Here is a 115,343-nt window from a genome sequence, read left to right on the forward strand (position 1 = left end):
TTCATCATGGGCTTTGACCTTGCGGGTGGAGCGAACGACTTTACCGTAAAGCGGGTGTGTCGAACGCTGCTCCAGCTCAACGGCGATTGTCTTGTCCATGGCCTCGGACACGACGTAGCCGCGACGAACCTTGCGGAAGTTGCGCTCTTGGTTCTCAGCCATGCTTACTTCTCCTTGACCTCAGTGGCGCCAGGCTCTTGGCTGATGCCGAGTTCACGCTCACGCAGGATAGTATACATCCTGGCAATGTCGTGCTTGACCGCCTTGAGGCGAGCGCTGTTTTCGAGTTGACCAGTTGCTGCCTGGAAGCGCAAGTTAAATAGCTCTTCCTTAGACTTCTTCAAGAAGCCTTCGATCTCAGCATTTGTCTTCTCGTTCAAATTCTTGATGGTGTAGTCTGCAGTTCCGACTGGCATCAGATGTCACCGCCTTCACGCGCAATAACACGGCATTTCATTGGGAGCTTATCGATAGCGCGGCGCAAAGCCTCGCGAGCGATGTCCTCAGAAACACCACCGATCTCGAACATTACGCGTCCTGGGTGGATGTTGGCAATCCAGAATTCTGGAGCACCCTTACCGGAACCCATTCGCGCACCAAGCGGGTGCTTGGTTAATGGACGATCTGGGAAGATCGTAATCCACACACGACCGCCACGCTTAATGTAGCGAGTCATTGCGATACGAGCTGCCTCGATCTGTCGGTTAGTGATGTAAGCCGGAGCCAGCGCCTGAATACCAAAATCGCCGAAAGCGATCTCGGTGCCACCCTTAGACATGCCGCTACGGGTAGGACGGTGCTGCTTACGATATTTAGTCCTCTTTGGGATAAGCATCTGCTCACTCCTTCGTTTCCGTTGCGGCAGGAGCTTCAGCAGCTGCAGCTTCAGCTGGCTTTTCAGCCTGTGCTTCAGCAGCCTTCTGCTGGTTAGCAGGACGTGCGCCACGACGTGGACGACGATCGCCACCACGACGACCTTCACGCTTACCCTGCTGAGCCTGCTGCTCTTCGAACTCACGCTCGGTCATATCACCCTTGTAGATCCAGACCTTTACGCCGATACGGCCGTATGTGGTCTTAGCTTCAAAGAAGCCGTAATCAATCAAGGCACGAAGAGTCTGCAGTGGAACGCGACCCTCGCGATAGAACTCAGAGCGGCTCATTTCGGCGCCACCAAGGCGACCGGAGAGCTTGATACGGATACCCTTGGCACCTGCACGCATTGCATCTTGCTGTGCCTTACGCATAGCACGACGGAATGTAACACGGTTTGTCAACTGCTCCGCAATTCCCTGAGCAACCAACTGAGCGTCAAGTGCAGCATTCTTCACTTCGAAGATGTTGAGCTGTACTTGCTTGCCTGTGAGCTTCTCGAGCTTTGCGCGAACGCGCTCAGCTTCAGCGCCACGACGACCGATGATAATACCCGGACGAGCAGTGTGAATATCTACACGAACGCGATCACGAGTGCGCTCGATAACGATACGAGATACGCCAGCACGCTCGAGGTCATGGCTCATTTCCTTGCGAATCTTGTCATCCTCAAGGACGAAGTCACGATAACGCTCGCCAGCTTTGTTGGAGTCAGAGAACCACTTAGAGCGATGATTCTCGGTGATGCCCAGGCGATAGCCGAAAGGATTGATCTTCTGACCCATCTTTAGCGGGCTCCTTCCTTAAGCGAGACGATAACAGTGATATGGCTTGTGCGCTTGTTAATGCGCGCAGCGCGACCCTGTGCACGAGCACGGAAACGCTTAAGCGTTACACCCTCGTCCACATAGGTTTCCTTGATGACCAAGTCCTGCTCACGGAATGGTTCACCGGCTTTTTCAGCCTTAACGCGAGCGTTAGCGATCGCGCTTTCAAGAACCTTGCGCACCGGCAATGATGCGTCCTGAGGAGCAAACTTCAAAATGGTAATAGCTTCGCTTGCACGCTTGCCTCGGATGAGGTCGACCATGCGGCGAGCCTTGCGCGGCGTCACGCGAACGTGACGAGCGATTGCTTTAGCTTCCATGTGTCCTAACTCTCCTTTAGCGGCGTGCCTTTTTGTCGTCCTTCACGTGACCCTTAAAGGTCTTGGTCGGGGCGAACTCACCGAGCTTATGACCAACCATGGCTTCGGTAACGAATACCGGCACATGCTTGCGGCCATCATGTACGGCAAAGGTGTGTCCAATGAAATCAGGAGTGATCATCGAACGACGCGACCAAGTCTTAATGACATTGTGCGTACCCTTGTCGTTTTGCTCGTCGACTTTCTTCTGCAAGTGGGCGTCGACGAAAGGGCCCTTCTTGATGCTACGAGTCATCTATTCGACACTCCCTTACTTGCGGTTCTTACCATTCGGGCGACGACGAACAATCATCTTGTTCGAAGCCTTCTTTGGACGACGTGTACGAACCTCGCCCTTGCCCCATGGAGAAACTGGTGGCTTACCACCACGGGTGCGACCACCATGTGGATGGTCCACAGGGTTCATGGATTCGCCTCGGGTGATTGGTCTACGACCAAGCCAACGTGCGCGACCTGCCTTACCAAGCTCGATATTGGCGTGATCGGAGTTACCTACTTCGCCAACAGTAGCGCGGCAACGAGCGTCCACGTTACGAATTTCGCCAGACGGCATACGCAACTGCGCATAAGCACCATCCTTAGCGACGAGCTGAACAGCGGCACCAGCGGAACGAGCAATCTTCGCACCACCAAGTGGACGAAGTTCAATTGCGTGAACCACGGTACCGGTTGGGATATTCTTCAGAGGCAGGTTGTTGCCTGGCTTAATATCAGCCTGAGCGCCGGTCTCAATAACATCACCCTGGGCAACGCCTTCAGGAGCGATAATGTAACGCTTCTCACCGTCTGCGTAATGCAACAAAGCGATGCGAGCGGAACGATTAGGGTCATACTCAATATGAGCGACCTTTGCTGGCACGCCATCCTTGTCCCAACGCTTGAAGTCGATGAGACGATACTGACGCTTGTGACCGCCGCCGCGATGGCGAGAAGTCATGCGGCCGTAAGAGTTACGACCACCAGTCTTGCTGAGTTTGCGTACCAGCGACTTTTCAGGCGTAGAACGCGTGATCTCGGCAAAATCCGAAACCGAAGCGTTACGACGGCCTGCAGTCGTCGGCTTATAAACGCGGATAGCCATAATATAGTATTCCTTTACTTTTCTCGGCTAGCCTTCAGTTACCAAAGATGTCAATCGTTTGACCTTCAGCCACGGTGACAATAGCACGCTTCTGGTTCACACGACGGCCGAAACCGGTGCGAGAGCGCTTCAACTTGCCAGCGCGGTTCAAAGTGTTAACGTTTGTCACCTTGACCTTGAAGATTTCTTCGATAGCCTGCTTGATCTGAACCTTGTTAGCATCTGGAGCCACTACGAAAGTGTACTGACCACGATCAGAAGCTGCGTAACTTTTTTCAGAAACAACTGGCTTAAGAATTACGTCATGTGCTGGGTTATGGACTGCGACCATTTAAATCAGGCCTCCTTAACGACAGGCTCGGTCTTAGCAGCAACGAAGGCTTCGAAGCCTTCCTTGGAGAAGACGACGTACTGAGCTGTAACAACATCGTAAGTGTTGAGCTGATCAGCGAAGATCACGTGAACAGTTGGAATGTTGCGTACAGACATCCACTCATTGATGTTCTCACGAGAAAGAACAACAGTAGTGAATTGGTTATTGGTCACAGGAGTAAGTGCTGCAACAGCTGTCTTGGTGGATGGAACATCCTTAATACCAAAGTCAACTACAGCAATACGTCCAGCATTTGCACGATCCGAAAGAACGTAGCGAAGAGCAGCTGCCTTCATCTTCTTCGGGGTGCGCTGATCGTACTTACGAGGAACTGGACCGTGAACAACGCCACCATGTACCCACTGAGGAGCACGAATGGAACCCTGGCGAGCACGACCGGTGCCCTTCTGCTTCCATGGCTTCTTACCGCCGCCGGAAACATTAGCACGATTCTTCACAGCATGGGTGCCCTGACGAGCAGCAGCAAGCTGAGCGATTACGACCTGATGAACCAGTGGACCGTGAGCTAAAACGTCTTCGTTGGAGATGCCGAAAATTTCAGCAGGAGCTTCAACGGTTCCGCTTGCATTGCCCTTAGTATCAGTGACGTTCAGAGTTACGTTTGCCATAATTATCAGGCTCCCTTCACTGCCGAACGGACGAGAACGATTGCGCCCTTAGGACCTGGAACAGCGCCCTTAATAGCGAGAATGCCGTTCTCGACATCCGAAGAAACGATTGTGAGGTTAAGCGCGGTGGAAGTCACATGACCCATGCGACCAGCCATACGCTTGCCCTTCAAAATGCGGCTTGGAGTTGCGCAAGCGCCCACAGAACCTGGGCGACGTTCGTTCTTGTGCGAGCCGTGAGTACGGCGATAGGACTTGAAGCCCCAACGCTTGATAGTGCCAGCAAAGCCCTTACCCTTGGTAGTGCCAGTGACATCTACTTCAGAACCCTCAGCGAACAATTCAGCAGTCAATTCCTGACCTGGCTGATAATCTGCTGCGTTCTCGGTGCGCACCTCAGCGAGGTGACGACGAGGAGTTACACCAGCCTTTGCAAAATGACCAGCCAATGGCTTAGTCACCTTGGTAGGATCAATCTGGCCATAACCGAGCTGTACTGCGCAATAACCGTCAGACTCTACAGTCTTTACAGCGGTAACTACGTTAGTAGCAACTTCAACCAGAGTTACGGGGACGAAGAAGCCGTTTTCATCCCAAACCTGCGACATACCCAGCTTGCGGCCGAGCAATGCAGTGCGATTCTTATTCTGCGACATTACTTTCTCCCCCTTCCTACAGCTTGATCTCGATGTTTACATCCGCAGGCAGGTCAATGTGCATCAAAGAATCCACAGCCTTTGGCGTTGGATCTACGATGTCAATGAGGCGCTTATGAGTGCGCATCTCGAAATGCTCGCGAGAATCCTTGTATTTATGAGGAGAACGGATAACAACAAACACGTTCTTCTCGGTCGGCAGAGGAACCGGACCCACTACTGTGGCGCCCGCGTTCGTCACCGTCTCGACGATTTTCTTCGCCGATTGGTCGATGACCTCATGGTCATAGGACTTAAGCCTGATGCGGATTTTCTGTCCCGCCATTGCCGTCCGCCCTTTCTAGCGATTCGTTTACTGTTTACCAACCTGAATTCAAGGGCACCGGCGAGAATAAACCCCTAGGGTAATTCCACATCAGTGCGCGGCATCAAAAACCTATTCATACAAAAAGATTTCGATTCAAAGTTTTTGCTTCCGCGCTCGCTTTTTTTAATTACAATATGCGAGCCTTAAAACAGGCAACTAAGTAATTAAACCATCAACCTTCGATTATTAAAAACCGGGCGTGTCGGCTATTTTCCAACAAAAAATGGCAGAAACTACAATTAGTTGAGCTTCTGCCATTATTAACTAAATACGCAAATAATTACGCCGCTTCACGCTCCAAACGCATGCGATGGCCTTCTTTTTGAGAAATACCATAATATGCAGCAATAGCAATATCCTTCATATCCTCAATTTGCGGAATACGAGGATTTGCAGGCGCACACTGATCTTCGTAAGCACGCATGCCAATATTGTCAAGTATCGACCAGTAGTACTCTTCGTCTACGCCACAAGCCTTAAACGAAGCGTCCATTCCAAGCTTTTCATTTCGATACTCTTCAACAGCACGAGCAAGATTTTCAACGCCTTCTTCAGGGGTTTTACCAGGATCTACACCGAGATTCTTAGCGATCTCCTGATATCTCTCAAGAGCAATATAGCGGTTGTACTTTGGCCAGCTAGTTGGCTCTTGCGGAATTTGACCGTTATAGCGAATAACGTAAGGCAGCAAAATTGCGTTTGTATGACCGTGTACAACGTGGCACAAAGCACCAATAGTATGAGCCATAGCGTGGCACATTCCTAAGAATGCAGAACCAAACGCCATTCCAGCCATAGTAGCTGCATTATGCATTTTTTCTTGCGCTTCAACCTTGCGCTGAGAATCTTCGCAATTCACGGAATCGTTGAGATTTTCCCAAATAAGTTTCGAAGCATGCAAAGCCATAGCATCCGTAAAATCATTTGCGTAAACAGAAACATAAGCTTCCATAGCATGAGTTAAGGCATCAAAACCAGAATCACATGCCAATCGACGCGGCTGCGTACGAGCCAAAACAGGATCGACTATTGCGACCGTTGGAGTCAAAGCGTAGTCCGTAATAGGATACTTGTATCCAGTCTTGTGATCTGTAATAACAGCGTAAGGCGTAACTTCAGAACCAGTTCCGGAAGAAGTTGGTATGCAAACAAGCTTAGCTTTGCTGCCAAGAGGCGGAATCTTAAATGCGCGCTTACGAATATCGAAGAACTTTTCTCGCAAATCAGCGAAAGAAATCTCCGGATGCTCATACATAAGCCACATAATCTTAGAAGCATCCATTGGCGAACCACCACCAACAGCAATAATTGTGTCTGGCTGGAATTCGTCACGCATCATTGCAGCCCCTCGCTCAACTGTTTCAACGCTTGGCTCAGGCTCAACGTAATCAATAATACGGAAGCTAACGCGATTATCTCGAGCACGAAGCTGATCAACAATCTTATCGACTACGCCAAGTTGCTCCATAACCTTATCGCACACAATAACTGCGCGCTCAACGCCGTACATATCCCTCAAATAACGAATAGCATTCGGCTCAAAATAAGTTTTAGCCGGAATCTTGAACCATTGCATATTATTATTCCTTCGTGCAATACGCTTAATATTAAGAAGATTTATAGCTTGTACGTTGCCGGAAACGGAATTTCCACCATAAGATCCGCATCCAAGAGTAAGCGAAGGAGCAATCGCGTTGTAAATATCTCCAACGCCACCAAGAGATCCAGGAGAATTCCAAACAATTCTGCAAGCATGCATACGAACACCATATTCGCGCACAAGATCTTGATTATTTGTGTGAATTACAGCAGTGTGACCAGCTCCATGTACAAGCATCTGCTCGCACATCTTGAAGCCTTGTTCCTTATTTTCTGCACGAAGCATTGCGTGTACAGGAGCGAGCTTTTCCATAGTAAGCGGCTCCATTTCGCCAACTTCTTTGCACTCTGCAACCAAAATCACAGCATCATCTGGAATTTCAAATCCAGCTTCGTGCGCAATATATTGCGGAGACTTACCAGGAACAACGGAATTAAGTTTTGGTGTATTTCCAGAATATGCAGTGCATCCAAACATATATTGTTCAAGCTTAGCTTTTTCGTCAGCATTAACAAAATATGCTTTCCTGCGCTTCAATTCGCGAAGTAATGGCTCATACACATCCTTATGCGCAATAATTGCTTGCTCTGTTGCACAAATCATTCCGTAATCAAAATGCTTTGAAAGAATCAAATCGTTTGCAGCGCGCACAATATCAACGTCACTATCGACATATGCAGGAGCATTTCCTGCACCCACACCAAGAGCAGGTTTTCCTGAAGAATATGCTGCCTTAACCATTCCAGGACCGCCTGTTGCAAGAATAGTTGCGATCTTTGGATGTTTCATCAATGCACCGGTAGCTTCAATTGAAGGATGTTCAATCCACTGAATGCAATCTTTTGGCGCGCCTGCAGCCACAGCAGCATCGCGAACAATTCGAGCTGCTTCAGAAGAGCACTTTTGCGCAAAAGGATGGAATCCAAAAATAATTGGACAACGAGTCTTAAGTGCAATAAGCGACTTAAAAATAGCTGTAGAAGTTGGGTTAGTAACTGGAGTTACGCCTGCAACAATACCAACCGGTTCAGCTATTTCGTCAATTCCGAGAACATCGTCCTCGCGAATAATACCAACTGTTTTTTGACCTGCTAGATAATGCGTAATATGTTCGCATGCAAAGATATTTTTTGTAGCTTTGTCTTCTACTAGGCCACGACCTGTTTCATCGACAGCCATCTTTGCAAGAACCAAATGTTTATTCAACGCTGCCACTGAAGCTTTAGCAACAATATGATCGATTTGCTGCTGATTAAGCTTCTCAAACTCATTCAAAGCGACAGTTGCTTTTTCAACAAGTTGATCAACTTCATTTTGAGCAGCTAACGCAACGTCATCAGCACTAGCAGTTTTGCCAGTCTCGGCTTGGTGTTGTGCCTCAACCATGAGTATCCTCCTCGATAGTTCCACCAGCGGTACCAATAGACTTATGAGCAGACTAATTTAGTATTCACCGCTAAATATGTGATACAAGTCACAATTTAGCCTCTTTGCTGTACTTTCGCATCTTTGGAGCGAGTTGCGCTATTTATGAGCGAGCTTTATCCTCTATTGTTCGTTATTTGTTCTTATTTGTAATAATTTATGTTCGATTAATAGATAAATTTTTCTAGAATGTCAATTTTAACGGCTAGTTGCACACTATTTATAACATTTACTCAACAAATTTAATTTAATTTAATTTAATAAATAATAAAAAATACAAAAAATGGCTCCCAGCAAAACCAGGAGCCATTTGCAAATATAAATTCGCGAAACTTAACGCTTCGAGAACTGAGGTGCACGACGTGCCTTGTGCAAACCAGCCTTCTTGCGTTCCACAACGCGAGCGTCGCGGGTCAAGAAGCCAGCCTTCTTCAAAGCAACACGGTTTGCATCGCGATCGATAGCATTCAATGCACGAGCAACACCCAAACGAATAGCACCAGCTTGACCAGTGGTACCACCACCGTCAACGAGGACTACAACATCAAACTTGCCTTCAAGCTTGAGCAACACGATTGGTGAATTCACTTCGCGCTGCAACAAACGAGATGGGAAGTACTCCTCCAAAGTGCGACCATTGATAGTCCACTTGCCGGAGCCAGGAACCAAGCGCACGCGAGCAACAGCTTCCTTACGACGACCAGTGCCATAGCCTGGCTCGATGGCGGAAGTACCAGTGCCTGCACCAGCATTGGTTTCAGTGGTGTAGCTAGTCAGTTCTTCTTCGTTCTCAAGAACCGCGGAGTTGTTATTTTCTGCCATATCTATTCTCCTTGATCTCACTTAGCCTGCTGAGAGACCTGAGCGATCTCGAAGACCTGTGGCTTCTGCGAAGTGTGCGGATGCTCAGCGCCGGTGAACACACGAAGACGGTCAAGCTGCACCTTAGCAAGACGATTCTTTGGAAGCATGCCCTTAACGGCAGTCATGATAATACGCTTTGGATTCCTCTCCAAAAGCTCTGCATAGCTATCACGACGAAGGCCGCCTGGACGACCAGAGTGGGAATACAGTTCCTTGCTCAACTTATTGCCAGTCAAAGCAATCTTTTCAGCGTTAATAATAATAACGTGATTGCCAGAATCAGCATGAGGAGCAAACGTTGGCTTATTCTTACCACGCAGCAAGATTGCTACCTGAGAGGCCAAACGACCAAGTACCACGTCAGTGGCATCGATGATGTACCAGTCATGAGTTAAATCTGCTGGTTTCGGTGTGAAAGTCTTCACAATCGTACCTTTTCTCTATTGTGTTTCGAGCGTATATTTTCTTGGTTTATAGAAAATATTTTACTCATAATCCGTGGGCTCCCTGAAAGTCCTCGATGGCGAGTGGGAAAAGCGCTTTGAAGGACCCCTTAGGGAAACACAACAATCTGCAAGTATATCGCCAAGTGGCGACTACTTGCAAATGTATATTTTATATAAGGCTGCGACGAATTACAAAACGAATCGCAAAACGAATCGCAAAACGTCACGCGTTCATAATTGCTGAAAGCGACCGCACTCTAGGCAAATCAAACATATTGTCCAAAGACACAGGATTGCCTTCACCATCAGCTAACGGAATACGCCAATTTGGATACTCGTCATTCGTTCCAGGCTGATTTTGCGTACGATACTCTCCAACTGCATCAACCAAAGAAGCAGCAAGCAAACGCGAAGGAGCATCCTTCAAAGCGCGATACAATGCCTCAATAATCTCCTGAGTATGAGCATCCTCATCTTCAAGCAACTGAGCATCCAAATAACCACCTTTGACCAACATTCGCATCATAGCGCGATGCTCTGCCTCAGCGCCAGCGCGGAATTCTTCAACAGAACCAGTAAGCAAGTGCAAACGCTCACGAATATTAACCTGTTCATAGCGCAAATAGCCGGCAGCAGGAGGCAAATCATGCGTATTTACAGATGCAAGCGTCATTTCGCGCCACTTGTCTGGAGTGCGGAATTCGCCGTCACGCTCTTCGAACCATTCAACCGTGCAACCAAGCACAGCCTTCTTGCGCAACACTTCCAAAGCATTTGCAGGCAAAACACCCAAATCTTCGCCAACAACTACACCGTGAGCGCGAGCGGCTTCAATTGCCAAAATGCCAAGCATAATATCAGCATCGTAGTAAACATAAGCACCGCCACTTGGAGCTGAACCTTCTGGAATCCACCATAAGCGGAAAAGTCCAAGAATATGGTCGATGCGAACAGCGCCTGCTGAAGCAAACATTCCATGAACCATATCTCGGTATGTTTTAAAACCAGTACGCTCAAGCTCAAATGGATGCAAAGGTGGCTGAGACCAATCTTGACCTTGCTGATTGAAGTAATCAGGCGGAGCACCAACAGTAGCTCCGTTAGCAAATCGCTCTGGATTCCACCAAACTTCAGATCCTGCAGGATGCACGCCAACAGCCATATCAGACATAATGCCGATTTTCATACCAGCGTTACGAGCAGCAACTTGAGCATCATGCAATTGCGTAAAAGCAACCCACTCAAGCCAACGATAAAACTCAAGAGTATCTGGGAAACGATTAGCTAATTCGCGAACTTGATCAGAATCCTTAGTAAGAGTCCTCTCCCAGCAATCGTCACCCTTTGGAGCACCCCACTTGTCATAGCACAAGCACCAAGTAGCATAAGATTCAAGCCTGTCACCCATCTCCTGCTTAAACTCATTAAAAACGCGAGCGCGAGTTTCAGACATACCAGCCTTGAAAATCAGCCACAATGCACGCATTTTTACACGCCACATGGAATCACGGTCTATTATTTGCGCGTCATTGTTAAGCGGCTCAACCTGTCCATGAAGCTTTTCAATTTCTTTGCGAGTTTTATCGTTTAACGTTTCGTACTCAGGAATACTTTCTGGGCGAATATACGTTACATTTACCATTCCTCGAGCAACCGGCAGGTATGGAGATGGAGTAAGCGGAGTTATAGGCTCACCTGCATGCATTGGGTTTATTAGCACAAAGTCAGCACCAGTTTTTTGCTTAGCTTCAGTAAGAAGAGTCGCCAAATCAGCAAAATCACCAACGCCCCAAGACTTTGAAGAACGGATTGAGTAAAGTTGCGCCATCCATCCCCAAAGCTGTTCTCCATTTGGTTCCAAGGAATTAAGCGTATCAATGCTTTCTGGAGCACTAATAAGTGTTGCCTCTTCTTGACGCTCACCAACCGTCACACGCAATGTGTGATAACCCATTGGCACATCTTCAGGAATTTTTATAAGAGATGTTGCAACAAATTTCCCATTTACAGGGTATGCAACATCATTTTCGTTAGGAACAATAGTTAAATCGCCTTTATATTGTTCACCATTTTCCAATGTCAATGTTGCAACTGGGTATTCTAATATTCCCGTATTAACTGTAACTTCATCACATTTGCCAACAGTGTGCAAAATAGTTGGCGCAATAATGCGTCCATGTCGATACGCTAAAACGTCGTTTGTAGATTTTTCTATTGCCTCATTGGTCGAAGCGTCCACGCCTAATGCGCCTAAAACCGAAACTAATACGTTATCTTGAATCTCGTGTTTTTGATTATCTGAACCAATAAAACTCACGCCAACGCCCATTAATTCAGCAAGACGGTGTAATGGCTTCATTGCTACTTCTTCATCTGTTGTATTATCCATACGCTCCATTATTCGCGTTAGCAACGACTGCGCGCCGCTGATGATACATCTTCAGATTTATCGTTACATAATTCTTGCAGCACATTTTGTGGAACACCAGGATTTAACGCAACAGCTCTTCGTACCATGGAAGCTAATACAGTTGGAGCGTTTTCTTCTGCACTAACACCAAGGGAGGCCAAATATTTCAATGTTTCAGCACTTATGCCATCCGATTGCGCACCCTCTAAACGCATTTTCCAAGAAGCTTTTGGATTGCATAATGCAGCATTTCGAACTGCATTACATGAATCTTTAGTAAGTCTTCCAACTAACCAATTTTTAGCATTTTTATTTTCAGCAACAGCCAAACGCACTTTATCAGCAGAATCTTCAGAAAGTTTCACTAATATGTTTGGAAAAGGCATTTCTGTAGCTAAATAAATACGGTCTTCTTCTGGAGTATTGATATTACCTGCAACTGCTTCAAGCAAGGAAGTGGCTCTAGAAAATGCCGCTTGATCTGATCGATCCGGTAATTCTCTCCTAGCAAATTCATGAAGCTCAGCTGAATCTTCGCTATGTCGTAAATGCTCATATACAGCAGTTAAAGGTTCATAAGATGAATCGTCAGTAGTGTTTGTTTTTTCATTAGTCTTTTCCATGAAATCACCTTTAACGCTTAGTATCTATCAGCTTATTACTTAGAGTACCATCTGCTTCCGGCACAACGCTTCCAGAAAAAGCATTCTGAACCATATCAAGAAATTCTTGTGATTTTAAAGTTGGAATAGCAATATTAAGAGAAATTTCAGCACCATAAATTTCGTTGTCAATTATGCCTTCCATTTGACTTACAATATGCTGCAACATTCGCAATTGTTGATATTGCAACTTGCAAGTAAAACGAGTGCACGTAATAATATCAACTATTTGCGCAGATTCTACTGCCATACTTGCTGCACGCGCATAAGCTCTGGTTAGACCACCAGCTCCAAGCAAAATACCGCCAAAATATCGCGTTACTGTTACTACACAATCTGTTAAATTTGACGATCTAAGTACATCTAATATTGGTTTTCCTGCTGTCCCAGTTGGCTCACCATCGTCACTCATGCGCTCACGCAATTGAGCTTTCGATGAGCCACAAATTGCAGCATAAGCAACATGACGAGCTTTAGGATTCTTAAAACGCACTGATTGCATAAATTCCACAGCATCGTCAAGATTGTCAATATGACAAATACATCCAATAAACTCTGATTTTTTCTCTACGAAAGAAGCCTCGAAAGGCTGCGATTGCAATTGACGAACAGTGTGCAGAATATTATGCGAATTAATCACTAGATACTACCAATACTACGCTTTTTCGTAACGCAATAACCTGTCAATGATACCAGAAATATCTTCCATTGCTGCATCGGCACCTCCTTCGGTACCAATTTTTACAGATTCATGTATTTCTTTATTGACATGTTCCCTTGCCACTATCACTGCTAAAGAATGTAAAGCAGCAGTTGCAGCGGAAAGCTGCATAAGAACATCTTGACACTTCGCATCGTTTTCAATCATAGTATTGACTGCTGCAAGCTGACCTTGTACTCGATGCATGCGTACTATCAGTTTTTCTTTATCAATATCATAACTTTTCATCGTTACTCCGATTTATCAATTACATAACCACACAAAGGTTATAACATCATATACAAATTAATACAATAAATCGTTGTATCTATATTATGCATCATCGTATTATTTATTGCAAAATGACGCGTTAATCTACTTCAAAAAGATCTCAATAGACTAACGCGTCAAATATTCTATATCAAAACATATTATCGCACTAATCTACGCCTCATTGGAGGAATTTCGCTATGCCGTGCCCCAGTAGACATTCTCCCATGTTTAGGAACTATAGCTGAAAAACGACCTAACGATAAACCTGAAGCAAAGGTTAACATAATAACAGCAAGAAGTATCACAGTTACCGAAGAAGCGCCAGTAACAGCAAGCGATGTTGGAATTGTATTACTTTGATTAACATAATTCTTACTAGCATTTTCGTTGCTATTCGTACCGACATGTTGATTGGAAGTATGATCGTTCCCATCATTTTTTGAATCAGTTAAATCATCACTGTTAACCGTTTCATCACTACCAGTTTTACTATGATTTTCTTCTACTTTTTCTTTGCTTTCTTTACCATTCTCCTTATTTTCATTACTATTTTTTCCATCAGTTTCATTACTCAAAGTTTCTTCATTTTTCTCATCATTTGCATCATGCTCATCATTTCCATCATTCTTATCATTCTTAGAACGATCCTCGCCGCCGGAAACTTGCACAGTCTCTCCTTCTACACCCAATACATGAGTTGCTAAAGGATTACCCTGAGCATCGTAAACTTCAGCTTTCCAATAAATAGTTCCTTCATGATCTAATGTAATATCTGCAGAACTTACAGAAATAGAAGACTTCTTACTTTCTTCAGCCTGCTTATCTGTAATATTTACGCGAGATTGAGGCATTTTTTTCTCAATTTCAACAGATATTGCAGTTTCCTTAGTTTCTTTAGTTTCTTTAGCTTCCTTAGTTTCCTTAGTTTCAGAATTACTGTTTTTTGTACCGCTATTTTTAGTTTCACTATTCTTAGCATCACCCTTCTTAGCATCGCTACATTTAGCTCCGTCACAATCGCTCTTATTTTCCTTACCATCTTCATACTCGTATGCACTAAACACTACGTAACTGCCTTTTGGCAACGTGCCAGTAATACGAGCATTATCGTGGAACTTTTCACCAGCCTTAACTTTTTCATCGCTTACTCTAGTTGTAACAGATACAGGAGTAGTTAAAATATTTGGTTCAACTAAGGCACGACTCCACAATCCGTTATACGCAGATTTATGAGCTAAAGCGCGCGAAGAACCAGGAAAATCATAAACAAACACATACCATCCTGACTCACTATTTTTGTTAGCGCGAATATGCACATTATCTTTCAAAACTTTCGGATCCGAAGAAGATTTATTGACTCCAGCAATAGGGCGCATTGTAATGCTTCCATTACCAACCTTATAAACTCCATTTACTGCTGGAACCTCCCAATTACCAATTAAATGATGATGCGCATCTTCTTTTGGCTCTTGCTCGGCTGCTTCACCTTTAGATCCCGGCATATATTTTTCATTATCTTTTTTAGTGCTTTTTTCACTGCCTTCTCCAGCCCACCAAACGCGAATGTGTGCCTTCTTGTCGGCATTAAAACCATATGTTTCATTACCTTTAAACGATCCATATGTTTCCGGAAGACCTCTTACAGTGATTTCACTAACAATTTCTGTGCCAATACCAACAATTTTCTGCTTTGTAACAACATCAGAACTTATAGTTGCTTGGTATACAGAAGTAGAATCTGCAGAACCAAATACTTTCACAACTTCATCATCTAATTTATCTGCATCTTCTTTTTTCTGCGCATCACGAGAAATAATCCAAACCCATGTGCCAAAAAGACCAGCTTCATTATCAGCGACTTTGTAATCTTCAGCTTCCTTCAAATCTGATGCACTAATATCGCCATTTGCGCGTTTAGCCTTAGCATTCACACTTTCGTTAGCTTTAGAAAAGTCAGCTTTTGCTGCAGCAACCTGTCGCAAATCTGGCAAAGCTCTAATACGTTTCAGGTATTGAACTGCAGATTCGCCATTGTTACGTTGCCTAATTTGCAAAATATCTTTAGCAGATCCAACGAAATAATATCCTTGGGCACGCAAAGTAACTCCATTTAACCAACTATCTTTTGCCAACACTCCACTGGTTACCGTGCTATCAACCTTCTCGCCCACATGCAGCTCATGTTTTGCAACTTTTGAAGTAAGAGTCGGCTGGAAACTGTCTTTTACTCCGAAAGCAAGTTTTTCACTATATTCAGCATCGTTTATGGAACGTATCTCGTCTTGATATTCAGGTGAATAATATCTTTCAGCTTTAGGAGCTAAAAATCCAATTTTAACGATGGCAGTACCATTCCTCTTAGAACTCCAAGGAATATTCACTACTTCATCTTTTGACTTTAATTCAACAGATTGTTTACCATCATTAAACTCAACTAAAGCATCTTCAGATTCAAGCCTAATAGGAACATCTTTAAGAGCATAGCCCTTGATATTTTTCACCCTTACATGCACAACTCCAGCATGCTTTCCTGAAGTATACTCTTGATTAACTTCTAAGTTCATAGGAGTATTATTTTCGGCTTCTTCCCACAATTTCTTAGATGTTTTTTTCAAATCCTCAGTAGAGATTTTTTCAAAACCATTATCTACAGCTCTTTTCCACTCATCTTTTTTAAGATCAAAATGATCGTGCATTGCGAAAGCTATAGATGTTTGAGTAAGCAAATCGTCATTATTACTAGAAGTTTTTATCATTTCTGCAGCAATGCGATAATCTTTGTCGAGTTCTTGCTTCCAATCACCTGATGAGCGACCAAAATCTACACTTGATTCAATACAATAAGATATATGTTTCTTGCCCCAATAACTTGGTGTAGGACCAAGCTTTGTGCGAAGAGTATGATCTTTAAGCCATTCTATTTTGTCTGAAACCTTATAAAATACACCAGGTTCATCATAATAACCTAAAGCTGACTGCGTGCAGAATATAGCAGGAATTACAAAAATAGAAGCAAAAAATGCTGACAGACTACGAATAGTTTTACGTTTCATACTAGCGCGCATATTGTTATCGCTACGAGCACTATTATGCTTCCCTCCATACTTTTTCATAAAAATCTCCTTTAGCCCAACCCTTTAAATATTATTTTGAACACTTTTAATAAGCATTCATGAGTCAACTATGAGCTTAAAGAAAGTATGAGTAAATATTTTTTTACTATTGTGGTTAAAAGCTTGAGTAAAATTACGGAGCTATTCACAAATCCACAATTTCTTCTTTTGATATATTATTTTTTATTTCTAAAGTGTAAAATAAGCGCATTTTAATTGCATACTGCACGTTTTCTATACGCAATCGATAAAAAAACAAAAACTCCGGACCGCGAAAAGCAATCCGGAGTAACCCGCGGAGTCAGAGAGATTCGAACTCTCGAGCCGCTTACACGACTAACACCTTAGCAGGGTGCCCCTATCGGCCACTCAGGCATGACTCCACTTGTTTACTGTACATAACAGCAACAGATTGACACTATAGCACCTCTTAAGGACTGTAAACAAGCTTGGCGACACACTTTAAGATAACATTAATATAACAATATCCAGTGCTACACAGGATTATGATCTCCAGAAAACGTTACGACTACAGCAAACATAACAAGAATTATTCCTGCAATATCAGTCAATGTTGGAATTTCACCAAATCCCATTCCAATAATAACCGCGATCGCAGGATACAACGCTTGCATAACAGAGTATTTTGCAGAAGTAACACGTTTCAATAAAACCTGATCAAGCAAAGTTGGGAAGAAAGAAGCGCATATTGCAATAACCAACATTAACGCAAGTAAAGCAAAAGAACCACCAGGGCGAGCAGCCCAAGTAGCTTCTGGTTTAGGCGAAATAACATGCTGCACTGCAGGAATAGCAAGAACAATAGACTGCAGCAGCCAACCGATAAGAGCTGCAACACTTACACGATCAATAGCATGTGAACTTTTTGCCAACATGCGACCTGAAACAATATATAGACCCCACATTGAACCGCCAACAAGAATGGCGAATAACCCAATTAGAAAATGTGGGCTTACTGAACTATGTATAGAAGCACTAGCTAACAGCATAATGCCACAAACAGCAATCACAATTCCCACACGCTCTCGCCATTCATGACCTGTAATAACAGCTACAAGCAAGGGGCCTATGAATTCTATGGTTACCGCAACGCCAACAGCCATGCAACTAATAGCAACATAGAACATAGTGTTCATAGCAACTAACGACACGCCAACAGCTGCAACAATCCCCCATTCTCGTAGCGTTTTTGGCAAAAGACTACGTTTGCTGCGAGAAAATGGTCTTCTCCAAGCCAAAAGCAACAATGTCATAAATCCTACGCGATACCACACTGCATACAGAGGATCCAATTGGCTAAAAGCTACTTTTGCAACAGAGGTTGCTGTATACACCATTGAAGCCTCAATGACGATAATAAGCAGCACAGGCATGCGATGTAAAAGATTGACGACAAATTGCTTCATAGCAACAACCCTACATGAATATTGATCCGACATACGCTTTTCTACAAAAACATTAGTTTAATCCACAAATTTTTTCCATAAAATCGAACGTTTGTTCTATTATAAACTTATGAGTACAGCACCGAGAGTACAAGCAGCGAAACGTGATTGGGGGCACGACACCTCAGGTTGTAACATACTTCACGTCGACATGGATGCATTTTATGCTTCTTTAGAAGTTGCAAGACATCCGGAGCTTAAAGGAAAGCCGCTTATTATTGGCACAGGCAATCGTGCTGTTGTTTCTGCAGCAAGCTACGAAGCGCGCGCTTACGGCGTTAATTCCGCTATGCCCGTTGTTAAAGCTAGAAATCTTTGTCCACAAGGAGTTTTCTTGCCAGTTGACATTCCTTATTATTCAAACGTTTCCAAAAGTATTTTTGAAAATATTTTTTTGCATATTACTAATCAAGTTGAAAAAGTTTCTGTTGACGAATGCTATATGAATGTTAAATCGGCTTTATTACAGTGGAAATCGCCTGTAAATATTGGAACTTGGGTACGAAAAGAAGTATTTGAAAAGTATCATATTACATGTTCAGTTGGTATTGCTAACAATAAACTTATTGCAAAAATGGCTTCCACTAATGCAAAACCTAATGGAATGCTTCTTATTCCGCAAAAATGCAATGAAGATTTTGTATCAATAATGCCATTGCGCGCAATACCAGGAATTGGCTCATCTTTAATACATAAGCTTGAGGATTGGGGCTTATCTACTGTTACGTCGCTTAAAAATGTTGACGAAGCAACGCTTACTCGCATAACAGGTTCGCAAATCTTAGCAAGAATGATATATCAATCAGTTAGGGGCATAGACGAGCGCACTGTGACTGCACATACCCCTGAAAAATCCATTGGAAGTGAGCGAACTCTTGATACAGATACCACGGACGAGAATGCTGTTAAACAATTACTACAGCAATGCTGCAGCGAAGTAACTCAACAGTTGCGAAACAGAAAACTTATGGCACGCACTATAACGTTAAAACTACGCTTTGGCGACTTGCATTATGTTACTAGATCTTCTACTTTGCAAAACGCAACTGATTCAACACACGAGTTTTACGAGCATGTCGTTGTTTTGCTTTCTAAAGCTAATCCAATTGTGCATAATTACATTCTTGGAGGCAATAATACAAAGCTTTTAAGCCCAGTTCGTTTAGCTGGTGTTACAGCGAATAATCTTGTGCCAACAAATAAGGTTTCACTTCAGCCTTCTCTAAACGATATTCTGGAGGAAAATACTCGCGAATCTAAAAATCCTACACAAAACAGCATGTCCGCAATGAATAAAAATACTAGATTGCGTCACGCAGAACACGCTTTAGATGCCGTTCGCAAAAAATACGGCAACAACGCAGCTCATATTGGATTATGAACTCGCGCCACATTAAACAATACTTTTTCAAATGATTAATTACTTGCTTTATCTGAACGCGGAGGCAAGGCTGCAACGCGAGCTTCATCCCATCCGGAAGCTCCAGCATCTGTAGCTCCTCCCAAATCTCCGAGCTTGTCGAAATAATCAACCGCAGCATCGCGATACCACTCCCAGCCTTCTGGCAAATCATCTTCATAAAAAATAGCTTCTACTGGGCAAGCCGGTTCGCAAGCTCCACAATCCACACACTCGTTCGGGTTAATATAAAGCGTTCGATCACCTTCATAAATGCAGTCTACAGGGCATTCATCTACACACGCTTTATCTTTTACATCAACGCAAGGCTCTGCGATTACATATGGCATAATGCCCTCCTTTCTGCTTTTATGCAACTTTTCTATTATAGAACATTTTTGAAAAGTCTATAACACAAGAAGTCGGCATGCGAATATAATCGTATGCCGACTTCTTGCTAAATAAATAATTTATTAATTTTGATTATTTTGCGAGGCCGCAGCAGACGCCTCAGCTTGAACTTCTGCACGAGCCTGCTCCTCTGTTTCTCCTTCAGCTACCTTCGCTGCAGCAGCGGCATCTTGAGCAAACAAAGTTTCAACCGGAACACCGAGCTGCTTAGCTTTACGCAACTGCCTGCCAAGCAAAGAATTGCGGTAAGAGTAACCGAAGTACACCGCAAAACCAATTGCTAGCCACACTGCAAAACGAATCCACGTAAGCACAGACAAGTTAAGCATGAGCCAGAATGTAGAAAGTGCTGCAAACAGCGGAAGCCATGGATTACCAGGAACGCTAAATGAACGGTGCAAATCTGGTCTGCGCATACGCATAATCGGCACGCCAGCAGAAACAAGCAGGAATGCAGAAAGCGTACCAATGTTCACCATATCGGAAAGAATGCCAATATCGAGAGTGGAAGCAACGACTGCCACAACAATACCAGCAACAATCTGAAGTCTTGCAGGAATACCACGCTTGCTCACTTTAGAGAAGCTGCGTGGAAGCAGACCATCGCGACTAACAGCGAAGATAATGCGCGTAAGACCAAGCAAAAGCACCATCACAACGGTTGTCAAACCAATAACAATACCGAGGGAAATAATCTTTGCAGCCCAAGTAGCGCCCACAAGTTCGAAGCTTGTAGAAAGCGAAGGAGCGGCTTGCTTTGCCAAATCCTTATAGGAAACCATACCAGTTGTTACAACTGCAACGAGGATGTAAAGAACAGTAACAATAAACAATCCAAGACCAATGCCTCGTGGAATATTCTTATGAGGATCCTTAGTTTCTTCTGCTGTGGTTGCCACAACGTCAAAACCAATAAACGCGAAGAACACGAGGGCCGCGCCGGAAAGAATACCTGGAACGCCATAAACAGCTGGCTGCATGCCTGTTACCCACTGCCACAAAGGCTGTGCCATAACCCCAGAGACTTCTATTCCCTTTACACTTGCAGCGTCGGTTGCAGGTGGCACAAATGGCGTAAAGTTGGAAGCTTTAATGTAGAAGAAGCCCACAACAACCACGAACAGAACGATACCAATCTTCAAGATTGTTAAAGCGCCGTCGAAGCGTGCAGAAAGCTTAGTTCCAAGGACAAGCATAGTTGTAAAGAATGCAACGATTATAATTGGAGCAACATCAATAGTGAAACCACCTACGTTAAAACTGGTGGTCATATTCAAACCGAAAAGCTTCATTAAATCGTTAAGATAAACGCCCCAATACTTTGCAATTACTGAGCCAGCCATCAGCATTTCTAGGATCATATCCCAGCCAATAATCCAAGCAATAAGCTCACCAACTGTAGTATATGTAAACGTATAAGCAGATCCAGCAACTGGGATCATTGAAGCAAATTCTGCGTAGCACATTGCAGCAGAACCGCATACAATGCCTGCAATAATAAAGCTAATAATTACAGCAGGACCAGCATGGAATGCTGCAGCCTGAGCACCGACAGAGAAAATACCGGCACCAACAGCGACAGCAACACCCATAACTGCCAAATCCCAAGCATTTAATGTACGTTTAAGATGGCGTTCACCATCCATAGTCTCAGCGATAGTCTGTTCAACAGACTTCTTTCTCCATATTTGCATAATAAACGCACTTTCGTTGAGGTATAGGTATAAAGGTATGCCGCAATCAGAAGCGAATTAATAAATTTGCGAAACAGTTGCGACTTCACCTATATAAAATTTCTACTTAATTTTCTTTATTTATTCCTGTAAATGTAATTAAATAAAAAATTTATATAGATAATGTAGGTAAATATTACACAAAACATTGCTTACACGGTAGTTTTACCGTGTGTTCCTTTATTATTTGTGAAAATTTAAACAATAAACTTATATATTACTGCATAAAACATATTATATTCGTAAAATTTTCAGTTTATAGAAATATTTATTACAACAGGTTCAGGAATAAGCGTTACACCAAACTTACTTTGCACACCACGGATAATAGTTTTTGCCAAATTTGCAATGTCGTCACAAGAAGCATTATTACGATTGGTAAGCGCCAAAGTATGCAATGAAGAAAGACCTGCAGGCGAAGGTTTCCCATTTTCTATAAGCCTAAAACCCTTATGGAATCCAGCATGGTCAATAAGCCAAGCTGCAGAAGTTTTTATACCATGCGATCCATCTTGCATAATTGCATCAAATTTAGGAGCATCTTCTGGCAAAGTATCAGCTTCACTAGTACTAAGTATTGGATTCATAAAGAAACTACCGCAACTATGACGATCACTGTAAATATTATCGCCCTCTAAAAATTCGCCAGTAACATAGTCTTCACTTTGCAATCGCAAAGCAAATTCAACACCTTCAGCACACTTTGTACCACGCATCCACAGCTTATCGTAACGAGAAGCATCCTCAAGCATGCCTTTAGAAGCACGAACGCGCAAAACTTCACGACGTATTGCTGCTGTTTGCATACGCTCGCCTAATTCTACGTGCAAAGCATTAGCTAATTGCGAATGAGAAACAACGCCAGTTGAATTATGCTTCAAACAAAAAGTAACAGACAGTACAACGTAACGAGGAGTAGGAAAATACGAGTCCGCAGGGACTCCTACTGAAGAGTACATGCTTTTTTTAAGCAATGAAGTGCGATACCCAAAATTTAAAGCATCCTTTTGCAACTCCATAGTTGATTTTGTTTCGCGATCCCAAACTTCTACGGAAGTAACACTTTGAGATACTTCTTGACCATAAGCGCCAATATTTTGTACAACAGAAGCCCCAACAGTGCCAGGTATGCCAGAAAGACCTTCTACACCCTCTAAGCCAAGAGAAATCGTATGTGAAACAAAATCATCCCAATTACAACCAGCTTCAGCATTGATATGCACTAAATGAGCACCACTTTGCAAATCAATGCCATCTTCTGAAGGTGCTGCTTCATCAAGCACATGAATATCGCGTCTAGCATCTCGCACAACAACGCCGTTGAAATCCTCATCACTAACAAGCATATTAGAGCCGCCACCGATAACACATAAAGGCAGACCAGCCTCATCAGCATCTTCTACCGCTTCAATAACAGCAACGCGACTTTTGGGCTCTATAAAACGCACAATTTTGCCACCTACGCCAACAGTTGTTATATCTGCAAATGATGGATTATTTACTAAAGATGCTTGCATACTCATGGTTTAAATATTAACAGCAATAAATAACAAAAACCCCGCATTAAGCGGGGTAATAAGCATAAAATCTGCGCAACTAGCAACAAGCTTAAACAAGCCAAAACCGTGAGCGCAGTAAGCTGAAAATTCAGCGAGTCTCGCGATGAAGCGTATGCTTGCCGCAGCGTGGGCAGAACTTGTTCAACTCAAGACGATCAGGCGTATTGCGACGATTCTTCGTCGTGATGTAATTACGCTCTTTGCACTCCGTGCATGCCATCGTAATGCCCGGACGGATGTCGGCGCTCTTGCTTGCCATTTCGTTCACCTCTACAATTCATTATTGGCCAGCCAGTCTCCTACTGGCCGTTGTAGCGAGGAAGAGACTCGAACTCTTGACCTTACGATTATGAGTCGTACGCTCTAGCCAGCTGAGCTACCCCGCCAGAGAGCCTCGAGTGAGAATCGGACTCACGACCTCTTCCTTACCAAGGAAGTGCTCTACCACTGAGCTATCGAGGCGTGGCGGGTAGTGGATTCGAACCACTGAAGCACGAAGCGGCTGATTTACAGTCAGCTCCCTTTGACCACTTGGGAAACCCGCCAGCAGTCTCCGTAAGAAGTGAACTTCAAACGGCAACTTTGTTATTTTGCCACGAAATCGCGACTAATGCAAGATTAAGACACGCCGAAAGCAAAACTTTTATGCAAAAAGCTAGTTATTTAGCGAAAAACCCTCTTTTTTTAAATTTTCGCAAACTGTCAAAACTCTGTCATTAGCCTCGCGCTCGCCGATACTAATGCGAATACCTTCACCAGCAAAAGCGCGAACAGACAATCCTGCAGCAATAAAATGTTCTGTTACTTTCTCAGTATCTGCCCCAAATGGCATCCAGAAGAAGTTTGCGTACGCATCCTCAATATTCCAGCCTTGCTCGCGTAAAGCTTCAACAATGCGCTCGCGCTCAGCAACAAGAGATGCAACACGAGTACTCATCTCCTTGCTTGCGTCATTTTCCAAAGAAGCCAAAGCTGCGACCTGCGCTATTTGAGACACTCCAAATGGCACAGCAACTTTACGCATACCCTCTACGACTTCAGCCGGAGCAATACCATAACCAATGCGCAAACCTGCCAATCCATAAGCCTTGGAGAACGTTTGAGCAACAACTACATTTGGATACTCATGGTACAGCTTTATGCCATTTGCAGTGCCTTTTGCTGTGTTAAACTGCACATAAGCTTCGTCAATAAGTACAAGAACGTCGCTTGGCACAGCATCTAACACCTTGCGAGCTTCCTTCTCGCTAAGTGAAGCAGAAGTTGGATTATTAGGATTATTCAAAATAATCAAACGCGTGCGATCGTTAATAGCTGCAATCATAGCGTCAACATCGTGAGAACCATCGGCACGATTAGGAATCTGAACGCTTGTAGCACCAGCTCCCGTTACAATAATCGGGTAAGCTTCAAAGCTTCTCCAAGGATATATGACCTCATCTCCCGGACCTGCAACCAAGTCAACAAGCTGCGTAATAACTTCCGTAGAGCCGCAACCAAGCACTACTTCGTCTGCAGTCACACCAAAACGCTTAGCAAGTTCTTCAACAACTTCTGTGCCACGCATATTAGGATAACGGTTTATTACATTAAGCGCGCGATTTGAGATTGCTTCTTTTACGCTTTGCAAAGGCTCATAAGGATTTTCGTTACTAGAAATCTTATACGCACGAATGCCGTCCAATTTAGGAGCTGGCTTACCCTGCTTGTAGCTAGGAATTGTATCTACAATATTGCGGTGTTTGTATGTCATACTTCTCCATCATACTCTACACATACCTTAACTGTGCAATAGCGAAAATCCGACTAAAATTGCGCAAGCATGTAAAGAAACTGCCGCTTTATCGCCTTAATCCGACCAAAACTTTACAGCCATGTAAACTTTCTGCCGTTTCCAAGCCAAAATCCAACCAAAACCTTACAACCGCGTAAAGTTTCTGCCGGCTATCCAAATATTTCACGGCACATTCTTACGTACCGCAATAAAAAACGCTGGGAATAACGTTTCCGTCATTTCCAGCGTAAGTTTTATTGTTTCAACCAGCTAAATACTAGCCAAGAATCGCAAGCACATCACGAGAAGACACGATTAAGTAGTCCTCACCTTCGTAATGCACTTCAGTTCCACCGTACTTGGAATAAAGAACCTTGTCTCCAACCTTAACATCCATAGGAATGCGCTCGCCCTTATCGTCACGACGACCAGGACCTACGGCAAGAACTTCACCCTGCTGTGGCTTTTCCTTGGCATTATCTGGAATATACAAGCCAGAAGCAGTCTGAGTTTCCGCTTGAGCTTGCTTAACAATAATCTTATCCTCCAACGGTGTGAGCTTAATCGACACTGTTGCCACCCCTTTCATAAGAGATATTAATTTCGTACGCAAGAAACAATCCGACGAGGCTGACGATCACGTCCGCAACCGCACTTACGCTCTGTGCCTCATAATAGCGCGAATTTAGCACTCTAACAACTCGAGTGCTAATCTTTTAAGAAAATTTTTAGAAAACTCTTAAATCAGGCATTGCGACGAGCAAGAACATCATGCAAATTTGCTACACCAAGTGAGTCTTCAGAACTTTCTGGAGCATCCACTTCGCTTACTTTTTCTTTTTCGTGGAACTGAGAAGAGTTTGCAGCAACAAAATTAGTAGCGGCAGCAGCACTATCAGCGTTAGCAACTGGTACAGCTTTAACTACTTGCTTAGTTGATTTAATTTCCAAACTTTCTGGAGTACGAGATGCCAAATTAGCATTACTTGAATCAGACTTAGTTTGTGAATCAAGCGAGAACGAAATTAAATCTTGATTAGACTGATAGTTTTGCCCCGAAGCCACAGAAGCGTTAGAAGAATCGTATGCGTCTTTATTTTCCGCTTCAACGATATTAGATTCTTTAGATTCAGATTCTTCTTTATACGAACGCTCACGCAACGCTGCATTGCGCTCTTGCTCCGCACGATGTAACGCAACACGAATTTCGCTCTGCTCCATAACCGAAGTTTCAGTATTGTCACGAGATGCGCCATTTCGAACAGGCACTACAGTCTGAGATACAGAATACTCAGCACTGTCGTTTTGGGAAATCGCATCACTACTGTTGATTTCTCCATTAAAATCAGAATCAGATGCAGAAGAATAATCTTTCAACTGACGTATAACAGCACTATTGCGGCGTTCACATAATTCATCCTCAGCTTTGCGTTTCGAAGCAGCGCGCATTGTTGCAATACGCGCCTCCCAAGCACGAGCATGCTTAGAAGCACGAGCTCCAAAATAAAGCACTACTGCCAACATAGCTCCAGGAATAAGAGCAAAAACTGGAGAAAATATACCAGAGCATCCTGCTAAGAATACGACAAAAGTCAAGACAGCAAGCGCAACTACCAACACACAACGACGGCGTATCGCAGCACGCCTAGCAGCGCGAATGCGCGCAATATATTCAGGAGTTAATGTTCGTTTTTGTTGTGTCGGTTGCATACAAGCCCCTTTTGCCAACATACTAGTACCGTCGCAAATACGCGTAGTACTCCACTCACCTACAAGATGAAGTGTTGGTGAAAACCTATCCTCGCGATGTTCAAGCATAGACTTCATGCCGTTAACCGTGCGTTTAGGCAACCACCCGAACCATAAGGCTACGAGGATGACTAATACGAGTACCGCACTCACCGATTCATAACCCATAACTATTAATATAAGGAAGTCATAGGATGTGTAGCAACATAAACATTTCGGCGTGTCGCCAAAATGTGGGATTATTGCACGCGCCATCACACAATATGCTGTGCCGCAATCATTCACTAAGCAAATTTAACACCTATAATAACTGTCATAGTATGTACTAGGATATGTGGAGGAACAGTAAGTTTCTACTTACGTGCTCGTGTAACTTCGGAGGGACTTTTGCCTACTTATCATTATCGTTGCAAGCAATGCGGATACGATTTTTCAGAACATCAATCATTTTCAGATGACCCTATTACCATTTGCCCTCAGTGCGGGAAAGATGCAGTGCACAAAGTGTACTCCGCTCCTCCAATCAACTTTAAAGGCAAAGGCTTTTATCGAACCGATAAATGATTTTGTAAAATTATAAATATTAATTATTGTTTAAATATTGCGCGCTAATAGGTTTTATCCACAGTGCGCAATTTTTCTTGCTCTTGCATTTTTTATATTTCAAAATGCAAGTATGAGCATAAATTTTTCTTTATTTAAATCTCAAAATAACGCAAAAAATAGTGCGTTATTGCAGCGAAGGCAACGCGCTTTCGTGCGGAAAATCATTATTGTGCTATGTGCTGGAATGATGGCTTTACTCGTTGTGTCAACTATTATTGATTCACAAGAGACTCAAGTCATAGCAGTAGCTAAACACAATATTCAGCAAGGTTCACGCGTTAGCGTAAACGATATTGCATACGTTCGAGTGCCTAAGCATAAAGTATTTAATCAAGCGCTATCCAATAATATAAGCGCGAATGCTTCTATTGTTGCAACATGTGAAATACGTAAAGGCATGCCAATTTTGCAAACACTATTAAGTAAAATTCCGCGCATTCCAAAAGGATTCACTTCTATTACCATTCATTTAGCTAGTGCAGATCACACACTGCTTCCTGGCGAAAAAATCGATTTAGCTTTTAGCAAGCCTGTGCAAGATGAAGAAATTTCTAACTCTCAAAATGCAGAAATCCACAACAGCGAAAAATCCAAAAGCAACACTGTGACAAATAACGATAAAAACAAAAACCACGATATTGAAGAAAACAATATTGCAGAAATTGACGAACGCTATGTTAGCGTAGTTCATAATGTTATGGTAATGCAAATAACTCAAAGCACTCAAGCTTCACAAAATCAGCAGAATACTACCACTCTTGCTATGCCTGCTGCAGATGCGTTGCGATTATTACAAGCTCAGTCTGCAAACCCCTCTTTGGCAATTATTGCCATGAAATTGTCACAATGAGATTGCCGTCATGGAATACGTACACGATTAGTAGAAATCAGCGGTAATTACTAGCAATTAGCGATAATAGCCAGTCAGCAACAAGAATAAATCATTCTGCTACTTCTCGCGTATTTCAAGCTCAACTCATACGCTCGGAAAATACAGCCCAGTGAGGCGGCAATTCGCTTAAAATGCGATTATCGTCGTCTTGATTGCGCTGTTGCAAAGTAAGCTCGTCAGAAGGCTCGAGTTTAACGCCATCTGCATCAAAAAGCTCTGAGCCTTCACGAACAACCCTAACCGACCTGCGGGGAGATCTTCTATTGGGATCGTATTTACTCATTCGTTGTCACCATACAATTCCCCGAGACGAGAAACAACACGATCAACCTCTTTTTCAGGATTGACAAAAGCTCCAACGCTCCACACTGTCATAACTGACCAGCCCAAAGATTCCAAATCCTGAATAATCATGCGATGACGTTCACGAGTTGATTGCACGCTCATAAATTGCGCATCATCCGTAAGAACAGCAACAGCAAATGGCTTATCCGCAAGTCCAACTACTAGAGGAATTCTAACGCCATTATCGAAGCCATAGTTGACTGCAACTTTTAATCCACGCGAGCGAATACGCTCAGCTAAATCAGTAAATAGCACATTCCTTTGCGCAGCTTCTGCAGCAATTTGCGCTTCAACATCGTTAGCATCTTCTGGACGAAGCGGCTTATCACTTAACTTCTCAGCCCATTGCAAAAGACTCTTCAAAAGCTTTGGACCATCTTGGTGCAAACGCTCATCTTCCATATCTTTAGATGTAAACGCACTAACAATATCTAGATGACGACGAGCTAGAGCCAAAGCGTCAAGAAGCATACTGCTTCCACCTTCTTCTTCAAGCAATCCAAACTGCTGAAGAAGTCTGCCATGAGATGTTTTTGCATAGCAAAGCGACATAATTACATCTGTTGCTATTGCTCCAGAAGCTTCATTAACGCCCAAAAGTCTCACATGTCGCAAGAATCTAGCCATGTTTTCGTCTTTAATAGACAAAGACTTCAACTCCGCTCCCAAACGACTACGGAACACGTTTGTCAACGTAACTACGACAAGCACATAGCTTGAAGGAACAACCGTAAACGTATTTGCGCGCTGACGAATAAGCTCAACTACTTCATCAATTTCACGCTGGCTGCTTTCAATAAGCCCAGAAGACATTACTGGAACTCCAGTTGCTTCAATTTGATGCAAACGAACTTTGCCTTGCAAACGCTCAACAGGAACGTCGTGACGCAACTTTCCGTAACCATGTTCTTCCAAGAATCGCGCTAAACGAAGCGAGCGCCTTGTTGCTCTAGAAACTACTGTTACAGATGGGAGTAATGAAATAAGCGAACGCAAGCTTTCAGAACTTATTGTTTGCTTATGTGCTAAAACTACTACTTGATGAGCACGAGACAAAATAGATAGCAACTCAATATTTGATATATGAGATGCCGAATCAATTATTACAGTATCTGCAATAGGTCTCAATGGAGTCATCATAGTAAGAGTAGATGGCATAGCTACAAGTATTGGTTTCGCAGCCAAAACAAGTTCCGCATAATTGCGCAATAATTTATTAAAAGTAATTCCAGAACGGTTTCCGGCAAGCATAGTATGTAACTGATTAGCTTCTTGCGTATGCGAGAACAATAAATCACACAAATGCCTCATAGCTTCTTGCTGAACCATTGGACCGATTGAACGCACATGTTCTGTATCAACTTGCACGAATCGATCAGAAGCATCTTGCATTGCTGAGCCATCTTGGTGAGAAATAATTGCAGAAGAATTAACGATATCTTCAAAAACAGTAGTCCACCAAGCTAATTGCAACTCACCGTCAATTGCATTACCTGTAACGTTGCGACGACGCAAATCGCTGACTAAATCAGATAAGCCCGCTTTGCTGAACTCGCGTTCCAAATTGCAACGACCAGGGAGAGTATCTAGAGATGCTCTGTCGTCATGTAAATCTTGCAAACGAGCTTCGAGCTGCGCAAATTCAATATTTTCAAGATCTGCGCCCTTAAGAGTTGTTGCTAACACTGCATCAAGAGCAACTAAATGCCTTGCTAATAATTCTTGAGTATTTACAATATCATCCAATTTTGGCGGCAAAACAGGCCATCCGCCGTGAGGCACGAAAGTACGCCACTGAGCTGCTTGCTGCGCAACAATCTTTAATGCCTCATGCAAATCATCGACTTTAGCTCCAACTCTTAGCAAGCTGCGCGCTTCTCGAACATGATGTCTACGTTCCCAGAAGCCCATAATTGTGCCTTCGGCTTTACGCTGAGCTTTCGGCTTACTCGCTTCAATCATTGCATCTAAATCGCGCTCAAAAATTTCAGGCTGGAATACGTCAAGTACACGTCGCAAATTTTTGAGAACTGTAACTTGACGACTCCACTCACGAGCTGTTGTTGGCACAGGGAAACCACAGCTTTGCACAGTGCTTTTAACTTGTTCTCGAGTTGCTGGAAGAAGCTTAAGAAGCACGTCTACAACACGCTGATATACAGATATAGCTTCATTTTCGTCAAATATCGACGCGCCAAACCAAGGAGTATCTTCAGGATTTATCCTAAACTCTCCAAGTTCATCGGCTTGGTGGAATTTCTTCGACCACTCCTCAATATGACCGGTCATAGCGTGCGCTGCGGCAACATCTAAACGCACATGCGTAGACGGATGGGTTGGGAACATTGCAATTGCTGCAAGATTCTGGATTGTTTGATATGCAGATACTCCCCAAGTTTCGTTGATACCATGAAGATCACCTAAATAACGAGTAAGGCGAGAACGCACTCCAACCAACTCATCTGCAACCTGCTCAAATCGTGAAGTCGCAATACTATGTCTAGCGCCAACTGCTGCAATCAACTGCGCATCGACATGCTTAGCAATATGACCATCCGCAACGTCTAATGCTAATGAGGAAATTTCATGCGTATTCAACGTGTAACGGAAACGCCTCTGCTGTTCAACAACATTAGGCACATACAACACAGAACGTCCTGCAATCACAGAACGAGAAGCAATCGCAGCAGCAATCGCAGCTGAATCCGATCCCGAATCAATATCCACGAACAGAGAGTTTCCAGAAGCAACAAGCTCCGCTGCATAACGCACAACGTTATCTACTTCACCAACTTCGCATTCGCTATGAGGATCTGCGTCGAAAGGACTATATTCTGGCTTATTTGCAGACTGAAGCTTATGAATAGCTCGATCATCGCCAGCCATAGCGTCAATCATTGCATTCCCAACATTGCCAGATTGCAAAGCGTTAATAATTTGTTCACTTTCTGCTACGAAACGCGAACCAGCATCTGTGAAGCAGCCAAGTATAATATCGCGCTCAATATCAAAATCTGGAAAAGCTGAGCGAGCTTGCTTACAAATAGCATCAAACACTACAGAAGTTTCTGGCGTTCCACTTTCATATTGAGATCCGTCGAATAAAACATCTTCCCTAAGTTGAACACCACGCTCACTTAAACGCGACACAAGCGAATTGTTCAGCCCAACACTTCCAGAGAAATAAATAGTGGCGGAGGTTTCATCTTGATTAGTGTCACGAACAACTTTCACAGGATACGTAAGAACAGGCACATGGTTGCCATTCCACGATGCAACACCGACTATTAAAGAAAGCTCGGAAACACCACTTTCGTGCGCTTTTGCGTCTCTATCTTCAAAAACTCGATCTAGCCTTCGCCCAGCAGCTCGCAACATTCCAGCGTCCCGGAATAAAGATTTTAATGTTACTTTTCCGCTTGCAAAAAGTTGCGCAATTCCGGAAGGATGAGCATGCGTCAACTCTAATTGAGCAGCAAGTTGCGTTATATCTTCTAGTGGAGAAGGAGATAGCTGAGCCTGATATTGCTGCTTCCACTCAACTATATGTTGTAAAGCGTTAGTACGAGCGCTGTTCGTATTATTAGAGCCAGATTTTTCTAAAGAACCATCCTCTGACGTAGTATTTTCAACTACTGCATCAGTAAAAACTTGCTCTGACGAATCCTGCTCCACGTTGTTTGTATCACTCATATTCCCACCCTACTTGCTTACTGTTCAATAGCTTTGCGATATGCACTATAACCGCTGTTTCTAGCTAGTGCAGCATCTACTTCAGAATTACCTTGAGCTGCGAGCCACGCGTATAAGTCATCGTATAACCCAGTGTTTGCAGCCAAGAACGGAAGCAACTGCGAATATTGCGCCATCTCAAATTGCTTTGAAAAATCACTACTTTCTTCAGCTTCTTTTGACGTGAATCCGCCGGCTTCCACTACATTTTCTTGAGAGTCAAATTCGCCTTTTGATACTTTTTCAAATACGGAGCCTGGCTCAAATGCAGGTGTGTACTCCGCATCAGAATTGTTAATATCGAGATTATTAGAGTCGAGACTTGTAGTACCGAGATTTGTAGAGCCAAAACTGTTAATATCGAGATTATTAGAACCTGTATTTGCACTATTAAAAGCTGAAGTATTGACAATATTTTCAGCAAAAGTTTCAGTTGAATTTAATGGAGATACTGGAAATTCTTGAGAACTTTCGTTTTGCAATACATTTGTTTCCGAATTAACTGGCGTAACCGAAGAAACCTGAGCAACCGAATCAGCTTGATCAACTGCAGAAACCGAATCAACTGCAGAAACCACAGAATCTTGTTGAGAAGGTTCTTCTTTAGTCGCACTTTCTTGCTGAATTGCTTGCGCATCTGCAAATAAATTACGCGGCTCTACAGGAGCCTCCTGCTGCTCTCGCATAACAGGCAAAGTTACATCATGATTGATTGGAGCAACATCTGTTTGCGAATCATCATTGAGCTGAGTTTGATTTTGCATGCCTTGTTTCCAAGACAACCCAGGATGCGAAACTGATTGAGCATGGAAAACACCTGTTGGCTCACCAGCGCGCAAATCAAGAATTTGGTCTACCGATAAATCTGAAGCTGCAGGCTCATCATGCGATTCATCTGTAGCATAAGAGAACAGATTACGCACTGCGTTATCTTTTTCAACTTCAGCAGATTCTTCTTCTACACGCACAAAATCAACAGGAACATCACCGAATTGCATGCGCATTAAGTTATCTGGAAGTTGAAAATCAACATCAGGCTCTAGACGCAGCAAATCACCATTTTCGCTGACTAAATACGTACCGTTGGTCGAATGCAAATCTCGTATTGTTGCCACGCCTCGCATGTCTACAATTAGCAGCGCATGCCTCTTTGACATAGAACGTTTGTTATCTACTATGTCGACGCGCGCGAAACCATCTTCACGCAACGGGCGTATAGGCTTTCGACCAATCTCTACAGACTGACCTGCACCCACACGTGCCTGCTCGACACCACCAACTGTAATCATCCAGCGCTGCACGGTTTGTCGCTCACTCACGTGATCTGCTCCCTTCAAAAAACATACTACTTACTATTGTGTCATGCTTTGTGTATATTGCGCTAGTATTTGTTGATTTTAAGCATAAAAATAACAAAAGGCTCGGAAGAAACTCCCGAGCCTCGAAACTTGCGATATTACCAACCGTCCCTAGCGGAAAGCAACAACGCAAAGCGCTCAGCATTAATCGGCTAACGAAGCCTGAATCAATAGTAAAAAAGGAAATTTGGCAAACCATATCAACAAGCAAACGCAAACCAAGTAATTGCTGTATAAAACTAAAAGATCTACACAGCGTGCCAAGCACAAAATTTTTATAAAAGCACTTAGTCTAGCGCACCTTTTAGCACACTAGACTAAGTAATTCACAGTAAAACCGACTCAACGATCAACCAATAAGCTAAAGCCCAAATGATTCATCACTGAATCAGATTTCAGCTTAGTGACGGATCTTGCGAAGAGCAGCACCCATGCCAGCAAGCACAGAAGCAGCAACAGCAGCCATAGCTACAGCAGCACCAGTCTTAGCTAAACCAGCAGCAGCGGCACCATTAGCACCAGCGGCAGCACCGTTAGCATTGTTGTTCTGCTGAGCAGAAGCCTTGGTATCCTTACCCTTCTGACCCTGCTTAGCAGCAGCCTGAACTTCCTTACCAAACTTACCGCTCATAGCAGAAGCATAAGCATGCTTCAAACCAGGAACAGCTGGGAATGTTGGAGCCAAAGGATCAGAAGTCACAACTGGTGGCAACAAAGATGGGTTCACACCGGCAGCAACAGCCTCATTGTAAACAGCCTTGTAAAGAGCCAAAGCCTCATTATAAGCCTTTACAGCAGCCTTGGCAGCAGCCAAAGCAGCATTATAGTCGGCAGTAGCCTTGTCAAGAGCATTCATTGCACGGACAAGATGAGCCTTAGCGCGGTCCACAGCATCACGCAAACGAGTCTCGGTAGCAGAATCATTCGTACCAGAAGTCAAGAATGCATTGAGCTTTTCCTGAGCATCATTGAAGGCATTCACGCGTGCATTGAACTCAGCAAGAGCAGCAACCAAAGCCTTATAAGCATCATTGAACTTATTCTTAGCAACAGCAAGTTCATCATCCTTATTGTCCAAGTTCATCTTAGCAAGACGAACCTTGTTAATAAGAGCCCTCTTAATCTGATCCTCAGTTGGATCTGGGTTAGAGCAGTTATTAACGTTGTCCAAAGCCTTGAGATACTGGGCATGAGCATCATTAGCAGCAGCGAGCTTAGCATCGTAGGTTGCCTTGTCTCCAACATACTTGTTCTTCTGATTTACATATGCCTGAGCAGCTGCAGCATCTTCTGGCTTGGTGCCATTAGGAAGAGGAGTCACCATCTTAAGCTTGCCATCATTGCCATCAGCCACATACAAAGCCTTAACTTCAGCCTTAGATGGCTCTTGTGGCTCTTGTGGAACAGCTGGAACTTCAGCCTTTGCATCATCCCAAGCCTTCTTAGCTAAAGCAGCGATAGACTCATTCTTGCTCTTAAGATTCCAATCTGCCTTATTCGCTGGGCAATCTGGAACGTTAACATCAGCCATTGCTGGTGCAGCAAAAGCGAAACCGGAGAGGAGGGTGGCGCCAGCAGCGAATGCGGCGATAGCCTTCTTATTCAACATAATATTTTTCCTTTCTTCTTCTCCTTCGTGCTAGGTACACGAAGAAAAATTTGCTGTGTAACTCCAACCGGAGCCACACACGCCCGTCAAACTAGGACTGACCGGCGTTTGCTATTAACATACCCCCCCCCGTTCGAAAAAGTCAAGAGCCAACACACAACTCATTAACAAAAAACATTCATATTTTTATAAAAATATTTCAGTCAAACTATTTTCAAGAATAAAAAATACAGTATTATGCGTTATTTTTCGTAAAAATGTCAATTTCAAGGTTTTTAAAGATTTTTCTCAGAAAACTCTCAGGAAACTCTTGAATACTCCCCCAACCAGCCGCAAAACCGTTGCAATATAGCCACTCTTGTGCGACACGCCAACAACCCACTTTTACATGACGCGCGCGGCAGTTCCTCTACGTTCATACAAAAACAATACCGCTTCTTGGCCTATAACCCAGCAAATAAAAAAATCGGGCGACGCATAAATGCATCGCCCGCAAAACTTTCGTTTTCAAATCGTATCTAATAAATTACTATGATGGCTGTACATTATATACAATCTCTTTACAAAAAGTATACATCTGTTGCACTGATGTAGATGACTTATACAAGTCCCTATTACTAATCATCCTACCGTCAAACAATTCTTTGATTTCCTGTAAACAATGATTCTTCAAATCCTCACTTTTTATAACATCATCCACCGCAATAAGCAGCGAAATAAAATCTTGCACACAGTTATTTTTTAATCGGTTTTGAATAGTCCTTTTTCTTACATCAGGCAATAATTTAACAAGTCTAGAAGCTAAATAACTATTGTAAAAACCATCTTTATTTGTTAAATCATGAATAACACAATTGCTATGAGCGGCAGCATTTCGTATATTCCTTATGCTATCCAACAATGTACAATTAAATTCATTATATTCATACTTTGAACAGTAATACTTATAAAAATTAACAAATTCTCCAAATGGAATCACTTCCAGAAAAACATATATAGGATACTTGGGGTGAGTATATTTACCCAATATAGTCTTTACATACGCAGTAGAACGTCTGTTATTAAGCTCTGTTATAATGCGTGGATACTTTGCGATATATTCACTTACTATACTGAATTCATCAATATTTTTTTCTTGTATATTTTTTAATATATTAACTTTTAAAGAATGTTCCACGCTAAGACTTGCACTAATAATCCAACGTCGTAAATACATATCAATAGTAGATAAATCTTTTAGAGCCATAAAATCAAGACCCACATATTTACCATTATGCTTATGAAAATTGGTTTTATAGGCAGTGACCTTAACATAATAATTATGCTCATTCAAAAATGAAATAGCATCCTTAATTGTACATTTTTGAAAAGTAACACCCTTACCTTTTAGCTTATCTATAAGTTGCTCTGTCTGTAACATGAAACACCACCTATCCATAAGCAAAATAATCTAAATAACTAAGAAAACTATTTATTTTCCTTTAATGATTCAAGTATAAGAAAGAATAGGAAAAGCAAAAAGAGTAAGTGCCTAAGTAGATAGGTAGGTAAGCAAGTAAGTAAATAAGTACGTAAATACAAAGAAAAGGGCTCGGAGAATAAGTACCAAATAAAAGCACTAAACCCAAGCCCTTAATAAACTGGCCTATCTCCCTAAAAATAAACCAGCCTTACACTCAACAGTCCCACTCACAAACCATACCACAATCCCACTGTCAAGAAAGAGATCTGGCAAAACAGTAAAATTATGAAACAGCCTACAAGCAACTCGCCGCAAAACACTGAACAGTATTTACGGCACGTTGAGTGAAAGATTTAACAAGTGAGCGCACCATACTTACATACAGCACGCTCACAAATCATTAAACAATCAACACACTTAATGTGCTAACAGCTTAGTGACGAATCTTGCGAAGAGCAGCACCCATGCCAGCAAGCACGGAAGCAGCAACAGCAGCCAAAGCTACAGCAGCACCGGTCTTAGCCAATGGAGCAGCAGCAACTGGGGTCTTAGCAGCAGACTTCTTATCAGACTTCTTATCAGACTTCTTAACATCAGCCTTCTTGCCACCAAGATTGTTCAAGAACTTAGCAAAGCGTTCCTTACTTTCCTTGTAAGCCTTCTCAGCTTTAGCAAGCTCATCCTTGGCTTCCTTCTCATTCTTAGTAGCAGCAGAAATACTATCTAAGAATGGAACATTAGTGTAGTAAGCCTTACGCAAAGCAGCAGCAGCTTCATGTTCACCTTCAGCGTCAAGATAATCAGCCTGAGCCAACATATCAGCCCACTTAGCCTTCAAAGCATTCAAAGCAGCAGTAGCTTCATTAGCCTTGGACCTAGCTGCTGAAACCTCTGCAGCACCACGACCATTCAAGGTGCCCAAAGAACCATTTACAATGTCTCCCTTTTCGGAACCGTTAAGGAAGTTGTCAAAAGCCTTGGACTTATCGAGATTATCTAAAACTGCCTTATTTTCCTTAGCTTTGTTCTCTTCAACTTTTTTAGCCAACTCAGCTGCATCAGCCTTTTCCTGCTTCTTAGCATTCTCAATAGCTGTTTGAGGTAAATTCGCACTATCAGCCATTGCTGGGGCAGCAAAAGCGAAACCGGAGAGGAGGGTGGCGCCAGCAGCAAATGCGGCGATAGCCTTCTTATTCAACATAATAATTTCCTTTCTTCTTCTCCTTCGTGCTAGGTACACGAAGAAAAATTTGCTGTGCAACTCCAAACGGAGCCACACACGCCCGTCAAACTAGGACCGACCGGCGTTTGCTATTAACATACCCCCCCCCCCGTTCGAAAAAGTCAAGAGCCAACACACAACTCATTAATAAAAAACATTCATATTTTTATGAAAATATTTCAGTCAAATTATTTTTAAAAGTAAAAAATACAGTATTATGCGTTATTTTTCGTAAAAATGTCAATTTCAAGGTTTTTAAAGATTTTTCTCAGAAAACTCTCAGGAAACTCTTGAATACTCCCCCAACCAGCCGCAAAACCGTTGCAAAACCGCCATTCCCTCGCGACACGCCAACAACCCACTTTTACATGACGCGCGCGGCAAAAACTTTACGCGCGAGTAAAGGAAAAGTCGTTTACGCGCCTTAATCCGGCAAAAACTTTACAGCGTTGTAAATAAAAGGTCGTTTGCGTGCGAAATAGCGGCAAAAACTTTACGCACGAGTAAAGAAAAGGTTGGGACGCAACAAAAAAGGCGGCAGGAATAATCCTACCGCCTAATTTTCACTATGCACACACGCATAAAACTGCGTTACGCGCAAAGCAACAAAAAGTTAGAACTACTTAAGTTCAACGGAAGCGCCGGCCTCTTCGAGGGCAGCCTTAGCCTTCTCAGCATCTTCCTTCTTAGCCTTCTCGAGAACAGCCTTTGGAGCGCCGTCCACGAGAGCCTTAGCTTCAGCCAAGCCGAGGCTGGTCAAAGCACGCACAGCCTTGATGACTGCAATCTTCTTATCGCCAGCAGCGGTGAGAACGACGTCAAACTCGTCCTTCTCTTCCTCAGCAGCACCAGCAGCAGCTGGAGCAGCAGCAACAGCGGCTACAGGAGCAGCAGCTTCGACATCAAACTTATCTTCGAATGCCTTGACGAACTCAGAGAGCTCAACGAGGGTCATTTCACCGAAAGCTTCAAGAAGCTCTTCGTTAGTGAGCTTAGCCATAATTGGCTTCCTTTCTTACTTGGCCGGGCATACCTTATGCCTTACGACCATAACATTTTTATATTTGGTTGGTCTCATGCAGCAAGCTGCAAGGGAATCAAGCGGCCTTTTCCTGCTTCTCGCGCAAAGCGTCGATTGTACGAACTGCCTTGGTTGGCAATGCGTTGAACAGGCAAGCGGCCTTGGACATGGTGCCCTTGAGCGCGCCGGCCATTTCGGAAAGCAACTGTGGGCGCGACTTCAAGTCGGCGAGCTGCTTTGCACCTTCGGCATCGTAAACGGTTCCATCTGCGAAACCGCCCTTAATGACGAGGGCTTTATTCTCTTTGGCAAAATCACGCAAGGTCTTAGCAGCCTCAATGAAATCACCCTTAACGAAGGTGACTGCAGTTGGGCCGGCGAGAAGCTCGTCGAGACCTTCAATGCCCGCTTCCTTAGCAGCAATACGAGCAAGCGTGTTCTTAGCCACAGAGTAGGAAGTATCGCGGCCTAGCTTTTCGCGCAGAGTAGAAATCTGCGGAACGGTAAGCCCGCGGTACTCGGTGAGGTAGATAGCGTCTGCATTACGGAAAAGTTCCGTAAGCTCGGCAACTACCGCTTCCTTTTCGGGCCTCTTCATGGCGTTCCTTCCTAAATTGGCCGTAGGTGAAAGAAACGCATCAAGCTTAATTAAACAGGGCAATAAAAAAGCCCTGCGCACTGGCAGAGCAACATAAGAAGCACTAAAGCGTGCTAAATTTTCGACTCATAACGAGATCCGCTATAAATCCTCGCTCAACCTGTGCTGGCATGACACATCAATTTCAGGAATCTCGCGATCCCACCAACGGTCTGTGGTTTACGTTGGGTAATTTTAATACGCTGTTAGGACAATGTCAAGAGAAATATTATAGAAATAAAAAAGAGGGCATACAATTTACATACCCTCTAATTTTTTAATTTTTACTTTTATATTTTTTGTTTCACAAGTTCACTACTTGTAAAATGCACCCTTACATTAAATGCACATTTACAGCACAGCATTAGCAACAAAATCAAGTAAGAACAGCAAAGAAACAATCCAAAGCATTGGATGAACTTCTTTAGCACGCTTCTTGCAAGTCATTACCAAGCAGTACATAATAAAGCCGGCGGCGATACCATAAGAAATGTTGTAAGAGAATGCCATGAACACTGCAGCGAAGAATGCAGGAATTGCCTCAGAAATATCATCCCAAGCAATTTCCTTCAAAGAGCTTGCCATCATGCAACCAACAACCACAAGCACACCGGCAGTTGCAGCAGCAGGAACAGCGGAAACTACAGGAGCAAGCACTATAGAAAGCGCGAAGCAAATAGACACAACTACGGAAGTCAAACCGGTACGACCACCAGCACCAATACCTGCAGCAGACTCTACATAAGTAGTGGTATTAGAAGTACCGAAAATTGCACCAACAGAAGTTGCGATGGAATCAGCGAACAAAGCGCGATCCATCTTGGAACTAAAACCGGAGCCGTTTTCAAGAGCTTTTTCGTCAGCCTCAGAGAAGATACCTGTACGACGACCAGTGCCAATGAAGGTACCCAAGGTGTCGAAAGTATCAGACATTGAGAATGCAAAAATCGTTATCAAAACAAGCGGAACACGCGAAGGGTCTGCAAACAGCGTTGAGAAGCCTTTGTCGCTAAATATTGCGCAGAAAGTAGTTGGCAAATTATTAAAAGCTTCTGAAACTGAAACAGAATTGCTCATGGTTGTAAGTCCCATTGGAATACCGATTAATGCAGTAACAACAATGGAAATAAGCAAAGATCCACGAACATTCAACACAGTAAGCACGATTGCCAAAAGCAATCCAATGAGGAACAACCACAATACTGGGTTCTTTAAAACAGCAAGACCTGGAATTGCAGGAGCTGCACCAAAATGAGACGCAACTTTTGCAGCTTTGTCATCCTTTGGAGTGAACTTAATCAAATCAACGTTCACCATGCCAACATAAGCCACAAATAAACCAATGCCACCGCCGATTGCGTGTTGTAACGAAGTCGGGATGGCACGAATAATCATTTTACGAATTTTAGTAACGGTAATAATAATGTTAATTAAACCGCATAAGAACACCATGCACATTGCATGCTGCCAACTAAAGCCTAAGCCTTTTACGACTGTGAACGTAAAGAATGCATTTAAGCCCATACCAGCAGCCTGAGCATAAGGCACGTTAGCAAATAAGCCCATAACAAGCGTGCCAATAATAGCAGCAATAATTGTTGCTAAGAACACGCCACCCCATGGCATACCAGTTTCTTTTAATACATTTGGATTTACGATGATAATGTACGACATTGCGAAGAATGTAGTGAGACCTGCAGTGATCTCCGTTGATACATTCGTGCCGTTTTCTTTGAGATGGAAGAACTTTTCCATAAACTCTCTGTTCCTTGGTTTACAAGCGCAAAAGACCAGAAAAGCGCGGCGAAAGCACTTGAGCAATCGCGTACGCAATTACATTTGGGCATTCACGCAGAGGTTACTGCGACTCGTCGAATGAACGAAGGCATCACAAAATCTCACATAAAATTATGAAAATTGCGAAACCTTTGAACAACCGAACAGCTCTGACCTTACGCGCACGTGCTGACCAAGGAAATACACCGAAATCAAAAAAATATATAACAAATCAGCCAAAACGACCGGAAATATAACGCTCAGCTTCAGCGTTGCGCGGATTGTTGAACATAGTAGTTGTGTCTGCAAAGTATTCCAGATGACCTGGTTTCCCGACAGCTTTCAAATTAAAGAATGCAGTGTAGTCTGCAACACGCGCAGCCTGTTGCATATTATGCGTCACGATCACAATCGTGTAATCGTTTTTAAGCTCATTAATCAAATCTTCTACAGCCAACGTAGAAATAGGGTCAAGAGCTGAGCAAGGCTCATCCATAAGTAAAACTTGCGGATGCACAGCCACAGCCCTAGCAATGCAAAGTCGCTGCTGCTGACCGCCAGAAAGACCAATACCCGGCTTATCTAAGCGATCCTTAACTTCATTCCACAAGTTCGCGCCTCGCAAAGCCCACTCAACTAAATCGTCAGCATCACTCTTAGCAATTTTACGATTATTCAAACGAACTCCAGCAAGCACGTTTTCGCGAATAGACATTGTTGGGAAAGGATTTGGGCGCTGGAAAACCATGCCAACATCGCGGCGGACAGCCACAGGATCCACATCTTTGCCATATAAATCGCGGCCTTCAAGAAGCACCTGTCCTTCTACTCGCGCGCCCGGAGTGATTTCGTGCATGCGGTCTAAGGTGCGCAAAACTGTTGATTTTCCACATCCGGAAGGTCCGATAAAAGCCGTCACTTTATTTGGCTCAATATTAATATTCACATCTTCTACAGCAAGAAAATCGCCATAATAAATATTCAGATGCTTCACATCAATTCGCTGACCCATTTTATGCTCACTTTCTAAAAATTTAATTCGTTTTGCTTTGCTTTATTTCGCTTCGCTTTGCTTTACTTTATTTCGCTTTATCTCGCTTTTACAGAAAACACTCGAGCTACAATTCGCCCCAAAATATTTAGCAACAACACCAACACAATAAGCGTTAAAGCTGCAGCCCACGAGCGCTCCATCGGAATTGACGTTATGCAAGAAGTCGGCGCATTAGCTGGGCAATTCGCAGAAAGTTTGGAATATTCTTGGTAAACGTACACCGGCAAAGTCGTCATTTGCCCGTCAAATAAATTGAGATTCGTTGAAGCAATAAAGCCTGAAGCCATAAGAAGTGGCGCAGTTTCACCAATAACACGCGCAACCGCAAGAATACAGCCAGACACAATTCCCGGAAGAGCAGTGCGCAAAACGATTTTTGTAATTGTGCGCTGCTGAGTAACTCCCAAAGCAAGAGATGCCTCGCGCAAATCGTTAGGCACAATTTTTAGCATTTCTTGAGAAGACTTCACAACTGTTGGAATCATAAGAAGAGAAAGAGCCACAGATCCTTCAAAACCATTGATTGTACCTGGGCCAGCAAGAAAAGCAAACATTGAAAACGCAAACAAGCCAGCAACAATAGACGGAATACCACTCATAACGTCAACAAGCAGATTAATTATGCGCGAAATTTTGTTTCCGCGAGAATACTCAACCAAATAAACAGCACACATTAAACCAATCGGAATTGAAATAACCATAGCTCCTAGCGTTATTTCAAGAGTTCCAATAATCGCGTGCAAAATTCCGCCATAACCGCCAGTTCCAGTAGCATTTCCGCCCACAACGTAAGTCATGTTATGAGTGAGAAAATCAAAATTCAAGCGCTTAATACCATTAATAATGGTTGTTAAAAGCAAAGAAATAAGCGGAATAAGTGCCACAACAAAAGATAAGAAAATCAGCACGCGCATAAGCATGTCTTTACGTTTGCGCGCAGCTATGTGTGAGCGAGTTGGGCGGAATTTGTTGAAGTCAATAACCGGAGCTGCGGAATTTTCTGCGGAATTCTCAACAGAACTTTCGACAGACTTTTCGGCAAAAGTATTCTCGCTAAGCACTTCAATATTATTAATTTGATTCCCCATTTATGCGCCCGCCTTTCCTGTGATTTTGCGAGCAATAAAGTTGACTGCAAAAGAAATAACAAACAAAACTAAGCCGGTTGCAATAAGCGCACTTACGCCAAGTCCGTTTGCTTCCGGATACTGCGCTGCAATATTTGCTGCGATAGTTTGATTTTGAGAAGCCTTGAAAATATTGATACCAAAAGTAAATCCAGGAGACAAAATCATCAAAACTGCCATCGTTTCGCCTAAAGCACGACCCAGCCCAAGCATAGAAGCCGACACAATACCAGACTTTGCAAACGGCAGAACCGCTAATCTAATCATCTCCCACTTTGTAGCGCCAAGCGCAAGCGCACCTTCTTGCTGCAAACGCGGAGCCTGCTGGAAAATATCGCGAGCCATAGAAGTAATAATCGGCAAAATCATCACAGCCAAAACTAATGCAACTGTAGCAGCAGAACGAGAAGGATTAGCCGCCGGACCAGAAAATAACGGAATCCAGCCAAAAAGTTTAGAAACCCAATCCCAGAAAGGATACATAGCTGGAACCAAAACCAATCCGCCCCACAAACCATAGATTACGGATGGAATTGCCGCAAGCAAATCAATTACTCCACTGAAAAGCGGAACAATTTTTTTAGGTGCATAATAAGAAATAAATAGAGCAATACCAATTGCCACAAAAAATGCGAACAGCAGCGCGAGCGCAGACATAAGCACTGTGCCAAAAATAAGCGGAGACACATAGCTTATAAAATCATGTGCCTTACCACCAGTAAAATCAGCAAACACATGACTTACTTGATCGTGATTTCCACTTATTAAAGGCAAAGCACAAAACAGCAGAAATACTGCAACTGCCGTAAGAACAAGCAAAATTAGCATGCCGCAGCCTGCAGCCACGCCTTTAAAAAGACGGTCTGCAAGATGAGTGCCAACATAATTTTTTCTATTGCTCTCAGAAATTTTAGCAGTTTCGTTTGCACTATTCGCGACTGCTTTCGCATTTTTCGTAGAACTCAATCATTCTCCTTTATAACCGATACGTTCATAATATCAGTTTGTAAAGTTTTTATTTTCTTGTTTTAACAGACTTAATCGATGCGTTAATTTTGCTTACCAAATTTTGTGGGAGTGGAGCTGTTCCAGCAGCAGCAGAAGCAGCATTCTGCCCTTCCGCGCTAGTTACGTAGCTCAGCCAAGACTTCACAAATCGAGCAGTTCCTGCATCTTTATAAACCGGGCAAGCAATATCGTAAGAAACTAACACAATTGGATAAGCGCCCTTAGATTGCGTATTGTGATTAATTTTCATAACAACGCGATTAGGATATTTTGCAGAAGCGTCTGCGTCAATTTCAGAATCAGCTAAAGTTTTAGAAGCAGCTTCCGGAGAAATCTCATTGTAAGTATCCCCCACTTTCACTGCAACAGTGCCGAGCTTACCGACCTGTGAAAAATCAGCGTAACCAATCGCACCATTCGCCATGCGAATAGTAGATACAACGCCCGAAGTTCCCTTTGCGCCTTGACCGACGCTATTTGGCCAGTTTTCGCTAAGATCGTGCGACCAATCGTCTGGAGCCGCATCCTTCACATAGCTTAAGAAATTCTGCGTTGTGCCAGACTTATCGGAGCGGTGAACAACAGTAATCGGGGTGTCTGGAAGCTTTAGTTTAGGATTCTGCTTCTTGATATCGTCATCATTCCAGCGCGTAATTTTTCCGTCGAAAATTTTAGCAATCGTCGAAGCGTCCAAATTAATATGCTTGCCAGCATCAGAAACACCTTTAAGGTTGAAAATAATCGCAATTGGTGAAACATACACAGGCACGTCGAAAGCCGTAGTTCCATGAGCACAAACCGACTTAGACTTTTCAACTTCGTCGTTACTCAACGCTTTGTCTGAACCAGCCCAAGCCGTGGCTCCTGTCATAAAAGTGGTAACACCAGCACCAGAACCGGTTGGATTGTAGGCAATTTTTGCACCCGGATTTTTAGATTGGAATCCTGCAATCCACGCTTCCATTGCAACCTGCTGGGAAGAAGCACCCGAGCCTTGGAAATTGCCGGAAATTTTTGCATTCTGCGCTCCGGTTGCGTTGTTGCTGCCCGCTGGACTATTGTCGCCGCAAGCAGCGCAAGTTGCGCACAAGCCGAAAGTGAGCGCCGCAGCAGCAATACTACGGAACTTAAGTGCGCTTTTATTCATATTAAATTTATTCATATTTGACTTATTCATATCGTTACGCATATTCTTCTTTCCTTTCGCGAAGAATTGCCTTGCGCCCCACCACATTTTCGCGTTCCTATAGCCGTATTGCGAATTGGGCGCATTTTCTTAATTAATCCCTATCTTTTTTTATTAACGCAACCATCGTAAACAGGTGGGTAAAACCTCACCGGCAAAAATAAAGTGGGTATCAAAAACGGCGGTATTTGGCGTTATATTTGACGCGACCTAAGCAAAATGAAGGTCGGCGACTACATCGGCGTGTCGAAATGTCACAAATTGCGAATTATATTTACAGTAATTTTTGCAGCAGTGTCCGCGTATTCGGAAATATCGAAAGCGCGGAAAGTTTCGTATTCAGTGTCTGCATTATCACTCATTGCGCGCACAATAAGCGCAGGAACGTCATTACGAGCAGCAACATGCAAGACAGCAGCACCTTCCATTTCAACTGCATCTGCTTTAGTAGCTGCAATTACTTCCGCAACTTTTTCTTGCGAATCAACAAAATATCCGCCGGACGCAATCGTTCCAGCAATATGCGTGATTTTCATGTCAGTTAATACATTGCTAGCTACTTTAAGCAAGTAATCATCCGAATGAAATTCGCTTGCAAACGGCTTCCACTGACCGATTAGACGCATATCAGTATCGAGATATTTTACAGTCTTTCCAAGAACAACATCGTTCGTATGCAAATTTTTATTAAGATTTCCTGCAATTCCAGAAAAAATTACAGCTTGAGGATTGTATGTGTCAATAAGATACTGCACAGTTGCAGCAGCATTTACTAAGCCCATTCCGCCAACCGTAGCTGCAACTTCGATTTTACTGCCATTCGCCGAGTCAAGAGTGCCGCAAGATACATCAAGACTTGCAGACTTATCGTGAGTCACGTTTTCAAGCGCGCTAGCAATATGTGCAACTTCTTCCTCTAAAGCACCGACAACAGCGACTTTCGTAATTTTCTCAGTACTAGGCATTAGCAGAATCATCCTTTTTTACTTCGCTACTTACGCATTTATCGTTATTCTTAACCAAAAACACGCATACTAAAGTCATAATAACAAAAGTCAAAGTCGCAATCTTCAGCAATGCTCCGCACGTAAAATCAAACCAAGGATTCACAACAGGAACATTGAAAAACGCAATAATTTGATCCTGCAAAGCAAGAAAAGCAAAAAATCCAGCTATAAGAAGCACACAAACTAAAGTACCAACAATGCGACGCCATCCGCTAGCAAAAACAATTAAAGCAATTCCAGTTACAAACGGCATAAAAACGCTAAACCACAAAGCAGAAAACGTAACAAGCGTATACCCAGCGCTATGCGTGCCACGATACCATGCAAGAGCCAACAAAAGCACACCGTTGTAAATCAAAGCTAACAATATATAACGCACCACCGGTAATGCTTTACACATAAAACCTTTATTCGCTTTATTAGCTTTATTCAAGTCTTTGTTATACATTTCAACACACTCCCTTGTACGCAAAATATAATGCAAAAATAGGCGGCAAATACAGTAAGGAATATAAGCCAAGTAGAAATTAATTGAGATTATCTTACTACAATCTCTAATCTCTAAGCTCTACGGCGAGTTGCTACAGATTTAGCTAAAATTCTTAGCAAATTGGCAGTATCTTCCCAAGAAATGCAACGATCTGTAATAGACTTGCCGTATTCAAGCTCGCTAAGAGGAGCAGGATCTTGATTGCCACCCTGCAAGAAGCTCTCCATCATAACGCCCTTAATACCCTGCTCGCCATCAGCCAAACGATCTGCAATCTCACGCACAACCTCAATCTGGCGACGCTCATCCTTGCCAGAATTACCATGCGAACAATCCACAACCACGCCGTTAGAAGCCATACAACCAGTGCCCAAGCGCAAACGAATCGAAGCAACAGCAGAAGCAACCGACGCAGCATCATAATTAGGACCTTTACTAGAACCGCGCAAAACCACGTGACAATCAGGGTTGCCAAGAGTCTGCACAGCACAAGCGCGACCAAGATGATCAATACCAAAGAACGTATGATGCTGGCTCGCAGCTAAGCAGCCATTTACAGCCGCAGAAACGGAACCATCCGTAGCATTCTTAAAACCAACCGGCATAGAAAGACCACTAGCAAGCTGACGATGAATCTGAGACTCCGTATTACGCGCACCAATCGCGCCCCAACTCACAACATCCGCAATAAACTGAGGGCTAGTCGGCTCCAAAAATTCAGTAGCAGCAGCCAAACCAGCATCCAACACGCCGAGCAAAGTCTTACGCGCAAGCAACAAACCCTTATGAATATCATGCGTTCCATCAATATCCGGGTCGTTAATCAAACCTTTCCAGCCAAGAGCTGTGCGCGGCTTTTCAAAATACACGCGCATAACAATAAGAAGCTCATCTTCGAGCTCCGAACGCAACTTAGCCAAACGATTCGCATAATCAAGAGCAGCCTTAGGATCATGCACAGAACACGGGCCCACAATAACAAGAAGGCGATCGTCGTCGCCATTCAAACAGCCACGAATCTCATCACGCGACTGCGCAACAATATCCTGCGCATACGACGACAATGGCAACTCGCCAAGCACCTGAGCAGGAGTCGGCAGCGGCTCCAGCTCAAGCACGCGGCGGTTAATAATGCGATCCACACCAACCTGGTCCTCCCAGCGCTGGAACTTCGCAGAGTTAAGAGGGTTGCGCCCCTCCTCAACCTCCTTCTTTACCGCGCGAGAAGTACGCTGCTCAGCTGCAGAAGACATTTGTCACCATCCTATAAAACAAAACGCGCACCGCCGCGCTTGCGCAAAGAGTTAACCTAACTGTGGGGTCGGTGTACGCATCTTGAAATAAAGATGCGTACACCGCCGAGCTTGCGTTGAAAGCACAACCACATTTGATGTGGTCGGTGCTTGCATCTTGAATAAAGATGCAAGCACCGCCGCGCTCACGCGAAAAGCACACTGTGCTTTTCGCAATAGTGAGCGCGGCGCTTTGGAGTAGCTTAAGCGCCCAATGCGCTTAAGCTAAGCCAAAGCGCCCATTGGATCCCACGCCGGCAAAACAATTGCTGGTTCTTCTAGGGCTTTGCGATATTCTTCCGGAAGCAGATTCTTCGGCACTGCAACTTCGTACACATACTCAGTAAACCAGTCGTCACTCATCGTAAAGTAACCCTTATCTGCAATATCAGTGCCCCAAGAGTTCTCTACGCGCCAACGGCGAGTAGTCGTACCATCATCAGCAACATCAACACCAGCAAAAGCCATAGCGTGATTCATCGCAGAATCAGCAAAACGCACACGCGCTTCCTTATCCAAATCAAAATCAACGCCATAAACGCGACCATACTCGAACAAATCAGTAGCCCAAGCGCCATTCTCGCGATCCATCATAGGATGACAATCGGCACCAAACCACACTGGAATGCCCTTCTCAACCAAAATCTTACGCACGCAATCCTTCATAAACTGGTTTGGCACGTTCAAATACTCGGTTGCGTCTCCGCCAGCAACATTACCCAAGTGCTCAATAGCAATCTTCTTGCCCTTAGGATGTTCAGCGCGAGGATCGTCAACCAAGCACACATAATCCTCAAGACCAGCATTCACGTACTTCTTCCAGAACTCAACTGGCGTAATCTCACCATCGCGATGGAACTTGCCGTCGCTATCAGTCCACTCCCAATCGAAGCTCTTAGGTGGCTCACCCAAGTGAATTGTCAAAATCCTGTGACCTGCAGCAGTAGCATCCGCAATAATCTCATCAATTTCAGTGGCATTCGCATACATATGAGCAACAGCAGTATGCAAAAGCGCACGCAACTGCGTATTCATAGCACCAGTATTCTTAGAAGAAGCGGTTTCTGGGAACAAATCCTTAGGAACAGCACCATACTTCTTGTAAACGTTCATAGCCATGGTCCACTGACCGCCATCGCCCATAACGTCATGCAACAAATGCTGAATCAAACGAGAATCTGAAGGCTCACCTGCACGCACCAAAGCCGCAACATCCTTCAAGAAGTAGTTAATTCGCTCAAGCTTGTCATAGTACATTGCGTAGTTCTGAGAAAACTCAAATTCCTTCAATCCAAGGGATTTCTTCGCAATGAAACGAGCCACGTTCAACGAGCTAAACAGCCAGCAACGGCCAGAACGATCCTGATGTGTTGCATCTCCGTTATCAACAATGGTAGAAAAACGACGCTGCAATAAGCGCGCACGATCATAATTACGCGCGACTTTATCAATACCAGCAGCAGTCACACCATTCATAGCTAAACGGTTTAAAGGATTTGCGTCAAAATCCTCACGCAAACCTTGTAATTTTTCATCAGTTAGAGCAGTGATTTCAGTCACAATGCTACCTTTCCTGTTAATTATCAATATTTATTTCAAATATTTATTCAAATACCAGCACATTCTAACGTACGATACTTAAGCCAATCTACAAATTTTATAATATTTTCTTTATTGATTATCTGTGTCTTGGTTTTCTTGAGACTCGTTAGCTTCACTAGCTTCCTCAGATTCAGCCAACGCAGCTTGAACATCTCGCTGAGCCTGCTTCGCATCCGCAGAAGATTGAGCATTCGCCGAATCCTCATTATCGTCAGAAGCTTGCGCAACTTGTTGGTTTTGTTGAGCATCTCCAAAATCAAATCCAGAGAAAGCATTCGCAAACAGCGAGCGCAATTCCGTAACTCGCTGCGTAATAGTTGCCTCACGATGCTGCAATTGGGTTAATCGAGTCGTCATGCCATCAAGCTCTTGTTGTGCTGCAGCTCTACGCTCTTCAACCTGAGCAGTCGCCTCCTGCATAGCTTTGCGCACAATATCAGCAGCCTGACTATCCGCAGCCTGATGCGTTTGCGCTGCATATTCGTCAGCTTCTTGATGAACAGTTTTTGCGCGAGCAACCAAAGCATCTGCTTCTTCCTGAGCTGCACTTTCTTTCTCTTTCAAGCCAGAAAGCAAGGCATTGACTTTCTTTGTAGCTTCCTCCTGTTGAGCAGCAATATCTGCGCGAATCTGCTCAACTTCTGCACTAACTTGGCTTAACGTACGCGTACGTTCAACTTGAGCATCATCTGCAATTTCTTGAGCTTTAGCGGCAGCAGCATCCGTAATTTCGCCAGCTTTGCGCTGTGCGTCAGCCATCATCTTCGAAGCGTGTTCGCGCATATCAGCAAGCTTTTTATTTGCTTCAGCGAGAGCAGATTCAATCTGATCGTTTGTTTCAGCCTTAGCACGCGCAATCTCTTCGTTTGCAGCCGCACGCTGCTCAGCAATTTTTTGAGCAGCTTCCGACTTAAGTTGCGAAATACTGCTTTCTTGTTGCGCGCGCTCTGAAGCCATACGCTTTGTATGTTCTTCTTGAGCGTTTTGTAAAGCTAATTCTGCAGCGTCTTTTTGAGCTTGCACATCTTTAGCAGTAGTATCGCGCAAACGTGCAGAATCTTCTTGCGCAGCTTGCATAAGTTGTGTCGACTTTTGCGTGGCATTGGAAAGCATTGTGTCTGCTTTAGTTTGTGCTTCTTGCATTAAATGTGCAGCATCCAGCTTTGCATTGTTCAGCAAAGTTCCGGCTTGTGCTTGTGCATTCTTTTTAATTGATGCAGCATCTTGCTTAGCGCGCTCAAGCAATTGAGAACTAGTTTGTTCTGCAGATGCCAGCAATTGTTGCGCATTTGCACCTAAAGACGCAAAAGTATTTCCGCTTTTGGCACGTTTTACATTATTTTTTTCTTCTTGCAATTGCGCTTGTAATTGCAAAATTGATTCATCACTTGAACGCACTTGTTCACGCAGACGAGAAATAGTACGCTCATAGTTTGCAAATGCTTCATTTACCTTGTCTTTATCGTACCCACGCAACGCGGTTGGGAATAAATCAGCCACCATAATATTCCTTTCACAAGCCCCCACACAGCTGCACAAAACGCTGTGCTACACCATCAGAATCAACGCTATCACTTACAAGCAAAAAACACTCGTGTGTTGCGCACGTTTTTGCTAAGCTCACACAACTGCACTTACTACCTAGCTCAAATACAGTACTGTTTATATAGCATATGCGCTTATTTGTCGCGAATTACTAAAGCAAGAAGTCTACCTTCATGCGATTTTCCAGCTAAACTAGCACGTCGATGAGAATACCAGAGTGGATTTTCCAAAGTGCACATTGGGTTTTGCAAATTTTGCAAACGTTCTGGCAAAGATTCACCTTCCCCATCTACTTCGCAAATCGTACGCAATTCCTCATCTTCAGATAAATATTGCGTTGCAGCTGTAACTCGCGGCAAAGCGTCAACAATATTCGCAACTCCTGCGAGTGCTAAATCAATGCGAGCAGCTTCAGCAATATCAATACCGATTCCACCGAAACGAGTTTTTGTTACAGTTTGCGGGTAACGTTTTTCAAAATCGCGCGCAATACTCTCACCAACTTCGTAGCAATCTCCACAAATACATGGACCGAGCACTGCTGTTATACGAGAACGCTCAGCTCCCTTTTCGCACATTGCTTCGATAACAGCATCAAGCACTCCAGCCATCAATCCTTTTCGCCCACAATGCGCTGCAGCGATTACTCCAGCTTCGTCGTCCGCAAGTAAAACTGGCAAACAATCTGCAGCAAACATTCCTAATGCAAGCGAGCACGCAGTTGAAACTTGCGCATCTGCTTCAATTCTCAATTGCGAATCCGCAAAACCTGTTGCATCAAAGCCGTAAGAAGTATTCCATGAATCTACTACACTATCTGCGTCAAATACTTCTCTGCTATGAACTTGAGCAACAAGCGACAAGTCAGCTTGCAAAGCTTTTTGTAAAGCTGCGCGATTGCTTGCTACAGCCTCCTCACTATCTCCTGCGCGTCCGCCTAAATTAAGTGAAGCAAATGAGCCTTCAGAAATTCCACCCAATCTAGTAGTAAAAACTGCATGAGTGTGAGTTCCTAAAGCCACCGGAATAGTCACAGGAATTGGCGTACCGTCCTCATCTTCGTGAGGCAACGGCATACCAGTTACGCTTGTTTCTTGCATTTTATTGTTTTCTTTCAGCCTAAATAAGCCAATTCTTCATTGCTTAATTGCAAATCGGAAGCTTTCAAACTATCTAAAATTGTAGCTGGTCTGTGAGCTCCAGGAATTACGAATATGTGATCGCCTTTAGCTAGTTCCCAAGCCAAAACTACTTGCTGATAGCTTACGCCATGATTTTCTGCAACTTTGCGGAATGGATCGAAAAGATGCTCGTCATAAGGATGACGGAATCCACCAAGAGGACTCCAGCAAACAAAAGCAATTCCAAGCTTTTCACAATATTGCAACGTATCTTCATTCTCTAAATGAACTGGAGAATATTGATTTTGCACTGCTACTAGCTTTTCTCCTAAAATATTGCGTGCAATATCGATTTGCTCTACAGAAGCGTTAGAAATACCGATTTCTCGAGCCACACCTTCGTCAAGCAACTGTTGCATTGCTTCAATAGACTCATTGTATGGAACTTCCGGATCTGGCCTGTGGAAGTAAAGCAAGTCAATAGTGTCAACGCCTAAAGCCATTGCAGACTCTTTAGCGTGACGAATCAAATGCTCTGGCTTACCATCCTTACCCCACGTTGGTCGTCCGTCAGTAAAGTTACGGAAGTGACCGACTTTTGTTGCAACTAAAATAGAAGATTTGTCGCCTTTCCAGCTTTCTAAAGCCTCACGAACAAGCTTTTCACCAGTTTGTTCCTCGCTGCCAGAGCAGTAATATGCCCAAGCTGTGTCAATATGCGTACAACCTGCATCAAGAGCTGCGTGAATTGTCTTAATTCCCATATCGTGACCAAGATTATTTTCTATTGTCAATGGCATTTCGCCAAAACCAATAGCGGTTGTATCAAACGAACCTAATGCGCGATGCATGACCATATTTCACCCCTATTTTGTAAGTTTTATATTTTCCGTAAGTATTTATTATTGCATTACGCTACTTTACGCAGTCACAATATTTTACTACTTTTTATATTTTATTTTATTGCACAGATTACATAAAACATTTAAATAGCTATCTAAAAGAAATGCCTCCAAACGCAAACGCAGCTTGAAGGCATTTCTACGAATATTTATTTTTTACTTAGTATCTAGCAATAATTTTGCTTTAATACTATTTGCGCGATTAATCTTCCTCAAATGGATCAAAATCGCGACGCACGCGGCGACGAGGACGCTCTGCGCGCTCTTCACGAGCCGAACGATACTCGTCATAGTGATCGTCATCAGCTGCATAACGCGGCTTTCGATCAGATACGCGACGATTTTCTGAATCTCGACGATTTGAACGATCTTCACGGTCGTCACGGTCTGCACGCTCTTCACGATCGTCGCGATTTTCGTAACGATCGTCACGATCATCGCGCACGCGGCGACGAGGACGCTCATCAAAATCGTTATCACTGTAACGGTCATCACGATCTGCACGACGGTCGTCGCGACGAGTGCTGCGGTCATCATAACGGTTATCGCGATCCGCGTATCGGTCATTTCGATCCATGCGATCTCGATCGTCACGATCATCGCGCATGCGGCGACGAGGACGCTCTGCACGATCCGCACGATCATGATTATCGCGATCGTCACGGCGAGAACGACGGTAATCGCCACGAGAATCACGAGAATCGCGATCGTCGCGAGAACCGCGGGAACGATTTTCACGCACCGCTGGAGCAGAAGATTCTTGATCTTCAAAACCTGGAATAGCCAAAGAAATCTTGCCACGCTCATCTACGCTTTGTACGATAACTTCAACATTATCGCCTTCCTTCAGCACATCTTCAACAGTGTCAATGCGCTCACCATTTGCTAAATTGCGAATCTGTGAAATGTGAAGCAAACCGTCAGTTCCAGGAGTCAAATTCACAAAAGCTCCAAAACTTGTGGTCTTAACAACCTTGCCTGTAAAAGTTTCACCAGCTTTTGGCACGCGAGGATTTGCAATAGAATCGATGATTCCCTTAGCTTTCTCAGCAGCTTCGCCGCCTTCAGAAGAAATGTAAACAGTACCGTCATCTTCAATAGCGATTTCAGCACCAGTTTCTTCCTGAATTTGGTTAATCATCTTGCCCTTAGGTCCGATTACTTCACCAATCTTGTCTACAGGAATTGTGGTTGTAATAATGCGTGGAGCAAATGGGCTCATCTCAGCTGGGCAATCAATGCACTCGTTAATAACTTCAAGAATCGTTGTACGAGCTTCATGTGCCTGCTGCAAAGCGGCAGCCAAAATATCAGCTGGAATACCGTCAAGCTTCGTATCGAGCTGCAAAGCAGTGATGAATTCGGAAGTACCAGCAACCTTGAAGTCCATATCACCAAATGCATCTTCTGCACCAAGAATATCAGTCAAAGTCTTAAAGATATGCTTTCCATCAACATCGCCAGAAACTAAGCCCATAGCAATACCAGCAACTGGAGCTTTCAAAGGCACGCCAGCAGCAAGCAAAGAAAGCGTAGAAGCGCAAACGGAACCCATAGAAGTAGAACCGTTAGAACCAATAGCTTCAGACACCTGACGAATAGCGTATGGGAACTCTTCGCGTCCAGGCAATACTGGAACCAAAGCCTTCTCAGCTAAAGCACCGTGACCAATTTCACGACGCTTTGGAGAACCAACGCGACCAGTTTCACCAGTGGAGTATGGAGGCATTTCGTAGTTGTGCATATAACGCTTAGTCTGTGGACCAGAAAGCGCATCAACCTGCTGCTCCATCTTAAGCATATTCAAAGTAGTCACACCCAAAATCTGGGTTTCACCACGCTGGAAGAGTGCAGAACCGTGTACGCGAGGCACAACATCAACTTCTGCAGAAAGCGTACGAATATCGCGCAAACCACGACCATCAATACGATAATCTTCAGTCAAAATACGACGGCGAACAATTTGACGCTGCAATTCTTTAAACGCATTGCCGAGTTCCTTTTCCTTTTCGGCTTCGTCCATATCAGTGAATTCTTCAGCGATTGCAGCACGCACGCCTTCTTTAATTTCAGCGATACGATCTTGACGAGGAAGCTTTTCAGCAATAGAAAGAGCTTCATTTAAATCAGCATGAGCAATCTCGTCAATACGAGCATAAAGTTCGTCAGTATATTCTGGGAAGAGTTGGAATTCCTTAGTTTCCTTAGCTGCAATACGCTTCAACTCATTTTGAGCATCGCAAATAACCTTAATAAATGGCTTTGCAGCTTCCAAACCTCCGGCTACAACTTGCTCATCTGGCTTGGTTTGACCATCATTGTAAATCAAATTCCAAGCATTCTTACCAGCACCAGCTTCAATCATTGCAATAGCAACATCGCCATTTTCAATCACACGACCAGCCACAACAATTTCAAATACTGCACGCTCGCGCTCACTCCAACGTGGGAAAGCAACCCACTGGCCATCAATCAAAGCCAAACGAACGCCGGAAACTGGACCCTCAAATGGCAAGCCAGAAATCATAGTAGATGCAGACGCCGCATTCAAAGCAATAACATCGTAAGCATCATCTGGATTAATTGCCAAAATTGTTTCAACAACTTGCACTTCGTTACGTAAAGTGTGTGGGAACAATGGACGCAACGGGCGATCAATAATACGGCATGCCAACGTTGCTTCGTTAGAAGGACGACCTTCACGGCGGAAGAACGAACCTGGAATCTTTCCAGCAGCATACATTTTTTCTTCCACATCAACAGTCAATGGGAAGAAGTCGTAATTTTCCTTCGGGCTAGATCCTGCAGTCGTCGTCGACAAAATCATGGAATCGTCATCCAAATATGCGGCAACAGCACCATCTGCTTGCTGAGCAAGTCGACCAGTTTCAAAGCGTAGCGTACGCTTACCAAATGAACCATTATCAATAACGGCTTCTACAGCCTTAATTTCGGGACCCTCCACGGGTTCCTCCTTTTCTTAACTTACCTAATCAACCAACATGCGTAATAACATTGACGACTTCGCATTATTACCTATATGCGAATATTTGCACTCTTTGCAACACTTGCGTTACGTCAATATTTCGTAGTGTTTTTTGTTTCGGTTACTTCAATCATCCGTATTAAGTTATGCTTCAATTTTCAATTATGTGTTGAATTATTTGTTAATTCTTTTTAGTTATAAATTACTTTTTAGTTATAAATTTTAAATATTGCCCACTACACTTTCCCCAAATATTGCGCATGAGTGAACAATTTATGTATTTAATAATTAAGCAAAACGTATAAATAATACAAAAGCCCGAGCTTAAGCCCGGGCAATAAGACTATCGACGCAAGCCGAGTCGTTCAATCAAAGAACGATAACGGTTGATATCAACACGCTTCAAGTAATCGAGAAGACGACGACGATCACCAACCATAAGCAACAAACCACGACGAGAATGATGATCGTGCTTGTGCTCCTTCAAGTGCTCAGTAAGGTCAGCAATGCGCTTGCTAAGCAAAGCGACCTGCACTTCTGGGGAACCCGTGTCACCCTCGTGCGTCGCGTATTCGTTGATAATGTTCTTCTTATCTTCAGCCGTTAATGCCACGGCGTCCTCCTTAATATCACTGCGCGGTGCCACAACCTTCTGCTGTAGCGCTCTCAATCCGCGGGCGTTACACGCCAAATATTTATTGTACAACCACTTGCAAACAACTCATTTTCGCAAAATCTAAATATTACATTGCTGTCAAAAAACCACCAAAAATAACCGCTAATATTGCCAAAACCTCAATCGCATAAAACATTATGAACGACGCCCAACTACGCGTAAGAACATTCAAAGCCGAGGTTTTAGGAACAATGACAAGCAAACCAACAAAAATGACAGCAAATACAGCTACTCCAATACCTGCAGAAATAATGCCAAGATTTGCCGCATTCGCTAAACCTGAAGCGTGACCATAAACCACATACGTCGAATACCAAAAGCTCATGTTTAGCATGCATAATCCGGCAATAAGTTGTTCTAAAGCCAGAAAAACAGCAAACATTATCCGCCAAATCCAACGATGAGTGTCAATTAACGCCATAGCAAGACTTGTAAAAGCAGACACTGTGATTACCCACGAAATAAAAACAACACCTTGCGAAGATAATCCAGAGCAATGCGAAATAACCCACGAAGTATGACGAGCTGCCATAGTGCGACCAATCCAATACGGAATAACAATAGCAACAAGCAGAACGCCAAAATAAATCCACCAATTCTTTGGATTAGAATGCTTACGAGAAAAATCAGCAATCGATAAGTCTGTTTCCGGCAAACCAATGTTTAAATATTCGTCAGGAATTTTGCTTTTCGAATCATCATTCTTTTTCGGAACTTCATTGGCATTGATTACGCGAGCAGAACGTTTTCTAGGCCTTAGCGGAGCAAAACTTTGTGGATGTTCACCATCATGCTCATCATTTAACTTCATGCGTTACTTCTCCTGCCAATCTTTAATCGCCAAGCAATTTCTCAAGTTTTAACCATGCAACATTACATTACTAATTATTATTGTATGTTATAACGCAATTAACTGATAGCGTGTGCACAAAAAGTGTCAACCGTTTATGGCGACTGCTAGGCTCAAAATAACAGTTGTTTCGCTTGATTTTTAATTAACAAGCGTCACTAAATACGCAAAATTTATGACAGGACATTATGGGATTTATTCATTTTATTGTTAACCTACTCAAGGATCCACGCTCAGCTATTGCAAGTTGGATTGCAATGGGCACAGCTCCAGCATTAGGCCTTATTTTTCTCATTGTTTTTATTGAAACAGGCGTAGTATTCTTCCCATTCCTCCCAGGAGATTCACTTCTTTTTGCAGCAGGCTTTTTTGCAGCTCCTGACGCTCAAACAGGTCATAGCGCGCTTCCACTTCCACTATTACTTGCCGTAGTGTGGCTAGCCCCAATTATTGGCGATCAGTGCAATTACTTTATTGGTCATTTCTTCGGACGAAAGATTGTAGAATCTGGGAAAGTAAAAGCGCTCACTCCAGAACGAGTTGCAAAAACCGAAAAAATGATTGATAAATGGGGTCCGCTGGCAGTATTCTTGGGTAGATTCTTCCCATTCATACGCACTTTTATGCCGTTTATTTCCGGAATTTCTGGAATGCGTTGGATACGCTTCACACCATTTTCTGTACTAGGCGGTCTCATTTGGTCGTCGCTTTTCACATTTCTTGGATATTTCTTCGGCAAGATTGATTTTGTACAGAAGAATTTTGAATTAGTAATTGTTGCAATTTTGCTTATTTCGCTTGTGCCAACTTTTATTGGTTTATACAAAGCACACAAAGCAAAGAAAACAGCAAAACTTAATAAAGAAAACAAATAAACTAGTATTTTAACTTACGACACTCAAGCACGCTGCACTACAAGAAATGTTGTTTTTATACAAGCTTTGTAGTACAGTGTGCAGAGTTGTCGTAAGATGATTTGTCTTAGACATTGGGGCTATAGCTCAGTTGGTAGAGCGCTTCGTTCGCATCGAAGAGGTCGTGGTTTCGATTACCATTAGCTCCACTAAGCCCACTGCATTCATTCCACCGCAGTGGGCTTTTTATTTTCTTGCACAATGCCTATCAAATCTATCGAAACTATCAAAACCATTAAAACTATTAAAACAGCTTACTTACGTTAATTTTCTTTTTAAAAATAATGCTAATTCCTAATACAGCACAAAGAATTGCTATAATTCCAGCACAAATATAAGCCACAATTCCTATATAATTTACCGAGTTTCGTTTAAAGGAATCAGCATTTTCAAAAGATTTTTCCGATTTTTTCACTTGCGAACGAGCTATCCAATCATCGTTATCGGAGCTATTGTCGGAGCCATCATCTGAACCATCATCAGAACTATCAGTGTCTTTACTCTCGCTATTTTTAGATTTTTTATCTGCTTCAGATTTTTTTACAAGCTTATTTGCAATAGAAACAATTTTTACATTTTTATATTGCAAAATTGTTATATTTCCCGCATAATCTGCAGCTTTTACTAATACGTCATGAGTAAAACCGTCTGGTTTTAGTTTTGTAGATAAAACTGATTTATTCACATCTTTACCGTTCCAAATGCGATTTGTTTTACCATCAACATCGATTGTTACATATTGCAATGCTATGTTATCTTTTGCACTAATACGTAAAGTTTTTCCTTCTTTATTAGTGCGATAAGTAGAATTATTTTGCATATCAAACACTGTTGCGATTGGAGCAAGATTATCTACTGTAAATTGCACGGAAGCTGGTGCAAATTGCAACATTCCTTCTTTTTTGCTAACTGCACTTTCGCTACAAGAATGATTTCCTACTTTGTCTACTGACATAACACGTACACGATAATGAGCATTATCGGCAAAATTCCGTTTGAAAATAGTGTAAGTCAATCGTTGCCAGCCATGATCTATGCGACTGTTTACAGAAAAATCCTGTTTTGACAAAATCTTCTCTACACCGTCTCGCATAACACTAATTTTTGCAGGACTTGCCAATCCGCTAGGATTGAGTTCTTCAATATGAATATCTTTAGCATTTTGCAATTGTTTACGATTCATTGCTTTAGTGGAACTATCTATACTAAATGATGAACCGCTTCTATTTATAGAAAATTGCAACTTACCAGAAATAACATGATCTACTAAATCTTTAGCACTCCACTGAAGTTGATACACGTCATCGTCTTGAGTTCCATTATAAAAACCTGCGTATTGCACACTTACGCTTTGCGAATCAGCTTTTTTAGGCACAAAAGAATGATGCAATTCCTTAGCATATCGCATTCTTCTCAGCGAATACGTTACGCTTTCAGGTTTTAACCAACGATCTTTTATAACTAATGTTGGAACTACAGCATGAGAATATGCTCCGCCTTGTTGCACTCCAGTAATAGAAACAGTTGGCGCAAGCGTATCAATAATGAATTTATTACTGATAGAAGAACTCACATTACCTGATAGATCTTCAACACAATAGCGAACATCCCAAGAAGCATCCCCCGAAAAAGAAACATCAGCATACCACATATTTGTATGCACGCCATCGTTTTTAAAGCTTTTAGCTGTAAGTACCATAACCTGTTTACCATCAGCAAAAACTTTCGCAATAGGATAAGAATCATGAAGCAAATACGAGAAAACGAACGAATCATCCTGTATTAATATTCTTGAAGCTCGATTATTACGAAAATATTTGCCTTCATACGATGCGTTGTTATCATAGCTAACACTCAAGCGAGGAGCAATTTTATCAATAACAATATATCGTGAACGCTTGCTATAAGAGTTATCTTTTGTTAAATCTGAGGCATTCAAAACTGAATCAGGAATGCTTAATATTGGCTTACGAGAGCACAATTTGTTGCCAGAAAGTCTATTTTCATTAGAAATATAGTTAGTTTGCTTTGAAACATGAGGATTAGAGTCAACTCCTCCCCATATGCGTTTAGGATGCATTGTTACAGCAGCAAGTCTTATAGAGATATCTTGCAAATCATATATTCCTTCTTTTTGCAATTCAACTCTTACTATTCCTAATACTCGAGGTCGGATCTTATAACGAATATTAACTAGCGACGACACCGCCTCAATCTTAGCTAAATCAGCTTTGGCACTCACTATTTGATATCTTCCAACGCTAACAGTAGCTTTATGCGCGTTCCTAATTTCCGAAGCGTCCAATCCATCAAAAGTTATAAGTAGCGAAGCAGAACGTTTAGTAAACATGTACTCGCCTTGAGTGCGAACAGTTTTCTGTTTTGTCATAACAGAAACATTTGCTATATGCAATCCTTTGGCTGCGTTATAGCTGTTTTTCGCATACGCAATAGAATTAAGTGGCAATAATGCAGCAACTATAGCAACACTAATAAATGCAATAATCCCAATATAGACACCAATGCGAGCGCAACCGCATTTAAGTCGCTTGAAAAAACACATATCCCCCAAATTTCTTTGTTTACACATTTATTCCCCCCTTTTTTATTATTTCTTTTATTTCTTTTGCAAAAAAGCTAGATTAATTTCGTCTTGAACTTTTTTGACACTGTCGATTGCGTTTTTCTTTCTACTTACAGCTTCATCATTTGACACATGCGCTTGTTTAAGAAGATATTCTGCCTTTTCGCACATTTGCTGAATTTCTTGTTTACTGGATCCACTTTCTAGGAACATTGGCAACCACGAATGAATTGATTGCAAAACTAGTTCTCCAGTATCCACGAATAAGACGTCTCCGTGATCTTTCTCAACAATTTGCATTAACTGCTGTAATTGATTCACATAATTTTTATATCTTTCTACGCTTGCACAATCTTTAGAAACATCAACAAGTTGCGCATAAGCGTCAGAAATAGCGATGTACGCGCTTAACATTTTTTGATTTGAAACAGTATGCGATATGTCATCAGAATTAGTTTCTACAGTTTGCGAAGACGTTTCATTCGCATCCTTCTCATATTTTTGAGCCTCTTGGAACCATACTTTTGCTACTCGCATACGAGATAATCGTTCTGTTTGCGAAACTTTTCCAGAAAATCCTGCAAAATAGTACCAATACGCTTTACCTATTTCTATAGAAATATTCAACCAATCTTTATTTACAGGACGCAAGTTTTGCTCGTATTTATTAATCAAACCAACAAAACATTGCTCTTCGTTGGCACTCCATTGCTGATCTGCAAGTTGAATTTGCAATAAAATTTGGAGAGGTTTAAATGACATTTTGCTTATATATTTCTTATTGCGCATGCTATTTTGCACTTGCATTGCATGAGAAATATAGCGACACGCAATATCCGAATTGCTTTCACGCTCAGCTAATTGCATGTAAGAATCGTAACTTTTATTATTTTTGCGTATTGCTTCAATTCTTTTACTACTTGGCTCACCATTAAAAGATTGCTTATTTCGATTTACAAAAGCATTCCCCACAAATAAACCTAAGCAGTTGAATAAAATTACTATAAAAACTAGCACTATAACAATTAATGCCGTAATTGCATAGCGCTTTTTTCTAGACTTAGAACTATTTTTGCATTGTTTACGTCGCAATACATTCGTAGAGGTGTCGCATTGTTGTGAATGTTTTTCTGTATGCTCACACGCTTCCAGTGCAGAAAACATTTCTTCGCAATCTTTATATCTATGAGATGGTTTAGTAGCTGTAGCTATTGCGAGCACAGACACCAATTGTTCTACTACTTCACGATTCTCATGAGGCAATAGTACAGCAGATTGCACGTCTGTTTTAGACACTTCAGCTGGCAATAATGCGTAACGCAATGTCATTCCAATCGAATACACATCGCTTGAAGTAGTTGCTGCAGAGTTTTCATTCAAAATTTCAGGAGCAGTAAAAATATTAGTAGCAAATCGAGCGTCGCACTGGTCTATTGTGCGTAAATCAAGCACTCCCCCGTTTGCATATAATTGCGTTGCAGCACCAAAATCAATCAAACGGACTGTGCCATCTTCTGAAATCATAACCTGAGAAGGCTTAAGATCACCGTATATAATTGGCGGATAATGCGAATGTAAATAAGAAAGTATTGAGCAAAGTTGCATACCTAAATCAAGAACAATTTCAACATTTTGCAATCCAGATTCTTCTACAATAGATTTTAAAGAACGCCCCTTTACATAATCGCGAACAGCATAAGCTCTACCATTTTCTTCAAAAAAATCAACAATTCGCGGAATAGCTGGATGATCGCATTCCTTTAAAACATTCGCTTCAGCGCGTAAGGATTGAATAATATGCTGTTGATACTCTTCGTCTCCTTGCAGAAGCGTTTCTTTAACAGCCCATTGCTTGTGCAAAACGGTGTCAACAGCAAGAAAGACTGTTGAAGTGCCACCACGCCCCAGCTCACCAAGCAGCTGATAGCGTCCGCCTACACAAACCATCGTTACGCCTCCGCAATATTGAAAACTACAACTACTCATCAAATATTTCAGTTAATTTTTTGAGTAATTGAATTACAGTTGCGACTACTGTACCGATAAATTTATGCGTAAAAAAGCTTTTTATAGCATTGTGGATAAAAGCTTATAAACCTACAAAACTCACGTTTTGTAGAAGAAGTAGAAGAATATATCAGTCGATATTAGCACCCAAAGCTAAAAGTTTGCCTCTAAAATCTGCATATCCTCGATCAATTAGCGAAATTCCGCGCACATTCGACGGACCTTGAGCAGTAAGAGCTGCAATCAAATGGCTAAAGCCTCCGCGCAAATCAGGTACGTCAATATCTTGACCTGTCAACGGAGTAGGTCCGAAAATAACTGCAGAATGCTTGTAATTGCGCTGCTGGAACCTGCAAGGAAGCGAACCTAAGCATTCACGATAAAGCTGAATCATAGCTCCCATTTGCACAAGTGGCTTCGTGAAGCCAAAACGATTTTCATAAACAGTTTCATGCACAATACTCAAGCCCTTCGCTTGAGTAAGCGCAACAACAAGAGGCTGCTGCCAATCAGTCATAAAACCAGGATGTACATCGGTTTCAATAGCAACAGGATGCAAATCCCCACCCGGATGCCAAAAACGAATTCCTTTATCTGTAACATCAAACTGTCCGCCAACTTTACGGAACACGTTTAAGAAAGTCATCATTTCTGGCTGAGTTGCGCCCTTAATAAACACATCTCCGTGTGTTGCAAGAGCAGCAGAAGCCCAAGAAGCTGCTTCAATGCGATCAGTTAATGACGTATGAGTGTATCCTTGAAGCTCTTTTACTCCTTCAATACGGAAAGTACGGTCAACGTCTACAGAAATAATCGCACCCATCTTTTGCAAAACGGCTACCAAATCCATGATTTCTGGCTCAATTGCAGCTCCGGAAAGCTCTGTACGACCTTCTGCAAGAACCGCTGCAAGCAAAGTCTGCTCGGTTGCACCGACAGAAGGATAAGGCAAATGAATTTTAGTGCCATGTAAGCCATTAGGTGCAGTAATATGTATACCATCCTCATGATCTTTATCTACATTTGCACCAAGTTTACGCAACGTCTCAAGATGAAAATCAATTGGACGACCACCAATATTGCATCCTCCAAGCGCAGGAATAAACGCTTCTCCAAGACGATGAAGAAGAGGACCAGAAAAAAGAATTGGAATACGAGACGAACCAGAAAGAGTGTCGACGTCAGCTACATCTGCGAGCTGCACTTTTGTGGCATCAATTGTCACAATGCCTTCAGGCCCATTAACCTCAACGTCAACACCATGCAAACGCAACAGATCAGAAACTACATGAACATCGCGAATTTCAGGAACGTTTTTTAGAACAGACTTACCTGGTGCCAACAAAGCTGCAACCATAGCTTTGCTAACAAAGTTTTTTGCGCCACGCACTTTAATAGTGCCATTAAGCGGCTTACCACCTTCTACATGCAACACATCTGCAGCGTCAATGCCACTATTGTTGTTCTGTTCAGCCGTATTGTGTGCGGACACATTTACCTCTTTCGTTCGCGCTAAAACACTATTCACTATAATACCGGCATATTTGCCAACGCGCTCATGCAATCTATTAAAACTGATTAAATTAGCGCGTAGATCGTTGACGCCATCGACGAATCAATCTAGTAAGCAATGATGGTTTACGCAATAAATCTACTTCTGGCAATTCATGCTCAGACTCAGCTGTAAGAGCATAAGTATAGGCTTTTTTGGAAGAAGGTTTGCCAACAAGATTCCCAAATTCAAGCATTTGCGTACGCGGTTCAAACGGATGACGAATATCAAATTCGAGCAAGCGCACGCCTCTTTTAGCAGGTTCAGGACCGTAAGATCCAAAACCACATGTAGGAGTAGCAACAAATAGCATATTACTCTCGGGATCTTTAGCTGCGAAAGAATTGCGGTGATCGTGACCGGCAATTAGCGCAAAAGCTCCGGCATCAAGCAAAGCAGCATATTCGCCACTATCGACGTCAGGGCAGCTAATTCCTTCACCTAAATACCCATCTGGCAGAACATGTTTTTCGTCAAGAGCATAATAGCGGCCAGCAAAAGTACGATACCCCTCGATAGCATGTTCGCGCGCAGCAAGTTCTTGCGGAACTTCGCGAAGAACACGATAATATTGCGGCAATGGAAAATGCTGAAAAACGCAAATATGCTCAGGCAAATAAGAAGAAAGACCAGAAATAAACTCGATAGTTTTTTTAGAAGGGCTACCATAGCCGCCTGATTTAGCATAATCTCCAGAATCAACTAAAACTATTGAAAAAACAACCTTTTCATGCTTTTCATCCATAACAGGCAAGGCAAAAGTACCAGGCTCGCATGTAAAAATAATCTGCTTTGGCAACACACATTTTGTCGATTGCATAGCACTTGCAGAAGATGTACTAGAAGCACTACGATTCATGCAACATGGAAAATCTTGATATATCTTATCAAGCTCTTCATTATTTAGACCGCACTGGAAATCATGATTACCATAAGTAACAACCCATGGAATACTGCGATCTTCTAGTGGCTTCATTAACTTAGCAACGAATTCGTGCACTTTATCAACCAATTGCTTCTTATCAGAAGACGAAATATTGGAAGATTCCTGCCAGCGTCTACGCTGAAAAGTTTTTGCAAATACTTTTTCATAACCTGCAATCTGGTTTCCGCTAAAAACTACAAGATCTGGTCGCACAGCATCGCAAGCAGAAGCAATAAGTCGAATGGTGTCTTGTGAAATACGTAACCCATCTTGAACATCTGCACACTGAAGCACTCGGAATTTACCAGAAAGATGGAACTGCAAACGTCCTAAACGCGCCGAAACAGATAAAGGAAGTGCCGCAGATGCATTAGCTTCGGATTGTGCAGAATCAGTCATACTTTAAGCATACGGCAGATATGCCGCGACTCACTCAATTTTGTTCGCAAGTTTACATAAATTATTTACATTCAAAAATACTAAATTAAGCAAATACTGATAAGAAATAACCCAAAAGCGATAAAAACGTGCAATTTCAGTAAAATAGTTACAAATTCACAGACAATTCACAGGTAATCGCATTACTGCACTCAGCATAAGGTGGTTATTATATATACATCAAAAGGAAATAAACTACAAGCAAGTAGTTGAATTTGACTTTAATAACTTAAACCTCTCTTCTTCTCTTCTTTCTCTAACCCCGGTCACGCACCGGGGTTTTTGATTTTAAGGCTGCATAAGAAGCGTGCGGCAAGCGTAGTAAACGGGAGTAAACGGCAAAAACTGAGCATGTATGTAAAGAAACTGCCGTTTCCACACCAAAAACAACCAAAACTTTACAGTGATGTAAATAAACTGCCGTTTTATCACCTTAATCCGACCAAAACTTTACAGCCGCGTAAAGAAAAGGTCGCATGCTGAGGCAAATCGCAGAAATACAGATAGATAACAAAAAAGCCCTCGTTCTACGAGAGCTATTCGCTGGGGTACCTGGACTCGAACCAAGAATGGATGAACCAGAATCACCTGTGTTGCCAATTACACCATACCCCAATTGGCAGGCTTCGCGGCTCTTGGGACCGTTCCGTCTTCGTACCCCCGACCGGATTTGAACCGGTGTTGGCGCCGTGAGAGGGCGTAGTCCTAGACCGCTAGACGACGGGGGCTTTCATTTATCAGCTACGCCTCTTGACGCAACAAATAGCGACTTTACAACATAACAACTCAATACGCAACCGCGGCGTGTCGAAAATATATTAAACGAAACATAAAACAAATAACAAGGTGGGAACGTGGCAATAGTGCCACGTTCCCACCTTGTTCAAATTTTATTTGAGCTTATAAATTATTGGTGATTTACAAATGCTCACGCAATCCAGCTAAACGCGCCAAAGTCACGTCTTTGCCCACGATTTCCATGGACTCAAACAGTGGCGGAGAAACGCGACGGCCAGAAAGTGCAACTCGCACAGGACCAAATGCCAAGCGCGGCTTGTAACCAGCTTCCTCAACAAGCTTCTTATTCAAAAGCTCATGCAAGGAATCAGTGTGCCAATCAGCGACATCAACACCCTTCAAAGCAGCGAGCGCAGCGTCAAGAACCTCGCCTGCAGATTCCTTCAACTGTTTACGAGCGTCGTCATCTGGAGCAATGTAGCCATCTTCGCTTAACAGGCTTCCAACCATTCCAGCGACTTCACCAAGCAAACGCACGCGAGGCTGTACAAGAGGAGCTGCAGCTGTGAGTACTTCACGCTCGCGGTCAGTTAACGCATCCCAATTATCTGCGCTAACTACGCCATCCTTATGCAAGTAAGGCACAGAACGATTCAAGAAATCTTGCGGATCGAGCATACGAATATGCTCAGCGTTGATGGAAATCGCCTTGTCTAAGTCAAAGTGTGCAGGATTTGCCTTAACGTCTCGCACATCGAACTTTTCAATCATTTCGTCCATAGTGAACACGTCACGATCAGGAGCGATCGACCAGCCAAGCAAAGCCAAGTAGTTCAGTAAGCCTTCTGGAATAAATCCGTTATCTCTATGCAAGAACAAGTTGGACTCAGGGTCTCTCTTGGAAAGCTTCTTCTTACCTTCGCCCATAACGTAAGGCATATGGCCGTAAAGTGGAGTTTCCTTAGCAATGCCCATCTCCATAAGATAACGGTAAAGCACAATCTGACGAGGCGTGGAGCTAAGAATATCTTCACCGCGCAAAACAACGTTCACATCCATTAACGCATCGTCAACAGGGTTTGTAAGCGTATAAAGTGGATCGCCATTCGGGCGCACAATCACATAATCTGGAACAGATCCAGCTTTAAAGGTGATTTCGCCACGAATTAAATCGTTAAAAGTAATGTCTTCATTTGGCATCTTCAAGCGAAGTGCAGGTTTGCGGCCTTCGTCGCGGAAAGCTTGCTTCTGTTCTTCCGTAAGATTGCGATCGTAGCCATCGTAACCAAATTCAGCAGGACGACCAGCAGCAATATTACGCTCCTTAATTTCTTCAGGAGTAGAGAAGGATTCATAAGCGTATCCTGCTTCAAAAAGCTTTTGTGCTACGTCTTTATAAATTTCCATGCGCTGGGACTGGCGATACGGTCCGTTATCTCCGCCAACATCAATGCCCTCGTCCCAATCAATATTGAGCCAACGAAGAGCCTCAATAATCTGCTGGTAGCTTTCCTCGCTATCACGCTCATTATCGGTATCTTCAATGCGGAACAGCAATTTGCCGTGAGTATGGCGAGCCTCCGCCCAGTTAAATAGCGCGGTACGAACCATACCTACGTGAGGTGTACCGGTTGGCGAAGGGCAAAAACGCACGCGAACATTCTTTGGAAGTTCAGGCTTTGCGGATTTTGTTGCATTATTAGCAACTTCTTGAGTTTCCTCGATATCAGTCATAGGTTCCATTGTGCCGCGCGTTACGGACGTGCAGCATTCGTATCAAACATAAGTCAACCTAAAAACTAATCAAGCGCCTGCGTAGATTCTTTATTGCCCTCAACGTGCGCAAACTTCGCAGCAAGAGCCTCGCGGGACTTTCTATCATCCTCTTCTTTTGCGAGCTTCTTCGCAACTTCAGGATCCCACAGCACGTCTTCACGATGCTTTTCCCACTCTGAAATAAGCAGCGGCGAAATAAAATTGACCAACGCACTTATATCACAATTACACTTATCACTAGAATTACGCACACAATCAACAATCTCACGCCATTGAGCATCCTTGAACATCATTCGCGGCAAACCAGCACACTCACATATTTCGTTAATATATAAGAAGATTGGTAATGTTTCGCAAATCTCGTTAGTTTTTTTAATTAGATTTGTTAGTAAGCTTAAAACTACAATAATTTTTTGCGTTTCCAATGATTTATTTTCATAACAAGAAACCATTTGTTTCGCATAATTAATTGCAAAGTCAATATCGTTAATACTCCAATTACCTTCAACATTTAACGTATCGGCTGCTGCATTTATTGCATTAGAATCTTCGGCAGAATGAGATGCAATCTTACTAAAAATAGAATTTATATTATTACTATTTTCTAGTATTTCTTCTTCTGCTTCATCATAGTTAGGCTCATAGCATGAATCCATATTGTCGTAAGCATCGGCGGCAGCAAGTAGCGCGTCTACTATTTCTTGCGGGCGTCCAGGAATTTCATCCGCGCCTTCATACACAAATTCAGCATCCGGAACGGTAACGTCAAGATTCGTGAGTATTCGTGCTATTGCTCGCATTGAGCGCACCTCAAGATTTTCCGCATATTTTGCGTCGTTATCTAAGTGTCGCGCTTCCGTCAATGGCCATAATTCTGTTAGTTTTGCGGCAGATTGCGCTGCATCATTCAGCATTAGCATACTTTTTTCATTATTTTTAACATCTTCAGAATCTTTGACAGAATCAACAGAATTAACCATTTCAATGCTCCTTCGCATTATATGTTACTTACTTCACTCGCCCAGCAGGATCAACATACGTAATTGAAAGCACACGCAAAGTCTCACAATCGTAAGTAATAGAAGTAATCGAAGCTAAAGCCGTGTGACGAAGAAGCATATTATGTTCAGCGTGACCGGTTTCCAGTAGGTGTCTATAAGACCAGATTGGCGACTCATGAGTAACTGCAACGATTTGCTCACCAGGATGCTTACGAACCTGCTCGCGCACAAAATCACCAACGCGAGTAGCAATACTGCGGTAGCTTTCTCCCCAACTTGGCTTCCACAAATTCGCAACAAGCTTCCAATTGTCGTTTTTCCACAGCGCGCCTTCACCGTAGCCTATGCGTTTTCCGCGGAAATTATTTCCAGCTTCAATTAAGCGTTTATCTAAAATAATGTCGCTTTCTTGAGATTGCGCAGAATCTTCATCACAGTGCGCTTTTACATAGGCAGAATCTGCAATATTGCGCAAAGCATTTTCGATTTCACGCGCTGTTTCACGAGTCCGCTCAAGAGGAGACGAATAAATTGCAGTAATTCCGCGCATTTGCGGAACAGTGGCAATATATTTTGCTGTAGCTTGCGCCATCCTCACTCCGCGAGCCGAAAGATGAAATCCAGGAAGACGCTCATACAACACGTGATTTGGATTATCAACTTCTCCATGACGCACAAAATGAATTGTCGTAGCTGGCATTGCGTTCTACTTTCTGTTTAAAAGATTAAACCAATTACTTGCGGTTTTTTGTATGATTAAGCGACCACATTCCCAAGCGGTGAGCAAAACTCGTATCTTCTTGCGCAACATACCCAGGCTGTTGAGATTTAGTATCATCGAGCAGCCACTTTCGTATAACAAAATTCCACACAGCAACAACAACAGTAGCTACAAGTTTTCCTATATTTGTGCGCAAAACGTATACTGCAGATCCGCGTAAAGTTTCAGCCATTCCTAACGTACTAGCCCAAATAATCAAATCATTTATAAGCAAACCTATGACTGCGGAAATAACAAAAATCAGAAGCTCCATCCACTTTGCCATATCTTCACGATGTTTAAAGACGTATTTCATACTGGCAATATAGTTGAAGATAAGTGAGATTACGAAAGAAATCGTACCCGCAACCACATTATTTAAGTGCGCAAGCATTAATAAATTGAGTAGCGCAACGTCAATAATAAGGGCAATAATGCCCACAATTCCAAACTTTACAACCTGTTCAATAAGCTTTTTCATAATATCCATTAAACACGCGGCTGCTAACAAATAACATATAATTGTTACGTAATAAAGCTTACTAAATTTAGCAAAGGAGCGATTATGCCAGTTATTCATACTCATGTTTCTGTAAGCACAACACCTGCCCAGCGTGACGCATTAAAAGCTGCTTATGGCAAAGCAATTAGCGCAGTTCCAGGAAAAAGCGAGCATTGGCTTATGTGCCCATTCGAGGACAATATGCCGATTTATTTTGCAGGAGACGATTCCAAGCCTGCAGCTTACGTTGAGGTGAACGTGTTTGGTTCCAGCGTGCCAGGGTCTGCTTGGGAAAAGTTAACTGAGCAGATTATGGCAGCTTTAGAGCGAGAGCTTGGGATTCCACAGGATCGCACTTATATTCGTTACACTGCAACTACTGACTGGGGTTGGAACGGCGGCAACTTCTAGTCAAAACTGCAAAATATATTAAGCCAATTACTTCTTAAGAGGAGCTGCCCCAACCGATTCACGCACGATGAGGGCAGTTCCTAGTTTTTTATGCGAAACAGGCAAAGCTTCTTCATCAAAGCGTATTTGATCAATCAAACTTTCTGCAGCCAAACGTCCTTTTGAAGTAATTGGCTGATGAACCGTAGTTAATCGTGGCGTACAAATTGTAGACAAAGGCAAATCATCATAACCAGTAATGGAAAGGTCCTCAGGCACACGTAGCCCTTGTTGTTGAGCTGCTCCAAGCACGCCTAGCGCAATAATGTCGCTAAACGACACAATCGCAGTAGGTCTGTATTCGAGATTAGTATCATTCCACATTTTATTGAAAACATCAGTGCCACCCTGATATGTGCAGGGCGTTTCTATAACGGTAATTTCTTTATCTTCCGGCGATAAGTTATGCTTTTTAAGCGCGCGCACAACACTTGCCATGCGCCTACCAACTATTCCTTGCCACCCAGGATAATCAGTATGCGATTTCGTTTCAATTGCCGCAATACCAATATTTCTATGACCTAAATCAATAAGTCGATCTACTAAATCTTCAAAATCATGCTCATCGTCAACTTCTACAGTCGGAACGTTAATAGGTTGAGCAGGATCCACAATCACTACAGGAACATGCTTATTCAAAATTTCAACAACTTCTGCACGTTCAGCTTCCAAGCCGCAAATTATAAAACCACTTACTGCAGCTGTAGGAATAGCTTTTAACATTGAACCTCTTAGCGGAGGAACAAGCATCAAAGTGTAGCCTTCCGACTGGCAAACCTGCCCAATGCCCTGAATCAAAAGTGAATAATAGGGATTTTGCAAAATCGTATCAATACCTTGCGGCAGCAACAAGCCCAAAGCATTCGAAGAATTCGTACGCAATGCTCTAGCTGTTGCACTTCGCACATATCCCATTTCTTCAGCAGTTTGCATAATATGTTCAACCGTCGCCTCAGATAGTTTTGACGGATCATTATATGCAAAAGATACTGCAGACTTGGAAACATTAGCTTTTTCTGCAACATCCTTAATAGTCACTCTACGAACATTCATAGCTTCCCCACTGCTTCACCTTCATACAATATAATGGATTTTTCTCCCATACGGTATTGCTTACCTATTATACTTGGCACACCAAATAGCGAACGATCCATACGCACCGGCAAATCATCACAATTGATGTAAGCTCCAGATCCGCGATGCACTAAACATAAGCATGCACGCCCCGAAGGTAAGTTGCGCGTAATACACACAGTATGTTTACCTAAAGCAGCTACATGCTGCCTGCCATATTGGAGAGCAGCATTTTCTCTACGTAGACGCATTAATTTGCAAACTGTTTTACGAACAGATAAATTCCAAGCATTCTCATTCCAAATCATAGGAGCGCGGCAACCCGGATCATTTTCTCCTTCCATACCATTTTCATCGCCGTAATACACCATAGGAGCACCATCAGCAGCGAATAACAGCGCATAAGCTAAATTCTCAGCGTCTTCAGCAGACGTATCCCAAGCATATTCATGAGCTTTTGTACGCGTAAGCAATCGCTCAGTATCGTGACTCCCAAGCAAATTCAACATACAAGAACGATGTTCTTCTGGAATATCGTTATACAAAGCATTCATACCATCTGCAAAATCATAAGCATCCAACGTTTCATCAGCGCAAAAACCTAGGACTAAATCACGAACTGTATAATTCATGGTTCCATCCATAAGTTCCGGAGTAAGCCATTGAGAAGGGTTACGCCATTCTTCAGCTACTAAGTATTTATCATCCCCAAAAGATTTCACTACTTTATGGAAACCCTTCCAAAATGTTTTATTGACGAAATATGGAACATCTAAACGCCAGCCATCAATACCACGATTTAACCAATATTTAGCAACGTTATAGTGATGTCTACGCACTTCTGGATTATATACATTCCATTTTGGTAAATAGTAACAGCCGGAACATGTTTTATAATTCGGTTCCGGATGAGACACTACAGGAAAGCCCTCTACCGAAAACCAATTAACATATTGCGATTGTTCGCCGTTACGTACAACATCTTGAAACGCCCAGTGGCCTATTCCACAATGATTGAATACACCATCTAAAACTACACGAATCTGCAATTCATGAGCACGCTTAATAAACTCATCAAAATCTGCGTCATTACCAAGACGTGAATCAATTTTGAAATAATCAGTGGCATCATAGCGATGATTCGTATCCGCTTGGAAAATTGGAGTAAGATACAAAGCATTGACACCCATATCCGCAAGATATGACAGATGCTCACTGATCCCTTGCAAATCACCACCGAAAAAATTGTCCCTAGTTGGAGATTTATCCCATGATTCTACAGGATTAGGGTTAATAGAGGCATTTGCATTTGCGAAACGCTCCGGAAAAATCTGATAAAATACACTTGATTTTACCCATTCAGGTTGCATGACTTGTTCCTAACAAATAGTAAATTTTACAAATTGTAAACGTCTTAGCACTTCTTCAATCTTTAAGACCTGTAGAAGCGATTCCTCGTTCAAGAGCTTTTTGGAAGAAGAAGAAAATAATAATTGATGGCAAAGTTGACGTCAAAGTTCCAGCCATTAAATAGTTCCATGACGTACCATAACGTCCAACAAAACCACTCAAGCCGATTTGAATAGTACGCATTTCTTCTGCATTTGTAACCAACAGAGGCCACAGAAAATCATTCCATGCAAATAGGAATGAGAATACACCAAGAGTTGCAAGAGCTGGCTTAGAAAGCGGCAGAATAACTTTAATAAAAATACCAAGGCTTGAACATCCGTCAATTCTTGCAGCCTCATCTAGCTCACGCGGGATAGTAGTAAAATGTTGGCGTAGCAAAATAATGCCAAATACATCAGCCAAACGCGGAACTGTTAAAGCTGCCATAGTATCAATCCAACGCAACTGAGCGATAATACCGTACATAGGTATAACTGTTACGAAAGCAGGAACCATGAAAGCAGAAAGTAGCAGCACGAATAATATTTTCTTTCCAGGAAACTCTAATCGCGCAAAAGCAAAAGCTGCCATAGCATCAAACGCAAGGTGACCAACTACAATAATTGCCGACATGATCAAGCTATTAATATAATAGTTTGCAAACGGAGCGCTTTGCCACGCATGCAGATAATTTTCCCAATGCCATGATGTTGGAATCACTGACTGAACGGCATACGTTTCGGCTTTTGTTTGCAACGACGTTGTAAACATCCACATAAATGGAATAAGTACCGAAGCTGCACCGATAATGAGTACAATATGCCGAGCAAGATGCAACGAACGCAATCTCGTAAAAACCTTACTTATTTTCTGCATTACTTACCTTCCATTGCACAAGAGTTACGATAAGAACTAACACCAGCGACGCTATAGCAATTGCCGTACCATAACCGAAATTGCCTAACCTAAATGCTTGACGATACATAAACATTCCTAGTACGTCAGTGCCACCTCGAGGACCGCCTTCAGTAAACACATAAATTAAATCAAATGATTGGAAACTACTAATCAGCGCTTGCACAACCACAAAGAATGTCATTGGTCTAAGCAGAGGAACTGTAATATAACGCAGCTGTTGCCAGCTCGTAGCACCATCAAGACTTGCAGCTTCATAAGTCGACTTAGAAAGAGATTGCAAAGCAGTCAAATATAGAATGATATTAAAACCTAAGTTCTTCCAAACTGTAAGGAGTGTAGTAGCAAGTAATGCTAGCCACTTGTTGTGGAGCCAGTCGGGTCCTGCAATACCTAGGGATGAGAGTACAGAATTTACAAGACCCGATGGATCCAACATATATTTCCACACAATTGCTACAGCCACCGAGGAGGTAACGACAGGAAGGAAATATATAGTGCGATACAATCCGCGAGCGCGAATTGGCGCATCTAGTAATACCGCAAAAAGCAACCCCGAAACAACCGATAGCACAGCTACACCAAATGCATAGATAACAGTCACGGTTAAACTATTCCAAAATTCTGGATCTTGAGATAGTTTCACATAATTCTTCAATCCAATAAAATCTGGATTTACAGAAAACCCGTTCCAATTTGTTAAGCTCGTATAAGCTGCAGAAATAATTGGATAAAAAGTGAAGATGACGAGAATCACTAATCCAGGAAGCAACAATCCCCATGCTGTGAGAATTTGCTCCCATTTACCTACAGTTTTACGACTATCACGAATCAGCTTACCATTACTAGCCTTTGCTTCTGCATTAGCAGCTGACTTGTTCTTTTTCAACTGTACTATCGGATTACGCATGATTACTTACCTTGCGATATTACTTCGTTGACTGCTTTTTCTGCATTCTTTAATGCAGTTCCAACATTTACTTCGCCAGAAAATGCTTTTTCCATTTCCTTTGCGAATGCCAACGAAATCTGTGGATATAGTTTGGTGTTTGGACGAGTATGAGCAGTTGCCATTTGTTCAATATATGGAAGTAAGCGAGGCTCTTTCTTTTCAACCCATGAACGATACTCTGCATTGTTAGCAGCACTCTTTGTCGCAGGCAGGAAACCAGTAGATTCACACCAATCAAGCACTTGCTTGTCCTGCAAGAACCAAGTCACAAATTCAGCAGCAGCTTTTACTTTTGCATCATCATTGTTAAACAACATGGCTTGTTCTCCGCCAAGATTAGTAGATGGTTTACCACCTTCAGGAGTTGGTAAAGGAGCTGCAGCAAAATCAAATGGAGGATCCGCTGCCCAAATACCTACCATCCAAGAACCTTCCTGCGCAGAACCACCTTTACCTTTTTCAAACTTGCCCCATCCAGCATATGGGCTCACTCCACTTTTAATAAGATCCATCCAGAAATTGGCAGCTTTCTTACCTGCAGGAGTGTTAAAAGCAGCAGCAGAGTTATCTTTCTTTAAGAATTCACCCCCAGCTTGCCAAAGATTGACTTGGAAGTTCCAGGTAAGAGCCTCACCGCTGTCTCCTGCTTCGGTTGGCAAATCGTATCCTGGAAGACCAGTCTTATCTTTGATTTGCTTTGCCATTTGCTTTAATTCAGCCCAAGTTTTTGGCGGCTTATCTGGATCTAAACCAGCCTTCTTAAATATTGTGCGATTGTACATATAAGCAAGATTATTGGCTGACATTGGAACGGATACTAAGCGACCATCAATTGACCCAAAATTCTTTAATGCAGGGTTAATATTGTCAATTACTTCAGGCTTGAGAAGCTTTTTTAAGTCTGCAGACTTACCAATTTGTGCCATTTGAGGCATCCAAATCAAATCACCTATGGCCATATCAGGCAAAGTATTTGACGTAGCAGATGCGCGTAATTTTGTTAAGAAATCAGCATTAGGAACATTTGTAGTTTTAATCTCAATGTTCTTGTGCGAAGCATTAAATGCTTTTACTTTTTTATCGAAGGCATCTGCATTAGCGCCATCCCAATAATGCCAAACAGAAACGGTTGTTTTACCTTGAGCATTACTCGTGGAGCTTGTGCCGCCACCACATGCGGTAAGCGAAAGCGCAGCAACGAGCATCACAGAGATTGCTCCAAACTTTTTTAGTTTCAACATCGTTGTTCTTCCTTAGAAATATTTAGAGAAACTTAAAGGTTCTTGGGCATACCGCCCAATGCACCATTTGATATATAGCAACGCCAGACTTCTGCCGCAAACAGCGTCGTTTACTCCTTTCACTCATGAACAACCATTTTGCTAATGCCTCAGCGCCGAGCACTAGACGTGTGCCTTTTCGTATCTTGCTTTACTGGCTAAGCGAGAATTACTTTTAGATTGCACATTATTTTGTTCGTTATTGAAATATACTAAATCGTTCCAATAAATAAGTCAAGCGTGCGTTTTATATAAAATTCGCCATACTTTGCTACGAAAAATTACGCAACAAAATATGGCGGTTTATTTAGCTTATACGGTTATTTCATGATTTTCTAATTTTGCTCGCAAAACTGAGAATCAATGGAAGCATATGAATCATTTTCGCTAGCAACACTGCCTTCAAGATCTGGACCAGCAGCTAGACGAGCCACCTCTTCCATGTCCTTGTTTTCAAATAAAACCATGCGGACATAGCCAACAACAAATCCAACAACAGCAGGGCAAACCCAAGCCATGCCAAATTCCGAGAACGGCAACCAGTTTTGAGCAACCACCAACATATCGTTCATATGCAATGCGTTGCGCAAAGCTGTTGGCAAACTATTCAAAAAGTCAAATACAGCTGCAACACCAGTAAAACCAAGTGTCCAAGCGTACACGACTTTGGAATTTCCAAAAAGTCGACCGCACAAAGCCAAAAGAATCAATACGATTGACAGTGGATACAAGAACATCAATACTGGAACTGCATATTCGATGATTGTGCTCAAACCAAAGTTTGCAAGACCAAACGAAACAAGCGTAATCAACACAGACCAAACGCGATAGCTAGGGCCCTTAGGGAATAACTTAGAGAAGGTTTCCGAGCAGCTTACAATTAAACCAACTGCCGTCTTTAAGCATGCAAGAGTAACAGTTGCAGCAAGAACAAGCAAACCAACGTTTCCAAGATGGTAGCGTGCAACTTGCGCCAAAGTTACGCCACCGTTTTCAGCAGGCTTAAACAGTGCACGGCTACGCACACCGACAACAACAATTGCGACGTAAATCAACGCCATAAGCAAGCAGCTAAAGAATCCAGATCGCACAGTATTCACTGCCACATCTTTAGGGTCTTTTACGCCAAAGGATCGAATAGTACTAACAACTATAATGCCAAAAGCCAAGCTAGCTAAAGCATCCATTGTATTGTAGCCATCTAAGAATCCTGTAAAGAATGATTCATTAACATACTTCCCTATAGGAGCAGCATCCGCAGAAGCGCCGCTTACAGGAGAAAACAGTGCAGTAAATACCAGAATACCTAAGAAAACCAGGAATATCGGCGTAAGAACTTTACCAACCCATGTAAGTATTCCGCTAGGCTTCATAGCAAAGAAGAATGCTAACGCGAAGAAAACCACAGAGAACAAGAACAAATACAATTGACCGTTTCCGTCTTGTGGAACGACGCGCTCCAAACCAACAGTGTACGAAGTTGTTGCGCAGCGAGGAATTGCAAAGAATGGTCCGATTGTTAAATACAGCACACAAGTAAAGAACATGCCGTATTTTTTGCTCGGCTTACTAGAAAGTTCAAAAAGACCGTTTGCGCGACTCATCGCAAGAGCCGTAACACCAAGCAATGGCAAACCAACGCCGGTAATAATAAAGCCTAATGCTGCAGGAGCGGAATTGTTTCCTGCATTAGCTCCAAGGAACACAGGGAAAATCAGGTTTCCTGCGCCAAAGAACATACCAAACAACATGACCGCCACGTACGCGGACTCAATAATGGTCAAGTTCCTTTTTTTCGGGGCACTATCTGTGCTGACACTTTGTGTTGTGACGCTCATGCTTACACCTCCCATAAGGATAAATTTGTATTTATATACTATTCAGCTAAATCTCTTACTTTGTAATTTTGTGGATTTAAAGCGAAAATAATATTAGAGGGTATATTAATAAATTGCATGTACTTAATCGATAGAAACTTATAATTCGTGCGTGTCTCTAATAAAAAATAAAAAGGACGCTGGCAAACTACCAACGTCCTATGTAATCAAAAATGCTCTATAGCTTTGCTCTAAATCTTATATAAAATAAGCAAAATCACATCTTTTCCGGAGCAGAAACTCCAAGCAAATCAAGACCAGTTGCAATAACTGTGCGCACAGCAGCGTTAAGCTTTAAGCGAGCTGCAGCACGAGCTGGCTCTGGGCACTTTGCAATGCGCTGAGCTTCACGCTCGGCTTCTGGCAAACGATTTTCAGGGTCGGTTAACTCCATTGGCACAACGCGCTCAAGGTTGTACCACTTGTGGTAGCTTGCTGCCAAATCCTCAAGGTAATGCGCAACTCTGTGAGGAGCGCGCAAATCGCCAGCTTGAGCCAAAGCAGCAGGCCATTGAGCCAAAGCAGCCAACACTTCGCCGTCAGCCTCGGTATTAAGCAAGCTTAAATCAGCACCATCTTGCGTAATTCCAGCGTCCGCAGCATTGCGAGCCACATTGCAGCTGCGTGCGTGAGCGTATTGCACGTAATACACAGGATTATCGTTGCTGTGAGAAGCAAGCAAATCCAAATCAATATCAACGCTCGTATTGTAATCTGTGCGAGCAAGCGAGTAGCGTGAAGCATCAACACCAATTGCATCAACTAAATCGTCAATCGTAATAACGTTTCCTGCGCGCTTGCTCATGCGTACAGGCTTGCCATCTTTCATAACGTTTACAAGCTGACCAATAAGAATCTGCATGTTTTCGCCTGGCTTGTCTCCAAAAGCCGCGCACATTGCCATCATTCTGCCAATATAGCCGTGATGATCCGCACCAAGCATGTAAATCGCTACGTCCGCAGGATTCTGTTCGCGATGGCGCTTGTTGCGATAGTACGCAATATCTGCAGCAAAGTAAGCGTAATTGCCGTCAGACTTAATAATTACGCGATCTTTGTCGTCGCCATGCTTAGTGGATTCGAACCAAGTTGCGCCATCTTTTTCAAAAATGTCTCCGCGAGAACGCAAATCTGCAATAGCACGCTCAACTTCGCCATCCTCGTACAGGCTGTTTTCGTGGAACCACACGTCGAAATCAACACGAAAATCGCGCATGGACTTACGGATTTCGGCAAACATCATTGGCACTGCGCGCTTGCGGAACTCTTCGCGCTGCTCGGAATCGCCTTCGCCAAGAGGCAAACCTTCCTCGTCTTTTCCAAGATCAATTCTTGGCAAAGAAAAAACATCAACGCCGTCTGCTTGCGCTTCTTTTATAACAGCGTCTGCGATTTCGTTAATATACGCGCCTTTGTAACCATCTGCAGGCGTTTCTTCGCCATGAGCTGCAGCAACTAAAGACTTTGCAAAACGGTTAATTTGCTCGCCATGATCGTTGAAGTAGTATTCACGCACAACTTTTGCGCCGTTCGCTTCCAAGACTCGAGCCATGGAATCACCAACTGCAGCCCAGCGAGTTCCACCAATGTGGATTGGACCAGTTGGGTTTGCGGAAACAAACTCAAGATTCAAAGTTTTGCCGCTTAAGTGCGTATTTTTGCCAAAATCAGCACCTTGCTTTAAGACCTCGTCTACGACTGCCGCTGCAGAAGCAGAATCAAGCGTTATGTTAATAAAGCCAGGACCTGCAACTTCTACAGACGCAATACCTTCCGCTTCTTGCAAACTCTCAGCAAAAAGCTCGGCTAAATCACTAGGCTTCATACCAGCTTTTTTAGCAAGCTGCATAGCAACATTCGTAGCCCAATCACCGTGTGCGCGATCCTTTGGTCGCATAACTGCAAGTTTTTCGGCAGCAGGAATCAAATCTTCTGTTAGACTGCCAGCTTTACCGCTTGCTACTAAATCTTTAGCAATTTTTTCAATTAATTCACTTAAGCTTTCTGGATTCATGGTTTACAGTCTAGCGTTACCGCGCGATGCTTCGCGATTACAATACACAAAAAGCGCTGGAGTCGAAGATTGACTTCCAGCGCTTTTGTTTTGCGATTAATTATTTTCGATTACTTGCAACTACTTACAGCTACTTCTTTTTTGCAGGAGCTTCGCCGAGTTCGCTTTGAGCAACAGAAACGTTTACGTTAGCTGCATCAGATTCCGCGGAATCAGATTCAGAATCAGAAGAATCTCCAGCAACTGCTGCCTTAACAGCGTTAAGATTTACTTCTCCAGTAACGCGTCCAGCTTCAGCAACGTCATCCAAAGTCTCCTCGACAGCCTTGTAAGCATTTTCTGCTACGTTCAAAGTCACTTGCAAAATAGGAGTCTTCATAGAAACTTTTGCTTCAGACTTAATCTTGCGCAAAGTAGCCAAAGCTTCACCCGCGTAAGCCAAAGTATCTGCAGAAACACCGTTTGCAGCAGCCTCATACGCCTTAGCGCATGGCCAGCTAGCACGATGCACAGAGCCTTCGCCGTCATGCATCCAGCTCCACACTTCTTCAGTAGCGTAAGGCAAGTAAGGAGCAAGCAAGCGAGCCAAAGCATCGAGTGCAAGGCCAAGAGTTGTGCGAGCAGACTTTACAGCAGCTTCGCTTGGAGTGCGTCCAGTTGATTCTGCAGTACCGTAAGCGCGATTCTTTGCAAGCTCAATATAGTCGTCGCAGAACTCCCAGAAGAATGTTTCGATTGCTTCCAAAGCCTTGGAATGCTCGTAAGATTCAAGCGCATCAGTTGCGGTACGAATAACGGATGCGAGCTTTGCCATAACAGAGCGATCCAAAACTTCCGTAACGTCTGCAAAATCCCAATCCGCACTAGCAGGCTCAAGAACCTGATGCTCATCATCTTCACGACCAATTGCGAGCGCAAACTTAGTAGCATTCAAAAGCTTAATAGCTAAGCGTCGGCCAATCTTCATTTGGCCTTCGTCGTAAGTTGCATCCAAGCCAAGTTTTGCTGAAGTTGCCCAGTAGCGCACAGCATCAGCACCAAACTCTTCGATTGGCTTATTTGGCACAACCACGTTGCCTTTAGATTTAGACATCTTCTTATGGTCAGGATCAAGAATCCAGCCAGAAAGTGCAGCATGCTTCCAAGGCAAGCAGCCGTTTTCAAGATGTGCGCGATCAACAGTACTAAACAGCCAAGTACGAATAATATCCTGGCCTTGTGGACGCAAATCCATTGGGAAAGTAGCCTTAAACAGAGCTTGATTTTCCTCACCTGGCTCTTCCCAACGAGTCACGATTTGTGGAGTTAAGGAAGATGTAGCCCAAGTGTCCATAATGTCTTGCTCAGCAGTAAAGCCATTTGGCTGGTTACGCTGAGATTCATCGAATCCTTCTGGAACGTCAATAGTTGGATCGATTGGCAAACGATCTTCGCTAGGCGTCAAAGGATGCTCGTAATCCACCTCCCCATTTTCGTTTACTGGATACCAAAGTGGGAATGGCACACCGAAGAAGCGCTGGCGAGAGATAAGCCAGTCACCATTCAAGCCGTGAACCCAATTCTCATAGCGCACGCGCATAAAGTCTGGGTGGAAGTTAAGTTCCTTGCCGCGCTCAATAAGCTCAGTGTTTAGCTTTTCGTCTGTGCCACCGTTCTTTAAGTACCACTGGCGAGAAGTGACGATTTCCAAAGGCTTATCGCCCTTTTCGTAGAAGTTCGTCATACGCTTTGTTGGCTTTGGATCGCCTTCCATGTCTCCAGCTGCTTGCAAAGCTTCAACAATTTCCTTACGAGCAGAGAACGTGGTTTTGCCGGCAATTTTCTCGAACATTTCACGGCCGGATTCATCTGTAATCCAATCAGGAGTCGTCATAACGATGCGACCGTTACGCTGAATAATTGGTCGAGTTGGCAAATTCAAATCGCGCCACCACTCAACGTCTGTTACGTCACCAAAAGTACAGCACATTGCAATGCCAGCACCCTTGTCCATTTGAGCAGCAGAATGCGCCAAAATCGGAACCTTCACCTTAAACAGTGGCGAATAAACTTCCTGACCAAAGTACTTCTTGTAACGCTCATCTTCTGGATTTGCAATTAAAGAAGTGCATGCAGCAAGCAATTCTGGACGCGTAGTTTCAATATAAATTGGCGTACCATCTTCAAAACGGAACGCAATCTTATGATAGAAACCAGGATATTCGCGTGATTCAAGCTCTGCTTGTGCAACTGCAGTCTGGAAAGTCACATCCCACAAACCAGGAGCATCCTTCTGATAAGCCTCTCCGCGAGCAAGATTGCGCAAGAATGCTTTTTGTGCAACTCGGCGAGGCTGCTCGCCAATAGTGTGATAAGTTTGCGACCAGTCTACAGAAAGGCCGAGTCTGCGCCATAATGCTTCAAAAAGCTTCTCATCTTGAGAAGTCAAACGCTCACAAAGCTCAATAAAGTTCTGTCGGCTTACAGGAACCTGATCTTTAGCTTCAATCTTCTTACCTTCAGTGCCTTCAAAAGGCGGCTTAAAATCAGGGTCATACTTCAACGAAGTATCCACTCGCACACCGTAATAATTTTGTACGCGGCGCTCTGTTGGCAAGCCGTTATCATCCCAACCCATTGGGTAGAACACGTCAAAGCCTTGCATGCGCTTATATCGCGCAATGACATCCGTATGCGTGTAAGAGAATACGTGACCTACGTGCAAGTGGCCACTAACGGTTGGAGGTGGAGTATCGATAGAATATACGGCCTTACGGTCGCGAGAATTATGGAATGCGTAAGTTTTAGCTTCGTCCCAATTGCTACGCCACTTGTCTTCAAGACCATCAACGCCAACTTTGTTAGGAAGAGGCGTTAAATGTGCGTGCTTTACTGTGTTATTATCCTGTTCACTCATGAACTGAATATTAGAAACTCAGCGCGACAACGCAAATCTTACGCTTTTCTATTTCACCACTACGCTCTGCAATGGCAGAAGCTGATCCGTCATATTTTTCGTATAGCCGCTTACATTAGACTTTACAGCCATAATGCTCTTTCGAGCATATAACCAGTGAGCTGCAGCATTATTGCTTACTTCGCGCGCATATGCACGAGCATTTGCCTCATATTCGTTTGCATTCTTAGAATGAACCGCATCGGCCCAAGCTTGTTGAGCACGCGCGTCTTGCAAAACGAACGGAGAACCGCTTTCTGCAAACATGCCTTCATCTAAAGTACGATTGCTCGTAGTAAGCGCAAGATCATACTTACCTTCACTAATACGCTTACGCATAGTTTGTTGATCAACTTCTTCAAGATTGACCTTAAAACCGCTCACGGAACTAATCTGTTTTGAAAGCTCGCGCCCAACTCCACCTTCGCCCTGTGGAACAAGAAAATTAATAGTTCCTAAATAGCTTGCGCTAAAGTAATGGAACAAGGGAGCAGCTTTGCCTGGATTATAAGGATACAATCCATTTAAATCTTCATAACCAGTTGAAAGAGGATCAATAGGTCCTCCTACTGGAACACCACCATTGCCATCAGCTGCAAGTACAGTTTGCGCATTCAAAGCGTATCTCGCAGCTTTACGAGCCTGCTCATCGCAGAAAATCGATGAAACTGTTGTATTTATTGCAATAAATCGCACTCTTGTGCTCTGACCCTCTACCATTTGCGTATTAGCAACAGCAGCAAGACGCTTATTTTCGTTACCTTCAAGCGGAACTGCCATTTGAATATTGCCCTTTTCCATTGCCTCAGCTAGAGCAGTATCGCTATTGAAATATTGCAAAGTAATACTTGCACAAGAAGCAGGGGTTCCCCAGTATTTATCGTTGCGAAGTAATACTAAAGAATTGCCTTTATTGTAGTCACTTACAGTGAAAGGACCTGTGCCAAGAGCAGCACTTGCATAGTCGATCATCGATTTTGTGTCATAGACAATGCCAACACGTCCAGCAAGACGACGTAAAAGTAACGCATCTGGATTATTAAGTGTAATTACTAAAGTGTAATCATCCGGATTATTAACAGTTTTAATATTTGTAAGTGCGCTATAACCAGGATAATTATTTGTGATGCCTTGTTTCAAAGATTGTAATACGGAAGTCGAAGTCATCTCACTACCGTTAGAGAAACGCACACCTTGACGCAAATTAAAACGATATGTTAAGCCGTCTTTCGAAATATCCCATGACTTCGCGAGACCTGGTTGCAAACTATTATCATCGCCACGTTTAACAAGAGTTTCGTAAACATTACCAATTAAAGCTTGCTGTAAAGCGTCACTGTCGTCGTTTCTAATATCAAGAGATTCAGGAGCAGTACGTAAACCAACTTTTAGCACTGAGTTACTAGCTGGATGCATTATTGCAGCAAAAGGCGAATGACCCTGGTATATTTGCCATCCACACCACAAAATGCCGCTCATTATTACAGACACAACTACAAACACAACCCATGGCATCCAGTCTGCATTAGTGCGAGCATGAGCTGACCTGGAAGTGCGATACGCATATTTGCCTGTTCTTGACATAACCTACAGTCTATATCAATATCTGAATTGGAAACAACACGCTTTAAATAATTGCCGACGGACATGTTGTATTTAAAGGGCATGAAACACATTTTGGATTCCGAGCAGTGCAAATTTTTCTGCCATGCAAAATAAGTCTATGAGAAAGATTAGTCCACTCTTTAGGAGCAAAATAAGCAGTTATTTCGCGCTCAATAGCAACAGGATTTGGACGATTCTGAACCTTACGCCAACCAAGACGACCTGTAACACGTATTACGTGAGTATCTACAGGAAACCCCGGTAATCCAAATGCGTTGCCAAGAACAACATTGGCAGTTTTACGACCAACACCCGGCAACGATATTAAATCTTCCATATTTGATGGCACTATACCAGAAAAATTATTAAGCAAACATGCAGATAATGAAATAATATTCTGTGCTTTTACTCTATAAAATCCGAGAGGGTAAATAATTGACTCAACTTGAGATACAGGAGCAGCAGCTAAGGAACTCGCGTTGGGAAAAATAGAAAAGAGTTCAGACGTCACGATATTCACGCGCTTATCCGTAGTTTGCGCGCTTAATACAGTAGCGATTAGTAGCTCAAATGGATTTTTGAAATTTAATGCACACTTCGGCTCCGGTATTTCTTTGCACAATAAATCGTACTCTGCATAAATACGAGCTAATTTCGCTTGTTTTGATTCTCGCATATTAGAGCTTCGATAAATCATTATTGCGCAGACTGCTTATCTGCATCATTTTCAGAATCATCTTCAACACTGCTTTCGGAAATTTCGCTATTCTCATCAGACTCCGAAGGATCAAAGCGATAGCCAACATTACGCACTGTGCCAATTAGATGTTCATATTCAACACCAAGTTTTGCACGAAGCCTACGAATATGAACGTCTACAGTACGAGTGCCACCGTAGTAGTCGTAACCCCATACTTCTTGCAACAAATGAGCACGAGTAAACACCCTGCGCGGATGCTGCACAAAGTATTTCAGCAATTCAAATTCTTTATAAGCTAAATCAACAGGATGACCATGCAAACTCACTGTGTAGCTACGCATATCTACAACAAGATCTCCAGAACGCATAGTTCCATTGTCTGAATTGAAAGAATCATCAATTTCAGAGCCTTGCGAATGCACAAACAAATCATCAGAAGATCCGTGTTGCAAAGAAGCCAAACGCAAACGACCCTCTACTTCCGCCGGAGAAGCATTAGTAAGCACAACATCAGAAATGTTCCACGAAGGATTTACTACAGTAAAACCGCCCTCAGTTATAACTAATATGACAGGAACCGTAATATTTGCAACACGCAGAGAAGAACACATTGATTTAGCGAGAGCTAAATCCTCACGCGCATCAAGCAAAAGAATGGTTTGTGCGGGCAGTTTTGCCAAACTTGACGTATCCAAAGAAAGTAAACGCACTTTATGAGATAACAAAGTAAGTGAAGGTAAAACTGAAGAAGGAGAAGCACACGAAGTCATCAATGTGATATCAGTCATATGATGCCTCCAACAAACAATTGATGTAGTAGCAAATTCAGCCTTTACAGGAATTGTAAACCATACTGCGAAAAATAGCGACAACTGCAACACTTGCATCTTCTAAAGATAAAAAATATCAACACAATAAAGCGCAGTGCAGGTTATAGGCTACATTAGTAAATAAACAAAGTAATTTGTTAATATTTTATGGACATATTACGCTTTATAAATATAAAACTTACAGCACTAGGGAGTGTGTATGAGCAATGAAACACGTATCTGCAATAATAAGATGCAGAAAAATGATAATTCTTGCGTAAATGTTCAAAAACATACCCGTATACCTAGCATGAACGCATTAGCGATGTTTGTAAGCCAAATTTTTGTTGTAGTACTTCTCGCAATTGCAGCAATATTGCCAAACGCAACAGCAAAAATAACACTTATATTATGCCTTATCATAATGCTTACATTTATAGCGTTGTGGCCACTGCACGGAAATGTAATTGACCGAGCTATTGCATTATGCGCAGGAATTGCTTCTACATGGTTTGCAACCGGAGTATTAAAGGTATGGCTACCAAAAAGCGTCATTATTGATAACGAAACTGTGTCGATGAGTAAGTTCATTGCTGCAATTCACCCTTACGAACGCTGGGCTGTATCTTTTGCTCTAATTCTTGTAGCAGCAACATTTGTAACATTCTTGAGGCAAATGCTGCGCGAGAATCGCACAAATTTAGTACGAAATCTTTCGCACACGCTTACTGCAAGTATTGCTTGTGCAGCACTTCCGGGTTGGCTATTTTTGCCGTCAATTATTAGTTTTATGCCATCGCTTCGCAATTTAGATGGTGGAATACTCGTTATAGTACTGTGCATATTTATGCTAATCGCGCTATCAGGACTTTCATATTTATGGGTTCGCAACAATTATGAAGAATACAAAACTGGAATAGTTTCGCACGATATCGCCATTTCTATATTGCCAATAATGCTTTCAGGAATGCTTGTGTATATCGCAGGCCTTGGAATGCTAGTAGCTGCTTAAAATTATTTAAAAGCGTATGTAACGTTACGTTTTAATTTACTTTTGAAAGCAGCACACACTTACATAAAAACGTCGAAAGCACGGTATGTGTCTTCGACGTTTTATTTATTAGCTTTTAATGTTTATTGTTTTGCTTATTAAAAGCGAAACTTATTTTTCGCTTTCTTCCAAGCGCTTGCGAGCTGCGACGATTTCCTTCTCAGCCTGCTCTACACCAGCCCAGAAGTCACCAGGAAGAACTTCCTTACCTGGCTCCAAAGCCTTGTACTGCTCGAAGAAGTGCTTGATTTCAGCTTTATGATACTCGTTCACGTCATCGATATCCTTGATGTCGTCAAAACGAACGTCTGCTGGAACGCACAAAACCTTGTCGTCTCCGCCAGCTTCATCAACCATGTGATACAAGCCAACGGCGCGGCACTCAACAACACATCCTGGGAACACAGAATTTGGAATCATAACAAGAGCGTCAAGTGGATCGCCATCTTCGCCCAAAGTGCCATCAATATAACCGTAATCATCTGGATAACCCATAGCTGTGAAAAGGGTGCGATCCAAGAATACGCGACCAGTTTCGTGATCCACTTCATACTTGTTCTTAGAACCGCGTGGAATCTCTACCACAACGTTAAAAGTTTCTGCCATATTGGCTCCTTTGATAACTTTAATAACAATTCATATAACTGTTCTATCTCACTTTAGCGCGCACCGACGAACGACAGCAATAGAGCATATAAAACAAAATTTTGTTAACAAATTTCGTTAAATAATAAACGTTTTGTATCACTTACAGAAGTAGTATAAAATCACATATTTCTAGCACATCCTAGGCATAGCAACAAGACACGCTTTAAGCTATAAAAGTGTCTTAATACACAGTTACTATTGCTACGTTTTACACACGATATGTTGCATACATACCAGTATGGTTACCGAAGCGTAGGCAAGATGACAAAAAAGAGATGCGTGAACACTTCCACTGCTTCACAAGCAGATCAATCCTTCAAAACAAAGAAGGTTCCTGCAGAAAAAAATGCTAGTAAAACGACCTCAACTAATCTTTCAGCAAACGCAAATAATACCGTAGAAAAAACTATTCATAGCGCAAAAGCTGAAAATAAACAATCATCTACTTTACCTACAAATACTGTTTCGAAGCGAAATAAAGCAATAGACGGTTTAAGAGCTTTAGCAATTATTGGTATTGTATGCTTTCATATGCGTCCAAGCCTTCTTATGGGAGGATTCCTTGGAGTAACACTATTTTTGGTATTGGCAGGATATTTTTGTACGAGATCAGTTCTGCGCTATTTAAACGCAGATGAAAACGCAAAAAATACAAAAAATATCGGAGATAATAATAAAAATACTCAAGGAATCAAGCATTACTGGGAGTATTTACTAAAGCGCGTAAAAAGAATTTGGCCGTCAACACTTGGGATTATCGCTATAACAGCACCAATTATGTGGCTTTTTTCGCCAAGTCTACTACCAAAGTTACAAGCGGATGCTCTTTCAGGCTCCGGATTCTTTAGCAATATAATGTATGTTGCCCGTAAACTTTCATATTTTGAACAGTCCGGACTACCTTCTCCTATCAAACATCTTTGGTATCTCGGACTTTTAATGCAGGCTTTTGTTATATGGCCTATTATCCTTGCTGCACTTATTAAATTCGTGCGTAGCAAGCTAATACGCATGTATATCACAGCAGGCTTAGCCATACTTTCTTCTATTCTTACTTTTACTTTTGCCTACTTATTTAACAATTACACAACTCCAGCTCGCGTCTACTATTCTCTAGATACGAGAGCATCAGAATTCTTAATGGGTGCAATGCTAGCAATGTACGGTGCTTGGTTTGTCAAACATTCATTCCACGCGTGGCTTATTCATGCATTACATTTGCTAATGGGCAAAAAGAACATATCGGTCAGCTTAGCTTCATCAGTTAAGTTAGACAGTAGTGTAGATAATTCAGCACTAACGAAAAAATCAGATAAATCCTGCGCAAATAAAGAAAAAGAGTTTATTGAAGATGGAATACCTGCTGACTTGCGTAAAGGATTACAAATTGATTTATCAGATAATGGCGTAACTCCAGATATACAAGAACTTCCAAATAACGCATTCAATAAGCCAAAAACTGTTTTTTATAATCCACTTCGTGCATGGCAGCGATCTTGCGTTGGGTTATTGGCAACAATTGTGTTGTGCTACTGCTTCGTGTATGCAGAAGGCACATCTTCAGTATTTGTTTTTGGCGGATACACAATAACAGCAGCCGCTTGCACACTAATACTATGGTCTTGCACGCAAACTGATAATATTTGCTCAAGAATATTTGCATGGACTCCACTCGCCTATATCGGCAGACGCTCTTTTGCAATTTATTTAGTTCACTTCCCTGTTCTTGAATTATTCAACCCAGCAAATAGAACAACTGCTATTTCTACAGGAGAGCAAATCTTGCAAGCACTAGTAATAGTTGCACTTGCAGAATGCTTGTATCAGTTATTTGAAAAGCCAATAAAAGATCAACAATTATTTAAGCTTATTCGCTCTGTCTCACTAACTTTGTGCTGCATAATTATTGTGTCGTTAATTATCTTGCCAGTAAATTGGCAGGATATAGCCAAGCATAGGTCAATGCAGCTTCGCCCAGAATTGACAGCACAAGTAGAGCAATCTTCATCGTCAAATAAAAAACCTACTGCTTTTGACAAAACTAATTCTAAGCAAGAAACAAAAGAAAAAGCAGTTCCAAAAGGTGTGCAAAAGAATGTAGTAAAACAGTCTCTTCCACCTACACCATCGAAGTATCGTATTCTCTTCCCTATTGCAGAAAAAGTTCCACGAAATCTTGTTACTACTCATACGCGGATCGACAAACGACGCAATACTTGTTCCGTAAACTTAACTATGGTTGGAGATTCCATTACTGAAGGCGCTAAACCATATTTGATGCAAGTTATGCCTAACGCTTATATAGATGGAAAAGTGAGTAGACAAATTTTCCACGGAGCTGATGAATACGAGAAAGATATTTCGGCAAAACACGCTGGAGATGTGGTGATTTTCGCTCTTGGAACCAACGGTCCTCCTCATGACGATAGCGTGCTTCAACACATGGTTGATGTCGCAAAAGGTAGACCTGTTTATTTCGTTACCACACGAGTTCCGCAACCTTGGCAGGATGCAACGAACGATAGCTTACGCAAGTTCGCAGCAACTCATCATAATGTTGGCATTATAGACTGGCATGGTTTGAGTAATGGTCACTCGGAATATTTGACTGACGATGGAGTTCACTTAACTCCAATTGGCGGTCCACAATACGCGAAGATGATTCGTTTAGCTGTATGCGGCGGCTGAAAATTAGAGTTATAACGCGCTAAAACTTTTTAATACTGTTATTAAGCATAATAAATTGTGTTTTGCGTGGTGAAAATAGCTACGAAATATTACGATAGTATCTATGACTGAGTTGAGGACACTACGTGATTTGCAAGACGCTGGGGAAAGCGTATCTACTTGGACGAATCCTTTGCGCGATCCACGTGATTTGCGTTTAGCTCGCATTGCGGGTCCGTGCAGCCTAGTAATTTTTGGCATTACTGGCGATTTAGCACGCAAAAAACTTATGCCAGCAGTATATGATTTAGCTAATCGCGGGCTTTTGCCTCCAGGATTTGGTTTAACTGGTTTTGCGAGACGCGATTGGACGGATGAACATTTCGTAAACTTTGTGCGCGAAAATATTGAGCAGCATTGCAGAACGCCATTTCGTGAGTCAACTTGGATTAATCTCGCTAAAGGCATACGTTTCGTACGCGGCACCTTTGACGATGCGTCCGCGTTTGAGCGTTTAAGCAAAACAGTGAACGAACTTGATCGAGACAGAGGTACTCGCGGAAATCACGCTTTTTACATGTCTATTCCGCCTTCCAGCTTCCCAGTTGTTGCCCAACAGCTTGCAGCATCAGGTCTTTCGCACTCTTCTGAGCATGCTTGGCGACGCGTAATTATTGAAAAGCCTTTTGGCCACGATTTAGCGAGCGCACGAGAATTGGATCGCGTCGTTTCTGAAGTTTTTGATCCTAATTCTGTGTTCCGAATTGACCATTATTTAGGCAAGGAAACTGTGCAAAATTTGCTGGCTTTCCGCTTTGCTAACGCAATGTATGAGCCGATTTGGAACGCAAATTACGTCGATCACGTGCAAATTACGATGGCTGAAGATATTGGCATTGGCGGAAGAGCCGGATACTACGACGGAATCGGTGCTGCACGTGACGTGATTCAGAACCATTTGCTTCAACTTATGGCGCTTACTGCTATGGAAGAGCCTGTAAGTTTCCGCGCTAGCGATTTGACTGCTGAAAAAACGAAAGTTCTATCCGCAATCCGACTACCTCAAGACTTGGCTGCCAATACTGCTCGAGGACAGTATGCAGCAGGATGGCAAGGCTCTTACAAAGCTGTTGGATACTTGGAAGAGCAAGGAATCGACCCTAAAAGCACTACTGAAACGTACGCTGCAGTGCGACTTGACGTTGATACTCGCCGTTGGGCTGGAGTTCCGTTCTACTTGCGAACCGGAAAACGTTTAGGCAAGCGCGTTACGGAAATTGCTGTTATTTTTAAGCGCGCTCCGCATTTGCCGTTTGAGTCTACTGCAGTTCGAGAGCTTGGTAGCAATGCTATTGTGATTCGGGTGCAGCCAGACGAGGGCGTTACTATGCGCTTTGGTGCGAAAGTTCCTGGCGGAACTGCTATGGAAGTTCGAGACGTTTCTATGGACTTTAGTTACGGACGCTCTTTTACTGAAAGTTCCCCTGAAGCTTACGAGCGCTTGATTCTTGACGTACTTCTTGGCGAACCACCGCTATTCCCAACTACGCAAGAAGTAGATTTAAGTTGGAAAATTCTTGACCCTATTGAGGAATTCTGGAGTTCGCTTGGCACACAACCGCAACCATATCGCGCTGGAACGTGGGGTCCAGCAGAAGCTGATGCTATGCTTGCTCGAGATAATCGCCATTGGAGGCTGCCATGATTATCAACCTTCCTGATACTAATACAAGCAAAATTGCAGCAAAAATCGACGAATTGCACGAAGAGCGCGGCGAATCTGCTACTGGTCGAGTGCTCACTTTGCTTATTGATACAACTCTTAAAGAGTTAGAGTATGCACTTGATGCAGCAAACGCAGCTAGCCGCGAGCATCCTTGCCGAGTTATTGCAATGGTTCGAGATTGGTCTAGCGAGCACGCTGCTGAGCGCGGTGAGGTTGTGCCGAATCTCGATGCTCAAGTACGTTTTGGCGCAGATGCCGGAGCTGGTGAAATTATTATTTTGTATCCGCACAACGGTTTAGTTCGTCATCCGGATACGCTTGTCATTCCACTACTTGTGCCAGATGCACCGGTTGTTGCATGGTGGCCAACAAACGCTCCGGAAGATCCTGCTCACGATTTGCTTGGAGCTATGGCAAGTAGCAGAATTACTGACGCACAGCGAGCAGACGATACTCTTAAAACTGTGCAAAACTTGCGTAAAAACTGGTCTCCGCAAGATGCAGATTTGTCTTGGACGCGTTTAACTCCTTGGCGCGCGTTACTTGCTTCTATGCTCGATCAACCTCCACATTTGCCTATTCTTAGCGCGAAGGTTGTGGGTCCTACTCATTACGTATCTCTGCATTTACTAGCAGCTTGGCTTAAGAGTAGCTTGCACGTGCCTGCAGAAATAGTTGAAAATCCTGAAGCTCAAGCTATTACTTCCGTAACTTTAGAACGCGAGGATGGCACATTGTCACTCACCCGCCCTGCTGGCGGAGATCAAGCTTTGATTAGCCTGCCTGGACAGGCTGCACAACCTATTGCGCTTCCTATTCGCACTCTGGATGATTGCTTAAGCGAAGAATTGAGACGCATTGATCCGGACGAAATTTACGCGCAGCTGGTGCGAGATAATCCTTCAGAAAATGCGTGAAACATTACGTGAAACAATTCGTGAAATATTTTTAATTGCATAAAAGGAACAACTATGACAAATAATGAAGTTACTTTTGCACATAACGCAAGTATTTACGGATACGATAATCGCGATGTGCTTGCAGCCGTTGCAGCCCAACGTCTAGTAACGCTTATTATGGAATCACAGAATGATGTGCAAAATCTCAATAAACCATTTCATTTATTACTTACTGGTGGCACAGATTCAATACGCATGTTCCAAATGCTTGCTAATAACCCGCTTTTACCAGCAATTAATTGGAATTTAGTGCATATTTGGTGGGCAGATGAGCGTTTCGTAGCTTATGATAGCGAGGATCGCAATGCGCGCAAGGCTCGCGAAATGTTTCTTAACTTACTTACTTCTAACAAAGCTTTGGCAGAATCTCATATTCACGAAATGCCTGCAGATGAGCGTAATGCTGAGAAAATTGCAGCAGCCAGCGACGCTGAAAATGACGCTATTTTAGATGCTGCAGCGCGCGACTATGAGGAAGAAATCGTGAGCATACTTGGCAAAGAGCCAGTGTTTGATCTAGCGATTCTTGGCATGGGTCCGGATGCGCATATGGCTTCACTTTTCCCAGGATTACCGCAGGTTAATAATCGCGATCGCATTGTTGTTGGAGTAAATCACTCCCCTAAGTTGCCACCTATGCGCTTAACTCTTACTGTTCCTGTATTAGCTCACAGCCACCGAACTTGGTTCTTGACTGCAGGAGAAGAAAAAGGCGCTGCTTTAATGAATGTACTTTCTGGTGATAATAATCCTGAGTATCCTGCGTCTTTTGCAAACGGAACTGACGAAATCTCTTGGCTAACCACCGCAGAAACCTTGCAAGCTGCTATTAAGTAACTTGTATAGCTTTCTAGCAACATGCATAATACTCAGAACAATAAATAACAGACCTCTGCATAATAATGCAAAGGTCTGTTATCTCTAAATATTATTTGTTTTAATCTTGCTTTACTTCTGGGCGATTAGGCTCTGCCCACAAAGTGTGGAATACGCCTGGCTCGTCAATGCGACCGTAAGTGTGAGCGCCGAAGAAATCACGCTGAGCCTGAATAAGCGAAGCTGGCAAACGCTTGGAACGCAATCCATCGTAGTATGCAAGCAAGCTAGAGAATGCTGGCACAGGAACCCCGTGCTCAACTGCACGCGCAATAACACGACGCCAAGCAGCCTGCGACTTTTCAATAGCATCCTTAAAGTACGGTGCAAAAAGCAAAGAAACGCTCGCTTCACCGGACTCAAAAGCCTCAGAAACGCGGTTCAAGAACTGAGCGCGAATAATGCATCCACCACGCCAAATGCGAGCAACCGCAGCCTGGTCAATCTTCCAATCATGCTCAATTGCAGCAGCAGCAATCTCATCGAAGCCCTGCGCATAAGAAACAATCTTAGAAGCGTACAAAGCTTGGCGAATATCCTCAATAAACGCCTTACGCTCAGCATCGTTCAAATCAAAATGCACATCCGGACCAGTCAAACCTTGGCTTTCAGCAGCTTCTCGCAAAGCAACCTGGCTGGAAAGTCCGCGAGCAAACACGGCTTCAGCAATACCGGTAACTGGTATTCCGAGAGAAAGCGCAGACTGTACAGTCCAAGTACCAGTGCCCTTCATGCCAGCGTGATCCACCATCATCTCAACCAAAGGCTTACCAGTTTTAGCATCCTTCTGGCGAAGCACATCAGCCGTAATCTCAATCAAATAAGAATCAAGTTCGCCCTTATTCCACTCGCTAAACACGTCTGCAATTTCGTCGGATTTCATGCCCAAGCCGCGAAGCATTAAATCGTAGCTTTCGGCAATAAGCTGCATATCCGAGTACTCGATGCCATTGTGAACCATCTTCACAAAATGACCAGCGCCGTCAGTACCAATATGTGTTACGCAAGGCTCACCTTCAGCAACAGCAGCAATAGACTTCAAAATAGGACCAAGAGTCTTCCAAGATTCCTCAGTGCCACCAGGCATCATCGAAGGACCACGCAAAGCACCTTCTTCGCCGCCAGAAACACCGCAACCAACGTAATGAAGACCACGCGCGCGAATGTCACGCTCTCTGCGAATCGTATCTTCAAAATAAGAGTTTCCGCCGTCGACGATAATATCTCCAGGCTCCATAGCATTTGCAAGTTCTTCAATCACAGCATCAGTAGGAGCACCAGCTTTTACCATAATTATTGCGGTGCGCGGACGCTTTAGAGAAGCCACAAATTCTTCAACAGTTTTTGAAGGCACAAAAGCACCTTCACTGCCATGCTCATTCATTAAAGTTTCAGTGCGCGAATAATGACGATTATAAACAGCTACTGTATTTCCATGATGCGCAAGATTACGCGCTAAATTCGAACCCATGGCAGCCAAACCAACAACACCAATATTTGCCTGAGCTTGAGTCATAATGACACCTCTTATCTTGTACTTGTTTTGTTATTTGCACGCATGCTTTGCGCACCCAAGCAATCTGCATTATCTACAAAATGCACAACTTTTTATTTTGCGTTACGCCCCTTCAAGAAACGCACTTAATAATTTTATAGGCGGATATGCACAAGGCTTAACAATATGCAAGTTAAGTAGTTCCAAATATAAATTCTGTGAAATAGATTACATTTTTAATCGTTAAAACTAAGCTCATATTCACTTCATAAAACACGACACGCTTACAAACACGCTATTTTTAGCTATTTTAAATAATAACTATATATAGTGTTTACACAGTCGACACACCACTATAAATAGTGCTTATTCAGAGTAAGCTAACTACTTGGCTTTTGTCGATACAACACGGAATTGCAAAATTCCCCCATCACCAGAGGAGATTGAAATGACTATCACAGTGTTTACTAAACCTCATTGCCCACAGTGTGATGCAACTAAGCGACAGTTCACAAAACTTGGCGTGAACTTTGAAACAGTAGACTTGTCAAAAAGCCCTGAATCACTCGAACAGTTAAGAAATGCCGGATACCGTCAAGCTCCAGTAGTCATTGCTCCCGACGCATCCTGGAGTGGGTACCGTCCAGATCTAATTGCGCAAATTGCGGATAAACTCGGAACTTCCGCAGAGGCAGCAAAAGAAGCATAAGAAATGTGTGAGCAAGAAAATATAACACAACAAAGCGAGCCTGAATCGCGCGCACAAGGCGAATCAATCGGAGCTGTAGTCTACTTTTCCTCAGTTTCCGAAAACACGTTAAGATTTGTGCAAAATTGCGATTTTCCAAGCAATAACGTAAACGTGTACCGCATACCACTTCGCCCTAAAGAGCCGGAATTAAACGTGCGCGAACCGTACGTTTTGATTGTTCCAACTTACGGCGGTGGAAATATTGCGAAAGCAATACCAATGCAAGTTCGCAAATTCTTAAATAATCGCGAAAATCGTTCGTTTATTCGCGGGGTAATTTCTTCCGGAAATACAAATTTTGGAGAAGCATATTGCGCTGCAGGCGGTCAAATTGCAGGAAAGTGCAAAATCCCAAATATGTACTCGTTTGAACTCACGGGAACTGCAGAAGATATAGAAAAAGTAGCGCATGGGATACCGAGATTTTTAAAACAACTCAAAGAAACAGAACAAACGAAATAAACGAAATAAGTAAAAGAAACAAAACAAACAGCGTTTGAAAAACAAAAATAACGCATGAAGAAAGGAACAAACCCCATGAATAGCACAGATCCGATGAGCGAATCTACTTCGCTTAATCTTGATCACACTGATTCTGCAAGCACAACTGCCAGCACAACAGCAGAGCGCATTCGCAACAGCCGCGACTACCACGTTCTTAACGCTATGCTCGGTCTTTTTGACCCAGAAAAAGGCATTCAGTTTGATAAAGATCAGGAAGCAGAAAAGCTTTACGTTTCGGATTACGTGCAAGAACACAGCATGAAGTTTGCTTCAACTCGCGAACGCTTGAACTATTTGATTGACAACTATTACTACAACGGCAACGTGTTCAACAAATACAGCGATGAGTTTCTCGATAAATTCTACGAGCATGCAGAAGCCGCTCACCACACTTTTGGCACATTCTTAGGTGCTTTTAAGTTCTACACTTCTTACGCTTTAAAGACTTTCGACGGCAAACAGTATTTGGAAAACTTCGCTCAACGCGCAGCTGCAGTCGCTTTGGAACTCGCAGACGGCGACGAAAAAGCAGCGCTCAACTATTTGGACGAAATGCTTGCAGGTCGCTTCCAGCCAGCCACTCCAACGTTCTTGAATCTTGGTAAAGCTCAGCGCGGAGAGGCTGTGAGCTGCTTCCTCGTGCGTTTGGAAGATAATATGGAGTCTATTGCGCGCGGAATTAATTCTGCTTTGCAACTTTCTAAACGAGGCGGCGGCGTGGCTCTTTTGCTTACGAATTTGCGCGAGCTTGGCGCTCCTATTAAGCGCATCGAAAATCAGTCGAGTGGCGTTGTACCTGTTATGAAGCTTTTGGAAGATTCATTCTCTTACGCTAATCAGCTTGGCGCTCGTCAGGGCGCTGGTGCTGTGTATATTAGCGCTCACCACCCAGATATTATGCGTTTCCTCGACACTAAGCGCGAGAACGCGGACGAGAAGATTCGTATTAAGTCGCTTTCTTTAGGCGTTGTTATTCCAGATATTACTTTTGAGCTTGCTAAGCGCAAAGAAAAGATGGCTTTGTTTAGCCCTTACGATGTTGAGCGCGAATATGGCAAGCCTTTTGCAGACATTTCTGTTACTGAACATTACGACGAGATGGTTGCAAATCCTCGCATTCACAAGAAGTACATCGACGCTCGCGAATTCTTTATGACACTTGCGGAAATTCAGTTTGAGTCTGGCTACCCTTACATTTTGTTTGAGGATACTGTGAATCGCACAAATCCTATTAAGGGTCGCATTACTATGAGCAACTTGTGCTCCGAGATTTTGCAAACTCAGGAAGCAAGCACTTATAACGCTGACTTATCTTATAGTCACGTTGGCCGCGACATTTCTTGCAATCTCGGCTCTCTTAATATTGCTAAGGCAATGGATGGTGACTTGGGTGCAAGCGTTGATTTGGCGGTACGTGCGCTCACTTCTGTTTCTGAGCATACTTCGATTGATTCTGTACCTTCGATTCGTCGCGGAAACGCAGAAGGTCACGCTATTGGCTTGGGTCAAATGAATTTGCACGGTTTCCTTGCTCGCGAGCACATGCAGTACGGAAGCGAGGAAGCTCTTGACTTTACAGACATGTACTTTATGACTGTTGCTTACCACGCTTATAAGGCTTCTCACGCTTTGGCTGTAGAGCGCGGACACGCTTTTGCAAGCTTTAAAACGAGTGCCTACGCTAAGCCTGCAGGAAAAGACAACTATTTCGATAAATACACTGATGGAAGTCGTTCTCTTGAGCCTCGCACTCAAGCGGTTCGCGATTTGTTTGCTCGTTTCAATGTTGCGATTCCAAGTGTTTCAGACTGGGAGCAACTGCGCGACGAGATTTTGCGCGACGGCATTTACAACGAGTATTTGCAGGCTGTTCCTCCAACTGGCTCAATCTCTTACATCAACCATTCCACGAGTTCAATCCACCCAATTGCTTCTCGCATTGAGATTCGTAAAGAGGGCAAAGTTGGTCGCGTCTACTACCCTGCAGCATACATGACGAACGACAATATGCAGTACTTTAAGGATGCTTACGAGATTGGCTGGAAGGCAATTATTGATACTTACGCTGAAGCAACTCAGCATGTGGATCAGGGATTGTCGCTTACTTTGTTCTTCCCAGACACTACGACTACTCGCGATTTGAATAAGGCTCAGATTTACGCATGGCGCAAGGGCATTAAGACTCTTTACTACATTCGTATTCGCCAGAAAGCTTTGGAAGGTACGGAAATTGAAGGTTGCGTAAGCTGCACACTATAAGTAGTAGTGATAAAAATTTTAGCTACGTAGATATTTCCAAATTAAATAAAAAAACTTAAAAATTTTGTAAAACGTAAACACAAGATCAGGAGTAATTATGACAGAACTCGATACAACTGCGCTCGATCCAACAGCATTGCGCAGTAGCCTCGATAAGCCTTTCGGCACAAATCGCGTAATCGCAGATGACGCTATGATGGCAGCTTCTATCACACCATCTCAGTACCGCTACCATCACGGATCGCGTGTACGCCCAGTTAATTGGAATAATATTGTTGACGACAAGGATTTGGACGTTTGGAATCGTCTTATTGCTAACTTCTGGCTTCCTGAAAAAGTGCCGCTGAGCAACGATATTCCTTCTTGGCGTTCCCTCACCGATCTTGAACGCAAGACCACTACTCGCGTTTTTACGGGCTTGACTTTGCTTGATACTAGCCAGGCAACTATTGGCGAGCTTTGCCAGATTGAGCACGCTCGCACTGAGCACGAGCAGGCTATTTACACGAATATTGCTTTTATGCAGTCGATTCACGCGCGCTCCTACTCCTCTATTTTCTCTACTCTTTGCTCTAGCGAGGAAATTGACGAAGCTTACCGTTGGGCTGTTGGCAACGATGTTTTGCAGCAGCGCGTCACCACTGTGCTTTGCGAGTACGAGAGCGAAGATCCGCTTAAACGCAAGATTGCTGCAACTATGCTTTCTTCACTTCTTCTTTACGCGGGATTCTACCTTCCGCTTTATTTTGCTTCTCGCGGAAAGATGATGAACACTGCCGATATGATTCGTTTGATTTTGCGCGATAAGGCGATTCACGGCTATTATTCTGGTTACAAGTTCCAGCGCGGTTTGGAGCTTAGAAGCGAGAACGATAAGAAGAATCTTGAAAAGTTCACTATGAACTTGCTCGATACTTTGTACGATTTGGAAGTTGAGTATTCTGGTCAGATTTACGAAGGATTTGACTTCCACGATGACGTTTTTGACTTCGTTCGTTATAACGCTAACAAGGCTTTGATGAATCTTGGCTATCCTGCTAAGTACAGCGAAGAAGAAACTCACGTAAGCCCAGAAATTCTCGCAGCTCTATCTCCTGCTGCCGACGAAAATCACGACTTCTTCTCCGGCTCTGGCTCCAGCTACATCATGGGAAAGTCTGTTGAAACCGACGACGACGATTGGGACTTCTAGTCGCATAATTGATTGTTTATTTGATTAACTGACTGTTCGATTGGTTAACTAATTAATTTAATTAGTTAACCAATTTAATTTATCTAAGTCAATTATTGAACCAAAATATCGTATACATAAAAACTGAAAAATTAGAAAGTAACATGAGCCCCCTCAGCCTTTATGGTACACTATGGAAAAGAAACTGGTTTTGTTAATCCCTTTATGCAAAAATCAGCAGTGACTATCAATTCATCCTCCGTTTAAACTAAGCGTTTTGGGCTGAACTGAGCAGGCGCTCAAGTTTGGAATCCAAATTGATAAGGATGCCTAGCAGTTGTTAGTCACATCTATACGAAGAAAGAAGGTCAGTTATGGGGAAAATGACTTATAAAAAAGTACTTTGTGTTGTAGTGCTATTCAGTTCGCTGGTGGGGCTAGCGGCCTGCGGTAGCTCCAAAGCAAACAATTCAGCGTCTACGAAAATAACCCATCAGTCAACTAAAAAACATTCAAAATCAATCAAAAAACCTTCAGAAAAGAACGTTCCTGAGGCTTTTGTGAAAGGCGAAAAAGGAACTTTTGAAGCACTAGGTGAAACTAAACCCGTTATTTGGGACGCTTATCCTGATAAGTTGGCCTACGTGAAAGATGCTTTTTATCATTGGACACTTCAAGACGACTGGTTCCAAGTCATTACTGGTCACTACATGGTCGTCGACCGTTTAAATACTTCAGGAATGTTATTAAAGAAACTTCAAAAGGGCACACCAGTTAAATTAAACGGCAAAGACTATAAAGTGGCAGATTATAAAGACTTTGAAGGAGGAGGCAGCGCGGATAAATTGTTAAGCCAGTTCAAAGGATATGTTGAGCAATTCCCTAAATCTGCTTACTTTATTCAAACCTGTCTTGATGCCAGAACTTATGGCGGACAACGTTTAGTAGTTCTTGACGTAGCAAAATAGTAAATGGTTTAGCCACAAAATTTAGGCTATTTGCCAAATTTTGTTGTTTTGAAAATATTGCCTGTTAATCAATATCGTTGATGAACAGGCAATATTTTTTAACTGATTACGCGACTGTATCGTATAACTTTAATTGCACAGTCGCTATGTTATACGCGTTATCGTGGTTAATTTACGCTATCTGTCCTCTTCAAGACCAGCAGTGAATTTTTCTGCTAAGATGTGAAAGCCTTCTAAATATTCTCCATAACCATCGGCAATAATCGCATCGTCATGAACTACAAACTTATTATTTTCTAACACTACATACTTGGTAAAGAATTGCTCAAGCTCTGCAGCCAATTTATCAAAATCTTCTTCAGAAAGCTCATCGTCATCGTCACTAGTATTTGCTGCAGCAGATGGATTCCAATTTTTTACTCCAAAATCTTGACTCATGATATTCCTTCTTCTTAATGTAATCTATGAATATTGCATATTAGCATCCTAGACAGCAACCAAAAAGTTACTGATAAATAAAAAACAACTAAATAGGATTAAAATCTACCGTAATATAACTTAGAAAATATGAAATAGAAGATTAGCGAAGTGCTGTGTGCATTTCGCTAATCTTTATGAAATAAATTGTTCAATAACGATCATCAGGTATGAAGGCACGTGCAAAAGCAACAATAAGTGTAAAAACAAATGTTTCAATCCACCTATTTGGAGATGAAATGTAAGCAATTGTATTGCCACTAAATATTGCAAAAATTCCAAGCAAGCCAATAAATGTCAACGGCATATAAGTAGCTTCTCGTTTGATAAGTCGCTTAAAATAAGCCAAAATTTGCTTTTTCATAATGATTCACCTACCCCACTGGTCACGACATTGCCATGCGCAATACCCAATTGAAATGCAATACCAACAGAACCACCGAGTTTCTTTAACACTGTCTTTGCTAAGCGCTTCACCGCATAATTCCTTTCCTTAAAACGTTATTTTGCTGTACAAATAAATTGTGCAATGGCTCTCAGTGTAATAAAAAAATACTGTCATGTAATCAGCTGTAACTATATTTAGTGACACAGTAAAATTGGCAATACTTGTGATTGTTATTTTTGGGCTCAGTAGAAATTTTTATGCTGCAAAAATCAACCCAAACACATCCGTTATCGTGTCAGTTTTTGTTAGATTTGCAATTTTTGCCACGATAACTCTATAAATATGTCTTTATTTAAGAATGGTTCCAAAATGGAAATATTCTTAGATATTGATTGTTGAGAACATACAAACTACTAATCGTAAAAGTTTTTAAAAAGTTTTCTAAAAGCACTATCGTTAAAAATAGGTACACATATTTGTGTAGATAAAATCTGCACATTAGTATGTTGGTAATTTACAAAACAAGAATCACAAGGAGGTGCTTATTATGACCAATCCTTTGCGCGGTATACGAGAAGAGGACATTGTTAAGTACTTTAAAACGCATAATCTTTCAGTTGATAAAACGTATGTGCTTACTATGAAGTACAACCCTTGGTGGAAAGATTTAATCAAACTATTTTTGTTACCTAAATTATTCTATGTAGCGCAAAGCGTTGATGCGCGTATTGTTGCTGCCACTAATAATGAGTTTATTGTTGTTAATCCGAATACCATTTTAGGCTCGGGTAATCTAGTTAAATTAGACGATAAGCATCTTCATCGCATTCCGTGGAATCAACTCACTAATTTTGAAGTTATAAATAAGCCAACAACTCAAATAATTCGCTTTACTGCGAATGGTAAAACTGAAGAATGGAGTGTGCCAACGGAAAGTGCTAGCGTATGGCACTTTAATGTGTACAATCTTGATAATTTGAGAAAAACAATACAATCGCACATCTCTTGATAAGCGGATCCCAAAACAAGATACCATATATTGTATGAATACTACTTACGCAATTGTTGATAATGACACGCTTGTATTGCGATATATGCAACTTCTTCTGAAAAGTCGTTTGCCTGAAAACTTTGTTTGTGCATGGATGTGTTCTTCTGCAAAACAAGCTATTCATCGTTGCGTTACAGAAAATACTCCTGACATACTTTTAGTAGATATGTCAATGAGAGAAATGAGTGGTGTTGATGTAATTAAGGCAATTCGCGAGCGCAATAGCAATATTGTTTTTATTGGCATTACTTCCTACATGCTGGATGAATACGTATTGCAAGTTGCTAAGTCGGGTGGTCAAGCGCTAGTACATAAAGACAATTTAGCAGGCATAGTTGCAGCTATTCAATCGCGCACAACAAGCTACGGTTGCCCAGAATTGCCACAATATATTGACTATTTTCACACTCCGCAAGAATCATTCAATATGATTTCTCAACTTCCGAAGACCTCAGTTTTGTCTCCTCAAGAATCGGAAATTATGCGCTTGTGCAAACAGGGATCTTCTACGAAAGAGATTGCAGATCAGCTTAATGTGAAAGTTTCAACAGTCAACACGCACTTACGGCGTATTTATGGAAAACTTCAAGTTAAAAGTCGTATGCAAGCGCTCGCTGCGCTCGCAAAATATTCGCATGACATATAACGTGTAAGAAATTAACATGTAAAAGTAGGTAGTTATGAAATTATTAACGCGTATGATCAATTTTTTGCCGCATGATGCCTGGCAGAAAATTGGAATTGGCACAATCATAAGTTGTACTTTGATTCTTGAAATTTGTTCCTATAATAATCTTCATTACTACTCTAATTGGCATGCAATTACGGTTGAAATAGTATGGATTGTAATCTGCTTATGTATTGCAATATGGCCTCGTAAAGCATCTTTTATTGTGCTTATTTGGATGCCGTTGGTAATTATTGCGCCAAATATCAACTACTCATCTATGATGCTTACCATATTGATTTGTTTAGCAATTGCTGTAATTACTCAACCTTGGTACACTGTGCTTTCTTCTTGCGGAGTTTCTTCATGGTTCTTTATTATCTGCGATTTTCAAAACGCTTATGTGTTAGCGTGGTGGCTTCTTATCACTCTTATTTCTAGCGCAATCGTAAAATACTATATTTCCACTATTCACCAACAGCAGGAACAGTTATTTGCACAGCGTTACAACATTTTTCAAAAATATGCCACTATTGCAGCAATTCGCATGCACGATGAAGTAACTAATGAGCTTTCCAGCATTATGATGATGGCTCAACAATCTATTGAACCTCAAACAACTCATGACCAAGAACATGAAAATTCGCGAGAGATTCTTCAACGTGCTACTACAACTGTTCATAGAGCACGTAATATTATTTCTCTTCTTGACAATGCTACAACTGCAAGCACTGGCGATGTTATGCAATCGACTACATTTTATAAAGATTTTTGCACAGGCTTACGTGTTTTATTTGACTGTGAACAAAAGTCATTTGAAAAGCTTGACTATATTGGTTCCATTGACTTGAGTAGTGATTTAGCTACTGAAAATTCGAGATCAGCACATTTACCTTTTGAAGAATGTGCTCAAATTGAATATATTTGCAGAGAACTGCTTGCGAACGTAAAAAAGCATGCTGCAAAACCTAAAGAATACGCCATGAATGTAATGCTTAATGACCATGAATGTCATATTACGTGTATAAATAGTGCGCAACGAGGCGTTCTTGCTAACTTGCAATTAGGATATGGACTGCGTTTTCATAAGATGCTTGCGGAACGAGTTGGCGGAACTTTTAAAGTTATTGAAGATGGCGATTCGTGGATTATTAATGTACATGTTCCACTTCATGTAGAGAAATAGTCATTGTGCTTTCTTGCGCTTTAATCGAGTATTTGGACACGTTTTAATCGAGTATTTGGACGAAGCTTTGCACAGAAGATGCAAGTAAGCGGTTAATTTGCAATGCAGAATGCTGTTTCGTTGCTATGTCATACACGTTATCGTGGCAGTTTTTGTAAGATTTGCAATTTTTGCCACGATAACTTGCTTAAAAAATATAGTTATACAAAAGGAATAACATTTTCAAGCGAACTTGATGAAATTATAAACTTATTGAACGTTCTTAGCTCTAAGCAAAATGACTAAATTTTGTATCCATTGGCGACAAAGCGACAATTTTGGCGACATAAAAATGCCGCTTTGTGTCATATCTCTCATGTTTATTCTTGACAAACTCATATAACAACTTTAATATTTTTAATAAAAGTTTAATTTAATTAAAGTTTTATAGGTTGACGAAAGGGGTGATATGGATCATATTCCAAAATGGATGGCTAATCTCACAGACGAAGATATGTCGTTTATAAAGAACTTTGTATTATCGTCTGGATCGTTAAAAGAAATGTCGCAAATGTATCAAGTCTCTTACCCAACGATGAGAATCAGGCTTAACCGGCTCATTGAAAAGCTGCGCATAAGCGACAATGAACCAGAAGACCCGTTCGTTCTTTTAGTAAAGAGTCTTGCTATTGACGATAAATACGATGTTGACACAGCTCGAACACTCATAAACGAATATAGAAAAAGAAAGGATGAATCATGAGCTATGCATTATTTGGTCCAATAATTGACATTCTTATTGCACTTGTTATATGCGTATTAGTGTTCTTTATTGCAAGAAGTCTTATTCGATATGCGCATTCTCTTAAGAAAGACGATAAGTCATCTAAGCAGTCTGCAGAAGATAAAAGAATTGTATTACAAGACTTATAAAACACAAAAATCACACGTTATCGTGGCAAAAATTGCAAAATTCGCAAAAACTGCCACGATAACTCGAGAGTTTAAGTACTGCTAGTTTAGTGGAATAACAACATTGACCAGCCAAGTGTCATCATCTTTTTGCGCGTTTAAAGATCCACCTAAACGTTCCACAGATTTTTTGTGGAATAGTAACCCTTTGCCAAAAACAAGTCTTCCACCAAACTTATTCGACAACGAATTCATGCACATTATTTTGCATTCTCGCTCATCAACAGTAACGTTCATAGAAAAGTCAACGCTAGTATTGCAATGCTTGCGAATATTAGTAAGCAACTCGCTGCACATGCGAATAGCACATTGAGCTTTTTCAGTACTAACAGTTGCAGATGCAGCAAAATCACCACTCCCCGAACTTTTATCAACCACTATTAAAGAGCCATAGTACCCAAGCTGCTCACAAATTTGCCGTTCAGCCTGTAAACGCGCACGAATATTGCATAAAAGATCAGTCAAATTCATGCAATCATTGCTATTAGAACTATAAACAAACTGCGTACTAGCAATATTTGAATCTAAAGAATCATCATACTTTTGTTCAGCTTGCTCAAGCAGGCTGATAACAAGTCTCGCTTTGGAAAGTGCATTACGCGAATGTTCAATAATCTGCTCTAACGATTCTTTTGTATGTTCATTGTTCTCAACATATAAAGCATCCGTCGCAAGCAACGTAATATCAGTAATCTCATTGTTCACATCGTCATGCAATTGCAACGCAACAGACGCAATATAAGACTGGAACTTACTCCGTACAATATCCATTTTTGCGCGATTATTTTCTTCCAACATGTTCAAATATTTGCGCAAAGCGTAGCCACAAATCATAGAAATAAGAACAAAACAAGGAAAAGTAAGCGGAATGTACGCCATTTTTGCAAAGTACATAATATTAAGCGAAACTATGTAAGCGCAAAGCAAATACTTCCACGAATCGTAAAAGCCTGCAACAAGCATGCCAGCGAGCAGCGCAAAAAGCACACAAGTTGCATTTACGCCTGGTACTGCTAACGTTACGCAATAAAAAATCGGAGTTACGAGTGATATTTGACGCGGAAAAGCAATCATAAGAAAAGTTGCAAACATCCAAACGTATTGGCACGCAGATTGTAATGGATTGTGCCACAAACCAGCTGTATTGCAAGATTGCACGTCCATTGATACTACAAGAATCGCCAATATTATGAATAAAGTTCGCTGAATTTTCCAGCTTTTAACCAACTCAATAACGCGCGAAAATGTGTTCATTAACATGCGTTATCCGTTTCTTGCAAAAAATTCGGATGATTCTGCGGCGAATTATAAGCATACGACAGATTGCTATTTTGCTCACGATTTTGCATTGCAGCAAATGCGGATATTGCTTGCACTCGGTTAGAAACATGCAATTTTTTGTAAATTCTATGAATATGCGTGTTAATAGTGTTTGGCATAAGACCAAGTTGAGCCGCAATCTGATTCGTTGTGTAGCCTTTAGCAAGCAGATCCATGATTTTTAGTTCTTGAGGCGGCAAAACGCTACGCGATCTTGATTTAGAAAGCCTAATAAAAGATTCTTGCGGTGTAGCAAAATCGTAAGCAACGTCTTTAACGCAACGGCAGCCATACGCGTGCTGATTATTACAATATTGCAAAGCTTCTGCTAGCCCTTTGAAATTGTCTTTAGCAACCATTGCCTGCCCACCAACTTGCGCCACTGACGAAGCATAGGATCTGCAGTCATACGAAGTCATACCAATTAAAATAATGCTATTGTTTTTCTCACGAATTGCGCGTATTACGTCTACTCCAGACATGTCTTTCATTGACATATCAATCAAAATATAATCCGGAGTAGTTTTTGCTACTTGGCAGTATTCCAAAGCTTGCGCTCCAGATTTTACGCACCATTTGCACGCGTACTCGCTTGGCAAAAGCTTGCTGAGCACGTTTCGCATAACCGCTAAAACTAATGGGTCGTTATCTACTATTGCATACGTTTTTTGCATAATGGCTTTCTTGCAATTTCACGCTACTTTTCTTATATTTTACTTTATAAGTGCGCACAAAATAGAGCAAATTGTGTAGCAAGAAATGATTACAAGTAATGCATGTAAGTCAAATGTGATTATAATAAGTGACAGTATGCGACTTTTGGTTGCGTTGAAAACTCATTTTCAATAATGATTGCAGCAGGATTATATGACAAAACGATTAGTAGTATTGCACTCCGCAGAAGTAGCTGCGATGGCGTTTGCCTCGGCAGCTGCTTTTATGCGTAGTTTTGGCTTTTTTGTTTTGTGGCTTATTTTAGGACTTCTTTCTGTTGCAATGTATTCTTATGCATATTTTTTCTTGCGCAAGAATGTTCTTGAAGGCGAAAATGCAAGTAACACAAATAATATAGCTGAGCTTGATAGCGATAACACTAACAGTATAAGTAGAGATAGTGAACTTAAGAGCACAGGCAGCGAAAAAGCTTGCGATACTGAAAATTACGATAGCTGCGATAATTGCGATAACTATGACAACAATGTTAAAAACAGCTACGGCTCAGAAAACGACAAAAGCGAAAGTGCCGAAGAAAACAAAGTTGTCGCACTAAAACGCAAAAAAGTCGAATTGCAAAATAAGCAAATACTTAACAATTACTCAAATAATTTAACAAATATTATTACATGCTTTATTTGTGGGCTTATTCACGTTCCTTGGATTTATTACTACGGAATTGCAAATGGTGTCTTAGCATTAGTGATTTTGTGTCGAGTCATAAAGCGCCCACAAGGTCACCCTACGGATAAAAGCGATTTTTAAGGATTTAAGCTTATTGGCAATCTACCATTACGTTGAGCACTAAGTTTTGAGTACATTTATTGCACGGGTTGAATTGAGGCCTCTTGGCGAGCAACATCAAGCGCTTTGTTGAAGGCATCGCTAGTCCAACTTGCTCCAGCAACAACCGAAATATGCAAATCTTTTAGTGACTTTCCAACAATTTTGCCAGGTATAGCTTTTGAAAATGCGTCCATGTGGCCTTTTGAAATCGGCGTAAACGGATGAGATGTTATCTGCACATCGCTAACATTTCCATTTGCAACGCTTAAGCGTACATCAAAACTGTCTTCTGCAACAGGACCATACGTAGCTTTGACTTTATAGTCACCATCTTTGTAATTACCAGTATCAGTTTTAGACTGGTTTTTAGAATCCCCAGAATCTTCACTTTGAGCTGAAGACTTAGATTGCTGAGCACCAGCATTGTACTTGCCTGAAGGATTACCACCATCATCTGCACTCTGACCAGAATTGCCAGCAAACTCATCATTCATTGGCACAGCACTAGGTTCACCGCAAGCCGACAACATAGCAGAAGATGCAGCTACAATTGCAAGCGTAGCAACGGTTTTTGCAACTTTTTTGGATTTCAAATCATCGCGTGAAACATCGTGAAACATATTATCTGAAATCATAAAATCATCGCCTTTAAATCTTGTATATTTTAAAATCTTGCGCAACTAATCATCTAAATTCGCTAATTTAGGCGACTTAGTAGGCTCATGGTCTTGCAAAGCTTCCACAACACTTTCATCAACGTGAGCACTCGTAAACGCAGGCTTGCCACCAATCGCCTCGTACGCTTTGCGCGCACTCTCATTATTCCAACGCTCACCAACAAGCACACCGTGATTAAGCATAATTTCGCGATCCGCGCATTGAGCAACCAGAGAATCGTGAGTTACAACAATAATCGTAGTCCCTTGATTGTGCAGCTGCTTAAACAAATCGAGCACAATCTGCTCATTTTTTTCATCCAAATTACCAGTCGGCTCATCCGCAAGCAGCAACTTCGGACAGTTAATAAGCGCGCGAGCAACGCACACACGCTGCTGCTCGCCGCCAGAAAGCTGGCTTGGTAAATGGTGAGCGCGGTCCTTCAAGCCAACTCGATCCAAAGCATCCATTGCCTGAGCTTCGTCAACAACAGAATGATAGTATTGCGCAACCATCACGTTTTCAACTGCCGTTAAATGCGGCACAAGATAAAACTTTTGAAAAACTAAGCCAATTACGTTTTTACGAACGTCAGCAAGCTGACCGGCATTCAAATCCTCAAGTTTGCGACCTTGCAAAGACACGGAACCCTTGGAAGGCGAATCCATGCAGCCAATAATGTTCATAAGTGTTGTTTTGCCAGAGCCACTCGAGCCAACAATAGAAAGCCACTCGCCTTCTGGCACAGTAAGCGACAAATCGTCAACCGCGCGAAGAGATCCGTAAATCTTGGAAATATGATCCAAAGTCAACAGCATTTTTGGCTTAGACTCCGCGCCTTCCAACTTATTTTCTACATTCTCTGTCATATTAAATCCTTAACTCAAATCTTAAACAATCTCTAAATTTACGCTTAAAATTATTCTTCTCGAAGCACAATCGCAGGATCGATCTTTGAAGCGCGCAAAACAGGCGGCAACGCAGCAACGCAAGATGCAATAATGCTAAACGCCACCGAGAACGCAACAAGCCACCAATTCACGCCCAAATCTCTAGAGAACACCATTGCTGCAAGCAAACGTGCAAACACATACCCTACTGCGGTACCAGCAACGCCACCAACGAAGCCATATAATCCAGCTTCAGCAGTAAACTCCACGCCAATACTCCGTGCGCTCGCACCCAAAGCTTTGCGCAAACCAATTTCATTTCGACGCTGTTGCACAATCGAAGAAATCGTAGTGCTCACGCCAACCATCATCAACACTAGAACAACTAGCGACACAATGCAGAACAGGCTGCGCAACATAGTAATAATGCCCGTATCAGCAGCAGTAACTTTAGTAACTTGCTGAGCGCGCACACGCATAGAAGTCATGTCGTTAATACTTCTCACAACAGCATCAACACTAGGAGCAGAAGACGAGTAAGCAATAACATCCGTACCACGCTTAACTCCTGTAAGAGAATTTACATCTGCGTTTAGCGCATATAACATGGAATCCTCTGCGCCGCCTGTGTCCAAAATGCCACAAACGCGGAAAGTTGTGCCGTGAGTATCCATAATATCTGTTGAGACTCTGCCTTCAACGAGCTTTTGTTGAGATGAATTTTGTGCAGATTCTTCTGAAGAATTTGCAACAGAATTTTGCGCTGGTTTATCTGCAGATTTATTTGCAGCCTTATTTTCAGACTTCTCTGCTGGCTTATGCGAGCCGGCAGTATTATCCGAGGATCTATACGCAATCGCAATTCGAGAACCTATTTTTAAGCCCATCGCAAGAGCTACATCTCGCCCAACCATAACATTTCCACTGCTAGGCCAAGAGCCGTCTACATTCCAATGCTTATTAAGCGACTTTACTGAACGAACGTCTATTCCTGCTAAAACATACGGAGCTGCGTTAATACGCACGTTTTCGTAACGATACGTAGCAGAGCGCATAGCACCTTTTGCAAGAACCATATCATTTGTGTGCAAAACCATTGCGCGATCAATACCGTTTTTCCACTCGCCCTCAATTGGAGTTACGATAATATTCGCTCCATACGCACGCATTTCATCGCTCATTTGCTGAGGCACAACAAGGCAGATTGCAGCTAAACAAAACAGCGTGGCAGCACCAACAAGCGTTGCAATAACAGCCATCAAAGCACGCGATTTTCTACGAAATACCGCGCTAAATAGCATGGTAATAAACATAGAATTGTTGGAAGTCATATAAGATTTACCTGCCATGAAGCACCTCCGCAGGACGCACACTCAAAATCGAACGAATCGACGAGCCTGCAGCCGCAAGCACAGTCAACGCAAGCAGCACGAACACCAGAACAAATACCATCGGTCGGAACAAAATCGCAGAGTCGAACACTGTAAAACCAATAATCTGCGCCACTGCAAATCCCAAAGCCATGCCGAGTAACGCTCCACCAAACGCAATAACCGCAGTTTCCATAAGCATAAGACGAGCAACAGCACCATCACGCGCACCCAAAGCCTTAAGCAATGCAAGCTCACCGGAACGCTCAGAAATTGAAGCAGCCATAAGATTCGCCACAGCAACAGCCGCAGCAATTAAACTCAACGCAGTCATCAAAACCATAACAGCGCGCGTCTTATTTAATACGTTACCCTGAAGAGCTGCAACTTGACGAACCTGCTTTGCAACAGCTCCAGGAATTACCTCCTCAATTTGGTAAGTAATCGAACTCGGGTAAGCCGTGCAATACCAAGTTTCCCACTCTTCCTGGCTGAGCGCTGCCGGATTTTTAGCAGCCTTTCGCGCTAAATCATTTTCAGGAGTAGTAAGCGCCTTTACTTCAATCGAATCAACCTTATTCGGCTTATTTGCAAGGCTTTGAGCATCGCTAGAACTTGCGTAGATTGCGTTATTATCGTCGTCGCCAGAATCGTATATGCCAACCAAGCGCAACGAAACCTCGCGCCCGTCACGAATCAAACGCAAACGCTGACCAATTTTTAAGTGCAAACGCTCAGCTAGCTGCGCACCTACCATTGCTTCAGATTTATTATCTTTTGCCCAACGACCTGCATTAATCTTCCACCAAGAGCGCAAACCCCTAACACCAACAACCGTTGTTTCCCCGGAAGCGAGCGCAAGCTTACGATTAAACCAAGTTCCAATAATAGGCACTACCAAATCGCCAGAAGATTTCGCTTCAAGATTTGCGTGAACTTTTATTTTCGGCGCAAAATTAGTGATATTAAACGCCCAGAAAATCATTTTTATTTTTGCAGCATCAGATTCTTTTAGCGAAGCAGTAGATTCGTGACTTTCCGCAGCCTTTAAACTCCCAGAACCATTAGTATCAATCTGCTCTCGAGAAGCATACAAATCATTTACAACAGCGCTAGATTTTGGCTGAACCACAATATTTGAACCATATGAACTAAGCTCTGCGTTAATTTTGTCTCCAACGTCATACACAACGCTAAGCATTGACACGCTAACGCACGCGCTTAAGCACACTACGAGCGCAATTAACACACGCTTTTTCAATTGCCGCACAAGAGATCGAGCAACCATGCGCATCATAAACATAGCAACTCTCCCTTACTTAAAATGCGAACTGAGCACGTCTAAATCAGCGGTATGAATTGTGATTTTGCCATGCCCAGCCTTATACGGGAACGGAATCGGATTGCAACCACCTTTAAAACCGATAGTTGCCAAATTAATTGCTACGTCACATTTACGGCAAATAATCTTACCGTCTTTTTCATAGTAGCCTGCATCTCCACAGTTTTCGCAAGCATCCAAGCCAACGCCATACGCTCCACCATTCTTTTTGATGATTATAAAGCGCATAACAGTGCCGTCTTTTGCTTTGTATTGGAAGCGATGCAAATGACCATCTGAAACTTGAACGTAATTAATAGTCGCAACACCATCGTGCAATTCGTACGGTTCTGGAGGCGTAAGAGTTGGTTTAATATTCATAATAGATACGCCTACAGTAAGCGTAAGTATTACTGTGATAGCAGCCAAAAGAGCTGCGAGCGCAGACTTTCGAGATTTCCTTTTAAACGCTCGCTTCGTGCGAATTTCTGCAGCATTTTCACCAACTACAGCCGTTTTAAAGCCGATTATTACGGATGCAGCAGCAGGAATCATAAACACGCTAATTTGCGCCATAATCATTAACGGAGCGTTATTAATTAGCCAAACAAGCACGCTGAAAGAAAAGTCATCCATATAAAGCAGAATGCTTCCTTGCATAATCTGCAAAAGTGAAGTTATGTGCTGCACTAGCAAAATAATCATGCTTAAAACTACAGCGATTTTGAAAGAAATCGCGTTAGATGTAGTGCGCAAAGAACGAACCATAAGGCTTAAGCAAATAGCAGCAATAACTCCAAGCACAAAACCAAGCGCTCGAAGCAACATGTCTGATGTAAAAGGCGGAGTGCTTGAATCTACGAAAATAGTAAGCTGCAAAATAACATCTGGCAAAGCATAAAACACAGTAAACGCTAAGCAACATGCACCAATTGCGTTACTTATGTGCATTAAAAGCGGGCAATTACGCCAATTTCTTACTATTTTGTGTGAAAAGATAACCACAATAATTGC

General features: G+C 42.6%; 101 protein-coding genes and 7 tRNA genes (2 of these 108 cut by a window edge). 22 read left to right on the plus strand and 86 right to left on the minus strand.

Translation table 11 applies throughout. The annotated features are described in order from the left end of the window. The 21 genes from rpsQ to HXT38_RS04960 form a co-directional block, all read right to left on the minus strand. Positions 1-162, minus strand: partial view of a 30S ribosomal protein S17 gene (gene rpsQ / locus HXT38_RS04860; protein WP_004114365.1) — the 5' portion only. Its footprint begins 105 nt before the window's first position; 162 of the gene's 267 nt are visible here — the first part of the coding sequence; the start codon lies at positions 160-162; its stop codon lies off the left edge, out of view. 2 nt (positions 163-164) lie between these two features. Continuing rightward, positions 165-416, minus strand: a complete 252-nt coding sequence (rpmC, locus tag HXT38_RS04865; protein WP_004105502.1) for a 50S ribosomal protein L29 — start codon at positions 414-416, stop codon at positions 165-167. Then, the gene (gene rplP, locus HXT38_RS04870) at positions 416-835 is read right to left on the minus strand and encodes a 50S ribosomal protein L16 (protein ID WP_004109684.1); all 420 of its coding nucleotides are present in this window, start codon (positions 833-835) and stop codon (positions 416-418) included. Before rplP ends, rpmC begins: the two co-directional genes overlap by 1 nt. Positions 836-839: 4 nt before the next feature. Further along, positions 840-1,658 carry a 30S ribosomal protein S3 gene (gene rpsC, locus HXT38_RS04875; RefSeq protein ID WP_004574090.1) on the minus strand — a complete coding sequence of 273 codons (819 nt, stop codon included), beginning with the start codon at positions 1,656-1,658 and terminating at the stop codon, positions 840-842. Positions 1,659-1,660: 2 nt separating this feature from the next. After that, the gene (gene rplV / locus HXT38_RS04880) at positions 1,661-2,020 is read right to left on the minus strand and encodes a 50S ribosomal protein L22 (RefSeq protein WP_004105510.1); all 360 of its coding nucleotides are present in this window, start codon (positions 2,018-2,020) and stop codon (positions 1,661-1,663) included. 16 nt (positions 2,021-2,036) lie between these two features. Continuing rightward, positions 2,037-2,315: a 30S ribosomal protein S19 gene (gene rpsS / locus HXT38_RS04885; protein WP_004114357.1), complete on the minus strand. Its 279-nt coding sequence runs from the start codon at positions 2,313-2,315 to the stop codon at positions 2,037-2,039. A 15-nt stretch (positions 2,316-2,330) separates the two neighbouring features. Continuing rightward, on the minus strand, positions 2,331-3,161 hold the full coding sequence (rplB, locus tag HXT38_RS04890) for a 50S ribosomal protein L2 (protein WP_004574091.1): 831 nt from the start codon (positions 3,159-3,161) through the stop codon (positions 2,331-2,333). Positions 3,162-3,195: 34 nt separating this feature from the next. After that, positions 3,196-3,492 carry a 50S ribosomal protein L23 gene (gene rplW / locus HXT38_RS04895; RefSeq protein ID WP_004105515.1) on the minus strand — a complete coding sequence of 99 codons (297 nt, stop codon included), beginning with the start codon at positions 3,490-3,492 and terminating at the stop codon, positions 3,196-3,198. A 5-nt stretch (positions 3,493-3,497) separates the two neighbouring features. Continuing rightward, on the minus strand, positions 3,498-4,163 hold the full coding sequence (gene rplD, locus HXT38_RS04900; protein WP_004105517.1) for a 50S ribosomal protein L4: 666 nt from the start codon (positions 4,161-4,163) through the stop codon (positions 3,498-3,500). Between the two features lie 5 nt (positions 4,164-4,168). Continuing rightward, positions 4,169-4,819 (minus strand): 50S ribosomal protein L3, encoded by a 651-nt coding sequence (gene rplC / locus HXT38_RS04905; RefSeq protein WP_004105519.1) that lies wholly within the window; start codon positions 4,817-4,819, stop codon positions 4,169-4,171. 16 nt (positions 4,820-4,835) lie between these two features. Further along, positions 4,836-5,144, minus strand: coding sequence for a 30S ribosomal protein S10 (gene rpsJ / locus HXT38_RS04910; RefSeq protein ID WP_003808013.1), 309 nt, complete (start codon positions 5,142-5,144; stop codon positions 4,836-4,838). A gap of 322 nt (positions 5,145-5,466) precedes the next feature. After that, entirely contained in the window at positions 5,467-8,172 is a 2,706-nt protein-coding gene (gene adhE / locus HXT38_RS04915) for a bifunctional acetaldehyde-CoA/alcohol dehydrogenase (RefSeq protein ID WP_410295685.1), read from the minus strand. A 372-nt stretch (positions 8,173-8,544) separates the two neighbouring features. Next, on the minus strand, positions 8,545-9,033 hold the full coding sequence (gene rpsI / locus HXT38_RS04920; protein WP_004105525.1) for a 30S ribosomal protein S9: 489 nt from the start codon (positions 9,031-9,033) through the stop codon (positions 8,545-8,547). 17 nt (positions 9,034-9,050) lie between these two features. Beyond that, complete coding sequence (gene rplM / locus HXT38_RS04925) at positions 9,051-9,500, minus strand: 50S ribosomal protein L13 (RefSeq protein WP_004574093.1); 450 nt, start codon at positions 9,498-9,500, stop codon at positions 9,051-9,053. 244 nt (positions 9,501-9,744) lie between these two features. Then, entirely contained in the window at positions 9,745-11,919 is a 2,175-nt protein-coding gene (malQ, locus tag HXT38_RS04930; protein ID WP_100209130.1) for a 4-alpha-glucanotransferase, read from the minus strand. Positions 11,920-11,927: 8 nt separating this feature from the next. Beyond that, positions 11,928-12,554, minus strand: coding sequence for a hypothetical protein (locus HXT38_RS04935; protein WP_004105530.1), 627 nt, complete (start codon positions 12,552-12,554; stop codon positions 11,928-11,930). Positions 12,555-12,564: 10 nt separating this feature from the next. Continuing rightward, the gene (locus tag HXT38_RS04940; protein WP_004574095.1) at positions 12,565-13,233 is read right to left on the minus strand and encodes a YigZ family protein; all 669 of its coding nucleotides are present in this window, start codon (positions 13,231-13,233) and stop codon (positions 12,565-12,567) included. A gap of 15 nt (positions 13,234-13,248) precedes the next feature. After that, positions 13,249-13,542 (minus strand): metal-sensitive transcriptional regulator, encoded by a 294-nt coding sequence (locus HXT38_RS04945; protein WP_004574096.1) that lies wholly within the window; start codon positions 13,540-13,542, stop codon positions 13,249-13,251. Positions 13,543-13,724: 182 nt separating this feature from the next. Beyond that, positions 13,725-16,679: a peptidase gene (locus HXT38_RS04950; protein WP_174143427.1), complete on the minus strand. Its 2,955-nt coding sequence runs from the start codon at positions 16,677-16,679 to the stop codon at positions 13,725-13,727. Between the two features lie 296 nt (positions 16,680-16,975). After that, positions 16,976-17,062 (minus strand) — tRNA-Ser (locus HXT38_RS04955). A gap of 111 nt (positions 17,063-17,173) precedes the next feature. Beyond that, complete coding sequence (locus tag HXT38_RS04960; RefSeq protein ID WP_004574098.1) at positions 17,174-18,106, minus strand: EamA family transporter; 933 nt, start codon at positions 18,104-18,106, stop codon at positions 17,174-17,176. Between the two features lie 109 nt (positions 18,107-18,215). On the opposite strand from HXT38_RS04960, the gene dinB reads away from it, so the two are divergent. Beyond that, the gene (gene dinB / locus HXT38_RS04965; RefSeq protein WP_032835315.1) at positions 18,216-19,526 is read left to right on the plus strand and encodes a DNA polymerase IV; all 1,311 of its coding nucleotides are present in this window, start codon (positions 18,216-18,218) and stop codon (positions 19,524-19,526) included. A 35-nt stretch (positions 19,527-19,561) separates the two neighbouring features. Here dinB and fdxA read toward each other — a convergent pair whose 3' ends face one another. The 10 genes from fdxA to HXT38_RS05015 form a co-directional block, all read right to left on the minus strand. Then, positions 19,562-19,894, minus strand: a complete 333-nt coding sequence (fdxA, locus tag HXT38_RS04970; protein ID WP_004105541.1) for a ferredoxin — start codon at positions 19,892-19,894, stop codon at positions 19,562-19,564. Positions 19,895-20,017: 123 nt separating this feature from the next. After that, positions 20,018-21,649, minus strand: a complete 1,632-nt coding sequence (locus HXT38_RS04975) for an APC family permease (protein ID WP_064340729.1) — start codon at positions 21,647-21,649, stop codon at positions 20,018-20,020. A 290-nt stretch (positions 21,650-21,939) separates the two neighbouring features. Then, on the minus strand, positions 21,940-23,211 hold the full coding sequence (locus tag HXT38_RS04980) for an FAD-binding protein (RefSeq protein WP_421777101.1): 1,272 nt from the start codon (positions 23,209-23,211) through the stop codon (positions 21,940-21,942). 124 nt (positions 23,212-23,335) lie between these two features. Then, the gene (gene rpmG / locus HXT38_RS04985; RefSeq protein ID WP_004105548.1) at positions 23,336-23,506 is read right to left on the minus strand and encodes a 50S ribosomal protein L33; all 171 of its coding nucleotides are present in this window, start codon (positions 23,504-23,506) and stop codon (positions 23,336-23,338) included. Positions 23,507-23,559: 53 nt separating this feature from the next. Further along, a tRNA-Met gene (locus HXT38_RS04990) sits at positions 23,560-23,633 on the minus strand. 4 nt (positions 23,634-23,637) lie between these two features. Further along, positions 23,638-23,709: transfer RNA gene (locus HXT38_RS04995), tRNA-Thr, on the minus strand. A gap of 1 nt (position 23,710) precedes the next feature. Continuing rightward, positions 23,711-23,792: transfer RNA gene (locus tag HXT38_RS05000), tRNA-Tyr, on the minus strand. A gap of 110 nt (positions 23,793-23,902) precedes the next feature. Next, entirely contained in the window at positions 23,903-25,000 is a 1,098-nt protein-coding gene (hisC, locus tag HXT38_RS05005) for a histidinol-phosphate transaminase (RefSeq protein WP_421789144.1), read from the minus strand. Positions 25,001-25,298: 298 nt separating this feature from the next. After that, positions 25,299-25,592 (minus strand): co-chaperone GroES, encoded by a 294-nt coding sequence (groES, locus tag HXT38_RS05010; RefSeq protein ID WP_004114319.1) that lies wholly within the window; start codon positions 25,590-25,592, stop codon positions 25,299-25,301. Positions 25,593-25,765: 173 nt separating this feature from the next. Further along, positions 25,766-26,848 (minus strand): hypothetical protein, encoded by a 1,083-nt coding sequence (locus HXT38_RS05015; protein ID WP_032835317.1) that lies wholly within the window; start codon positions 26,846-26,848, stop codon positions 25,766-25,768. A 309-nt stretch (positions 26,849-27,157) separates the two neighbouring features. On the opposite strand from HXT38_RS05015, the gene HXT38_RS05020 reads away from it, so the two are divergent. Continuing rightward, positions 27,158-27,334, plus strand: coding sequence for an FmdB family zinc ribbon protein (locus HXT38_RS05020; RefSeq protein WP_004574103.1), 177 nt, complete (start codon positions 27,158-27,160; stop codon positions 27,332-27,334). 112 nt (positions 27,335-27,446) lie between these two features. Beyond that, positions 27,447-28,226, plus strand: coding sequence for an SAF domain-containing protein (locus HXT38_RS05025; RefSeq protein ID WP_004105562.1), 780 nt, complete (start codon positions 27,447-27,449; stop codon positions 28,224-28,226). A 121-nt stretch (positions 28,227-28,347) separates the two neighbouring features. Here the strand turns inward: HXT38_RS05025 and HXT38_RS05030 are convergent, their stop codons facing one another. From HXT38_RS05030 to HXT38_RS05140, 23 genes are all read right to left on the minus strand, one after another. Continuing rightward, positions 28,348-28,551, minus strand: coding sequence for a hypothetical protein (locus HXT38_RS05030; protein ID WP_004105564.1), 204 nt, complete (start codon positions 28,549-28,551; stop codon positions 28,348-28,350). Continuing rightward, positions 28,548-32,306, minus strand: coding sequence for a hypothetical protein (locus tag HXT38_RS05035; RefSeq protein ID WP_004574106.1), 3,759 nt, complete (start codon positions 32,304-32,306; stop codon positions 28,548-28,550). The genes HXT38_RS05030 and HXT38_RS05035 overlap by 4 nt, the downstream gene beginning before the upstream one ends. Before the next feature lie 17 nt (positions 32,307-32,323). After that, positions 32,324-33,664 carry an FHA domain-containing protein gene (locus tag HXT38_RS05040; RefSeq protein ID WP_004574107.1) on the minus strand — a complete coding sequence of 447 codons (1,341 nt, stop codon included), beginning with the start codon at positions 33,662-33,664 and terminating at the stop codon, positions 32,324-32,326. Positions 33,665-34,103: 439 nt separating this feature from the next. Beyond that, a complete protein-coding gene (locus tag HXT38_RS05045; protein ID WP_116442588.1) occupies positions 34,104-35,312 on the minus strand; it encodes a hypothetical protein in 1,209 nt (402 codons plus the stop codon). A gap of 529 nt (positions 35,313-35,841) precedes the next feature. Further along, positions 35,842-36,732, minus strand: coding sequence for an Abi family protein (locus tag HXT38_RS05050; RefSeq protein ID WP_234025939.1), 891 nt, complete (start codon positions 36,730-36,732; stop codon positions 35,842-35,844). 475 nt (positions 36,733-37,207) lie between these two features. Continuing rightward, on the minus strand, positions 37,208-37,975 hold the full coding sequence (locus tag HXT38_RS05055) for a hypothetical protein (protein WP_004574110.1): 768 nt from the start codon (positions 37,973-37,975) through the stop codon (positions 37,208-37,210). A 640-nt stretch (positions 37,976-38,615) separates the two neighbouring features. Beyond that, positions 38,616-38,996 (minus strand): 50S ribosomal protein L7/L12, encoded by a 381-nt coding sequence (gene rplL, locus HXT38_RS05060; protein ID WP_004105575.1) that lies wholly within the window; start codon positions 38,994-38,996, stop codon positions 38,616-38,618. A gap of 97 nt (positions 38,997-39,093) precedes the next feature. Beyond that, positions 39,094-39,615, minus strand: a complete 522-nt coding sequence (gene rplJ, locus HXT38_RS05065) for a 50S ribosomal protein L10 (RefSeq protein WP_004105577.1) — start codon at positions 39,613-39,615, stop codon at positions 39,094-39,096. Positions 39,616-40,005: 390 nt separating this feature from the next. Next, entirely contained in the window at positions 40,006-41,409 is a 1,404-nt protein-coding gene (locus HXT38_RS05070; protein ID WP_004105579.1) for an NCS2 family permease, read from the minus strand. Between the two features lie 253 nt (positions 41,410-41,662). After that, positions 41,663-42,442: a phosphate ABC transporter ATP-binding protein PstB gene (pstB, locus tag HXT38_RS05075; protein ID WP_004105584.1), complete on the minus strand. Its 780-nt coding sequence runs from the start codon at positions 42,440-42,442 to the stop codon at positions 41,663-41,665. 77 nt (positions 42,443-42,519) lie between these two features. After that, entirely contained in the window at positions 42,520-43,572 is a 1,053-nt protein-coding gene (gene pstA, locus HXT38_RS05080; RefSeq protein ID WP_004574111.1) for a phosphate ABC transporter permease PstA, read from the minus strand. Further along, positions 43,573-44,520 carry a phosphate ABC transporter permease subunit PstC gene (gene pstC, locus HXT38_RS05085; protein ID WP_032835357.1) on the minus strand — a complete coding sequence of 316 codons (948 nt, stop codon included), beginning with the start codon at positions 44,518-44,520 and terminating at the stop codon, positions 43,573-43,575. Between the two features lie 106 nt (positions 44,521-44,626). Beyond that, positions 44,627-45,853, minus strand: coding sequence for a phosphate ABC transporter substrate-binding protein PstS (pstS, locus tag HXT38_RS05090; RefSeq protein WP_112928872.1), 1,227 nt, complete (start codon positions 45,851-45,853; stop codon positions 44,627-44,629). Between the two features lie 206 nt (positions 45,854-46,059). Then, on the minus strand, positions 46,060-46,770 hold the full coding sequence (gene mtnN, locus HXT38_RS05095) for a 5'-methylthioadenosine/S-adenosylhomocysteine nucleosidase (protein WP_004105593.1): 711 nt from the start codon (positions 46,768-46,770) through the stop codon (positions 46,060-46,062). Further along, positions 46,763-47,260 (minus strand): hypothetical protein, encoded by a 498-nt coding sequence (locus HXT38_RS05100; RefSeq protein ID WP_004105595.1) that lies wholly within the window; start codon positions 47,258-47,260, stop codon positions 46,763-46,765. The genes mtnN and HXT38_RS05100 overlap by 8 nt, the downstream gene beginning before the upstream one ends. Before the next feature lie 113 nt (positions 47,261-47,373). Continuing rightward, on the minus strand, positions 47,374-48,555 hold the full coding sequence (locus tag HXT38_RS05105; RefSeq protein ID WP_421791756.1) for a 3-deoxy-7-phosphoheptulonate synthase: 1,182 nt from the start codon (positions 48,553-48,555) through the stop codon (positions 47,374-47,376). Between the two features lie 264 nt (positions 48,556-48,819). Continuing rightward, positions 48,820-50,154 (minus strand): C1 family peptidase, encoded by a 1,335-nt coding sequence (locus HXT38_RS05110; RefSeq protein ID WP_004105599.1) that lies wholly within the window; start codon positions 50,152-50,154, stop codon positions 48,820-48,822. Between the two features lie 111 nt (positions 50,155-50,265). Then, positions 50,266-51,699, minus strand: coding sequence for a hypothetical protein (locus HXT38_RS05115; protein WP_004574116.1), 1,434 nt, complete (start codon positions 51,697-51,699; stop codon positions 50,266-50,268). 176 nt (positions 51,700-51,875) lie between these two features. Then, entirely contained in the window at positions 51,876-52,841 is a 966-nt protein-coding gene (locus tag HXT38_RS05120; RefSeq protein ID WP_004105603.1) for a polyphenol oxidase family protein, read from the minus strand. Between the two features lie 14 nt (positions 52,842-52,855). Beyond that, on the minus strand, positions 52,856-53,719 hold the full coding sequence (locus tag HXT38_RS05125; protein WP_004105605.1) for an aldo/keto reductase: 864 nt from the start codon (positions 53,717-53,719) through the stop codon (positions 52,856-52,858). A 247-nt stretch (positions 53,720-53,966) separates the two neighbouring features. Continuing rightward, entirely contained in the window at positions 53,967-56,729 is a 2,763-nt protein-coding gene (locus HXT38_RS05130) for a polyribonucleotide nucleotidyltransferase (protein WP_004105607.1), read from the minus strand. A 364-nt stretch (positions 56,730-57,093) separates the two neighbouring features. Continuing rightward, complete coding sequence (rpsO, locus tag HXT38_RS05135; RefSeq protein WP_004109774.1) at positions 57,094-57,363, minus strand: 30S ribosomal protein S15; 270 nt, start codon at positions 57,361-57,363, stop codon at positions 57,094-57,096. A 130-nt stretch (positions 57,364-57,493) separates the two neighbouring features. Next, complete coding sequence (locus HXT38_RS05140) at positions 57,494-58,237, minus strand: teichoic acid transporter (protein WP_112928870.1); 744 nt, start codon at positions 58,235-58,237, stop codon at positions 57,494-57,496. 227 nt (positions 58,238-58,464) lie between these two features. On the opposite strand from HXT38_RS05140, the gene HXT38_RS05145 reads away from it, so the two are divergent. Beyond that, positions 58,465-59,151, plus strand: coding sequence for a DedA family protein (locus HXT38_RS05145; RefSeq protein WP_004105614.1), 687 nt, complete (start codon positions 58,465-58,467; stop codon positions 59,149-59,151). Positions 59,152-59,266: 115 nt separating this feature from the next. Continuing rightward, positions 59,267-59,339, plus strand: a tRNA-Ala gene (locus HXT38_RS05150). Positions 59,340-59,434: 95 nt separating this feature from the next. Here the strand turns inward: HXT38_RS05150 and HXT38_RS05155 are convergent. The 10 genes from HXT38_RS05155 to HXT38_RS05200 all read right to left on the minus strand — a co-directional run bounded on the left by HXT38_RS05155 (position 59,435) and on the right by HXT38_RS05200 (position 71,452). After that, entirely contained in the window at positions 59,435-61,780 is a 2,346-nt protein-coding gene (locus HXT38_RS05155) for a hypothetical protein (RefSeq protein WP_117008595.1), read from the minus strand. A gap of 27 nt (positions 61,781-61,807) precedes the next feature. Then, positions 61,808-63,721 (minus strand): serine/threonine protein kinase, encoded by a 1,914-nt coding sequence (locus HXT38_RS05160; protein ID WP_117008596.1) that lies wholly within the window; start codon positions 63,719-63,721, stop codon positions 61,808-61,810. Positions 63,722-63,911: 190 nt separating this feature from the next. Next, a complete protein-coding gene (murA, locus tag HXT38_RS05165; RefSeq protein WP_004109784.1) occupies positions 63,912-65,273 on the minus strand; it encodes a UDP-N-acetylglucosamine 1-carboxyvinyltransferase in 1,362 nt (453 codons plus the stop codon). Positions 65,274-65,364: 91 nt separating this feature from the next. Beyond that, complete coding sequence (locus HXT38_RS05170; RefSeq protein WP_004105623.1) at positions 65,365-66,657, minus strand: metallophosphoesterase; 1,293 nt, start codon at positions 66,655-66,657, stop codon at positions 65,365-65,367. A gap of 582 nt (positions 66,658-67,239) precedes the next feature. Beyond that, a tRNA-Gln gene (locus HXT38_RS05175) sits at positions 67,240-67,311 on the minus strand. A 40-nt stretch (positions 67,312-67,351) separates the two neighbouring features. Further along, positions 67,352-67,424: transfer RNA gene (locus HXT38_RS05180), tRNA-Glu, on the minus strand. A gap of 190 nt (positions 67,425-67,614) precedes the next feature. After that, complete coding sequence (gene gltX / locus HXT38_RS05185; RefSeq protein ID WP_112928867.1) at positions 67,615-69,177, minus strand: glutamate--tRNA ligase; 1,563 nt, start codon at positions 69,175-69,177, stop codon at positions 67,615-67,617. Positions 69,178-69,233: 56 nt separating this feature from the next. Then, the gene (locus tag HXT38_RS05190; RefSeq protein ID WP_421791759.1) at positions 69,234-70,190 is read right to left on the minus strand and encodes a hypothetical protein; all 957 of its coding nucleotides are present in this window, start codon (positions 70,188-70,190) and stop codon (positions 69,234-69,236) included. 28 nt (positions 70,191-70,218) lie between these two features. After that, a complete protein-coding gene (locus tag HXT38_RS05195; protein WP_004105630.1) occupies positions 70,219-70,911 on the minus strand; it encodes a histidine phosphatase family protein in 693 nt (230 codons plus the stop codon). Positions 70,912-70,945: 34 nt separating this feature from the next. Next, the gene (locus HXT38_RS05200; RefSeq protein ID WP_032835361.1) at positions 70,946-71,452 is read right to left on the minus strand and encodes a GtrA family protein; all 507 of its coding nucleotides are present in this window, start codon (positions 71,450-71,452) and stop codon (positions 70,946-70,948) included. A gap of 84 nt (positions 71,453-71,536) precedes the next feature. Between HXT38_RS05200 and HXT38_RS05205 the strand changes: the two genes are divergently transcribed. Then, the gene (locus HXT38_RS05205) at positions 71,537-71,884 is read left to right on the plus strand and encodes a phenylpyruvate tautomerase MIF-related protein (RefSeq protein WP_004105633.1); all 348 of its coding nucleotides are present in this window, start codon (positions 71,537-71,539) and stop codon (positions 71,882-71,884) included. 27 nt (positions 71,885-71,911) lie between these two features. Here the strand turns inward: HXT38_RS05205 and HXT38_RS05210 are convergent, their stop codons facing one another. From HXT38_RS05210 to HXT38_RS05260, 11 genes are all read right to left on the minus strand, one after another. After that, complete coding sequence (locus HXT38_RS05210) at positions 71,912-72,976, minus strand: LacI family DNA-binding transcriptional regulator (protein WP_032842347.1); 1,065 nt, start codon at positions 72,974-72,976, stop codon at positions 71,912-71,914. Then, on the minus strand, positions 72,973-74,367 hold the full coding sequence (locus HXT38_RS05215) for a glycoside hydrolase family 13 protein (RefSeq protein WP_004105641.1): 1,395 nt from the start codon (positions 74,365-74,367) through the stop codon (positions 72,973-72,975). The genes HXT38_RS05210 and HXT38_RS05215 overlap by 4 nt, the downstream gene beginning before the upstream one ends. 55 nt (positions 74,368-74,422) lie before the next feature. Further along, positions 74,423-75,265, minus strand: a complete 843-nt coding sequence (locus HXT38_RS05220) for a carbohydrate ABC transporter permease (RefSeq protein WP_050397215.1) — start codon at positions 75,263-75,265, stop codon at positions 74,423-74,425. Beyond that, complete coding sequence (locus tag HXT38_RS05225; RefSeq protein ID WP_004105644.1) at positions 75,249-76,214, minus strand: carbohydrate ABC transporter permease; 966 nt, start codon at positions 76,212-76,214, stop codon at positions 75,249-75,251. The genes HXT38_RS05220 and HXT38_RS05225 overlap by 17 nt, the downstream gene beginning before the upstream one ends. 2 nt (positions 76,215-76,216) lie before the next feature. Beyond that, on the minus strand, positions 76,217-77,497 hold the full coding sequence (locus tag HXT38_RS05230; protein WP_004105646.1) for an ABC transporter substrate-binding protein: 1,281 nt from the start codon (positions 77,495-77,497) through the stop codon (positions 76,217-76,219). A gap of 374 nt (positions 77,498-77,871) precedes the next feature. Then, positions 77,872-79,374 (minus strand): branched-chain amino acid transport system II carrier protein, encoded by a 1,503-nt coding sequence (gene brnQ, locus HXT38_RS05235; protein WP_080550923.1) that lies wholly within the window; start codon positions 79,372-79,374, stop codon positions 77,872-77,874. Between the two features lie 256 nt (positions 79,375-79,630). After that, complete coding sequence (argS, locus tag HXT38_RS05240) at positions 79,631-81,427, minus strand: arginine--tRNA ligase (RefSeq protein ID WP_410295692.1); 1,797 nt, start codon at positions 81,425-81,427, stop codon at positions 79,631-79,633. A gap of 130 nt (positions 81,428-81,557) precedes the next feature. Next, positions 81,558-84,323 carry a valine--tRNA ligase gene (gene valS, locus HXT38_RS05245; protein ID WP_421791761.1) on the minus strand — a complete coding sequence of 922 codons (2,766 nt, stop codon included), beginning with the start codon at positions 84,321-84,323 and terminating at the stop codon, positions 81,558-81,560. A 48-nt stretch (positions 84,324-84,371) separates the two neighbouring features. Further along, positions 84,372-85,877 carry an ABC transporter substrate-binding protein gene (locus HXT38_RS05250; RefSeq protein WP_064340652.1) on the minus strand — a complete coding sequence of 502 codons (1,506 nt, stop codon included), beginning with the start codon at positions 85,875-85,877 and terminating at the stop codon, positions 84,372-84,374. Positions 85,878-85,989: 112 nt separating this feature from the next. After that, positions 85,990-86,643: an endonuclease III gene (nth, locus tag HXT38_RS05255; protein WP_415707258.1), complete on the minus strand. Its 654-nt coding sequence runs from the start codon at positions 86,641-86,643 to the stop codon at positions 85,990-85,992. Positions 86,644-86,663: 20 nt separating this feature from the next. Continuing rightward, positions 86,664-87,455 (minus strand): response regulator transcription factor, encoded by a 792-nt coding sequence (locus tag HXT38_RS05260; RefSeq protein WP_032835323.1) that lies wholly within the window; start codon positions 87,453-87,455, stop codon positions 86,664-86,666. Between the two features lie 241 nt (positions 87,456-87,696). On the opposite strand from HXT38_RS05260, the gene HXT38_RS05265 reads away from it, so the two are divergent. Continuing rightward, positions 87,697-88,488, plus strand: coding sequence for a beta-carotene 15,15'-monooxygenase (locus tag HXT38_RS05265; RefSeq protein WP_421791763.1), 792 nt, complete (start codon positions 87,697-87,699; stop codon positions 88,486-88,488). A 150-nt stretch (positions 88,489-88,638) separates the two neighbouring features. Here the strand turns inward: HXT38_RS05265 and HXT38_RS05270 are convergent, their stop codons facing one another. Continuing rightward, entirely contained in the window at positions 88,639-89,133 is a 495-nt protein-coding gene (locus HXT38_RS05270) for an inorganic diphosphatase (protein ID WP_004105658.1), read from the minus strand. Between the two features lie 303 nt (positions 89,134-89,436). On the opposite strand from HXT38_RS05270, the gene HXT38_RS05275 reads away from it, so the two are divergent. From HXT38_RS05275 to pgl, 4 genes are all read left to right on the plus strand, one after another. Next, positions 89,437-91,863, plus strand: coding sequence for an acyltransferase family protein (locus HXT38_RS05275; protein WP_196776767.1), 2,427 nt, complete (start codon positions 89,437-89,439; stop codon positions 91,861-91,863). A gap of 103 nt (positions 91,864-91,966) precedes the next feature. Then, positions 91,967-93,547, plus strand: coding sequence for a glucose-6-phosphate dehydrogenase (gene zwf / locus HXT38_RS05280; RefSeq protein WP_004105660.1), 1,581 nt, complete (start codon positions 91,967-91,969; stop codon positions 93,545-93,547). Next, on the plus strand, positions 93,544-94,485 hold the full coding sequence (locus tag HXT38_RS05285) for a glucose-6-phosphate dehydrogenase assembly protein OpcA (RefSeq protein WP_421791765.1): 942 nt from the start codon (positions 93,544-93,546) through the stop codon (positions 94,483-94,485). The genes zwf and HXT38_RS05285 overlap by 4 nt, the downstream gene beginning before the upstream one ends. A 54-nt stretch (positions 94,486-94,539) precedes the next feature. Further along, a complete protein-coding gene (gene pgl, locus HXT38_RS05290; RefSeq protein WP_410297144.1) occupies positions 94,540-95,364 on the plus strand; it encodes a 6-phosphogluconolactonase in 825 nt (274 codons plus the stop codon). 100 nt (positions 95,365-95,464) lie between these two features. Here pgl and gndA read toward each other — a convergent pair whose 3' ends face one another. After that, complete coding sequence (gndA, locus tag HXT38_RS05295; RefSeq protein WP_004574149.1) at positions 95,465-96,919, minus strand: NADP-dependent phosphogluconate dehydrogenase; 1,455 nt, start codon at positions 96,917-96,919, stop codon at positions 95,465-95,467. 427 nt (positions 96,920-97,346) lie between these two features. Here gndA and nrdH point away from each other — a divergent pair, with 427 nt between their 5' ends. From nrdH to HXT38_RS05320, 5 genes are all read left to right on the plus strand, one after another. Then, the gene (nrdH, locus tag HXT38_RS05300; protein ID WP_004574150.1) at positions 97,347-97,607 is read left to right on the plus strand and encodes a glutaredoxin-like protein NrdH; all 261 of its coding nucleotides are present in this window, start codon (positions 97,347-97,349) and stop codon (positions 97,605-97,607) included. Between the two features lie 3 nt (positions 97,608-97,610). Continuing rightward, positions 97,611-98,111 carry a class Ib ribonucleoside-diphosphate reductase assembly flavoprotein NrdI gene (nrdI, locus tag HXT38_RS05305; protein WP_064621463.1) on the plus strand — a complete coding sequence of 167 codons (501 nt, stop codon included), beginning with the start codon at positions 97,611-97,613 and terminating at the stop codon, positions 98,109-98,111. A 75-nt stretch (positions 98,112-98,186) separates the two neighbouring features. Further along, positions 98,187-100,412, plus strand: a complete 2,226-nt coding sequence (gene nrdE / locus HXT38_RS05310) for a class 1b ribonucleoside-diphosphate reductase subunit alpha (RefSeq protein WP_421791767.1) — start codon at positions 98,187-98,189, stop codon at positions 100,410-100,412. Between the two features lie 97 nt (positions 100,413-100,509). Then, the gene (nrdF, locus tag HXT38_RS05315; RefSeq protein WP_004105670.1) at positions 100,510-101,604 is read left to right on the plus strand and encodes a class 1b ribonucleoside-diphosphate reductase subunit beta; all 1,095 of its coding nucleotides are present in this window, start codon (positions 100,510-100,512) and stop codon (positions 101,602-101,604) included. Positions 101,605-101,957: 353 nt separating this feature from the next. Beyond that, positions 101,958-102,551: a hypothetical protein gene (locus HXT38_RS05320; protein ID WP_004105672.1), complete on the plus strand. Its 594-nt coding sequence runs from the start codon at positions 101,958-101,960 to the stop codon at positions 102,549-102,551. 177 nt (positions 102,552-102,728) lie between these two features. Here HXT38_RS05320 and HXT38_RS05325 read toward each other — a convergent pair whose 3' ends face one another. Both HXT38_RS05325 and HXT38_RS05330 read right to left on the minus strand, forming a co-directional pair. Further along, on the minus strand, positions 102,729-102,989 hold the full coding sequence (locus HXT38_RS05325; protein WP_004105674.1) for a hypothetical protein: 261 nt from the start codon (positions 102,987-102,989) through the stop codon (positions 102,729-102,731). Positions 102,990-103,179: 190 nt separating this feature from the next. After that, a complete protein-coding gene (locus HXT38_RS05330; protein ID WP_004105675.1) occupies positions 103,180-103,392 on the minus strand; it encodes a hypothetical protein in 213 nt (70 codons plus the stop codon). 571 nt (positions 103,393-103,963) lie between these two features. Here HXT38_RS05330 and HXT38_RS05335 point away from each other — a divergent pair. From HXT38_RS05335 to HXT38_RS05355, 5 genes are all read left to right on the plus strand, one after another. After that, positions 103,964-104,425: a hypothetical protein gene (locus HXT38_RS05335; RefSeq protein WP_421791769.1), complete on the plus strand. Its 462-nt coding sequence runs from the start codon at positions 103,964-103,966 to the stop codon at positions 104,423-104,425. Positions 104,426-104,459: 34 nt separating this feature from the next. After that, positions 104,460-105,113, plus strand: a complete 654-nt coding sequence (locus HXT38_RS05340; RefSeq protein WP_421791771.1) for a response regulator transcription factor — start codon at positions 104,460-104,462, stop codon at positions 105,111-105,113. 34 nt (positions 105,114-105,147) lie between these two features. Beyond that, positions 105,148-106,320, plus strand: a complete 1,173-nt coding sequence (locus tag HXT38_RS05345) for an exodeoxyribonuclease V (RefSeq protein ID WP_421791773.1) — start codon at positions 105,148-105,150, stop codon at positions 106,318-106,320. Between the two features lie 448 nt (positions 106,321-106,768). After that, positions 106,769-107,062 carry a DUF2089 family protein gene (locus HXT38_RS05350; RefSeq protein WP_004110367.1) on the plus strand — a complete coding sequence of 98 codons (294 nt, stop codon included), beginning with the start codon at positions 106,769-106,771 and terminating at the stop codon, positions 107,060-107,062. Further along, positions 107,059-107,232 (plus strand): hypothetical protein, encoded by a 174-nt coding sequence (locus HXT38_RS05355; protein WP_004105682.1) that lies wholly within the window; start codon positions 107,059-107,061, stop codon positions 107,230-107,232. The genes HXT38_RS05350 and HXT38_RS05355 overlap by 4 nt, the downstream gene beginning before the upstream one ends. An 81-nt stretch (positions 107,233-107,313) precedes the next feature. Here the strand turns inward: HXT38_RS05355 and HXT38_RS05360 are convergent, their stop codons facing one another. Both HXT38_RS05360 and HXT38_RS05365 read right to left on the minus strand, forming a co-directional pair. Continuing rightward, complete coding sequence (locus HXT38_RS05360) at positions 107,314-108,531, minus strand: histidine kinase (protein WP_174164275.1); 1,218 nt, start codon at positions 108,529-108,531, stop codon at positions 107,314-107,316. Next, positions 108,525-109,265, minus strand: a complete 741-nt coding sequence (locus HXT38_RS05365; RefSeq protein ID WP_421791775.1) for a LuxR C-terminal-related transcriptional regulator — start codon at positions 109,263-109,265, stop codon at positions 108,525-108,527. The genes HXT38_RS05360 and HXT38_RS05365 overlap by 7 nt, the downstream gene beginning before the upstream one ends. A gap of 193 nt (positions 109,266-109,458) precedes the next feature. Here HXT38_RS05365 and HXT38_RS05370 point away from each other — a divergent pair, with 193 nt between their 5' ends. Continuing rightward, positions 109,459-110,070 (plus strand): hypothetical protein, encoded by a 612-nt coding sequence (locus tag HXT38_RS05370; protein WP_421791777.1) that lies wholly within the window; start codon positions 109,459-109,461, stop codon positions 110,068-110,070. A 56-nt stretch (positions 110,071-110,126) separates the two neighbouring features. On the opposite strand, the gene HXT38_RS05375 is transcribed toward HXT38_RS05370, so the two are convergent. The 5 genes in view from HXT38_RS05375 to HXT38_RS05395 are tightly spaced (at most 50 nt apart) and all read right to left on the minus strand, a layout consistent with a single transcriptional unit that may run on beyond the window. Then, positions 110,127-110,726, minus strand: a complete 600-nt coding sequence (locus tag HXT38_RS05375) for an FMN-binding protein (protein WP_004105691.1) — start codon at positions 110,724-110,726, stop codon at positions 110,127-110,129. A gap of 45 nt (positions 110,727-110,771) precedes the next feature. Continuing rightward, on the minus strand, positions 110,772-111,617 hold the full coding sequence (locus HXT38_RS05380; protein ID WP_004105693.1) for an ABC transporter ATP-binding protein: 846 nt from the start codon (positions 111,615-111,617) through the stop codon (positions 110,772-110,774). Positions 111,618-111,667: 50 nt separating this feature from the next. Further along, positions 111,668-112,987, minus strand: coding sequence for an ABC transporter permease (locus HXT38_RS05385; RefSeq protein ID WP_004574159.1), 1,320 nt, complete (start codon positions 112,985-112,987; stop codon positions 111,668-111,670). Next, a complete protein-coding gene (locus HXT38_RS05390) occupies positions 112,977-114,311 on the minus strand; it encodes an ABC transporter permease (RefSeq protein ID WP_004105697.1) in 1,335 nt (444 codons plus the stop codon). The genes HXT38_RS05385 and HXT38_RS05390 overlap by 11 nt, the downstream gene beginning before the upstream one ends. Before the next feature lie 12 nt (positions 114,312-114,323). Then, positions 114,324-115,343, minus strand: the 3' portion of a protein-coding gene (locus HXT38_RS05395; protein WP_410294578.1) for a Fe-S-containing protein. 252 nt of this gene lie beyond the right edge of the window; the window shows 1,020 of its 1,272 coding nt (coding positions 253-1,272); the start codon falls outside the window, past its right edge — the gene reads right to left on this strand; it ends in the stop codon at positions 114,324-114,326.

It is taken from the genome of Gardnerella sp. DNF01157, from assembly GCF_049244225.1.
Taxonomy (GTDB): Bacteria; Actinomycetota; Actinomycetes; order Actinomycetales; family Bifidobacteriaceae; genus Bifidobacterium; species Bifidobacterium leopoldii.

Bases quoted from the DNA above. Each gene is read 5' to 3' on its own strand.
- nrdH (WP_004574150.1), top strand. From the start codon at position 97,347: ATGACTATCACAGTGTTTACTAAACCTCATTGCCCACAGTGTGATGCA.
- HXT38_RS05035 (WP_004574106.1), bottom strand. From the start codon at position 32,306: ATGAGTGATACAAACAACGTGGAGCAGGATTCGTCAGAGCAAGTTTTT.
- mtnN (WP_004105593.1), bottom strand. From the start codon at position 46,770: ATGCCTAGTACTGAGAAAATTACGAAAGTCGCTGTTGTCGGTGCTTTA.
- nrdF (WP_004105670.1), top strand. From the start codon at position 100,510: ATGACAGAACTCGATACAACTGCGCTCGATCCAACAGCATTGCGCAGT.
- HXT38_RS05370 (WP_421791777.1), top strand. From the start codon at position 109,459: ATGACAAAACGATTAGTAGTATTGCACTCCGCAGAAGTAGCTGCGATG.
- HXT38_RS05015 (WP_032835317.1), bottom strand. From the start codon at position 26,848: ATGAAGTCTATGCTTGAACATCGCGAGGATAGGTTTTCACCAACACTT.
- HXT38_RS05355 (WP_004105682.1), top strand. From the start codon at position 107,059: ATGAGCTATGCATTATTTGGTCCAATAATTGACATTCTTATTGCACTT.
- adhE (WP_410295685.1), bottom strand. From the start codon at position 8,172: ATGGTTGAGGCACAACACCAAGCCGAGACTGGCAAAACTGCTAGTGCT.
- HXT38_RS05125 (WP_004105605.1), bottom strand. From the start codon at position 53,719: ATGGTCATGCATCGCGCATTAGGTTCGTTTGATACAACCGCTATTGGT.
- HXT38_RS04950 (WP_174143427.1), bottom strand. From the start codon at position 16,679: ATGAAAAAGTATGGAGGGAAGCATAATAGTGCTCGTAGCGATAACAAT.
- HXT38_RS04935 (WP_004105530.1), bottom strand. From the start codon at position 12,554: ATGGAAAAGACTAATGAAAAAACAAACACTACTGACGATTCATCTTAT.
- HXT38_RS05200 (WP_032835361.1), bottom strand. From the start codon at position 71,452: ATGAAAAAGCTTATTGAACAGGTTGTAAAGTTTGGAATTGTGGGCATT.
- fdxA (WP_004105541.1), bottom strand. From the start codon at position 19,894: ATGCCATATGTAATCGCAGAGCCTTGCGTTGATGTAAAAGATAAAGCG.
- HXT38_RS05140 (WP_112928870.1), bottom strand. From the start codon at position 58,237: ATGAAGTTAAATGATGAGCATGATGGTGAACATCCACAAAGTTTTGCT.
- rplC (WP_004105519.1), bottom strand. From the start codon at position 4,819: ATGTCGCAGAATAAGAATCGCACTGCATTGCTCGGCCGCAAGCTGGGT.
- HXT38_RS05025 (WP_004105562.1), top strand. From the start codon at position 27,447: ATGAGCATAAATTTTTCTTTATTTAAATCTCAAAATAACGCAAAAAAT.
- HXT38_RS05270 (WP_004105658.1), bottom strand. From the start codon at position 89,133: ATGGCAGAAACTTTTAACGTTGTGGTAGAGATTCCACGCGGTTCTAAG.
- HXT38_RS05145 (WP_004105614.1), top strand. From the start codon at position 58,465: ATGGGATTTATTCATTTTATTGTTAACCTACTCAAGGATCCACGCTCA.
- HXT38_RS05320 (WP_004105672.1), top strand. From the start codon at position 101,958: ATGGGGAAAATGACTTATAAAAAAGTACTTTGTGTTGTAGTGCTATTC.
- rplL (WP_004105575.1), bottom strand. From the start codon at position 38,996: ATGGCTAAGCTCACTAACGAAGAGCTTCTTGAAGCTTTCGGTGAAATG.
- rpmG (WP_004105548.1), bottom strand. From the start codon at position 23,506: ATGGCAAGCAAGAGCGCCGACATCCGTCCGGGCATTACGATGGCATGC.
- HXT38_RS05345 (WP_421791773.1), top strand. From the start codon at position 105,148: ATGAAATTATTAACGCGTATGATCAATTTTTTGCCGCATGATGCCTGG.
- pstA (WP_004574111.1), bottom strand. From the start codon at position 43,572: ATGGGGAATCAAATTAATAATATTGAAGTGCTTAGCGAGAATACTTTT.
- HXT38_RS05230 (WP_004105646.1), bottom strand. From the start codon at position 77,497: ATGTTGAAACTAAAAAAGTTTGGAGCAATCTCTGTGATGCTCGTTGCT.
- gltX (WP_112928867.1), bottom strand. From the start codon at position 69,177: ATGGAACCTATGACTGATATCGAGGAAACTCAAGAAGTTGCTAATAAT.
- rpsC (WP_004574090.1), bottom strand. From the start codon at position 1,658: ATGGGTCAGAAGATCAATCCTTTCGGCTATCGCCTGGGCATCACCGAG.
- rpmC (WP_004105502.1), bottom strand. From the start codon at position 416: ATGCCAGTCGGAACTGCAGACTACACCATCAAGAATTTGAACGAGAAG.
- HXT38_RS05375 (WP_004105691.1), bottom strand. From the start codon at position 110,726: ATGATTTCAGATAATATGTTTCACGATGTTTCACGCGATGATTTGAAA.
- HXT38_RS05390 (WP_004105697.1), bottom strand. From the start codon at position 114,311: ATGTTTATGATGCGCATGGTTGCTCGATCTCTTGTGCGGCAATTGAAA.
- dinB (WP_032835315.1), top strand. From the start codon at position 18,216: ATGAGTACAGCACCGAGAGTACAAGCAGCGAAACGTGATTGGGGGCAC.
- HXT38_RS05190 (WP_421791759.1), bottom strand. From the start codon at position 70,190: ATGGTTAATTCTGTTGATTCTGTCAAAGATTCTGAAGATGTTAAAAAT.
- brnQ (WP_080550923.1), bottom strand. From the start codon at position 79,374: ATGAGCGTCACAACACAAAGTGTCAGCACAGATAGTGCCCCGAAAAAA.
- HXT38_RS05210 (WP_032842347.1), bottom strand. From the start codon at position 72,976: ATGAATGTTCGTAGAGTGACTATTAAGGATGTTGCAGAAAAAGCTAAT.
- HXT38_RS05105 (WP_421791756.1), bottom strand. From the start codon at position 48,555: ATGTCTTCTGCAGCTGAGCAGCGTACTTCTCGCGCGGTAAAGAAGGAG.
- rpsS (WP_004114357.1), bottom strand. From the start codon at position 2,315: ATGACTCGTAGCATCAAGAAGGGCCCTTTCGTCGACGCCCACTTGCAG.
- HXT38_RS05325 (WP_004105674.1), bottom strand. From the start codon at position 102,989: ATGAGTCAAGATTTTGGAGTAAAAAATTGGAATCCATCTGCTGCAGCA.
- rplD (WP_004105517.1), bottom strand. From the start codon at position 4,163: ATGGCAAACGTAACTCTGAACGTCACTGATACTAAGGGCAATGCAAGC.
- HXT38_RS05050 (WP_234025939.1), bottom strand. From the start codon at position 36,732: ATGTTACAGACAGAGCAACTTATAGATAAGCTAAAAGGTAAGGGTGTT.
- HXT38_RS05030 (WP_004105564.1), bottom strand. From the start codon at position 28,551: ATGAGTAAATACGATCCCAATAGAAGATCTCCCCGCAGGTCGGTTAGG.
- pstS (WP_112928872.1), bottom strand. From the start codon at position 45,853: ATGTGGTGGGGCGCAAGGCAATTCTTCGCGAAAGGAAAGAAGAATATG.
- HXT38_RS05115 (WP_004574116.1), bottom strand. From the start codon at position 51,699: ATGGTGGCTGATTTATTCCCAACCGCGTTGCGTGGGTACGATAAAGAC.
- HXT38_RS05155 (WP_117008595.1), bottom strand. From the start codon at position 61,780: ATGTGTAAACAAAGAAATTTGGGGGATATGTGTTTTTTCAAGCGACTT.
- HXT38_RS05385 (WP_004574159.1), bottom strand. From the start codon at position 112,987: ATGGCAGGTAAATCTTATATGACTTCCAACAATTCTATGTTTATTACC.
- malQ (WP_100209130.1), bottom strand. From the start codon at position 11,919: ATGGAGCGTATGGATAATACAACAGATGAAGAAGTAGCAATGAAGCCA.
- HXT38_RS05365 (WP_421791775.1), bottom strand. From the start codon at position 109,265: ATGCAAAAAACGTATGCAATAGTAGATAACGACCCATTAGTTTTAGCG.
- HXT38_RS05205 (WP_004105633.1), top strand. From the start codon at position 71,537: ATGCCAGTTATTCATACTCATGTTTCTGTAAGCACAACACCTGCCCAG.
- HXT38_RS05265 (WP_421791763.1), top strand. From the start codon at position 87,697: ATGAGCAATGAAACACGTATCTGCAATAATAAGATGCAGAAAAATGAT.
- nrdE (WP_421791767.1), top strand. From the start codon at position 98,187: ATGAATAGCACAGATCCGATGAGCGAATCTACTTCGCTTAATCTTGAT.
- rplJ (WP_004105577.1), bottom strand. From the start codon at position 39,615: ATGAAGAGGCCCGAAAAGGAAGCGGTAGTTGCCGAGCTTACGGAACTT.
- HXT38_RS04960 (WP_004574098.1), bottom strand. From the start codon at position 18,106: ATGAAGCAATTTGTCGTCAATCTTTTACATCGCATGCCTGTGCTGCTT.
- rpsJ (WP_003808013.1), bottom strand. From the start codon at position 5,144: ATGGCGGGACAGAAAATCCGCATCAGGCTTAAGTCCTATGACCATGAG.
- HXT38_RS05330 (WP_004105675.1), bottom strand. From the start codon at position 103,392: ATGAAAAAGCAAATTTTGGCTTATTTTAAGCGACTTATCAAACGAGAA.
- zwf (WP_004105660.1), top strand. From the start codon at position 91,967: ATGACTGAGTTGAGGACACTACGTGATTTGCAAGACGCTGGGGAAAGC.
- HXT38_RS05340 (WP_421791771.1), top strand. From the start codon at position 104,460: ATGAATACTACTTACGCAATTGTTGATAATGACACGCTTGTATTGCGA.
- HXT38_RS05055 (WP_004574110.1), bottom strand. From the start codon at position 37,975: ATGTTGAATAAGAAGGCTATCGCCGCATTTGCTGCTGGCGCCACCCTC.
- HXT38_RS05250 (WP_064340652.1), bottom strand. From the start codon at position 85,877: ATGCCATGGGTTGTGTTTGTAGTTGTGTCTGTAATAATGAGCGGCATT.
- HXT38_RS05170 (WP_004105623.1), bottom strand. From the start codon at position 66,657: ATGACTGATTCTGCACAATCCGAAGCTAATGCATCTGCGGCACTTCCT.
- HXT38_RS05360 (WP_174164275.1), bottom strand. From the start codon at position 108,531: ATGTTAATGAACACATTTTCGCGCGTTATTGAGTTGGTTAAAAGCTGG.
- rpsI (WP_004105525.1), bottom strand. From the start codon at position 9,033: ATGGCAGAAAATAACAACTCCGCGGTTCTTGAGAACGAAGAAGAACTG.
- rplP (WP_004109684.1), bottom strand. From the start codon at position 835: ATGCTTATCCCAAAGAGGACTAAATATCGTAAGCAGCACCGTCCTACC.
- HXT38_RS05335 (WP_421791769.1), top strand. From the start codon at position 103,964: ATGACCAATCCTTTGCGCGGTATACGAGAAGAGGACATTGTTAAGTAC.
- HXT38_RS04975 (WP_064340729.1), bottom strand. From the start codon at position 21,649: ATGCAAATATGGAGAAAGAAGTCTGTTGAACAGACTATCGCTGAGACT.
- nrdI (WP_064621463.1), top strand. From the start codon at position 97,611: ATGTGTGAGCAAGAAAATATAACACAACAAAGCGAGCCTGAATCGCGC.
- HXT38_RS05285 (WP_421791765.1), top strand. From the start codon at position 93,544: ATGATTATCAACCTTCCTGATACTAATACAAGCAAAATTGCAGCAAAA.
- HXT38_RS05350 (WP_004110367.1), top strand. From the start codon at position 106,769: ATGGATCATATTCCAAAATGGATGGCTAATCTCACAGACGAAGATATG.
- hisC (WP_421789144.1), bottom strand. From the start codon at position 25,000: ATGACATACAAACACCGCAATATTGTAGATACAATTCCTAGCTACAAG.
- HXT38_RS05380 (WP_004105693.1), bottom strand. From the start codon at position 111,617: ATGACAGAGAATGTAGAAAATAAGTTGGAAGGCGCGGAGTCTAAGCCA.
- HXT38_RS05100 (WP_004105595.1), bottom strand. From the start codon at position 47,260: ATGTATAACAAAGACTTGAATAAAGCTAATAAAGCGAATAAAGGTTTT.
- HXT38_RS05275 (WP_196776767.1), top strand. From the start codon at position 89,437: ATGACAAAAAAGAGATGCGTGAACACTTCCACTGCTTCACAAGCAGAT.
- HXT38_RS05260 (WP_032835323.1), bottom strand. From the start codon at position 87,455: ATGACTGATATCACATTGATGACTTCGTGTGCTTCTCCTTCTTCAGTT.
- HXT38_RS05070 (WP_004105579.1), bottom strand. From the start codon at position 41,409: ATGGAAAAGTTCTTCCATCTCAAAGAAAACGGCACGAATGTATCAACG.
- rplV (WP_004105510.1), bottom strand. From the start codon at position 2,020: ATGGAAGCTAAAGCAATCGCTCGTCACGTTCGCGTGACGCCGCGCAAG.
- nth (WP_415707258.1), bottom strand. From the start codon at position 86,643: ATGCGAGAATCAAAACAAGCGAAATTAGCTCGTATTTATGCAGAGTAC.
- HXT38_RS05120 (WP_004105603.1), bottom strand. From the start codon at position 52,841: ATGCAAGAAACAAGCGTAACTGGTATGCCGTTGCCTCACGAAGATGAG.
- rplW (WP_004105515.1), bottom strand. From the start codon at position 3,492: ATGGTCGCAGTCCATAACCCAGCACATGACGTAATTCTTAAGCCAGTT.
- HXT38_RS05220 (WP_050397215.1), bottom strand. From the start codon at position 75,265: ATGCAGAAAATAAGTAAGGTTTTTACGAGATTGCGTTCGTTGCATCTT.
- argS (WP_410295692.1), bottom strand. From the start codon at position 81,427: ATGAATCCAGAAAGCTTAAGTGAATTAATTGAAAAAATTGCTAAAGAT.
- HXT38_RS04980 (WP_421777101.1), bottom strand. From the start codon at position 23,211: ATGAGTATGCAAGCATCTTTAGTAAATAATCCATCATTTGCAGATATA.
- HXT38_RS05195 (WP_004105630.1), bottom strand. From the start codon at position 70,911: ATGCCAGCTACGACAATTCATTTTGTGCGTCATGGAGAAGTTGATAAT.
- gndA (WP_004574149.1), bottom strand. From the start codon at position 96,919: ATGACTCAAGCTCAGGCAAATATTGGTGTTGTTGGTTTGGCTGCCATG.
- pstB (WP_004105584.1), bottom strand. From the start codon at position 42,442: ATGGGTCAGCGAATTGATGTGAAGCATCTGAATATTTATTATGGCGAT.
- HXT38_RS05160 (WP_117008596.1), bottom strand. From the start codon at position 63,721: ATGGTTTGTGTAGGCGGACGCTATCAGCTGCTTGGTGAGCTGGGGCGT.
- pgl (WP_410297144.1), top strand. From the start codon at position 94,540: ATGACAAATAATGAAGTTACTTTTGCACATAACGCAAGTATTTACGGA.
- HXT38_RS05215 (WP_004105641.1), bottom strand. From the start codon at position 74,367: ATGCAACCTGAATGGGTAAAATCAAGTGTATTTTATCAGATTTTTCCG.
- rplB (WP_004574091.1), bottom strand. From the start codon at position 3,161: ATGGCTATCCGCGTTTATAAGCCGACGACTGCAGGCCGTCGTAACGCT.
- valS (WP_421791761.1), bottom strand. From the start codon at position 84,323: ATGAGTGAACAGGATAATAACACAGTAAAGCACGCACATTTAACGCCT.
- HXT38_RS05225 (WP_004105644.1), bottom strand. From the start codon at position 76,214: ATGCGTAATCCGATAGTACAGTTGAAAAAGAACAAGTCAGCTGCTAAT.
- HXT38_RS04945 (WP_004574096.1), bottom strand. From the start codon at position 13,542: ATGAAAAGTTATGATATTGATAAAGAAAAACTGATAGTACGCATGCAT.
- HXT38_RS05045 (WP_116442588.1), bottom strand. From the start codon at position 35,312: ATGTTGAATAAGAAGGCTATCGCCGCATTCGCTGCTGGCGCCACCCTC.